Raw genomic sequence first — 115,343 nt, 5'->3', positions numbered from 1 at the left:
GGCTCGTCGCTCTGCTGATCGCCATTCAAATGGTTGCCATCAGCTACGCGTTGGGGCCGACATGGCCCTGGATAGACCGAGGCATCGAGTTTCCGGTGCTGATGGGATTTCTGGCGCTCTACATCGTCGCGCGCGGCGGCGGAGTCTATTCATTGGACGCGCGCTTGAGCACGCGTCTGCGATAGAAACGGCTTAGGCGCGGGTGGCCCTTTGTTTGAACCACCCTTGCCCTATGCTCAGAAGTCGACCGTGGCCGACAACTGCAAGGTACGCGGCGAGCCTGGAGAGAAGGCCCCATACGAGGCAACACCCGACCAGTACTCGCGGTCAAAGACGTTCTGGACTGTGGCCCTGAACGTCGTCGGTCGACCTTCGATCTTGGTGGCATAGCGAGCCCCCGCATCGAAGCGGGTCCAGGCATCCAACTCCTGGGTGTTGGCTTGGTTCACGTATTGGCTGCTGGTGTAGATCGCGCCGCTGGTGAGGGTAAAGCCTTCCACCCATGGGGTGTCCCATTCAGCCCACAAGTTGGCTTGTACGTCTGGCACGCCCACCGGCTTGTTGCCACGGTTGGCCGCCGTCGCGGAATCCGTCAGCTCGCCGTCGAGCAGTGTCACGCCGCCCATCAGGCGTGTGCCGGGGGCCACTTCGCCGAACACGCTCAGCTCCACGCCACGGTTGCGCTGTTCAGCCTGTACCGAGAACACGTTGTTCGCACCGATTTCGCCGCTGGGCTTCTCGATCTGGAACAGCGCCAGGGTGGTCATGAAGGTGCCGTGCTCGTACTTGACCCCAATCTCATGCTGTTTGGATTCATAAGGAGCAAACGTTTCGCCCGCATTGCTCGCTGTGCCTGGCGCGACGTCACCTTTACTCAACCCCTCGACATAGTTGTAGTAGAGCGACACGTCCTCCCAGGGCTTGACCACCACGCCGACCAGCGGGGTCGTGGCGCTGTCGTCATAACGAGAACTGACCGAGCCGGCGGCATTGTAATTGCGCGACTCGATATTCTGCCGACGCAGCCCCAGGGTCAGTTGCAGACGTTCATCCAGTACCGACAAGGTGTCGCTCAAGGCGAAGCCGGTCAGCTGCGATTCGGAAACCCGCAGCACCTTGGGCGCATTAATGGCCGGCTTGGGCACGTCCACCGGGTGATAGATGTTCGAGCCGACCACCGGCCCGTTGTTGATCCCCCGGGACAGTTCATCCTGGTAAGTCGTCGCCATCAGCGTGGTCGTGTGGCTGACAGGACCGGTGTCGAACACCCCACGAACCCCCACGTCGGCTGTCGAACGGTCCACGTTGAATTTGTAATACCCCGGCGTGTTGCTGATATCGCCGGCGTCGTTGAGGATTCTTGGTACCTGGTCGGACATCCGCTTGACGTCCGACCGACCACCACCGGCGTGGGCAAACACCGTGACCGCGTCCGTCAGGTCATATTCGCCACCCAGCAAGGCCGACTGCTCCTTGGTGTCTGACCAACCCCATTTCTGTGAGGCATTGGTACGACCGTTGGGGGCGGATGGAATGTCAACGCCAGGCGCAACGGTGAAGGGGCGAGAGGCACCGTCGAAGCTTTCTTTCTGGCTGATGAAGTCGAGGTTCAAGCGCAAACGCTCGCCCCGATAATCAAGGGCGATAGCGCCGATATTAAGTTCGCGTTCCTGATCGTCGATGGCCGTGTCGCCGCCCTGGAGGCTGCCGTTGAAACGCACGCCGAACTGGTTGTCCGGGCCGAATCGACGGCTGACATCCAGATGCCCACCTACTTGGGAATCAGACGCGTAGCTGCCGGTAAAGCGCGTCAGGTCTTCGTCCAACGGACGCTTGGGGACGATATTGATCACCCCGCCCACCCCGCTGTTCGGAGAGATGCCGTACATCAGCGCCCCCGGCCCCTTGAGCACTTCGACGCGTTCGGCGTAGTCGGTGAAGACCCGGTAGTTGGGCGCCACGCCGTATACGCCGTCGTAGGCCAGCTCGCCGAGGTTGCCCTCTCCGATGGGAAAACCACGGATGAAAAATGAGTCGACGATGCCGCCCACCTGGCCCGTCGAGCGCACCGAAGGGTCGCGTTGCAGGGCATCGGCCACGGTCACGGTTTGCAGGTCGGCCAGGGTCTTGGCGGTGTAGCTGGTCACGCTGAACGGTGTGTCCATCACGTCCTTGTTGCCCATCATCCCCAAGCGCGCGCCACGCGCCACTGGACCACCGGCCAGCTCGGGCGGCAGTGCGCTCGGGTTGTTGTGGGTGCCGGTGATGTTGGTCGCGTCAAGGGTCAAGCCTTGACCGTTGTCGACCGCAGGGACGTCCGAGGTTCTATCGGTGGAGGGCTTTTGCCCGGGGGTTTGCGCCCAGGCGGTGGCGCTTCCTGCGACCAGAATGAAACTCAGGGTGGCGGTACGAATCGCGAGGGATAACGCAGACTCACCACAAGGTCGACGTGCAACAGACATGGCTTAAGGATCCTTTCCAGCGAGAGAAAATGGTAATCACTCCTATTGCCAGTCGACCTGCGGAAAAGTATCACCTCCCGGGGTTTATTTTTTCAGGTTGCGCTGGATCCATCAGGCATACAGAGGCTGCTGCGGTATCGACAGCTTGCAACCTCTCGTACAGCCGGGCATCTTGCCGACCGTGTCGTCGCCTGCAGCACATGCTGATCTACCCGCTTGCGAGCGTTTAACCACCGAGGCTGAGTCATGTCCCACGCAGGTGCCATCCAGGGTTCGAACGTCAGAATCCTGATTTACCTTCTATTCGCGATCCAGCTCATCTCCATGGGCGCGATGGAAATGAGCGGGCCGTTCTGGCCGGTCCACCTGCGCGGGCTGACGTCCTCGGAGTCGGTCTTCAGCTTCGCCAGCATCGCCGTGTATGTCGGGCCGATGCTGGGCATCATTCTGACCAGCGCCTTCTGGGGTCGTATCGGCGATCGCTACGGTCATAAGTTGATGATGATCCGCGCCCTGGCGGGCCTGTCATTGACTCAGTTGGGGCTGGCGCTGTGCAGCGATATCTGGGCCATCCTGGTGCTGCGCTTTTTGCAGGGTGCCTTTGCCGGGTACATCGCCCCGGCGCAAGCCTATGGCGTCAGCATCGAAGCCCCGTCGCGACGGGCGCGGCTGTTCGCGATCCTGCAAATATCCACCAACGTCGGTTCATTGCTCGGCGCGGTGGTCGGGGGCCTGATCCTCGATCACGCCACCTTCTTCTGGATCAACATCATCGCCTCGGCCTTGTGCGCGGTGTGCACGGTGGTGGCCGCCGTGACCTTGCCGGACGTGCCGCCGGTGAAGAAACCCGCGATCAGCCAGGCCCCGGCGACAACAAGCCGTACCGACAGCGTCTGGCAAGGATCGCCCTTGCTGTCGTTGCTGTGCGTCATGGGCATCCTGCTGTTGGCGCGGATGCTGCCACAGACCTCATTCTCCTTGTACGTGAGTTCGGTATTCGACGTCAGCAACTTGGTGGTCGGCCTGTGCTACGGCTTGCTGGCGCTGGGTTTCATCCTCTCGGCCACGGCCTGGTCGCGCTATTTCGAGCACCGTACCCAGCAGGACACCTTGCATCGCATCATCTACGTCGTGCTCGGCTGCATCGCCCTGACCGCCCTGGCGGGGGTCACGCGCAATGCCATCGTATTTGTCGTCGTCTACTTCATTTGGGGGGTGCTGCTGGGGGCTACCACGCCGGTGCTGATGGCGCTGATCTCGAAATCCGCCGACAGCGCACGGCAAGGCCACGTGCTGGGCATTGCCCAAGGCACCGCGCAGTTCGCTTCGATCGCAGGCATCTCGGCTGGTGGATTGCTCAGCCAGGTCTACGGCTTGCAGTACACCTACCTGTTCGTTTGCCTGGCTTATGGGTTGGCACTGATTCCCGTTGTCGTCTTGCGCTACTGGCCCGCGAGCCTGCAAGCCAGTCCCGCCCCGCCTGGGGACTGATCGAGGAGGGAGCGAGCTTGCTCGCGATGACGCCGGTACAGTCAACATCCCTGCAAGCTGACATACCACTATCGCGAGCAAGCTCGGCTCCCACACTGATCTCGGGTGTTCATGGAATCGGTGTTCACCGCAGATCTTTGTGGGAGCGAGCTTGCTCGCGATGACGCCGGTACAGTCAACATCCCTGCAAGCTGACATACCGCTATCGCGAGCAAGCTCGGCTCCCACACTGATCTCGGGTGTTCATGGAATCGGTGTTCACCGCAGATCTTTGTGGGAGCGAGCTTGCTCGCGATGGCGCCGGTACAGTCAACATCCCTGCAAGCTGACATACCACTATCGCGAGCAAGCTCGGCTCCCACACTGATCTCGGGTGTTCATGGAATCGGTGTTCACCGCAGATCTTTGTGGGAGCGAGCTTGCTCGCGATGACGCCGGTACAGTCCACATCCCTGCAAGCTGACATACCGCTATCGCGAGCAAGCTCGGCTCCCACACTGATCTCGGGTGTTCATGGAATCGGTGTTCACCGCAGATCTTTGTGGGAGCGAGCTTGCTCGCGATGACGCCGGTACAGTCAACATCCCTGCAAGCTGACATACCGCTATCGCGAGCAAGCTCGGCTCCCACACTGATCTCGGGTGTTCATGGAATCGGTGTTCACCGCAGATCTTTGTGGGAGCGAGCTTGCTCGCGATGACGGCGGCACATTCAATCTCAATGCAGCCTGATCCACCGATATCGCGTGCAAGCTCGCTCCCAGTCGATGCCGCTTGCGTCGCGGGCAAGTTGTCCTTTAGCATTGGGAATACTTCTCAATTGCAAAAAGCTGCAGCCATGAGCGAAACCCTGCCCGCGAACAACGACCATCATCTGCGCGTGATCGAAGACCTGTACGCCGGCCATCACGGCTGGCTGTACGCCACGCTGAAGAAAAAGCTGGGCAATGCCATGGATGCGGCGGACCTGGCCCAAGACACCTTCACGCGCATTCTTGCCTCCCAAGTCACGGCCATTGACCAGCCCCGGGCCTACCTGAGTTGCGTGGCCAAGGGCATTCTCATCAATTGGTATCAGCGCAAGGCCCTGGAACGTGCCTACCTGGAGGCGCTCGCGCATTTGCCGGCCCAGGAAGTGCCGTCCCCTGAATTGCGCTTCCTGGTGCTGGAAACCTTGCACGAAATCGATGCCATGCTCGACACCCTCCCGGCGCCGGTCAAGCGGGCATTCCTGTTGTCGCAGATCGGCGGTCTGAAATACGACGACATCGCCCAACAGCTGAACGTCTCGCTGATCACGGTCAAGCGCTACATGAAGCAAGCATTCGTGCAGTGCTTGATGCTGGTGGAATGAATGCTCACTCGTCGCCGTGAGCCGCCCCTCGATCCCAAGGTTCTCGAAGAAGCCGCCGAGTGGCTGATGCGCTTGAGTGAAAGCGACCTCAGCGACACCGAGCGTGCCGAATGGGAGTGCTGGAGAGCCAGCAGCCCCGAGCGCGGCCGGGCCTGGTCTCGTGCGCAGTTGCTGCAAAGCAAGCTCGGCGGCTTGCCACGAGCATTGGCAATGTCGGCGTTGGATCGCCCAAGCAGCCCCGAACGGCGTGCGGCCCTCGGCAAACTGGCGTTGCTGCTGGCAGCGGTGCCTGTCGGTTGGGGCAGCTGGAAACTGGCGCAGTCGCAGCAATGGTCCGCCGACTACCGCACCGCCATTGGCGAGCGTCGCGAGTTGACCCTGGCCGACGGCTCGCACCTCACCCTCAATACCGGCACGGCCATCGACGTGCTGTTCGACACCCAGCAGCGGCTCATCCGTGTGCGCGAAGGGGAAATCCTGGTGCAGACCGCGCCGGATGCTTCACCCCAGGCCCGACCGTTCCTGGTCAGCACCGGCGAGGGTCGGATGCAGGCCCTGGGTACGCGGTTCACCGTGCGCCAACTGCCATCGCGCACCCAGTTGGCGGTACTCGAAGGCGCCGTGCGGATTGAATTGGCCGAGGCTCGCCGGGCCGCGCCGCTCATCGTCAACGCCGGGCAGCGCACCGACTTCTCGTCCCAGGCCTTCGGCCCGTTGACCCCGACAGATCGCAACGTCGGCGCCTGGACCCAAGGCATGCTGATGGCCGACAAGATGCGCCTGGCGGATTTCATCGCCGAGCTGGCGCGCTATCGCCGGGGCTTCGTGCGGTGCGACCCGGCCATCGCCGAGCTGCGGGTTTCCGGCGCCTTTCCCATCAGCGATACCCAGCGCACGCTCAACATGCTGGTGCAAACCTACCCGGTCCTGGTCACCGGCCATTTGAGCGGTTACTGGGTAACGCTCTCCCCTGCCTGACCCCACAAAAATTATTCGCTACCCAGGTGATACTTTTTTTGATCTCAACTGGCAAAGAAAGGAATAACCATTTCATCTCCTCCATAGGGTCATCCATCCATGCTCGTTGCACGGCCCCTGCGTCCGGATCGTCCGTCCAAGCCCGTCATGCGCAGTGTGCTGTTGAGCCTTGCGTTGAGCACGGTCACCGGGTCGTTCGCCTTCGCCGCCGTGCCCGCGCAACTGGAAGCCATCGCCCCGCGCGCCTATGAAATCGCCCCCGGGCCGCTCGGCCCCGCCCTGTCGAGTTTTGCGATAGCCGCCGGCATTGCCTTGTCGTTCCAGCCGTCAATCACTGAGGGCCTGGTCAGCCCGGGACTCTCCGGCACTTATCCGACAGCCCAAGCGCTCACACACCTGCTGGCCGACAGCGGCGTGGAGATGGTGGCCCGCGATGATGGCAGCTACACGCTGGTACTGCGCCAGGTGTCCCTGCCTGAGATCAACGTCGATGCCGCCGGCAGACGCAGCACCGGCCTGCCACCCACCGACGCCAGTGGCCAGGTCGCCCGTGGTGCCCGCCTCGGCCTGCTGGGCAACGCCGATGTGATGGATGCGCCGTTCAGCATCAGCAGCTACACCTCGACGATGATCAAGGATCAACAGGCGGTCACCGTGGGCGACTTGCTGGAGCGCGATGCTTCGGTGCGCTCCACTGGCCAGGCGGGCGGTATCGTCGACTCGTTCTTCATCCGCGGTTTTCCGCTGGGGGAAGGCAATCTCGGTGAGTTGGCGTTCGACGGTGTGTATGGCGTGGCATCCAATTACCGGGTATTCACCGATTACGCCGAGCGCATCGAACTGGTCAAGGGCCCCGCCGCCCTGCTGTATGGCATGTCGCCCAACAGCGCCGTAGGCGGTGTGATCAACGTGGTCCCCAAGCGCGCCCTCGACGAAGACCTGACCCGGTTCACCAGCCGCTACGCCAGCGACTCGCAACTGGGCGGTCACCTCGACGTCAGTCGACGCTTTGGTGAGGAGCGCCGGTTCGGGATCAGGCTCAACGGTAGCCTGCAGCAGGGTGACACGGCCATCGACAAGCAGTCCCGAGACGTCGGTACCGGCGCCATGTCCCTGGATTACCAAGGGGATCGCCTGCGCATGACCCTGGACCTGATCAGCCAGGATGAAAAGTTCGACGCCGCCTCACGCCCTTTCAGGATCGACCCCGGCGTGCATATTCCCTCCGCCGCCAACGGCCGCACCAGCGTCAGCCAGGACTGGGGACGCTCGCGAGCCCGGGACAAATCGGCGTTGCTAAGTGGCGAGTATGACCTCAGCGACCAGTTGACCCTGTTTGCCCACGCCGGCGGTGGGAAATCCGAGGTCGAGCGCCTGTCCGACCAGACCCCGACCATCCTCAATGCCGCCGGCGACACCTCATCGGTACCCGGTTATTACAAGTTCAAAGTCCAGCGCTACACCGTCGACGCCGGCGCGCGCCTGGGCTTCGACACCGGGCCGGTCAGCCACCGCACGGTGCTGCAAGTCAGCCGTTATCGCGACGAGTTGTCCCGGGGCATTGTTTCCGGCCCCGCCATCCTCTCGAACATTTATCACCCGGTCGACCGGCCCCGGCCCAACCTCGCCGAGCCCCACACGCCGAAAGTCTCGGCGAGCGAACTGTCGGGCGTCGCCCTGGCCGACACCTTGTCGGTGCTCGATGAGCGCCTGCAAGTCACCCTCGGGCTGCGCCGGCAAAACATCCAGTCGGACAACTACAACACCACCGTGGCCACCCCGTCCTACGACAAGAGCAAGACCACGCCCCTGTTCGGTATCGTCGCCAAGCCCTGGGAGCATGTCGCGCTGTACTACAACTACATCGAAGGCCTGAGCAAGGGTGACATCGCGCCGTCCGCCGCCACCAACGCCGAAGAGGTTTTCTCCCCCTACATCTCCCGCCAGCAGGAGATCGGGGTCAAGGTCGACTACGACCGTTTCATGGCCACGCTGGCGTTGTTCCAGATCAAGAAACCCAGCGGTGAATTGTCGTCCGGGGTGTTTTCGGTGCAGGCCCAACAACGCAACCGTGGCGTGGAATTGAACCTGTCCGGCGAAGTTGCCCGGGGCACGCGCCTGCTCGGTGGCGTAACGCTGCTCGATGGAGAACTGACCCGCACCCGTGTGGCCGCCAATCGTGGCAACACACCAGTGGGCGTCCCCAAGGTCCAGGCCAACCTCTGGGCCGAGTGGGACACCCCGGGCATCGACGGGCTGACGCTGACCAGTGGCGCGATCTACACCGCCAGCCAGTACGTAGACCAGGCCAACACCCAGGAACTGGATGCCTGGACCCGCTTCGATGTCGGTGCCCGTTATGCCACCCGCATCGCCGAACGGCCGACGACCTTTCGCGCCACGGTGCAGAACGCCTTCGACCGCGCCTATTGGTCGGGAGTCGCGTCCTATGGCGCGTTTTCCCAAGGCGCACCGCGCACGCTGTTGTTATCCGCCACCGTTGATTTCTGAAACCTGCGGGCCGGGGCGGCGACTTGCGCCGTTGTCCGGTCCGGCTTTTGTAAAGGCATGAACCATGGTTACCGCTTTTCGCCGCCCTCACACCCTCTTCGCCCTGCTGTTCGCCGGGCTGCTCGGTGTGTCGTTGCTTTCGCTGACGCCCCGCAGCGCCCTGGCCGTCGAGGCGGACCCTGCCCTGGGCAGCGTGACCGACCTGCTCGGGCGCCAGGTCAAGGTCCACCTCCCGGTCCGGCGGGTGATCCTCGGCGAAGGCCGCCAGTTGTACCTGGTGGCGGCGCTGGATACGCAAAACCCCATCGAACGCATCGTCGGTTGGCGCAAGGATCTGATCCAGTCCGATCCGGACACTTACGGGGCCTATCTGCGCAAATTTCCCGACATCGCCAAGATCCCGACCTTCGGCGGGTTCGAGGACGGCACCTTTGACATCGAGCAGGCGATTTCCCAGCGTCCCGATGTGATCATCCTCAATATCGAAGCCCAGCACGCCACCGAGGATGCGCGCTACATCGAGAAGCTCGACGCCTTGGGTATCCCGGTGGTCTACGTCGACTTTCGCAACAACCCGATGCAGAACACCGAGCCGACCATGCGCCTGTTCGGCCAGTTGTTCGGCAAGCAAGCCCGTGCCGAAGCCTTCATCGATTTTCGCAACCAACAGATTCGCCGCGTCACCGACGTCATTGAAGCGCGCCACCCTGCCCGGCCAAAAGTCTTCATCGAGCGCATCGGCGGTTACACCGATGATTGCTGCCTGAGTTTCGGCAACGAGAATTTCGGCCTGTTCGTGGAAATGGCCGGCGGCGATAACATCGCCAAAGGCATCATCCCCACCACGTTCGGCCAGTTGAATGCCGAACAAGTGGTGGTCGCAAATCCGGCGCAGGTGGTGGTCACCAGTGCCAACTGGGAAGCCTTTGCCCCCGGTGGCCATTGGGTCGGAGTCGGACCGGGGGCGGACATGACCCAAGCCAGGCAAAAACTGGCGTGGTACACCCAGCGGCCAGCCTACGCCGGCATCAAGGCCCAGGACGACCGAGCGTTCCACGCCATTTGGCACCAGTTCTACAACAGCCCCTATCAGTTCGTAGCCATCCAGCAATTGGCCAAATGGTTTCACCCGACGTTGTTCGCCGACCTGGACCCGGATGCCTCGTTCCGCCAACTGCATGAGCAGTTCCTGCCCGTGCCTTATGAGCCGGGCTACGCCGTCAGCCTGCGCCAGACCGAGGACAAGCCATGACTTCGCTGAACGAAACCCTGGTGATGCAACGTGACACCTACCGGCGCCTGGTGCTGCGCAAGCGGCTTATCCTCGGTGGGCTCGCGCTGTTGCTGATCTGCAGCGTCCTGCTCGACCTGGCCCTCGGGCCGGCCCGCTACAGCCTCGACGAAGTCCTCGGTGCGCTGTTGTCACCCGACAGCGCATCGCCCCAGGTCCGCGTGGTGATGTGGGACATCCGCCTGCCCGTGGCGCTGATGGCCGTGGCGGTGGGTGCCGCCTTGTCGCTGGCCGGCGCGCAGATGCAGACGATCCTCAACAACCCGCTGGCCAGCCCATTCACCCTGGGTATTTCCGCCGCCGCCAGTTTCGGCGCGGCCATGGGGCTGGCGTTTGGCGTGGCCTTGTTCCCGCTGGCGGCGCAGTACATGGTGCCGGTGAACGCGTTCATCATGGCCATGCTGTCGGCATTGCTGATCCACTTCCTGAGCCTGCGTCGCGGTGTCACCGCCGAGACCATCGTGCTGCTCGGCATCGCCCTGGTGTTCACCTTCAACGCGTTGCTGGCGCTGGTGCAATTCTTTGCCACCGAACAAGCCGTGGCTGCCGTGGTGTTCTGGACGATGGGCAGCCTGACCAAAGCCACCTGGCCCAAGCTCGGGGTGATCTGCCTGGTGATCCTGGTCACCCTGCCGATTTTCGCCCGGCGCGCCTGGGCCTTGACCGCGCTGCGCCTGGGGGACGACAAAGCCGCGAGTTTCGGCATCAATGTGCGCAGCCTGCGCTTTCAGACGCTGATCATGGTCAGCCTGCTTGCCTCGTTCCCGGTGGCGTTTGTCGGCACGATCGGCTTCATCGGCCTGGTCGGCCCGCACATTGCGCGGATGCTGATTGGTGAAGACCAGCGGTTCTTCCTGCCGGCGTCCCTGCTGACCGGCGCACTGATTCTGTCCGCCAGTTCGGTGATCAGCAAAACCCTGATCCCCGGGGCCATCTTCCCCATCGGCGTGGTCACGTCGCTGATCGGCGTGCCCTTCTTCATATCCTTGATTCTCGGCGGGAAGAAAAACTCATGGTAACGATCCGGCTGGAGAATCTCGGGGCCCGCTACGGCCAGCGCACGGTCATTCACGGCGTAACCACCGCAGCGTTTGTCGGCGGCCAAGTGGTGGCGGTGGTCGGCCCCAACGCGGCGGGCAAATCCACCTTGTTCAAGCGCATGGCCGGGTTGATCGACGGCCCTGGGCAGGTGGTCTTGGCGGACTCGAAAAAGGGACCCCAGGGCATCAGCTACATGCCCCAAGGCTTGAACGCCAGCGCCCGGTTGACGGTGTACGAGTCGGTGCTGCTGGCGCGCAAGCAGCTCACGCCGGGCTGGGTCGTCCATGATGATGAGCTGAAGCTGGTGGACGACATTCTCGCCGCACTGGGCATCACTGAGTTGTCGTTCCGTAACCTCGGCGAGCTCAGCGGCGGACAGCAGCAACTGGTGTCGATCGCCCAGACCCTGGTGCGCGAACCGGAAATCCTGCTGATGGATGAACCGACCAGCGCCCTGGACATGCATCGGCAAGTCCAGGTGCTGAACTTCATGCGGGCCCTGGCGCGCAAACGCCAGGTCATTGTGTTCATCGCCATCCATGACCTGAACCAGGCGCTGCGCTTTGCCGACCAGGTGCTGGTTATCGCCGACGGCACCGCCCAGGGCAGCGGCCCGAGCGCCGAGGTGATTACCGAGCCGATGCTGCGCCAGGTCTACAAGGTGCAGGCACGGATCGAGCAGTGCAGCCGCGGCGAGCGCCACATCCTGATTGACGATATCGTTTGAGCGCACACCCGGGCCTTGCGCCAAAGGCCCGGGGCCGCAGGACCTAGGCCACCTTGAAGCGATTGACCAACTGTTGCTGGTACTCGGCCAGGCGCGCCAGTTCCTGGCTGGTGATGGCTGTCTGCTCGGCTCCGGCGCTCACCTGGATCACCAGGTCATTGATCTCGTTCACGTTGCGATTGATATCCTCGGACACCGCGCTTTGCTCTTCGGCAGCGGAGGCGATCTGGATGTTACGGTCGCTGATCGTCGCCACGCCCTCGGCGATCTCCACCAACAACTCGCCCGCGCGCTCGACTTTGCTCGCCCCGTCCTGAGCCTTGTCCAAGGTCTGCTGCATGGACAGCGCCGCACGATCCGACCCGGCTTGCAGGTTGCTGATCATCTGTTGAATGTTGCCCGTGGATTCCTGGGTCTTTTGCGCCAAGGTACGCACTTCGGAGGCGACCACCGCAAAGCCGCGCCCATGATCCCCAGCCCGCGCCGCTTCAATCGCCGCATTGAGCGCCAACAGATTAGTCTGTTCGGCAATGCCGCGAATCACATCGAGCACGGAAGAAATGGCATCGCTTTCCAGCTTGAGATCACCAATGATCCCAGCGGTTTCCTCGGCCTGCCCGGACAATTGGCGAATCAGCCCGATGGTGCTTTCGATTTCCACGCGCCCTTGGGCCGTATTGAGATTGACCTGTTGCGACATGTGCGCCGCATCGTTGGTACTTTGCGCCACCTCGCGCACCGTGGCGCTCATCTGATTGATCGCGGTGGCCACCAACTCGGTGCCTTGGCGCTGTTGCTCGACACTCTCGCTGGTCTGGACCGTCACCGTGGAAGACTCTTGCGCGGCGGTGGCCACTTGCGCCGTGGCATTGCCGATTTCCTGCACGACTTCGCTGATCTCTTGCGCCATGCGATTGAGGTTGCGTGAGATCTGGCCGAACTCATCCCGGCCTTCATAGGTGGCCCTGGCGGTGAGGTCACGCTGGGCAAGGCCGTTCAGAACCCGGTTCACATCGCGTACCGCCAGATCGATCAGGCGGATGATCACATACGACAGTACCGTCACCGCCAGCAGCGCCACGATGACCGAGCCGAGGGTCAGCCACAACGCACGGTTTGCTTCATCACGCCCCTGTATCGCCAGGCGGCTGACGCTTTGACCGAGAGCTTCTTCCACCTGGCTCATCATGTCGATGCGCTGAGTGGAGAGTTCGAACCAGGCCTCTGGCTTGATGCCCAGCGACTGGCCCAAAGGAACCTCGAAAGCCAGGCGCTGCAACTTGCCGACTTCGACCGCAGCGGGTTTGAGCATCTGCTCGGTAAATTGTTGAAGCAGGGCTGGCTGGGCCTGGCGACGGAATGCATCGGAATAAGCAGAGAACTCGCCGAGATTACGGCTAAAGCGCGATAACAAGGTCTCGTCGAAACGATCCTGACTGAATACCAGGCCCAGCACGACCCGTTCGCGTCCGGCCCGTTCTTTCATCTCGATAAACTGATTGAGCGCACCGAGCGCATGAACAATGGTGGCGTTATTGATCGTCGCTTCCAAAGAGTGGGTATAGCCCATCAGCGCTTGAATGATCTCGGTATAACGAACACCGGATTCGGTGCTACTGATACCCAACTTATCCACTTGCCCACGAATGGCGGGCAGTTGCTCCAAGGCCTGGAGGACAGTGTCCAATTGCGCGCTCCCCGACGCAGACAACCGGCGCACCACCTCGGCCGAGGCATTGGAGCCCTGGCGCGCCTGGGCCATCCGTTCGCCCATCGACTTGCCACCGCTGCCCAGGAACACCCCGCTGGCGCCGCGCTCGCGCTGCAATACCGTGATCAGTTGACTCAATTTCTGCGCCGTGGCGCTGGCGGTGACCGTGGCGTCCATATCGCGCAGTGTCTTGTAGTTGTCCACGACAAAGACGCCGGCCAAGGTGAGGAATCCCAATAAGGGAAGTAGCAGGATCAATAAAAGTTTCAGACGCAGCGGTGCATTCCTGAGCATTTCCGTTCAAGCCTCATTTCATATTGAATTAGTGACGCGTGAACTTGTTGTAAGAAGGCTGTTATACACGCTGACTTGGGTCGATCTTAGCGCAATACTAAATAGCCATCACCCCTGATATTGCACCGCTTGGCACTTATAACGGTCATGAAGCGGGAATATGTATTTGCCTTGATCGAGGTCAAGCTTTCGACAATTAACTGTAAGTATCCGGTAAGGGAAAACGCTCAACGATAGGCGCGCATTTCATCCTGTCCCGTTGGAGCACCCCATGCATTTGCTGCGCTTAGCCGTTTCAACCATCCCGAATGTGATCCTGCTCGCCGTGGTCAGTTCGGCGATGACCGCCCAGGCTACAGAGCCTGAAACCGTCGAACCGTCGTCGTCCTGGGGACTGGGGGTCGGCGCGATCAGCAGCCAGCAGCCCTATACCGGCATCGATCGTGACAACAAGGCGATACCGCTGATCTACTTCGAGAACGAATACCTGCGGGTGTTCGGCCCAAACGCCGAGGCCAAGCTGTCGCAGTTGGAGATCAGCGACACCCAGCAAATCGATTTCAGCCTCGTGGGCCAGTACGACTTCAGTGGCTATGATGCCGATGACTCGCGGGTTTTCGATGGCATGAGCGACCGTAAAAGCAGCTTCTGGGCCGGGGCCAAAGTGCAGTGGCACACCAATCTGGTGGACGTGCACGCCGAGTGGCTGGCGGATGTCTCGGGCAACAGCAAGGGGCAGCGCTTCAACCTGGGTCTGGAGCGGACCTGGCGGCTCGGCGAGCACATCACCCTCACGCCCCATGTGACGGCTATGTGGCAGGACAAGAAATACGTCGATTATTATTTTGGTGTGCGCGACAGTGAAGCCCGCATCGGTCGCGCGGCCTATGACGGCAAGTCTGCCCTCAATAGCGAATTTGGCATCCGGGGAAACTACATGTTCGATCAGCACCACTCTGTGTTCCTCGATATCAAGGCGACCCGCTTCGCCAGTGAGATCAAGGACAGTCCGCTGGTAGACCGTTCTACCGAAAACAGCGCGCTGTTCGGCTACCTGTACCGCTTCTGATGAGCCGCATTCTGCTGGTCGAGGACCACGAACGCTTGGCGCAACTGGTCAGCACGGGATTGACGAACGCCGGGATCGCCGTCGATGTGATCAACCGCATGGATGGCGCATGGGCGGCCATCCAGCGGATGCCCTACCAGGCGTTGATCCTCGATCGCGGCTTGCCGGACGGCGACGGGCTCGTTTTGTTGAAGCGCCTGCGCAGCGCCGGGCTTGGCCTGCCGTGCCTGGTGCTCACGGCACGGGATGCCCTGCATGATCGGGTACAGGGGCTCGATGCCGGCGCCGATGACTATCTGCCCAAGCCGTTTGCCATGGATGAAATGGTTGCCCGGGTGCGGGCTTTGCTGCGGCGCCCGGTGGACTGTCGCCCACTGGCCCCCAGCCACGGTGACCTGAGCCTGCAACCCGAGACCGGCACTATGTGTTGTGCCAATGAAAGCATTACCTTGGCGCCGGCGGAAATGCAGATCATGTTGCTGCTGTTGCGCAAGCCTGGGGAAATCGTCCGTCGCCCCAGCATCGAGGCGGCGGGCTGGGGCTTGAGCGAAGCGGTCACGCCGAACGCCCTGGACGTGGCCCTGCACCGTATCCGCCGCAAACTGCTGGCCATCGGTTCCCGCCAACGCATCGTCAACCTGCGAGGTCTCGGTTATGCGCTCCGCCAGGTCGACGTGGTTGAGTAGCCTCAGGTTCAAGGTGCTGCTGGCCTATATTGCCGGCGTGGCGCTGAGCATCCTGCTGATCGTCTCGGCGGCGTTGGTCCTGGTCACCTCACAGAGCGACATCCTGTCGGTCATGAACATGGCCGAACGCACCCAGGAGCTGGCGGAAAAACTCCAGTTCGATGCTGGCGGGCGCCCGGTCGGATTCGACCCCAGCGAGGCGGATCGAATCTGGACCTATGACAGCATGCGCCAGGAGATCGGCTACCGCGTGCTGGACGCCTCGGCAAACGTGGCCCTGGCGTCCACCGATGCGACCTTTTGGCCGGCGAGCGCCTCGGTGCGCCCTTTGGAGCAGGAACCGTTCAAGTTCGAGCGCCAGGGCATCCTGATGTATGGCGCCACCGCACCGGTCGAACACGACGGCCAGACCTGGTTCCTGCAGCTCGCCGTCAGCGAACGGTTGATGGACCTTTTCCACGGTGCCTTCGCCCTGCCCTTCATGGGCGCCGGCATCGTCCTGTTCAGTCTGGTACTGCTCTTCGTCTTTGGCGCCTGCGCCTATGTCATTTTGGGCTATACACTCAAACCCTTGCGCGAAGTGTCCGAGTCAGCGGCGGCCATCTCGCCTCGCTCGCTGCATTCACGCTTGCAAGTCAGCAGCGTACCGTCCGAGGTCGTGCCACTGGTGGACAGTTTCAATCGAGTCCTCCAACGCCTGGAAAATGGCTACCGGATCCAGCAGGAATTCCTGGCGACCGCGGCACACGAGCTGAAGACACCGCTGGCGCTGATACGCGCGCAAATCGAATTGATGGCAGACAGTCCCGATCGCAACGCGCTGCTCAACGATGTGGCCCACATGACCCGTCAAGCTCAGCAACTGCTGTTGTTGACCGAAACCAGTGAGGCCCAGAATTATCGGTTTGCCGCGGTCGAACTGGCCGATGTGGCGAAGGAAGCCACCGACTATCTACAGCGCATGGCCGAAGCCGTCGATGTGCGCCTGGTGCTGGCCGAGGATTGCACGGGCATTGCCCCTTGGCAGGCAGATCGCAGCGCCCTCTTCACCTTGCTGAAAAACCTGCTGGAAAACGCCCTCCAACACGCCCCTCGGGGCACGGAGGTTCGGGTGGACATCGGCAGGGATTACCTGAGCGTACGCGACTGGGGCCCTGGGGTTGATCGGGAGCAACTGCCCCAGCTGTTCGTACGCTTCTGGCGCGGACCTCATCGTCGCGACCATGGCGCCGGCCTGGGTCTGACGATCTGCCAGGAAATCGCCCAGGCCCATGGCTGGACGCTCTCGGCCACGAGGGCGGAGCCAGGCTTGTTGCTGCTGGTGTCTCGGCGGGGATGACTGGATTCAGATGCCGGGCGTTCTCAATTCCCCCTGTGGGAGCGAGCTTGCTCGCGATAGCGGTGGTCCAGCAGGCATCGATGTTGGATGTGCCGTCGTCATCGCGAGCAAGCTCGCTCCCACATTGGTGATACGCGGCCTCAGGCGACCCCGCCGTCAGATACCGCAAGCGTGCCGGGCTGTGGAACGCGGCTTGGCCGGAACGTCTCGGGCATCGCCAGCAACAGACCAAATGCCAACGCGGCAATCGCCGCCAGGGTCAGGAACGCCGCGCTGTAGCCAGCTCCTTGCACGACGAAGCCGGCCAGGCTGTTGCTCAACGCAGCACCGAACCCGAACACCGTCGACAATACCCCGAGGCTGACGTTGAAACGCCCGGTGCCCTGGGTCAGGTCCTTGACCACCAGCGGAAACAGCGCGCCAAACAACCCGGCACCAATCCCGTCCAGCAACTGCACCGCCACCAACCAATAGGGATCGTCGGAGAGTACGTACAACACACCGCGGATGGGCAGGATCAGGAAGCCGGCCAGCAGCAACGGCTTGCGGCCCCAGGCATCGGCCTTGACCCCCACCAGCCACGCCATGGGTACCATGACCAGTTGCGCCGCAACGATACAGGCCGACGTCAGCGGCGTGGCCAGGTGTACGTTGGCCTGGGCCAGCTTCTGGCTGACCAGGGGGAGCATCGCCGCGTTCGCCAGGTGAAACAGCCCACAGCAAATGGCGAACAACAGCAGCGTGCGGTTATCCAGCAAGACCCGCAGCGTCGAGGGTACCGGGCCGTGGACCGACTGACCGGCCTCCAGGCCCCGTGCCACGTCATGGTCGATGGCTTCGGCGGACACGCAACTGACCGCCACGATGCTGGCCAATGCCATGGCCGCCATCAAGTAGAACACCGCAATGGGACCGAACAGCCAGGCGAACCCACCCGCCAGCAGCGCTGCGCAGGCATTGCCTGCATGGTTGAACGTTTCGTTGCGCCCGGTGCGCCGCGTAAAGGCCTTGGCGCCGGTAATGCCCAGGGAAATCGCGGCGATAGCCGGCGCGAAGACCGATGCCGCCACGGCGCCGATGGCCTGGGTCAATGCCACCAGGCCGAAGGACGACGTGAACGGAAGCACCAGACAACCCAGCGTCACCATCAAGGCCGCGACAGCCACCACGGCACGCTTGCTGCGCACCCGATCGATCAACGCGCCGGCGGGCGCCTGGGCGACGAGTCCGGCCATCGCCGCCACCGTCATGACCACGCCAATGCTGGCCGGGTCCCAGCGATGCACCGCCAACAGGTAGATCGCCAGGTAAGGACCCAGCCCATCGCGCACATCCGCGAGGAAAAAATTCAGGCCATCCAGGGACAGGTTGTTGCGTCGGTCTCGGTTTCGATCCACAGCGGCCTCGACGAGGGCTTTGCCCAAAGTTGATTGACGCCATGATGTCGCAAAGAATCGAACCGAGCCACCGCGACGAACCCGAGGCCACTGAGAAAACCGTTGATAGTTCCCACCTGTGGGAGCGAGCTTGCTCGCGATAGCGGACCATCAGCCAACGATGATGCTGGATCTGACACCGTCATCGCGAGCTCGCTCCCACACTGGCTTTTGGGTTGGGTGGGAGTTCCATGTTCACCCCTCAGCCAGGAGAGCTGAGCCCGATCTCGCAACGATTCGATCCTAGCCACTGCGATGTACGCGCAGCCGCTGAGGGCGCGCTACGCCAAGGCGTCGGCCGTCGCACACAGCGCCCTACCAAAGCGCGATGTCGTAGGTGAAATAGATCCGGTTGCTGTCACGGCCCCGGGCAAAGTCCGAGCGATAGACGTAGTTTCGCACCTTCACGCCCAACCCCTTGAACGTACCCTGCTGCACCACATAGGCGATCTCTGCGTCACGTTCCCACTCTTTGACCGTGGTGTTGGACTTGCCGTCGTTGCCGCTCAGGTAACGGGTGGAAAACGTCAGGCCGGGCACACCGAGGCGAGCGAAGTCGTAGCCGTAACCGAGCATCCAGGTCTTCTCGTCTTCCTCGATGAACTTGCCGATCCCGACGTTGCTGAAGGAATACACCGTGGCGCCGCTGATGTAAGGCAAGCCCGCATCGCCGCTGAGCGTTTGGTAGCCGGCGCTCAACGTGTGGCCGACAACGGCGTAGGACAGCGACCCGCTGAACATGTCGTTGTCGACCTTGCCGCCGTAGGCCGACCCCGAATCGACGCTGTTGAAGTAGCGCAGGTCGCTGGTCAACACCCCGGCGCCCAGGGGCAGATCATGCTGGATGCCAACAAAGTTCTGTCGATAGAAATTCTCCAGCTCGCCGTAGAAGTAACTCAGGCGGATGTTCTTGCCCAGCTTGTAGTCGGCACCGGCATAGCTGAAGTCACCGGACTTATCGCCACCATAGCCGTCGGGCACGATAGGCATGCTGTCGCTCGAATCCCGCAGCTTGAAACGCTCCAGATGCCCGCCGGTGAGGGTGAGGTTGTCGATGTCACTGCTCGTGATCTGGGTGCCCTGGTAAGTCTGGGGCAACAGCCGCGCATCGTTGTAGATCAGCACCGGGGTCTTGGGCAGCAAGGTCCCGTATTTGAGCGTGGTCTTGGCCAGCCTGGCCTTGGCGGTCATGCCCGCGCTGGCGAACTCGTCGGCGGCGCGACCTTCGTCATGCACCGGCAGCAGACCGGTGCCGCTGCGGCCACGCCCGGAGTCGAGCTTGACCCCAAGCAGGCCCAAGGCATCGACCCCAAAGCCGATCGTGCCCGGCGTAAAGCCTGACTGGTAATCCAGCAGGAAGCCTTGGGCCCATTCGGTGCGCTCACTCTTGGCGGTCCTCGCCGCCCGTGCGCTCATCCCGTGCTCGTCACGGAAATTTTCGTTGAAGTAGACGTTGCGCAATTGCAGCTTCAGCTTGCTGTCGTCGATGAAACCTTCGGCGCTGGCCGTGGCCAGGGGCAACAAGCCAAGGATTGGAAACAAAGCCCCGCGGGTAAGCAAAGTGGTCATGTCTAGCTACTCGTTGTTGTTATTGGGCGTGCAGGCCGGCACCCCCCCACTTGCGGGGGCGTGTCAGGCAGGAAAACCAAGGTTGTCGGGTGAATCAGGAAAACAGCGTCAGCGCCCCGGTCAGCAGGGCCAGTGCGGTAATCACCAGGGACGTGAGCACCGCCCATTTGACGGTGGCTTTCTGGAAGTCGCCCAGGTCGCGGTCGACCATGCCCACCAGCAACAGGGTCGATGCCACCAGCGGGCTCATCAGGTGCACCGGCTGGCCGAGAATGGAGGCCCGGGCAATTTCCACCGGATCGATCCCGTAGGCTGCCGCGGCGTTGGCCAGGATCGGCACGACACCGAAGTAGTAGGCATCGTTGGACAAGACGAAAGTCAACGGCATGCTGGTAATCGCCACCACCAGCGGGAACAGATGACCCCAGGAAGGCGGGATCCAGTCCACCAGGGTTTGCGCCAGAGCATCGACCATTTTCGTCCCGGAAAAAATCCCGGCGAAGATGCCCGCGGCAAACACCAGCAGGACCACGGTCATGGCGTTACCCGAATGGGCAAGAATGCGCTCCTTCTGAATATCCAGTTGCGGGTAGTTGATCATCAGCGCCAGGACGAAACCGATCAGGAACAGGATCGCCGAGTGCATGAGCCCCATCACCAGCGCGACCATCACCGCAACCACCAGCAGCAGGTTGACGTAGGCCAGCTTCGGACGCTTGTGTGGCGTGTCTTCCATGATCGCGTTGATGTAGCAGTCACCGCCACCGCTTTGCAGTTGAACGTTGCCGATGCGCTTGCGCTCGGCACGGCCCAACAGGAACGCCGTGAACACCACCCACATCGCACCGCCGATCATGGTCGGCAGCAACGGCACGAAATACTCGCCGGCATCCAGGCCCAGCGCTGCGATCGCACGGGTCGCCGGACCGCCCCAAGGGGTCATGCCGCTCATGATGCTCAACGAGAGCATGGAAATGGTTGCCAGGATCATCGGATTCATGCCGATGCGCTTATACAGCGGCAACATCGCGGCACAGGTGATCATGTAAGTCGTCGTGCCGTCACCGTCCAGTGCCACCAACAGTGACAGCAGCGCCGTGCCCACGGCGATCTTCATCGGGTCGCCGTTGACTCGTTTGAGGATCTTGCGGATCAGCGGGTCGAACAGACCGGCGTCGATCATCAGGCCGAAAAACAGGATCGCGAACAACAGCAGTGCCGCCGACGGCGCGACCATTTTCAGGCCGTCCAGCATCATCTTGCCGGTGGTCCCGCCAAAGCCGCCGATCACGGCAAAGACGATCGGTACCACCGTCAGCGCGACGATCGGTGATAACCGTTTGGTCATTATCAGGAAGGTGAAGACCACCACCATGGCCAAGCCAAGTAAAGCGAGCATATGTCAGATCTCTTGTTGTTATGAGTAGCTTGGCAGACACCCAGGCACACGCCCTCCCACCCGCCAGGCAACACTAAGGCGTGCCTGGCGCAGAGGTATTGAGTGAGCTTACGCGGTGCTGTCAAGTCAGCCGTGAGCGGTTAGATGTGTTTGGCGACCTTCGTGCCGTCCCAGCTCGAGTCCGTTGCCGGGGTCTGCGTCTGGGCGGGTTTGCCATCCAGGGTCTGCAACAGGACTTTGCGGTCACAGGCATTTTCCGAGAGGGAGATCACCACGGTCGCGACGGCGTTGCTCGCCAGGCTGGTCAACGCCCGCGCTTCAGACATGAACCGGTCGATTCCGATCAACAGGGCCAGGCCCGCCAGGGGAATGTCGTGGATGACCGTCAAGGTCGAGGCCAAGGCGACAAACCCGCTACCGGTCACACCCGCGGCACCCTTTGACGACAGCAGCATGATCGCCAGCATGGTGATGACCTGGGTCAGCGTCAGATCGATGTTGCAGGCCTGGGCAATGAAGATCGCCGCCAGCGACAGGTAGATCGCCGTGCCGTCAAGGTTGAACGAATAACCGGTCGGCAGTACCAGCCCCACGACGCCTTTCTTGCAGCCCAGGGCCTGGAGTTTTTCCAGCATTCGCGGCATCACCGGTTCGGTCGAAGACGTCCCCAACACCACCAGGAACTCTTCACGCAGATAACGCAGAGCAGCTTCCACAGGCTGAAACCGTGTGCCCGGCAAATGCTGCCCAACACCACGAAGACGAAGAAGGCGCAGGCGATATACAGGGTCATGATCAGCTTGGCCAGGGAGCCCAGCGACGTGATGCCGTACTGCCCCACCGTGAAGGCCAAGGCCCCGAAAGCGCCAATCGGAGCGAAACGCATCAGGTAGGAGAAAATCTTGAACACCATGTGCGAAGCTGATTCCAGGACCTCCAGCACAGGCTTGCCGCGCTCGCCCAAGGACGACAAGGCAAAACCGCAGAGCACCGCGATAAACAGCACCGGCAACACCTCGCCTTTATTGAAGGCGCCGATGAAGGTGTCGGGGATGATGTGCATGAAGAAGTCCACCACGCTCAGTTTCGCGGCGGAGTCGGTGTACTGCGACAGTCCTTGGGTGCTCAACTGCGTCGGGTCGATGTTCATGCCCGCGCCGGGCTTGAACAGATAGACCGACACCAGGCCGATGATCAGGCTGATCACCGTCAGCGCCAGGAACAGCAGCATGGTCTTGCTCAACAAACGCCCCAGCGAGCGCTTATCGCTCATGCCGGCGATGCCAGTGACAATGGTGCAGAACACCACCGGCGCGATCATCATCTTGATCAGCTTGATGAAGGCATCACCCAGCGGCTTCAAGGCAATCGCCTGTTGCGACCAGAAATGCCCGACGACCACGCCCAGCAGCACGGCGCAGATGATCTGGAAGTAGAGCGATTTAACAACTTTCATGGCATCACCCATTTTTAGAATTGTTCTGATGCAAAAGACCCAGGCGACCTGGGCTATCCGGCCAGCCGTTGGGACGCCGTGGCGTAGACGTAGCCTGAGAAAAGCCGGCGCGCAGTACGTACTACCGAAGCCCGAATGGTCTCACCCTTTTCACCGGTGTAGGACAGTACGACATCGATACCGCCGCTTGGGTGTTCGATCCGAACCTGTTGCAAGCGCGGCTCACTGACGGTGCCGAGCAACTGTGCGACGACACTGCCCTCGGTCACGCATGCGGTGGCCAGGCCGATGGAGCCAGTGATCGCCAGGGCGCGGTGACAGTTGTGCGGCATGAAGTAACGCACCTGGATCGTCCCGCCGGACTTGGCCGGAGACACCAGCACCGGCTTGGGAATGACCTTGTCACTGACATCACCCAGGCCCATGGCCAGGCCGGCTTTCAGGCGCAGGGACTCCAGGCGCTGCAGGAAGGCTTTATCGGCGTCCAGTTCAGCGGGGCTTTCATCGCCGCGCTTGCCAAGCTGGCTGGCCTGAACAATCACCATCGGCATCGCCATGTCGATGCAGGTCACCGGGATACCGTCAATCACGTCCAGGGTTTGCCCGGTCGGAAACAGTTTCCCGGTCTTGCTGCCCGCTGCGTCGAGGAAGGTCAGTTGCACCGGAGCGGCCGTGCCAGGCACGCCGTCGATGGCGGTGTCGCCTTCATAGCTGACCTTGCCTTCCGGGGTTTGCACGTCGGAATTCACGAAGGTCCCGGTATTGAGGTTACGAATGCGCACCTGGGTCAGGTCACCGGAAGCCTTGACCAACCCCTGCTCGATGGCGAACGGGCCGACGGCGCAGAGCATGTTGCCGCAGTTGGGAGCGGTATCGACCCGACGCTGGGAAACCATGACCTGAACGAACAAATAATCGACATCCGCGTCAGGGTGCAGCGATGGGCTGACGATCGCCACCTTGCTGGTTTGTGGACTACCGCCACCGATGCCGTCGATTTCCAGCTCGTGGCCGGAGCCCATCAGGTTGAGCAGCAGCTCGTCACGTTCGGCGATGGCGAGCGGCAGATCCCAGGCGAGAAACACTGGGCCTTTGGAGGTACCGCCGCGCATTAGCACACAAGGAATTCGCTGCATGATCACTAACTCTTGTTGATCAATCTGGATAATTGATGCTCTGGACACAAGAGTGGCAGGGTTTAAAAAGTGTTTCCAATGCAAAGATCGGAGCAATTATTGCGTTTCACAAATGAATTATCTTACGATGATTGGTATCGCGCAGCCCTCTCTCCGCCGAGGTAGAACATGGAATATGAGCTCCAGGACATACGATCTTTCGTGAAAATCGCCGAACTGGGCAGTTTCCACGAAGCCGCTGATGCGCTGCACCTGTCGCAACCGGCCCTGAGCCGACGGATGAAAAAACTCGAGGAAGGCCTGGGCACCGCTTTGCTCGATCGCACGACTCGCAAGGTCAGCCTGACCAGTGTCGGCCGTGATTTCCTGCCCAAGGCGCGGCGCCTGCTGGATGATTTCGACGACTCGATTCTCAACATCCGCGAGCTGGCGGAACGGCAGATCGGCCGGGTGACCTTGGCCTGCATCCCCACGGCAGCGTTCTATTTCCTGCCTTCGGTGATCCGCCTCTACAACGAGCGCTACCCGAAAATCCGCATCCGCCTGCTCGACCTCAGTGCCAACGAAGGGCTCGAAGCGGTGCTGCGCGGCGAAGCCGACTTCGGCATCAACATGATGAGCGGCCAGCACCCCGACATCGAGTTCGTGCCCCTGGTCAACGAACCCTTTGTGCTGGCCTGTAGGCGCGACCATGAGTTGGCTGAACGCAGTGCGGTCACCTGGTCGGAACTCAGTGACTATCGGCTGATCGGGGTCGGTCGCCTGAGCGGCAACCGCATGCTGCTGGATCATGCGCTGTCGGGCCTGAGCTGGCGCCCGCAGTGGTTCTATGAAGTGCAGCACCTGTCGACGTCGCTGGGGCTGGTCGAGGCGGGCCTGGGCGTGTCGGCGATGCCCAGCCTGGCAATGCCCGCCGGGGATCATCCAACCCTGGTCAGCGTGCCGCTGATCGAACCGGTGGTAAACCGTTCGCTGGGCCTGGTCTACCGCCGCGGCGCATCGCTCTCCCCGGCTGCGGAGAAATTCGTCTCGATCCTGCTTGAGCAGTGGCCGCAATGAGACCAGAGCCTCCACAGCACCAGTGCGGCGAGGCTGATCGAGGCGCCCAGCAGGCTGACCGCCCTCCAGCCCCACAGCGCATAGACCTGGGTCGCGGCGGCCGCCCCCAGTGCGCTGCCCACCGAGTAGAAGCACATGTACGCGCCGACCATGCGACTTTGGGCGTCAGGCCGTGCGGCGAAAATCAGGCTCTGGTTGGTGACGTGCACGGCTTGTACCGCGAAGTCGAGCAGCACCACGCCGCAGACCAGTGCGATCAGCGAGCTCTCGGTAAAACTGATGGGTAGCCAGGAGAGCGTCAGGAGCCCCAGCGACCAGCCGGTCACCCGTTGTCCAAAACCTCGATCTGCCCAACGACCGGCGTGTCTGGCCGCCAGGGCCCCGGCGACGCCCGCCAGGCCAAACAGGCCGATGGCCGTGTGTGAAAGCGACAGCGGCGCGGCGCTCAACGGCAGCACCATCGCCGTCCACAGCACTGAAAAAGCGGCAAAGATCAGCAAGGCCAGCAGGCCCCGGGTCCGCAGCACCGGCTCGGTCGCGAACAGCATGAACAGCGAGCGGATGAGCGCCAGGTAGGGCTGCCGGTTACCGGGCGACACAGCGGCAGGCACCCTGGCCCAAAACACCGCCGCGATGATCAACATCAAGCCCGAGGAAACGAAATAAACCCCGCGCCAGCCCGCCAGATCGGCGATCACCCCGGAGGTAAACCGCGCCAGGAGAATCCCCAGGACAACGCCGCTGGTGACGGTTCCCACGGCCTGCCCTCGCTGCGAGGGCGAGGACAGCACGGCGGCATAGGCCACCAGCACCTGGACGACCACTGCCAGTAACCCCATCACGATCATGGCGCCCAGCAAAGCCAACCAATGTTGGGCTGCGCCGACGGCTGCCAGCGCAATCGCAGACAACACCAACTGCGCGAACACCAGCCGTTTACGGTTGATCCTGTCCCCCAACGGGACGATCAACAGCAACCCCAGGACGTAACCCACCTGAGTGGCCGTCACCGCCACCCCGATCAATCCTTGAGCAACGCCCAGGCTCTCGGCCATCGAGACAAGCAAGGGCTGGGCAAAGTAGACATTGGCGACGGCCAGTGCGCAGGTCACGGAAAACAATAACGTGAGCGATGGCGAAAGCCCTGGGCACTGCTGTTCATTCAACGACCCTGTGGCGAGGGAGCTTGCTCCCGCTGGGCTGCGTAGCAGCCCCTTTTGTGAGCGCTTCGCACTCAAGCGGGAGCAAGCTCCCTCGCCACCCTGCTTGTCCGAAGGCTGCCGGGTGAAACAGTCGGCCTCTGCTGTCATGCACGTCTCCTTGGCGCTAAACTGGTTTCAATTAAAAACCTGAATGGATTGTTGATCGATCAGGTTTCAATTTGCAACCACAAAGTTCCGGCCAACTTGGCAATGCTTTTTCAGAGGTCAATGAAATGGAAACCGCTTCATCGCAAAACAACGAATGCCCGGTCGCCAGGACACTGGACGTGATTGGCGATCGCTGGTCGCTGATGATCATTCGAGACGCCTTCGACGACATACGTCGATTCAGCGAATTTCAAAAGAGCCTGGGCGTTGCCAAGAACATTCTGGCTTCGCGACTCAAAGCCTTGGTCGAGGTCGGCGTACTCGACGTTCGACCCGCCTCGGATGGGAGCGCCTACAAGGAGTACGTCTTGACGGAGAAAGGCCGGGAGATCTTTCCAGTGGTAGTCAGCCTGCGGCAGTGGGGCGAACGTTTCCTGTTCGAGCCGGGAGAGACGCGCTCCGTGCTGCTGGACAACGCATCCGGCCAGGCCCTCATGCCGATGGAGGTGCGCTCGGCAAGCGGTCAGACACTCGGGCCGACCGATTGCCACAGGGTGAGACTCGTGACCGACAACCTGACGTGAGCGTTTTTATCTCTGCAAGACCAGGGACAGGTCCGGGTACCTGGCGCACATGAAATCGGCCACTATGAAGACTTCGTTCGCGAGGCCGTCGCCGGGGTTTAAATGGCACAGGCAGTACTGTCAGGTCATCCCTGCTCAGCGATGGGCGCTCGGTCAGCGGATGACCGATCTGGAGACCACGGCGACGAAATTCGGCCCAGGAATCACCACACCGGCCAGGTAGACCAAAAAAACTGTCAAGACAGCGGAACCGTCGATCTTGTGCTTCCTCGCGAGGTCTGTGGGTGGTGATCGTTACCCAAAATGCCGTATGGCGGCCCTGCGGACGGGGCAACACCCTTACTCCTCGGCAGGCCTCATATGAAAAATCGTATAGGGCAGGATCAGCGTATCGGCGACGATACTGAAAGGCAGGTCAATGATTGCAAACGGTGCCAGCGCACGTGAATACACGTCGTTGTCGTTCGTCGAGCCCTTGATGATCTTGATATCGGTGGCCGCACCGCAGTAAGGCTGGCGGCCGCAAAGCTGCCCCATGCCAAAGGTTTCGTTAGCCGTCGCGCATCCCGTCAGCAGCGCCATCGTCAAAGCCAATACCACGATCCGCATGACGCTCTCTCCCCTGGAAAGACGGGACTGTAGCATCGATGGCGGACGACCTGTAGAGGTACACCATGCTGACGCTGCGTCGGCCGGTCGCTTAGGAGGCCTGTATATTCGGTGCTCCCCACTCCCCGCTCGTTCAACGCTGCCTGCTTTTTTGGCGGCAAGTGAATCCCCGCCTGCACCCGCCAGATATTTAGCTTGACGCAAGAGATGACGATCATCATATTTATAAAAATATTACGACCATCATGTAGAAAGCCGCCGTCACTGCGACGGGGTCGCGAGCCACCATTGCGGCATTTGGCATCAACGTCTTTACCCGCCAAGCAAACACCGGAGAGAGGATGTATGGAAGCCCAAACTTCATTGGCGATTGCCAATACCCAGCCCCACGCCTCCACCCAACCATTGACCGGCAAAGTCGTGGCGCTGCTTGCAGGCCTGGCGGCGATCAGCATGCTCTCCACCAACATCATCCTCCCGGCGTTTGCAGATATCGGTGAAGACCTGGGCGTGACCGCTCGCGAGCTGGGCCTGACGCTGTCCAGCTTCTTCATCACGTTCGCCTTGGGGCCAGTTGGTGGTCGGTCCACTGGCCGATCGCTACGGACGCCAGAAACTGGTGCTGGGCGGCCTGTCGGTGTTCGTGGTCGGCACCGTGATCGCCGGTCTTGCCAGCACGCTCGATGTCCTGATCGCCGGACGCGTCGTGCAGGCGTTGGGCGTGTGCGCGGCCTCGGTGCTGTCACGTGCCATCGCACGGGATCTGTTCGAAGGCGAGACGCTCGCCCGCGCTCTGTCGCTGACGATGATCGCCACGGCCGCGGCACCGGGGTTTTCGCCGTTGGCCGGCAGCGTCCTGGCCGTCACGCTCGGCTGGCGCGCCATCTTCATCCTGGTGGGACTGGCCGCCGTTGTACTGGCGTTTTTCTACGTGCGCGACCTCGGGGAAACCCACCCCGCCGATCGCCGGGCACCACACTCGGCCAAGAGCGTGGTGCTCGCCTATCGCCGATTGGTACTGGATAAACGCTTCATCCTCCCCGCCCTTTCCATGGGCTTGCTGATGAGCGGCTTGTTCGCCTCGTTCGCGGCGGCGCCGGCCATCCTGATGCAAGGTATCGGCCTGACGTCGGTGCAGACCGGCCTGTATTTCGCCGCCACGGTCTTCGTCGTGTTCGCGGCCGGCATGGCGGCTCCGCGCTTGGCCCATCGGCATGGCGCCCGAATCGTCACGCTGCTGGGCATTGCCTGCGCCATGGTCGGCGGCGGCCTGCTTCTGGTAGGTCCGGCCGTGCCTGGCCTGGGGTGGTATGCCCTCTCGATGGTCACCTTCCTTTGGGGCATGGGCCTGGCCAATCCGCTGGGCACGGCCATCACCATGGGCCCTTTCGGCAAAGAAGCCGGGATGGCGTCCGCACTGCTGGGCTTTCTCTCCATGGGTGCGGCGGCGCTGACCACCTGGCTCGCCTCGGTCTTGAGCTTCGCGCCGATAACGACGCTGGGTGGAATTCAGGCGACGGCCTGCCTGGTCGCGTTGGTGCTGTTTCTGTTGCGGGGCAGGCTTTGAGCAAGCGCTTTGCCAATCAATACACCGGCCAGGTGTCGACAATCTTCCCCCCGCGCACGGCCAGCAAATCACCAAACTGCAGCAGCACGGACTCGGTCTGGGTGGGTCGTAAAAACACCTGGTCCTCCACGTTCAGCCCCACGGCCGGCGAGCCATTGACCATTTCCTGATTGGAACTGCGACCATAGAGCTCATTGCTTTGCAGCCCCGAGGGAGACTCGAACTCGGCCATCCAGTTGCCGCCATAGATGAAGAATGTTCCGCGCTGATTCGGATTCCACCAGGAGAACAATCGGGACTTGTCATCCAGGGCGGGGAAATTGACCGCCCCGGTGCTTTTCAATACGGGCGTTGCGATAAAGGCCGCCGGCACATGCTCGGCCAGCGAGGGCAGGTCGTAATGCGTCGGCTTGAGAAATGCTGTCCCCACCGAGACCTCGCTGCTCAAGCGCTCCTGCTCGTGCATGCCGTAGCTGGGGCTGCCGGCGGTATTGAGCGTGAGCCCGTCGTGCCAAAGCGCCGGGAAATGTTCACGCACGTAATTCACATGACCGTTGTAAATGACCATCACCTGATCGAACAACGCCTGGGACGAACCAAGGACCCGGGGCACGCCCATGCCGACAAACGGGTCATACCCCATGAAGCCTGAAAATTCGAGCTGCTGCGGATGGGCGCTGATCAGCGTCAGCATCTCGCCGAGCACTGCGTGATCCGCGACTCCGCCGCGATGCAGGCCGACATCCAGCTCGATATTGACCCGCATCCGAATGCCCAGACCCTGGGCCAATATCAGGTAATCCATCAGCCGCTGTGGGGTGTCAAGCAGCCACTGCAATTGTCTGGAGGGGTCAAAGGTGCCCTTGTGGGTTTGGTAAAACAGCTCGGCCGAGCGCACCGGCAAAGGCTTGCCGAGCAAGAGGTCGGCCTCGGGAAAGGTCACTGCATCATGGTTGAGGAAAGGCTGGTGAAATGACATCAACCGCTGGCTATCGGTGCGTTTGGCGATGTACGCCAGCAACCCCGGTGACGGCAGGGATTTCTCCACCAGGCGCAGGTGTTTGCCGGCACGTTTGACCGATTGCATGACCACATTGATGTTGTGATCGAGCAGGTCGAGGTCAATCAGCATCACGGGGCGCATCGGCCCATGGACCTTCAGCTCCTGGTTCAACGCACGGAAGTACTCGTTGTAGGGACTGCCCCGGTCGCTGGGCCGCAACAGCGCACCCGCCCCGGCCATCAACGCACCCACGCCCGCGGTGCCGAGCATAAAGGTTCTACGGTTCATCAGGATGCTCCTTCGCGCGCAGTCAAATGCACGTTACGGCAGCGGTACCAGGCTGTTGAGGCTATGGGAGGTCAGAAAGGGGACTTTGGCGGCCATGCTTTGCCGATGCCCGGAAGAAATGCCCCTCATGGGTGAGTGGCTACAACGGACTCGATCCGTTCATGCCCTCCTCTTGGCGCAAGTTTTTCCAAAATATCCTGATGACATATTCACGTCCGTGGTGGCAAGCTTCCGACCGCAGCCCAGCCCCATATGCAACCGGGCAAGTCGTCCATGGCCGATGCCCGTTGCCATTCATCTCGGGCTCCCATTACCTGTTATCCAACTGTACAAGGATGTCCTCATGAAAATCTCTCTTGGTGTCGTTGCCCTGGCTGGCTGCCTGTCCACCGCCCCTGTCTTGGCCGCCGGTCCAAGCCACAGCGATCTGTTCAAGGCCCTGGCGCAGTGCCAGGCCAGTGCGCAACAGGTGAGCGAGTTCAACGGCCTGGTTGACGCGGAGCAAGTGTCGCTGCCCAAGGATGAAGCGCACACCCCGTGGGGCGGTGGCGCCTGGCAAGCCTCCCCGGCACTGACGGTGCATGGCGTGTCGTCGACCACCCTGGTGATGACCGACCGCTTCAGCTTCTTTCTCCAGGCCAAGAGCAGCAATCCGAAGGCCGATGCAGAGAAACTCGCCAGCACCCTGAAACTGGAAAAGACCTTGGATACCGACGGCTACGTGGATTACCAGCGCAACCTCGACAACGGCGCGACCCTGCGCGTGGTCTCCACCGAAAACAAGGACAGTGACCTCTACGTGGGTTGCACCTATCAGCAGGACGCGTCCTGAGACCAGACGGCCTCGACACAAGGGTCGGGCCATACCCCAGGCCATTGTGGGAGCGAGCTTGCTCGCGATGAGGGCCACCCGGCTGATACTTCATCGACTGACCCTCCGCCATCGCGAGCAAGCTCGCTCCCACAGGTTGCATTCAGTCGTCGTTAAATGGCGCGGTTGTATCCCTTTCACCCGGCGGACCGGGCCTTTGCAGAGTGGAGCAATTCGAGCCAGGGCCCGATCCGTCGAGCTGGGCCTCAACGAAGGCAAATGCATCGTCCAATGAACCATGCAGCACCCCGTCATGCCCCAGGCCTTCATAAGTCCGCCAGGTGACTTGATTACCAGCGGCACACAACGCCGCCGCGACCGCGTACTGGCGCACAGGGGTGATCGTTTCATCCGCCTGGCCGGTAGCAATGAGTAACGGGAAGGCAATCGATGCCTGGGGCATGTCGGTCGTTGGGATGCGCATCGCATTCAACGCCTCGGGGGTAACGGTCAGAAGCTCGGCAAACGAATCGATCTGCAACGCTTTGGATTCTCGGGCAATGTCACGGGTACAGCCGTGCCGAGCCACACTTAGCAGTTCAAGCCCCTTGTCCGTCAGGATGTCCTCGACCTGCGGCCCGTCCTCGCGCAAGCCGCCGGATGCCAATGCCAGGAACACCGTATTGGACTGGCGCGGCGGCAGCGCAATGGGGCCATGGGGAAATGTGCTATTCGGCGCCGTGAGTACCGCGCCCCGGATAGAAAGCTCCGGTGCGTAGCCATCGGCAAGGATCGCCGCGCCCAATGCCGCCCCTCCCCCCTGAGATTGCCCGGCCAGGATCGTGTGACTAGCCATCAGGCCCGGCCGGATCGAACGGACCGCGCGAATCGAGTCCAGGACAGAGCGTCCCTCGGCCTGCCAGAACGTGTAGGGATGCGGCCCTGGCCCTCCCAAACCTTGATAATCGGTGGCGACCACCGCGAATCCGCGCGCCAGCCAGCGATTGATATACGCCGCATCACGGTCGCGCCAGCCAGCCCAGGACGGTGCGCAAGCATCGGCAATCCCCAGCGTACCATGGGCCCAGGCCAGCAACGGCCAGCCTTGCGCCGGTGGAGGTCCAGCCGGCAGGTACAACGTCCCGCTGACCGCAACGAGTCCGGAGTGCCAGCGCTCGTCGATAGAGCTGTAGAGCAGGCGCAAAGCTTGCGCGGCGGCAGGCATCTGCGGTTGTGTCGGCAAGGTCTCGCTTCGCAGCAGCGCACCGGGCAGCGCGGGCATTGCTTCAGGCCAGCGGTAAAACGCCGACAGCTCGTTGTCTCCTGCGGCAGGACCGACAGGGAGCCTGCCAGCCGCGAGGGCGTTGGCCGCCATGACGAAGAATAGGCCGCCGCAAATTCGCGCAAAGCCCGCGCTACGGAATCGGCTCATGGGAAGTTCGCCTGAACAGAAAGAGCCTTGCGCAAAGCACTGCCCTGCGCAGCGATGACATCGCGCACGACCGGGGCCACCTCATTGAATCGGACAAACCCGTGGGTCATGTTCGCGAGCACTTGCAGGTGTGTCGCCACACCCGCGCTTTCCAAGCGGTCCGCCAGCTCACGGTTCTCATCCAGCAACGGGTCCAGTTCCCCCACCACCAATCGCACCGGTGGCAGGCCGACCAAGTCAGCGTTGATCGGCTGTACCCGCCAGTCATCCTCGTCATTGACCAGGTAGCTCGCCCAGTAGGCGCTCATGGTCTCGACCGACAGATTCTGCCCCCCGTATCCACCCAGCCTTCGCCACGAATCGGAGCTCATGTCGCGTGAGTAGTTGCCGTAGAACAGCAACAACTGCCGCAACACATCAAACCCTGCGTCGCGCAGCGCAATCGCAGCACCCAGGGCCAGGTTGGCGCCTGCCGAGTCGCCACCCAAGGCATAACCGCGCACCGGGCAATCGGTGATCGCCCCAAGCTTGATGACCCGGCTGATGATCGACACCACTTCGTTGAATGCCACCGGAAAACGATATTCCGGCGACAGCGCATAGTCGATGGACAGCACCGCCAGGCCACTGTCGCGCACCCACTGGCGCAGCGGCGCGTCCCAGCCGGCGAGCGAGCCGTGGCGAAACCCACCGCCATGGCAGTAGAACATCAAGCAAGGCGTCTCGTCGCCCTCCGGCCAATAGAGCTTGCAGGGCACCGTTCGACCATCGACGGCAAACCCCAAGGTGCGCTCATAGGACAGCGGCACGCTGCGGTGTGCAGCCCAGACATTGATCCGCTCCAACTGAGCCCTGACGCTATGCACATTCCCGTGAACGACCGGCAGCAACCTTTGCTCGCGCAGTGTCGTGGCCACGGCCACCAGGTCAGGGTGAACCGGCGCAGGTGCATCCGCCGACAAGCTTTCAACGCCACTCATGGCCGGTCGTCCTCACCGCTTCCAAGCGCATCCAGCAGGATGAACGCCCATTGCGCTCCGTGCATGTCCCGGTCCTGCAAGGCGCCCTGCGCCACGGGACGCGGCAGGCTGATCTTGATCACGTTCAACGCCTCGATGGGGAAAACACTGATCGACTCCGCCGGCCTGCGGAACAGCTCGGCGACCGCCAATGCTTGCAGCTTCGGCGCCGCGGCCAGTTGCGCGAAGATTTCCGAGTCCTTGCAGAACACATCGATGGTCAGGGAAAACGGCCCGGCGTTCTTGGAACGGATCTCATAACCCAATGCTTGCAGAGTATTCATCTCATGCTCCCTCGACTGTCTTGATAGCAAACCGGAAAGGTGCCAACGGGTCTGCCACGACCATCACATGACTGAGCACGAACTCGTGCACCATGCCCCGGTCCATCGAGGCCGGCGAGAACGGGAACGCGTGGGTGGGCAGGTCCTTGTCGCCGGGCAACGGAAAGTGCAGCAGGTAGGGATTGAGCAACGCGACCATGTCCTGGGTGCGCTCGGCGGTTGCCGACGTGGCTATCGCCATGACACCGATTTCCACTGGCGTCACCCTTCGCGACTCGAGGGCTCCCAAAGCGGAATCCTTGCCAATGGCGCGGAACTGCAAGTCGTAGTCATCGGAGCCGATGCCCAGGTGTTTTTCGATTCGCTGACGCATGACCGAATCCAGGCTGGCAAGCCACTCATCGAAGCGCTCGACGTATTCCGGATCACGGACAATGCACATGACTACCGATTGGAAACCGCACGGCGCCGCTCCCTCCAACTTGACGGTGTAGTCTTCGCTGGGCTTCCAGACCGAACCTTCCACTCGCACGGTCTGTTCGTCCAACGCGGTGTAGACCGCCTCTTCCACGTGCAATACGCCGCCGGGCTCGACGAGCACGTAGGGGTTGCTGTTTTCATAAAGCATGTGGGCCATGACTGATCGCGGCGTGAGCCGGGCGCCCTCGCCGATGGCCTTGATGGTGAATCCCGTGTCGTCGATCGTTGCCATCACCACCGCGCTGGCGGGCGTCGTCGTGCAGGACGCGCCGCACTCCAGAATCTTTCCGGCATGCCACGCAGCGCCCTGATGGGCTCCGCGCAGGATGGGCAGCGAAGCCATGACCGCTGTGTCGGTGGAACGGCCCGCCAAGATAATATCGGCATCGTCTTCAAGCGCATGAATGAAGGGTTCCACGCCCATCAGCGCGACAATACGCGAGCAGCGCTCAACCAGGGCATCGTCGATGTGATCCAGTTGCAAGGGCCTGATTCGACCTTGGGCCAGTGCTTGTTTCACGACGCTTGCCGGTTGTTCACTGTAGAGGCTCGCAATACGTACGACCTGACCGAGTTCGGCGGCGATGTCCTCGCACAGGCCGCGCATCAAGTCGACGCCCGCGTCGGAACCACAGGTGCCACAGCTGCCAATGATCAGCGGGATGCCCAATTGCGCCCGCGCCTGCATGAACACGCGCAACTCGGCCCGTAGTATCGAGGCCGAAGCCTTGGTCGTGCCGGTGCCCAGGTAATGAGGACCGGAGTCGGTAGACCCCGCGTCCATTGCAATCACGTCCGGTCGTTCCAGCAGCGCCAGGTCAAACGCCGCCCGTGGGAAGCCGGTGCCAATGGCACCCGTTGGCGTCAGCACTTTGATCGGGGTATTCATGGATTCTCCTTCGAGCCTGTAGAGCGACGTCCGTCAGCGATGACGCAATGACCCGGCAGGCTACGCCCTTGCAGCACGGCCACCGCACATTGAGCGGCAATCAGGTTGGTACGATTGAGCCCCTCGACCGTGGAGGCGCCGACATGGGGCGTCACGATCACATTCGGGAGCTGGATGAGTTGTTCGGTCACGGCCGAAAGCACCGGATCCGACTCGCTTTCGAACACATCGAGCCCTGCCCCAGCCAATTGGTTTTCCCGCAGGGCCCACAGCAGATCCGCATCCCGTACCAGCCCACCCCTCGCGGTATTGATCAGCACTGCGGAAGGTTTCATCCGCTTCAGCGCACGGCCATCGATGAGCCCCTGGGTATGTAGGTTGAGCGGCGCATGAAGGGTGATGAAATCGCTTTCCTCGAGCAGCGTTTCCAGGTCGACAAAGCAGCTTTGAGCAATACCGTCGAGCTGTGTGCCGCGCGGACGAGGGGTGTAGATCAGCGGTTTGACTTCGAACCCGGACAAGCGCTGCAGCACGCCCCGACCAATCCGGCCCAAGCCGACGACACCAACGGTCTTGCGGTACAGATCGCCCCCAAGGGGAATCGACCAGTCGTTTGCCGACAGCCCCAACTGGCAGCGTTTGAGCTGGCGGCACACGGCGAGCATCAACGCCACGGTATGGTCGGCAACGCTGGCGTCGTTGCCGCCGATGGCGATGGTCGCCACCTTTCCGGCCGCTGCTACCGCTGCGGTATCGACCCGCTCGTAGCCCACGCCACGACGGGCAATGACTTGCAGACGCGGGAGCGCACTCAACAGGCCCGACGTGACGTTCGCGTGCCCGACGATCCAACCGTCGGCGTCTTCCAGGAGATCGATCAATTGGCGTTCGCTCAGGTCGCCGTCCGCTTGCCCCTTAGCCAGCTGCGCGACGACAACGTCACAGCCATGGCTCTCCAGGTAATGCACGGTTTCTGAATCGAAGAATCGCTGTGTAACCACGATGGTGTGGCGAGGTTTAAACATCACGGGCCTCTCGATAGGTATGTCCGGCAATCAAAATGCGTAATCCAGGTACACCCGAGCCTCTGAGCCAGTCACCACGTTGTCGGGTTGAGCGGACACCAGCGCGACAAAGTCCTGGTCGATTCGGTAATCGATATAAATCAGGCCGACTGAAAGTCCGGAATATTCCTTTTCGTCAAAGCGATAGTAGAGACGGTATTCATTCTGTCGTTCGATCACGTCAGTGCGTCGGCCACTGAAAGGGTCGGTGGCATCAAATTCGCCTTGTTTGTAGATAGTCATGACTTTGAAACCGTCCAGCGAAGCCCCTAACAACGAATGCCCGCTCAAGTCATACTCGGCGCCTATTTGCCAGGTTCGCTCGCCATCGTTATTGAAGTCGTTACCGGAACGTGTCCAGGCATCCATCTTGCCATCGACGTTATCGCCATGATCGAAATAGGCGTAGCCCAGTTGTCCGTTGCTCAACTCGGCTTTTGTTTCGGAAAATGAAACACCCAGGCGAAGTTTATCGAGCAATAAACCCAGATTGATGTTCAGCCACGTGGCGTCATCGTCATAAGCGGCCTGGCCGGCCTGCCAATCACGCTCCCAAACTCGTCCGGCTTTTTGAAACTCATAGTATTGAGTGTCCAATACAACGCCCGCCTTTTCGCCGAGAGGTGCTTTCAGCGTCAGTCCATAACGGGTATTTTCATTGAAGTCTCGCGACACCCCATGATCGTAGCCAAGTTCAATGGCCTTCAAATCGTATTTGATGCCGTAGGTGTACAGGTCTTTTATTTCCTCGCCTGACTGGCTCAGCAGGTGTTCGAACTTTTCCCGGTCCCGAGGAGATGTGCGGTTGATGTAAGCGGTTTCAAACCCCAACGTACCGGGTAATGGGCCAATGCCCATCTCGGTAAAGTTCAAGTGGGCCCGGCCTCCTTGATAGGAGCCCGGGACGATCCGAGTGTCGAGTGTCACCAACGTTCCCGCATCGAACCGGCCCCGCCCCTATTTGCGAATCGGCGTTCCAGCCCTCGCCCTCATAACGCAACTTGAAATAACTCTGACCGACTTTCGCGAAACCACCGTTAGTGCCGTCGGAGTCGTCAAACAAATCCCGACCATTGTCTTTCGAATCAATCATCGCCACACCATACAATGAGGCATCAAAGCCTACGACACCGGCCCAATAACTGGAGTTGTAGTCCAGGATCGCGCCAACCCCTGTCCCGCCCAACTCGGAGCCGTCCGGAAACCCACCGAAACGATCTTCGATCAAATCGTTGGATATCCGCGTATTGATATACATCGATCGAAGATAAGCATTCAGCTTGCCTTCATGCTGGAACCTGTCCGGATTGCTGATGGTTGCCGATAGACAAACATCAGACACCAACAATGTCGACAGCAACGTCATAGCGACGGCGTTAATCGATTTCATCGACCACCTCATCTATTATTTTTATTTTGACGTGAGCAGACGCGACCTGGCGTCCTTCAAACTTCGGCGCAGCGAACTAATTAATCAAATAATCGCCCGTGTAATAACGGCAGTTACAATCAAGACAAGGCTGCTGCCTATGGCCCAGAGCAAGCAGTATCGTTGCATGTCACCCATGTCGCGTTTGATGATGCCGCTGATGAGATAAACCGCCGCGACCAACGGGCTGAGTGCATGGACCGGCTGTCCCAGTACCGCCGCACGGGCGATGTGCATGGGATCAATACCGTATTCGGCACCCGCCGCCCCCAGCACCGGCAAGATGCCGAAGAAGAACGCGTCGTTGGACAACAGGAAGTTCAGCGGCAAGGCCACCAGTGCGGTAATAATGCCGAAGTATTGTCCGCCACCGTCGGGAATCAGCTGGACGATTTTCGCCGACATGCCATCGACCATTCCGGTGCCTGACAAAATCCCGGTAAACGCACCTGAAGCGAATATCAGGGCGATGACCATCAGGACACTTTCAGAATGAGCCGCAACCCGTGCCTTCTGTTCCGACAGGCGCGGATAGTTGATCAGCAGCGCCAGGGAAAACCCCACCATCATCAACATGGGCAAAGGGGCCAGCCCTGTCGCCATGGCGTACATGAGTCCTGCGGTGAGCGCCAGGTTGACCCAGAAAAGCTTCGGTCGCTGTGTTTCGGATTGCACGGTCGGCAAGGCGACCTCCTCCGGTGCGACGTACTGGCTACCGGGCGTCCAGCCCAAGCGGCGCCGTTCCTTGTGGCCGATCCAGAACGCCACGACGAATGCATAGGCAAGCCCCGCGAACATGGCCGGCACCAAGCCCAGGAACATATCCGCCACATCGAGATGAAGGGCGCTGGCGGCGCGGGCGACCGGCCCTCCCCAGGGAATCAGGTTCACTACGGTATTGGTCAGCAAGAGCATCAACGCCAGAATGAGCGGGTTCATCCCGAGGCGCAGGTAGAGCGGCAGGAACGCGGTCGTGACGATCAAGACCGTCGTCGCACCATCGCCATCGAACGAGATGACAGCGGCCAGCAGCGCAGTGCCCAGTACGACTCGAAGAGGATCATTGCCGACGAACCGCAAAATCCGCCGTACCGCAGGTTCGAAGAGCCCAGCGTCAAACATGATCGCGAAATACAGAATTGCAAACATCAACATCAGTGCGGTGGGAGCTACTTGCTTGACGCCGTCCATCACCATCCCACCCAGTTCCGGCCCTGCCCCACTGGCCAGCCCGAAAGCGACCGGAATGAGAATGAGCGCCGTCACCGCGGAAAGTCGCTTGCTTATGATCAATGCCATAAACGTGACGACCATTGCGAAACCTAACCAAGCCATGCGTTTCACCTTTTCGTTTTTATTGTTATCGATGCATCGAAAATCAATGTGAACAACTTTTGCGCACTCGAAATCTACATAGGGGGCGAAAGCCTGTAAATCTTGATTTTTTTCGTCAATATCCCCGTCAAGTTCATCGGTTTTGATGAAAAATTTTAGGGTGGAACTGAGGAAAAACCGCTACCTTGTTTACATTGATGAAATGACGGTATATCTAATAAACATGTACGCCTTTCAATCAATCTGATCGGACCCGTCATGCCAGAACAAGAAGACCTCTACCTTTCGGCAGAAGAGGCTGCTGCCCTACTCGGGATCAGCCTGCCGACGCTGTACGCCTACGTCAGCCGCAAAAATATCCGCTCCCTCAAGATCCCGGGTACGCCCAAGCGCCGCTATTGGGCCGAAGACATCCAGCGCCTGGTCAAGCGCCCGGCGGGAGAGAAACACGCATTCAAGCGCTCGTCACCGTCGGACAGCGCGATTACGCTGATCACCGATGATGGCCTGTTTTATCGGGGCCATGACGTCGTCGAGCTCGCGGACCGCGCAACGGTTGAAGAAGTCGCCGAATTGATCTGGCAAGTGCCTTCGGCGTTCGGCCCGTCACTGCCCCGTGTACCGAGGGACAGTGTCAAGCTGCTGAAGATCTACGAACACATGTCCGCCCAGGAAAAAGCCATCGCGCTTTTCCCCTTGGTGCAAAGAGAAAATCCCAAGGCCTTCGACCTTTCCACGGACAGCTACGCGCGCACCGGCGCCGATGTCGTGAGATGGTTTGCCGCCTTGGTCGTGGGAGCGACCGAACCGAGCACGCAACCCTTGCATGAGTTCATCACCCAGGCCTGCGGCGCTCCACCTGAGCATGCGGACCTGATCCGGCGCCTGCTGATCCTCAGTATCGACCATGAGTTGGATCACACCACCCATAGCGTGCGTGTCGCCGCCACGACCGGCGCAACCCCCTACTACGCGGTCATTGCCGGACTTGCCGCAGCCCGGGGCCACAAAATCGCGTATGGAAGAAATGAAGCCGCCAGCAGGATGATCGAGGAAATCTGCACCGCTGCGGACCCTGCGCGACCTATTTTGCAGCGCTACAGCCAGGACGGACACATTGTCGGGTTCGGCCCCAATGTCCATTCCGTCAACGATCCGCGAGCCAGTAACCTCATGGCGGCGCTGACCGCGGTGTTCGAGGGTGACAGCGAGTTCGCAAAGCTGCAGAAAGCTTTTGCGGTGGCCTCGGAACTCGTGGCGTACCCGCCGGAATTCATCCTTCTGGTGAGCTTCATCGGTCAGAAATTCGGGCTGCACGGGCAGGAAATTTCATTGGCTGGCGTCGGTCGCTTGATCGGCTGGATAGCCCATGCCAGCGAGCAATACAACCAGCACCATGACGCCCGCCCTCGCGCCCGTTACGTAGGGACGTTGCCTACGGCAACCGAGACCGACCGCCGTTAAGCCCCGTGCGGTCGCTCCTTTGGCGAAAACCCATTGGAGCGACAGACCGCTAGGAGACAGCCATCGCCGCAAACAGCGATGTGAATTCGGTCTGCTTCTCGAGGCCTGCGACGAACCCGAGCACTTCGGCCTGTGCCGATGCGTCGATATGCGGCAAGGCCATGCGCCGGAATTTTCGTTCGAAATCGTGATCGGTCATCGGCGTTTCGACTGACCCGGGCCCGGTGATCATCTCGCTCACGACTTGCTCGCCGGAAACCAGGGTGACGCTGACACGGTTGGCAAGATGGCGTGGGAACAGCGCGGTCAACGCCGGATCCTCGACCACGCTGACCTTGTCCATCAAGGCAATCACCGCAGGGTCGGCAATCTTTTCAGGGCAATACGAACCCACCGTGAGGTCACCGTCGAGCAAGGCTCGGGCCACGTTGTAAGGTAGGCTGTGGTCCGCCGTTTCCCTGGTTTTCGGCAGCCATTTCTCAGGCGTATCCGCCAGTACCCGACGGTTGAATTCAGATGTCTCGATCGTAATAGTCGCGATGGCCTTTACATCGTCGATCCGTTTGCGGATATCAAGCGCGGCCCAGACGGCGGTGTGCAGCTCGCCATTGGTGGGGAATGTCTTGGTCAGGGAGCGCCGTATCGCGTAATCGCCATTGTCGGGCGTACCAAAGCGATTCGTCTCCAGGTCGAACGGCCCCGAAACCTGTTTGAAGAAACCCATCTCACCTTCAAACACTGGCGACGGCCCCGTCATGCCATGACGCGCCAACTGAGCGGCGAAAATGGCGTTGCGCGCGGCATTGGCGGCTGAGCAGCCCTTCCAGTCGGACAACGCTCCGCTGCGTACCTGACGCATGGCCAAGTGACCACTCACGGCGATGTTGATCGCTTGCTCCGTCTGTGCCACGTCCAGCTTCATCAGGTTGGAAGCCGCCGCCGCCATCGCGACGTTGATGTAATTGACGTGGTCCCAGCCACGCTTGTTCAAGCTTGCCGCATCCTGCAAGCGCATCTGGATTTCATAGGCCAGGACGATAGCCGAAATCAGTTCGGCACCGGTGGCCCCCTCCGCTTGCGCCACGGCGAGGCAGGCTGGAATGTTGTCACTCGGATGGCCCGGCTCCAGGCCCATGTAGCCGTCGTTATAGTCCAGGAAACGAACCATCAGGCCATTGGTGAAGGCCGCGATTTCCGGCGTTGTTTGCAGGTTCGTACCAAATACGCTGGATGATTTCGCGGTATTGGCGGCGGCGTAGCACACGGCGGCCTCGACCGGATCAGCTCCGTAGGCACCCAGCACGCACGCCAGGCTGTCGATAAAACGCTGGCGCACAAGGTGGATGATCGCTTCGGGCAAGTGCTGTTTTCTGAATGCGTGGGCATAGCGCGCAAGCCGCATCGCAACGGTCGAGTCCGTCATAACTACCTCGGGTTGAATAGGTGGGTCAGGCCTCGTCCATGAGGCGAACAGATCAAGGGACGACATGGCGCCCGACGTCTCAGTCGATGACGACGTCAAGCAAGCGGACGTATTGCTGGCCAGCGTGCATGTCCCGCTCGACCATCCCGCCTTGTGGCGTTGCACGAGGATAGGAAATCTTGACCATTTCCAGGTCCGGCACTGCAATACGCTTGACTCGTTCGGGATCGGTTCCGTAGAGCCTGGCAAATTGCGCCGGGGACAGTGCGGCACAATCGCAATAACGCTCGAAGTTCTCGCGTCCGTTGAAAAAAATATCGAATGTAATCCAGAACGGCCCCGCCTGTTTGGATCGGACATGCCGGCAAACATCACGCAACTTAATCATTGTGCAAGCTCCTTCATCGCCATCGACGTGTCCGACAAATCAATCCATTTCAAACGGACCAACTCCATGGGATTCTCGAGTTGCACCACATGGTTCAACTTGAACTCATAAATTTGGCCTCGGGGTATATCCGCAGGTGTAAAAGCGAATCCGTACGAAGGTAATTCCTTGCCCATGACGCTGGGATAATGAAAGAAGTAAGGATTACAGGCATGGGCAATTGTATTAGCCATTTCCTGAGTAGCAGCAGTGGCTACAAACAACATGCCTATTTCAGACGGCGGTAATGTTCCGACAGGCGGTTTTACACCGGTGACGCCATTCCACCCGTACATCCGCAGGGAAATATGAAACTCGCCCAACTCTTCGGCTGGAATGGATTGGCGGGTTCTTGTGTAAAGTGCTTCCAGCAAACGATCGTGAAACCCATCGACATCATTGAGCACATCCGGGTCCTGGATGCCCACCAACATGATCGTTTGATATAAACCCGCCGCCGCCCCTTCCAATTTCATTGTGTAGGGCATGCTTTCCCAGCGCGAGCCTTCCACCCGAACGGCACGTCCATTCAAATCGGTATAACGCGCCTGTGCAACATTCAGGATGCCACCCGGCTCCACCAACCGGAATGGGTCGCTGTTTTCATACAGCATATGCGCCGAGACGCTATGGGGCGTGCACTGGTTGTCCTGGCTCAAGGGCTCGACTTCAAAGCCGTTCGCATCAACACTCAGCAAGATGCCCGATCCAAGCGTGGGATTGACGGCGCATTGCACGCCGCATTCACCGGTCTTGCCAGCGTGCCAGGACGGGCCCCACGGTGCGCCTTTCCAGATGGGGTAACAGCCAATGACGGCGGTATCGGTCGCGCGGCCGGCCAATATGATATCGGCACCACCGTCCAAGGCCGCGATAAAGGGCTCCACCCCCAGTGCAGCGACAATGTGTTCACAACTGTCCACCGTTGCGTCTTCCAACTCGGCGTGAGGCGGGAGCGCTTTGATACGACCTTCGGCATTGAGTTTCTTGATGGTGTCTTTGTCTTGCTCGCAATAGATGAGCGCAATCTTCGGCGACACGCCCAACTCTTTGGCGATTTCCAGAGCAATATCGCGCGTCCAATCAAGATTGAGATCACCTCCGGCCTGCCCTGCGGTTCCCACAATGATCGGCACACCGGATCGCGCTTGCGCTTTCATCAATATCGTCAGGTCACGTTTTACCGCGCCTCGGTTGTTCTTGGACTTTCCAAGTGCAAGGTAGGCCGCGCCACTGTCCGTTGAACCTGCATCCGTGGCGATGACTTGCGCCCCTGCCGCCAGCCCATAAGTAATTTCTTCTTCTCGAACACCCGCCCCCAAAGAACCACAGGGAACGATCACTTTTACGCAACCTTCAAATAACTGCGCCATGACAACCTCTTCTAGACCACTCAGTGCGCCAATAATAATGGCTGCAATTACGCTGACAAGTGGACAGAATTTATCCATATATCGCTGACAAACAAACGGTAACTCAGGCACTCCAAAAATAACCGGATCAATATCGCGGAAAGACTTCGAGCCTATTTTTTATTTCCAGGCGGGTGTGTTAAAAGCTGGTCTCAGGGGTGTAATCGATGGGCACTTGCATTGCAACGCATGAACGTTTAGCGCATCCATTGCAAACTGACTCCGATCACATCATTGGAATAAATCCAAGCCATGAGACGCAAGCCTACCCATCGAGAACAATCCCTGCTGCCGGAGGACCTGCGCGTGTTCCTCACCGTCATCCGCAAAAACGGCTTTGGCAATGCTGCCGAGGCCTTGGGATTTTCCCCTGCGTACGTCAGCAAGCGGATCTCCGTCCTCGAGGCCGCGTTAGGCGCGAAGCTGTTGCATCGGACGACCCGACGTGTCGCATTGACCGACGATGGCGAACGTGTCCGCGTCTTCGCGACTCGACTCCTGGGGGATATGGACGACTTCATCAGCGAGTTGACCGACTCGCGCCAACAATTGCAGGGGAGCCTGCACATTTGCAGCTCTTTCGGTTTTGGCCGCAACCACGTCGCGCCCGCGATCGCCGCGCTGTCGCAGTTGTACCCTCGACTGGAGATTCGCCTGGACGTGTTTGATCGCATGGTCGATATCGTCAACGAAGGCTTCGATCTTGAAATCAGGGTGGGTTACGACCTCCCTCAACAACTGCTGGGAAAAAAACTCGTGAGTAACCGCAGGGTGCTCTGTGCAACCCCCGGGTACCTGGAAAAACGTGGCATCCCGACGTCCCTGGATGATCTGGCCCGGCATGATTGCCTGGTGCTCAAGGAGCGTAACAACGCCTTTGGCATCTGGAACCTGACAAAAGACGGCGTTGAAGAGTCCATTCGCGTCAACGGCCCGCTGTCATCGAACAGTGGCGAGATTGTGTTGCGCTGGGCCTTGAGTGGCGCAGGCATCCTTCTGCGCTCCTTGTGGGACGTCAAGCCCCTGCTTGAAAGTGGACAACTGGTCCACGTGCTGCCTGACTATTCCCAGAGCGCCGATGTCTGGGCCATTTACCCGACGCGGGTCAGCCAGTCCGCCAAGCTAAGGGTCTGTATCGAATTCTTCGAAGAGCATTTCAGAACCCTCGCCCTCGCTTGAGCGCCCGGCAGCCGCAGCTGGCAGGCGCTTGGGAACTCAGTTCAGCCACGGATTTTCTGTGTAGTGACGCGCTTCGAAATCACGAATCTGCGCCGCCCGCTGCAAGGTCGCGCCGATAGCGTCCAGCCCCGACAACAACGATTGCTTGCGTAGCGCATCAATGGGGAATTCGATGACCGACCCCTCACTTAGCCAAATCCGCTGGTTCGGCAGATCGACGCTGATGGTCGCGGTGGCCCCATTGTTTACTACGCGAGCCAGTCTTTGTAGCTGCGATTCGCAAAGTTCTATCGCGAGCACGCCGTTACGCTGACAGTTGTCATAGAAGATACCGGCAAAGCTTATCCCGATCAGTGCACGAATCCCCAGTTGCTTGAGCCCCCATACCGCGTGCTCGCGGCTGGAACCACAACCAAAGTTGGGCCCGGTCACCAGGAAACTGGCCCCGCTCCACGCTGGTTGGTTGAGGACGAAGTCTGGATTGAGCTCGCCGGACTCAAGAAAACGCAGATCGAAAAACACACCTTTATCCAAGCCACTTCGATCGATCCCCTTCAAGAACTGCTTGGGCATGATGACGTCGGTATCGATGTTGGAGGCGAGCAAAGGCGCGGCTTTTCCAGTCACGATCTCAAAAGGTTGCATGGCTCAAGCCTCCTCGGCCAATAGGCGTACGTCCGTCAGGCGACCACGGATGGCTGCAGCGGCAACCATCGCCGGGCTCATGAGGTGAGTGCGTGCGCCCGCCCCCTGACGACCTTCAAAATTTCGGTTGGTGCTGGACGCACAACGATCGCCCGGAGCAAGCACGTCATCGTTCATGGCGAGACACATCGAGCATCCGGACTGGCGCCATTCAAAACCGGCCTCGAGGAAGATCCTGGCCAAGCCTTCCTCCTCAGCCTGGGCACGCACCAGAGTTGATCCGGGGACGATCATCGCCCGCACTGTCGAGGCGACTTTCCTGCCCTTCACCACCCGTGCGACGTCACGCAAGTCTTCGATGCGCGCGTTGGTACACGAGCCGATGAAGGCATGGCTGATCTGCACGTCACTCAACGCCATGCCGGCCTCCAGCCCCATGTAGGTCAAGGCGCGCTGCATGCCCTGGCGCAGGATCGGATCGGCGACGGTCGCTGGGTCTGGAACCTTGCCACCCACAGGCGACGCCTGGTCCGGGCTGGTTCCCCAGGTCACCATCGGCTCCAACGCATCCACGTCCACCCGCACTTCCCTGTCGAACAACGCGTCCTCGTCGGTGAAGAGTTCGCGCCACTTTTTTTCGGCGACATCCCAGTGCTCGCCTTGAGGCGCACGCGGCTTGGACTTGAGGTAGTCATAGACCTTTCCATCGGGCGCCATGAAGGCTCCCCGGGCGCCGGCCTCCACTGCCATGTTGCACATGGTCATCCGCGCCTCGACGCTTAATGCGCTGATGACCGGGCCGAACGAACTCGATGGCGTACCCGGTCGCGCCTGACGCGCCAATCTTCTCGATCAGCGCCATGATGATGTCCTTCGAGGTGACGCCCATGCCCAGCGTACCGGTGACCGTGACGCGCATGGTTTTCAGGCGCTTGTAGACCAACGTCTGCGTCGCCAGCAAATGCTCGATTTCAGAGGTGCCAATACCAAAACCAAACGCACCCAGGGCGCCATAGGTCGTGGTATGGCTGTCGCCCGCGGCCACCACCATGCCAGGCAGGATAAAGCCTTGCTCCGGCGCGACCACGTGTTCAATCCCCTGGCGCTTGTCCAGCACATCGAAAAGCTCGATGCCGAAGTCCCGACAGTTCTCCTCGAAATATGCGACCTGCAAGGCGCCGCCGGCGTCGGGCATGGCAGCGACACGACTCGGGGTGGTCGGGTTGACATGGTCGACGACCGCCAGCGTGGCCTGAGGGCGCCAGACATCACGCTTCGCCTCGCGAAGCCCGCTGAAGGCTTGAGGGCTGGTGTATTCGTTAGCCACCTGGCGGTCGATGTAGAGCAATACATGCCCTTGATCGTCCAGGGTAGCGACAGTGTGGCTGTCGATGTGTTTCTGGTAGAGGGTACGAGGGCTGTTCATTGCGATGCGCTCTGTTGTGCCGGGTCACGGATGAACAAAGAATATTCGCAATGAAAAACCCTTCAATGGCCCTCAGGTAATGGTATGAAACACGATTCGTGAACAATCAGCGTGTTCAGACACCGAGCTTCCGCCAGCGTCATGCAGTCATCATTGAATTAGAACGCCCACGCCACCAGTACCTGACCATAAAGATTGGTGCGGCTATTGCCCACTTGCGTCCCGCCGCTCGCCGAACTCTGCTTCGGCTTGTAGAGACCGACCAGTGGCATCAGGGTCCAGTGCGGGTCGATCGCCCATTCGGCATAGATATCCGCTTCATCGGCGTCAAGCTGGCCACGGCGAGTATCGAGCGTACGGAACGTGTAGAGCAACATCCCCAGCTTGAGGTCATCGGCGGCGGTGACCTTCAAACCCAGATGCTGCACGGCCGCGTTGCTGTTGAACGGCCCCGCATAGTTGGCCGCGACTTCACCCTGGAACCAGGTGCCCAGCGCCCGGCCGTTCCCATAGAAAAGCGGGTCGTAGCCCTCCGAGAAACGGCTGTAGCGGTAGTTGATCGAAGGCGTGCCGGGCAGGTCGGCAAAGGTCCAGCCGGCCTCCAGGTACCAGGCGTTCTCCCTGGCGTTGTCCTTGTCTTCCCAGGCGTATTCACCCGCCAGGAATAACCCGGCAACACCGGCATTGCCTTGCCCTCGCACGCTATAGAGCTGCATGCCCTTACGGTCGGGAAACAGCATGTCGGCCATGGTCTGGTCAGTGTCGGTGACGTTCAGGTAGGTCAGGCCAAGGGTGCCTTGGGGACTGACATGTTCCAGCGTACCGACCGCCAGTTCCGGACTGGCTTGGGCCGGGTTGTCAGACTTGAGCCACATCAGGTCACCGCGCCAGCCTTGCTGGCCACCCAAGCGCAGCACGGCCGTGCGGTCGAACGCCTTGCGACCGGTCAGGTAGTAAGCCCCGCCTCGATTGGCCTGGCCGTCGAGAAATTCCTTGCCCAAGTTCAGGGCATCGCCACTGACCAGAAAGCCGTCGCCGATCACAATATTTTGCCGGCCGACCGACAGGTCCACGCCATTCTCGCCCAAGGCGCTGAACAGCGTGCCAGAGCGCCAGCCCACGTAGGCATCTTCGATTTTTGTCGTGCGTTCGTCACCAGAGGTCCAACCCGCCGGATCGCCATCGCCAAAGGTCGCGGAGCTGACCCAATTCAACGAGCCATAGAGTTGCGAACCGGCGTCGAGGGTATGGCGCGCATCAAGGCCGTATTGCAGCACCGCTTCCTGCCAGCGGCTGGAACCCTCACCGCGGGTCCCAGACTGCGAGTAGTTTTCACGGCTGTAGAAGGCACCAGCCAACGCCAGCAGGCGCGCATCGACTTCTGTTGCCCCATTGTTGTAGAGCGGTTGTGCCAGCCCTGGAACAGCGGCGCAGGTGAGCGAAAGCACAACGATTGTTTTTTTATAGGCGTGCATAGGCCGAACTCCGATGTCAGAAAGGAGAAACAGTGGGCGCCGCCAGGCGGCGCTGGTCAGGTCAGGGATAAAGCGGTGTCAGCGGCGACCGTTGCGGTAGCCCGCCAGTTGGTGACTGACTTTTCCGAGTGTGCAGATCAAGTTTCGCCAATGGTCCTTGCCAGGAATACGCGTTCGCGGGATCGCACTCATCACATCCCAATGCCGCGATCCGCTGGTCATCCCGTCGGCAATGACACGGCTGACCACGTGGCTCGGTGTCACGCCGAAGCCCGAGTAACCCTGGACGAAATAAGCGTTATTGCGCCCAGGCAGCGTGCCGATTTGCGGGAACAGGTTGGCGCTGCACTCCATCGGCCCACCCCAGGCCAGGTCGATTTTCACGTGTTCAAGGTACGGAAAAACCTTGAGCATCAGATGGCGGTTCCATACCTTCAAATCGTTGGGAATGTACTCCAGCAGGCGCGTCGCGGAACCAAACAGCAGACGATTTTCATTGGTCACCCGGTAATACTCGATCACCGGGCGAATATCGCTGAAAGCCCCACGAATCGGGCTGATCTGCTCGATCAGCGAGGTCGGCAGCGGCTCCGTCACCAATTGAAAGGCGTAGGTGCTGACCATCGTCTTGTGCAGTTCGGGTTCCAAGCGGTCGAGAAATGCGCCGCAGGACCAGAGGATTTTTTTTGCCCGCACCGATCCCTTCGCCGTGCGCAAGGTGATGGTGTCGCCGTAGGTCACTTCAAGCACGGGGGTGTTTTCATAAATGCGCCCTCCCAGTTCCACCAGGGCCTTGGCCGCCCCCAACAGCATGTTCAGCGAGTGGATGTGACCGTTGCCCATATGCTTGAGGGCACAGCTGTACACATCGGAGCCGACGATGTTCCTGACTTCGGCGCCTTCGAGGTAGGCAATCTCATGCTCCGGATTGAGCTGCTTGTATTCCTTTTCCCACGCCTGCAGCAGGCGCCCCTGTCGCTTGTTGAAACCCAGGTAGCCGTAGCCATGGCAGAAATCCGCGTCAATCTGGTAACGCTGGATGCGGCTCTGGATGATCGATGCGCCCAGATCGCTGATCTCGAAAATCGCCTTGAGTCCCTCCTCCCCGACGCTTTTGCGAATCTTCTCCAGGTCATGGCCGATCCCGGCCATCACGTGTCCACCATTGCGCCCCGAGCCACCAAAACCCAGGTAGCGGGCCTCCAGCACGACCACGTCCGTCACTCCGCGCTCGGCCAGTTCCAGCGCGGTATTGATGCCGGAGAATCCGCCTCCGATGACCACCACTTCGGCTTCCAGATCCTGCTCCAGATCATCGAATTTCAAATCATATTTGCGGGTGGCCGTGTAATAGGTCGTAGGTGTTTCAACGGACAACATGGGTGTTCCTCTTGGTCAGCGCTTTTATTATTGTCAATACGATGCAGTTCAATGCTGGGATACCGGCGGCAAGGCTGGCACACGGTCCTGGACGACGCGTCGATAGGCATACAGCAGCAGCGAACACGTGAGGATGCCCACGGCGATCAAGACTTCTTTCAAACCGCCATAACCGGCCAGTTCGGCCGAGGCGGCCCCAACCACGACCACCACGGCGGTGAACAGGCTCAACAACCAGGCCACCGCCAGCCAGCCGCGCCCCAGGCGCACCGGACGCGGGTGCAACGGCGCGTCCTTGCGCAGCCAGATAAACCCCGAGAGGGCGAAGAAGATGGCGATCAGATAACCGATATTGGCCGTCACCAGAATCGCCAGGGGCGAAGACAGGAAAAAGATCATTGCCAGGTTCACCACCACCGCCACACTCATGCAACGTCCCGGCACCTGATGCTTGTTGAGCACGCCCAATTGCTTGATGGTCAGCCCTTCCAACGCCGTTCCGTACAGCGCCCGCGAGCCATCGGCCAATGCCGCATTCAGGCCCATGAACAGCCCCACCAACAACGTGGCGACAAAAAAGCTGCTCCAGCCCGAGCCCAGCACGGCGTTAAAAGCGCCGATGTAGAAGCCGCTGGGGTTTTCCAGGGCCGCTTGCGGATCCACCAAGCCACCCAAGCCGAAGGCCACCGCGGCAAACACCAACACGGTGTAACCGCCTGAACTCATCAACGCTAGGCGCATATCCCGCTGGCTGCGGTATTCAGGGCCGAAGGCCGCGCACATCTCCGTGCCGTAGGCGCTCCAACTGATCAAGAACAGCCAGACCAACGCGGTGCGCAACGATCCCCAGTTAAACGCCTCTTGCGCCTGCCAGGCCGACTGGAACCGGTCCAGGCTCCAGCCATGGGCCAATAACGGTGCGACCGCCAGCACCAGGATCGGCACCAGCAACAGCGCCCCCATGTATTTGGAAATCGATGCCGCCAAATGGATGCCACGCCGGTTGAATTGCCAGAAGATCAGGATCAAGCCCGCCCCGATCAACTGCGCCAGACCGATGTTGGCCAGGCCGGTGTCGAGGCTCCAGGTCTGCTCGGGAAACCACTGGGCCTGAATCAGCGCGCCGGCGCTGACGCCGATGATGGAAAGCACCGCCGACCAACCCAACCAGTAGCCGAACGCGGCCAAAGGGCCGACCCAGGCACAGCGCTTGCGCCAGCCTTCAGCCGCGATCATCGCGATGCCGCCGGGTTTATCGGGAAACATCGCGCTGACCTCAAGAAAGATCCAGTTCTGACAGGCACCGATGGCGGCCGAACCGACCCAGAGCAACAAGGCCGCGACCGGGCCGAGTGCGCCGAGGGCAAAGCCGAAAGAGGCGAAAATCGAGCCCGACACCGCCATCGACAGCGCGAATGCGTCCGTCCAGCGCAGGGTCTTTTGCAGGTGCGAAGCCGAGGCCTGGGTATTGTTATACGTTGTATCCACGGGAATAGACTCCAGCCGAGTAAGAAACACACGTCCATTAAACGCCCCTCTGGACGGGCAAGGACATGGTTCAGAATGTCGTGCACATGTCTGTCACTGCCATGGCTGGGCGGATGCTTGCCTTTTCAACAGGCCTGTTACTAAATGCTTCTATCGCCGGAAACCTGCCGACGGTCGATCCAACCATAAAAACAAAACCGGCGCTCAGCCGGCAGCCGAGGTCACGATGCATAACGCTTGGCAAGCAGAGCCGCTCTACCAGGGCCCCCAGGGGTTCGAAGCCTGGCATCACGACCTTGGCGAAAAATGCGGCACCTTTCATGCAGAACCGCCGGCCGGACCGGGTCTGGCGAGTTTCACCGGCGCGATGAAAAACTTGATCGGCCCCCACCCTGCGCTGGACGGCTCGCGCATCATCAGCAACTGTCAGCACCTGCACCGAGCCCACAGCGACATTCGCGCCGACGACAAGGATTTCTTCTACCTGGTCTTACAAGTGGGTGGCAGTGCATCGATGTGCCAGGCTGACAATAGGGCCCGGCTCGGCAAGGGTGACCTGGTGCTGCTGGACATCACCCAGCCCTGCGATTTTTATTTCGATAGCCTGAGCGACCAGATGTCCCTGATCATTCCCCGTCAGGCGCTGCGGCAACGCCTGGGACAGCGGCAATTGCTGTTCAATCGGCCCTTGGCTGCCAACAGCGCCCTTGGCAGCATGGCCGGCCTGATGACCCAGCGCTTGTTCGACGCCGCCAGCCTTCAACCGGAAGAAACCGCAGCGTTGTTCGACGCCTTGCTGATGCTGTTGCGGCCCGGTGTCAGCGCCGCGCACGACGGTGAGCATTCCAGTGGCCAGGCACAGAAACTCGTCAAGGCAAAAGTCCTGATCGAACGGCATCTGCGCGACAGCGAACTGTCTCCCGAGCGCCTGGCCGAAGCCATCGGCACGTCGGTCAGGAACCTGCACCGGTTGTTCGCCCAACAGCACACCACCATGGGACGCTACATCCTGGAACAGCGGCTGCAACACTGCGCCGAGGCCATCCGTCAGGCTGCCCCTCAGGAAAAAATCACCGCCATTGCCTACGCCTGGGGTTTCAACGACGTCAGCCATTTTTCCAAGGCGTTCAAGGCGCGATTCGGCATTTCTCCTCGCGACTATCGCTATCAGCATTCAGACGAATACAGGTGATCTAGGCGTTGTCGGCAATGTGTCACTCCAGCACAAGCGATGGCACCCTGCGCCAAGACATTGATAGCCCCCCGCTCCTAGCATGAAACCTCAATCGGCACCGGCCGTGAAATCGAGGAAGCGTTGTGAGCTATCAAATTGAACAAGCATTGAAGAACCAGCCTTTCGTGCCAGAAGAACACTGGCCAACCCTGGAAGAAATGGCCGATGGTTTCAATGAATACAAATACCCACCGAGCCCATTCCTGGCTGGAAAAAAAGCCAACCTTCGCTTCGAAAACGGCTGGCTGATCGAGCATCACTTTGTCGATGACACGACGTTGACCTGGACCATCCTCGAGGGCGAAGGCACCGGCGCATCCGAAACGGAAACCTACGAAGCGGTGGAAGTACGGCCCGGCATTTTCTTCGTCGAATTCCTGAAACCCGAACACCAGGAGTCGGCCACGCTGGTGTGGAAATACGAGACCGGCGACGTGCTGGCGGCGGTCTCCGCCTTCTACAATCGTGGGAGTGAAAAACGCACCCGTACCGACTTCGTCACCGCCGTGGTCGATGGCAAGCCCGGTGGTTCGCCCATTCTCCAGGCATCCAGCCTGGTCGGTAAGCGCGTGCTGTACCGCTACAGCGCGGACGATTGGTATGAGCACGTCTATTTCGGCGCGCAAACCATGGCCTGGCACTGCGTGAACGGCGCGGAAAAAGGCATGGCCGATGTCGAGCGTTGCGCTTATTTCGACGTTGCCGATGACCTCTACGTGTTGTTCTGGACCGAAACGATCATGCCCGTGGAATCGGTCATCGTCGTGGATCTCGCGCAAATGCGTTCCATCGGACGCTTCTTTTGCTGGGACCCAAAGCCCGGAAAGCTGATCCACCTGACCTTTGGTTCGAAGGCGACGGTACTGAACGAGACGGCGTACCCTGCTTCATTTTGAACGTACGAATGTGTAGGAGCTGTCGAGCGAAGCGAGGCTGCGATCTTCCCCCTGACACTTGAATTTCAAGCGAAAGATCAAAAGATCAAAAGATCGCAGGCTTCGCCAGCTCCTACAGAGCCCAGCGGGAGCAAGCTCCCTCGCCACGGGTTTGTCACTCGCACCTATCCGCGTTCGAGTGACACCGCTTTCACTCGCGCCAACAGCACCTGCAATGGATGAAGCACCGCCACACCCTCTTGCCGCTTCACCTGGCTGCGGCAGGAATACCCATCGGCAATCACCCTGCCCGACTGATTGAATTTCTGCAGGAGCGGCTTCCAGGACTGTCCATAGATCGTGTCAGACGTTCCAGCATTTCGCGTTTCATGCCCATAGGTGCCCGACATCCCGCAACAGCCGCTGGCTTGCACTTGAAGCGTCAGGCCCACGCGTTGGAAAATCTTCTGCCATTGCCCGATGCTGCCCGGCTCGTTGGTTTTCTCCGTACAATGCGGCAGAAAGTGATAAGGCTCGCTCGCCTCCACAACTGCATGTTCCGGCAGCGCATCAATCAACCACTCCTGCGCAAGCATCACCTGGGGAGCGTTACCGGTTTCCAGGGTCTTGGCGTACTCCTGTCGATAGACCAGGGTCATCGCCGGGTCGAGTCCCACCAATGGAATCCCGTACTGCTGAAGGCTGAGCAAGGACTGGCCATTGAAGCTGGCAGCCTTCTCAAACGCCTTCAGGAAACCCTGGACCTGAAGCGGTTTGCCATTGGGCGCGTACGGGGCCAGGAAAACCTTGTAGCCCAGTCTCGAAATCAGATCCACCCAGTCAACAAGCAATGGCGTTTCAAAAAAACGGGTAAACGCGTCCTGAACGAGGATGACGCTTTTCTCCCGCTGCTCAGCGCTAAGCGTTTCCAGGCGTGCAGGGGTTGCCACCTCCACGTTCCAGCGCCGGCACACGGCGGCAAAATCCACCAAACTGAGCAGCGGGCTATCGACCATCCCGGCTACTCGTTCGAGCCCCCAGCGGATCGGCCGGGCACTCATCACGAAGTTGTACAGGCGCGGCATTTTGGCGAGATACGGCACCGTGTATTCCAATGAGCCAATCAGGTAGTCCTTGAGAGGACGCAGGTAGCGGCTGTGATAAAGCTCAAGGAAACGCGAGCGGAACTCCGGCACATTCACTTTGACAGGACACTGACCCGCGCAGGATTTGCAGGCCAGGCAACCGGTCATCGCTTCGTAGACCTCATGGGAAAAATCTGGCTGCCCCATCTTCCGGGCCAGGCTATTCACGGCCCGACGCGCGACACCCTGCGCCCCGCCAGCCCCTCGAACCCGATCGCTGGCCGCCAGCACATCGACACCCTGCTCCCCCTGCAACCTCAGCCATTCCCGGATCAGCGAGGCCCGCCCCTTGGGCGAGTGAATGCGATTGCGCGTCGCCTTCCAGGACGGGCACATGGCGTCATCCGGATCGAAGTTGTAGCACGCGCCATTGCCGTTGCAATGAACCGCCGTGTCATAACTTTGCCAGACGCGTTCATCGATGGTCCGGTCCAGGGCACCGCGCATTTCCACTTCATCGACGCGGGTCAGTCGAGCATCGGGGACCGTATTCGGGGTGGCGATCTTGCCCGGGTTGAGTTGGTTGAAGGGATCGAAAGCCGCCTTCAACGCTTGCAGCGCGGGGTACAAATCACCGAAGTAATCGGGCACGTATTGCGACCTCAGCCCCTTGCCGTGCTCGCCCCACAACAATCCGCCATACTGCTGCGTCAAAGCTGCGACCGCATCGGAAATCGGCCGGATCAATGCGGCCTGAACAGGATCCTTCATGTCGAGGATCGGACGCACATGCAGGACGCCGGCGTCGACGTGACCGAACATGCCGTACTGCAAGTCATGGCTATCGAGCAGCGCACGGAACGCCTGGATGAAGTCCGCCAGGTGTTCAGGTGGAACCGCGGTGTCTTCGACAAAGGGCTGGGGCCTGGCCTCGCCCTTGACGTTGCCCAATAACCCCACGGCGCGCTTGCGCATCGCATAGACACGCTTGAGCGCATCGGCGCCGATCGCCAGGGTGTGGCCCAAGCGGACAACGGAAGCATCACGCTGCAGGTGCAGGACGAACTCATGAACCTGCTGCTGAACCGCCGCTTCGTCATCCCCGCTGAACTCAATGAGGTTGATCCCCAGCGTCGGCGTGGCAGGGTCTTCAGGGAAGTACTCGGCGACGCCGTGCCAGACAATGTCCTTCATCGCCAGCATCAGCACTTTTGAATCCACGGTCTCGATCGACAGCGGCTTCATGGCCATCAACGCCTTGGCATCACGCAGGGCGTCCATGAACCCGGCGTAACGCACGTTCACCAGGATGGAATATTTCGGGATGGGCAGAACATTTAATTTGGCTTCGACGATGAAGCCCAGGGACCCTTCGGAGCCGCAAAGAACGCTGTTCAGATTGAAGCGCCCATCGGGTTCGCGTAGATGGGCCAAGTCATAACCGGTCAGGCAGCGGTTGAGTTTCGGAAAGGTGTCCCTGATCAGCTCGGCGTGAGTATCGGCGATGTCCACCGCGCACGTGTAGACCTCGCCCACCCGATCCTCGCGGTTGAGCAGCGCCGGCAACAGCGCCGCGTCGACCGCTGAGCTGGTGAGACGCTCACCGCCCAGCAATACCGTCGAAAGCTCAAGCACATGATCGCGCGTCTTGCCGTAGGTGCAGCTCCCCTGGCCACTGGCGTCCGTGTTGATCATGCCGCCAATGGTGGCGCGATTCGACGTCGAGAGTTCGGGGGCGAAGAACAAACCGTAGGGCTTGAGCGCTGCGTTCAGCTGGTCCTTGACCACACCGCTCTGCACCCTGGCCCAGCGTTCCTCGACGTTGATTTCCAGGATGTTGTTCAGGTGACGGGAAAGATCGACCACCACGCCGTCGGTGAGCGATTGCCCATTGGTGCCGGTGCCACCACCACGCGGCGTGAGCACGACTGCACGGTGTACGGGTTCGGCGGCCAGGCGCGCCAGGATCGTCACGTCCTGTTCATCCAGGGGAAACACTGCCGCTTGGGGCAGGCGCTGGTAGATGGAATTGTCGGTGGCCAAAACCGTCCGGTCGCCATGGTCGCGGGCAATCTCGCCTCGAAACCCCGCCACTTGGAGCGCGTTTAGAAAAGCGTCATAGGTCGCTTTCTGGGGATCAGGAGGCGTTAACCGGGCAATCATGATGTATTCCTACAGGCTGAGAAGCTAATCTATGCATTCACATTACGTATGCTCGGCACAAGACGCATCGAGCAGTTGCACAAGGTTTTCATGATTCTTGCCTCCCTTCACGGTGGGAGCAAACGTAATTCCTGCTGGCTTTGCATGAGCTTTATGAATGAACCCTAGACGCCTGACACCCTCGATGTCACTGCTGGTTGCCTTTGAGGCCGCCGCGCGCCATTGCAGCTTCACCAAGGCCGCGGAAGAGCTGGCATTGACCCAGAGCGCCGTCAGTCGACAGGTACAAACCCTGGAGGCGCAACTTGAAATCGAACTCTTCCGCCGTGAAGGCCGCAAGATTGAATTGACCGCGGCGGGCGCGCTGTATCAGCACGAGCTGGCGGCCGCGCTGGGGCGTATTCGAAGCGCAACGTTGCAGGCCATCGCCTACAAGAACGACAGCGGCCCCTTGAACCTGGCCGTCCTGCCAACCCTCGGTTCCAAATGGCTGCTGCCACGGATGCATGAGTTCTATGCCAAGCACCCGGACCTGCTGGTGCACATACATTCGAGGATCATCCGCGAAGACGTTCAATCCTCCACCCATGACATGAACGCAATCATCTGCGCAGGCTCGGGGGAATGGCCCGGCTACGTTTCCCATCAGTTGCTCACGGAAAAGCTGGTGGTGATCGCCAGTCCGACCGCGCTGCCCGAGTACCGGGCCATGTCGCCGGCAAACGTTGCCGAGCATGCCTTGTTGAACGTCGTCTCAAGGCCAGGTGTCTGGTCGGACTGGTTCGACAAGCACAACGTCGACCACCGCAACATGCGATCAGGCCCGAGCTTCGAACTCACGGCCCACCTTATCCAAGCCGTATCAGCGGGAATTGGAATCGGGCTGGTTCCGCAGATCCTGGTGCAGGATGAACTGAAGAGCGGCGACCTGGTTGCGTTGTTCGAACCGATGGAAAGTGGGCGCAGCTACTACCTGGTCTATGCGAGCCGATACCAACATCTACCGGCGCTGAAGGCCTTTAGCACTTGGCTTCTGTCGTTGCCGTTTCCCGATAACTGAGGTCGCCTCACCCATTCCCCAGCATCTGCCACAACGACGCCCCTACCCCGGTAATGCTCTCCCCGGCAATCAACCCCGCCGCCGCGGTAATGGCGAAGCGTTCGGTGAGGCTCGGCCAGCGACAGCTCACCAGCCACGTGAGCACCGCACCGAGGGCCATCATCAGGGACACCGAGGCCGGCAAGACGAAGGCCAGTCCCAAGGCCGCCGTGCTTGGCAGATAGCGGGCCCGATGCGCCGGCAGCAGGCTGTCGAGGATCCCCAACAACAAACCGACCAGGCCGCCGATGAAAATCGCCCAGCGAATGCTCGCTGATAATGAATCCAGGCCCAGGGTCAGTGTTTGCGCCACGGCCTTCCAGGTGGCGACCGCCGGGGCCGGCCACTCTTCGGTGAGCAGCATGGTTTGCGGGTCCGGGATCAGGGCCAGATAGGCCAGCACGCCGACGATGCTGCCGACGAAAATCCCCAGGGTCTGGGCGATCAACTGCTTGCGCGGCGTGGCACCAATCGCCCGGCCGACCTTGAAGTCGTTCATCAAGTCGGTGCACTGCCCGGCCGAACCACCAGCGGTGTTGGCGCTCATCAGATTGATCGGTACTTGGCCCGGGGCGGCGATGCCGAAACTCAACTGGGACAGTTGCCCAATGGCCCCGATCGGCGGAATGCCCGTGGCTCCGACCACACGGGCGGCCACCGCCGCCAGGCAGATCGCCAAGGGAATGGTCAACAAGGCCATCCATGGGTTGATGCCGAACAACAGCACTTGCAGGCTGACCACCAAAATGATCGACAGCGCGAAACCGACGGCAGGCCCAGGCTTTGGGACCGTCCAGATCGCCCCGCCGCCCGCCTTGGTCGACCGGTGCAAGGCCCACAAGCGAATCGCCAATGAGGCCAAGGTCGAGCAGACCATCAGGCTCACCCCCGGCCAGAGCAACCACTCCACCAGCGCCGCGAACTGCGGGCCGCTGCTGCCGCTCGGCAACTGCACCAGGCCTTGCTCCAGCAGCCACGGCGCCAACCCGCCCCACGCCAGCAAGGCGCCGAGCAGCAGAGTCAGGCCCACGCGAATACCGATGATGCCGCCAAACCCCACCAACAGCAGCGACGGGTCAGCGGTGAAGGTCAGGCGTTCCAGTTGAGCGCTCGGAGACCAGCGCGGGATGGCCCACATGAAGGTGTCGACCGCCTTGACCAGCCCGGACAGCAAGGCGGCGCTGAGCAGCACCTTCAAACGCGTCGCGGCTTCGTGGCCGTGGTTGTAGATGTGCAGCAGCGTTTCCAGGGTTGCCATGCCTTCGGGAAATTTCAGCGCCTTGTCATTGAGCAGTGAGGGGCGCAGGTACCAGGCAATCCAGATCCCCAGGAAACTCACCGAAAAAACCCAGGCCACCATGGGAATGGCCTCCAACTGCTGGCCGGTCAGCAAGGTGTAGGCCGGGATGGGCGCGACCAGCCCACCGGAAATGATCGACGCAGCGGCAGAGGCTACGGTCTGGTTGATATTGCTTTCGTGCAGCGTCCAGGGCAGTCGCCCCACCGATCGACTGGCCAAGCCTTGCCAGATGCCATAGCCGATCAGCAAGGCGATGATCGACATATTGAACGACCAACCGATCTTCAACCCGGCATAGACATTGGAAGGCGTCAGCAGGATACCAAGGACGATCCCCGTACTGACCGCACGCAGGCTAAGTTCGCGTTCGACGGTGGTGTGCAAGGGAAATGTGGACGAGGTTGGATGCATGCGAAGTCCTTATCGGCACTGGGAAGCAGCCGCCAGACGCAGACAGGCCCCCTGTGGGAGCGAGCTTGCTCGCGATAGCGGAGTGTCAGTCGCTAGCCTTGTAACTGATCCACCGCCATCGCGAGCAAGCTCGCTCCCACAGGGGTCATATGGGTCACATAAAGCGGCAACTTAATAAGTGAACGCAGTATCGGCGCAAGGTTCACACGACGGAGGCAAGCCCTGGCGAGCGTGCTCGGCAGAATCGCCAATCCAGGGGGCAGGAAATGAAGAGTGTCGCGAGCGCTGCCAAGGGCCAGACACCGCATCGCGACCGAGGCACCGTCAGGCTTGTTTCGCCCCCTCGCAATTGACCATCCAGGCAATCCCGAAACGGTCTTCGAACATGCCAAAGCGTTCCGCCCAGAAGGTCTCCTCCAAACCCATCTGCACGTGACCTTTCTCACTCAAGCGCTCGAACAGCCGCTCGGCCTCCTCCACGCTGCCGACATTGAGGGAAATCGACACGCCTTGGGGTTTGCTATACGGCTGACCCGGCGGGCAGTCGGACGCCATCAGGCTGAAACTGCCCACGGTCAGGCAGGCGTGCATGATCAGGTCCGGATCCTTGGGCATACCGACGTCTTCAGGCGCCTCGGCAAAGGACATGGAAAACAGATCGCCGCCAAGCACCTCCTTGTAAAACGCAAAGGCTTCCTTGCAGCGGCCGTTGAAGGTCAGGTAAGGGATGATTCTCATGGTGGGTTCTCCTGTCGTCGGTTTCACGATTGACCGGCCATCTGCGCCCGCAAGCGTTCTTCCTGCTCGCGCAATTCAGGGGTAAAGGAGTCGCCGAACTCTTCGAGTTCGAAAATCTGGCGGATTTCGATTTCGCTGTCGCTGACCATCGGGTTCGGGCAGCGCTTGACCCAGTCGATGGCCTCCTGCAATGACTGGACTTTGAAGATCCAGAAGCCGGCGATCAGCTCCTTGGTTTCAGCAAAGGGCCCATCGACGACAGTCCGGTGCTTGCCGGAAAACTGTACACGCACGCCCTCGGCACTGGGATGCAGGCCTTCACCGGCGAGCATCACCCCGGCCTTGACCAATTCTTCGTTGTAGGCGCCCATGGCGGCCAGCAGTTCCTCGCTGGGCATTTCTCCGGCTTCCGACTCCGGGCTGGCCTTGACGATCACCATAAATCGCATGCTCGTATCTCCTGAGAATGGATGGATCAAGCCGTCCTTGTGACGACTCTACGGACTAATCGAATGGCAACGGCCGAAATCGACAGGTCGGCGCCATTATTTTTCGATAGACCGTTGGCGGCCCGGGAGATCCAAGCTCCCTTGCCGTGAAGTCACGTCCAAATCTCAGGGATTCCACTGGAATCGATAGATGTCTCGATAGCCATTGCTGGGGTCGTACAGCAGCTTCGTCCCGCCGTCCATGGTGATATTGTCGGCATTGACCAAGTGAACAGGTGCCACGAAGCCGCTCACCGGCTTTCCTGCCATCAGTCGGTTCAATTCATCGATCACTTGCCAGCCATGCACATTGAGCGGTTCGGCCACGGTGACGGTCTGGTAGTTTTTTTCCTGGATGCGCAAGAACGCCGAAGCGCTACCGTCACCGGCCGACAACAAGCTGATGCCGTCGCGGGGTATCGCGGCGCTGGCCAAGGTGGCCACCGCGTAGTCGAAATAGATATCGTTGATGGCCAGCGTGTGGGTCCAACGCTTGCCATGGCGCTGAAGCAGTTCCGTGGTGATGGCCGGCATCTTCTCGCGACTTTCGGAGATCGCGACATCGCGCACCTCCAGCAACGAGCATTCCCGACAAGCCCGAATCACGCTTTCCATGGCCTTGGCTTTCGCCATGGCGATGCTGTAGCGGGAGTCGGTCAGGATGACCACGCCGGCCTTTCCGTTCGACTGCGCCACTGCCGCCATGGCCGTGATGCGAGCCACTTCGAGCGGATCGGTCGTGACGTTCATGGCCATCGGCGTGCCGTCAATCGGCCCGGGGCGCTCCCCGGCGTGCCAGCCCACCACCGGCACGCCCTTGTCGGCGAAGACAGCCAGCGCCGCCTTGTTTTCCAAGGCATCGGGCGCCGCACAGAATGAGCCCATCGGGGTTCGCCGCCAGGGCGTCGGCAAAGGCCTTTGCACGCCCGGCCGGGGATCCAGCGCCATCGAATACCCTCAGCGTCCAGCCCATCGCCTTGGCAGCCTCGCGAGCACCCTGGGCGACACCGACAATACCGCCGTTGCGCATATCTTCTGCGACTATGGCGATGCTCTTGCCACGCTGGGCGCGCGGGCCGGATTCAGGGCCGCTCCAGGGAACGGCGCCGAGGGTGGCCTTGGCAACCATTTCCTGCGCTTGAGCCACCGTCACCGTGGGGTCCGTCGCGGCCACCAGATCCTGGCCGTATCCGGGCGTTGCCGTGAAGAGACAGAAAACCGTCATTGAAATTATCTTGAGCAACCGGGGCCTGGTCATGCAGGTTCGATCACCGCAGGTGATGACGGGTCTGGAGCCGATGGCGCGATCATAATATGTCATGGCGTCTCTTTTTTTTATGGATGCAACGTTGACGTTCAGTGTCCGCAAGGATAGTCGGTTCTGCTGTCATCAACCCGAAAGGGGAATAGTAAGTTGTAACATCCTTCCAGCCCCGATCCTCGCGAGAGATGAGATGACACTTCCTCCGTTGCACAGTTTCAAGGTATTCGAAAGCGTGGCCCGCTTGGGCAGCCTGGCGGCGGCCGCGATGGAGCTGCACGTCACCGTCGGCGCGGTGAGCCAGCAAGTCAAAGCCCTGCAGGCCAGCCTCGGCGTGGAGTTGTTCGAAAAGCGCGGCCGGCAGTTGGTGTTGACCACCAATGGCCGCCAGCTACAGAAGCGCGTTGCCAACGCCATGGGCGAGATCAGCGCTGCGGTGGACGCCTTGCGCAGTGAAAGCACGGATGAGCCGGTACAGGTCGAAATCACCCTGTCCATTCCCCCGGCCGAAGGCGTGGACTGGCTCACCACCCCGCTGCTGCGTTTCATGGAAGCCTCCCGCTCGGTGCGGGTGAGCGTGATCACCGCGGCGGGCATGCCGCAAGTGGACTGGCGCCGCGCCGATGTCGCGGTGGTCTATGGCACGCCGCCCTGGCCAGGCTTATGGTGGCGCCTGCTGCACGGCATTCAGATGACACCGGTGTGCAGCCCGCAGTACTTGCGCGGGCCCCAAGCCATTCACGAAGTCGCAGACCTGGCACGGCACCGACTGCTCCACGAAGACGATGGCAGCCAGTGGAAGCAATGGCTGGTCGAGGCCGGCTTCAGCCGTGGCGGCATCGAGGATATCCACTTCGAAGACTTCGGCATGGTCCTGCAGGCCGCACGGGACGGTTTTGGCGTGGCGCTGAGCGATGAACTCGTTTCCGCCCGGGACCTCGATCAAGGACGCCTGGTACGGCCGCTGTCGATCTCTGTGCCGGCGGTGCACAACTACTACGTGGCCTGCTCCGAAACGACCCGCGAACGCCCGGAAATCCGTGCGTTCATCGACTGGTTACTGACCACCAGCGGGCAGCCCGATCAGTAGCCGTAGCCCCGGCCGTCGTTGAAACGGATGTTGGTGAGGATGCTGATGTCTTTCTCCACCTTATAAAGCTCGGAGCTCTTGATCAGTTCCGGATCGCTGAAGGCTTCGCCCTTGGCGCGCCCGGCCTGGATCTGGACCATCTTGTCGCGGATCGCCCGCACATCGGCATAGGTCATGGCCGGTACCTGGGTCGGGTCCTCGTCAGCATGGGCACCATAGATGGCGGTCTGTTGATCGATCACCTTCATCGTGGCGTCGAGAGAGGCGACGTAATCCTTCAGGTTCCCGGCCAGCAACCAGGACGGATAGAGGTGGTCCCCGGCCAGCAGGATGTTGTGTGTCTCATCGTACAGCGCCACTTCGTCCGGCGTATGCCCCGGCACGCTCATCAGGCGCACCTTCAGACCGCCCAGGTCGATCGTCTCGTCGGGCTGTATCAGCCGCGCCACCTTGAAAGGGGGCACGACCATGTGATCGATATTACCCAGGTAGACCGGTTCCGGAACGTGATAGAGGCCATCCTTGCCTTTGAAGCGACGCGTGAACGGCGTATCCACCAGGTAAATGCTCTGGAAGTTATGCAACCCGCCGAGGTGGTCGAAATGCAGGTGGGAAGGCAACATCGAGAGCGGCTTGTCGGTGATCCTGCGCGCCACTTGAGTGATGTCTTCCTTCTGGTTCGCCCCCGAATCGAACATCAGTGCCTGGTTCGCCCCTACCAGCAGATAGGAGAAGTTTTTCTGGTAGTAGTGGGGTTCGCCGATGGCGTAGAGAAAGTCCGTCAGCTTGTGTACCACGAATGCCGGGCTGGCCGCCTCGGGGACATCCTGCGCCTGGGTGGCGAAGGGCATGCTGAGCAGCGTGAAGCCAGCAAGGGCGAGAATTTTGAAGAGCGAGCGCATGGGGTGCAGGCCTTTTTATTCGAGTGGATGGGCGACAGGGCAAGGCTGTCGTGCCTATCTCACCGTCTGCGGACGTGCTCATCAATGGACGATTTTTAAAGCGGGACACTTCAAGGCAACTAAAGCATCCGCGCCATAGGCATGCGAGGTCCAGAGCGCTGGGCAGCGCCGCTCAATAGGCAAACCCCTGCCCCAGCTCACCCTCCATCCACTCCAGGAAACGCCGCACGCGCGGGAAGCTGGAATGGGCTTTGGGAAACACCAGATGGTGGGCAGCCACGGGTGCGCTGAGTGTTTCGGGTGCCACTTCGATCAGGCTGCCGGACGCCAGGTACTTCTTCGCGAGCAAGGTACTTTCCAAGGCAAACCCCAGCCCGTGACTGGCGGCTTCCAGCGACATGTACGAGCGGTCGAAGCTCAATGCGTAAGGCTTTTGCGGGCGCGCCAGGCCATGCTGTGCGAACCATTGCGGCCATTTGAGCAGGGTGGCTTCGGACAGCACCAGGTCGCGATCCAACAGATCGGATGCACGGAGGATAGGACATTGCGCGAGCAATTTCGGCGAAGCGAGCACCGCGAAGGTTTCGTTCTGGACGGTGCGGACCTCGTAACTTGGCCAGTTCGCCGTGCCGTGGCGGATATCCACGTCAATCTTGTCCCGACTGAAATGCAGCGACTCGTAGGAACACGACAGATTGATCTGGATGTCCGGATGGCAAGCGCGAAACGCTTCCAGCCTGGGCATCAGCCACAACAATCCGAAGCTCGGCGCCGAGTGCAGGCGCAAGCAGTCCAGGCTCATGTCACTGGCCGCACGCTCGGTGGCGACGGCCAGGCTGTGGAGCAACCCGGAGACTTCCTTGAGGTATTGCTCCCCCACCGGCGTGAGCGTTACACCCCGTGCGGCACGCACGAACAGTTGTCGACCGATCATCCCTTCAAGTTTCGCCAGTTGGTGACTGACCGCAGAAGGCGTCAGGTCCAGCACTTCCGCCGCTCGGGCGACGTTGTTGAAGCGGGCCGTTTGCTCGAAAGCCTGAATTGCTTTCAGCGGTGGGAGAATCAAAGGGGCATCGACATCGGTACGCATGACAGGTCGCTCCGCAATAGGTCCCATGATTGTTGGGCTTTTTTGTAAAAGCTGCCAGCCGTGAACGACCCAGTACTGAATTTTTTTCAGCGCTGAATGATTTTTAGGCCATTGCTCAGCCCGCAGGCAAAGAAGAAGCTGAGTCATCGATTTTTTCCGAATCGACCCATAAAAACAATTCGAGGTAATCCTCCATGCTTCTTCAAGGCAAAGTCGCGATCATTACCGGCGCCGCATCCGCCCGTGGCATTGGCCGCGCCACCGCTACAACGTTCGCGCAGCACGGTGCTCACGTCGTGATTCTCGACCTGGATGAGTCCGCCGCACGTGATGCCGCTGCCTCCTTGGGCGAAGGCCATCTGGGCCTTGCGGCGAATGTCGCGGATGAACAGCAGGTCCAACGCGCCGTTGCCACGATCCTCGAGCATTTCGGCCGCATCGACATTCTGGTCAACAATGCCGGCATAACCCAACCCCTCAAGACCCTGGACATCCGCCCAGCGGATTACGACAAGGTGCTGGACGTCAGCCTGCGCGGAACCTTGCTCATGTCACAAGCGGTGATCCCGACCATGCGCCATCAGTCCGCCGGCAGCATCGTCTGTATGTCGTCAGTGTCCGCCCAACGCGGCGGCGGCATCTTTGGCGGCCCGCATTACAGCGCCGCCAAGGCCGGCGTACTGGGCCTGGCCAAGGCGATGGCTCGCGAACTGGGGCCGGACAAGGTACGGGTCAATTCCATCGCCCCGGGCTTGATCCACACCGACATCACCGGTGGCCTCATGCAGGATGAGCGTCGGCACGCAATCATCGACGGCATTCCACTGGGGCCGCCTGGGTGAGGCCCAGGACGTCGCCAACGCCGCCCTCTTCCTGGCCAGCGACTTATCCTCGTATCTGACTGGCACCACCTTGGATGTGAACGGCGGCATGCTGATTCACTGATGTACCTGGGCGGGCCGGCGCGGCCCGTGCGGTTCTGGATCGACGACGCATGCCGGGCCTTCTGGGCCTGGCGGTCAATAAAAACAAGAGATCAGACCATCATGACGACTTTGTCGCTCGAAGCGGTTTCGACCGTGCGCTCCAATGCCTACCGGAAAACAGCCTGGCGGCTGATGCCATTCCTGATGCTGTGCTATTTGTGCGCGTACCTGGATCGGGTCAACGTCGGCTTTGCCAAGCTGCAGATGATGAACGACCTGGCACTCAGCGAAACCGTCTACGGACTGGGCGCTGGCATGTTCTTCATCGGCTACTTCCTCTGCGAAGTGCCCAGCAACATCATCCTGCACAAGGTCGGCGCCCGCGTGTGGATCGCGCGGATCATGATCACCTGGGGCATCATTTCCGCCCTGTTCGCCTTCGTCGAAACCGCCTGGCAGTTCTATGCCCTGCGTTTTCTCCTGGGTATTGCCGAAGCCGGCCTGGCGCCCGGTTTGTTGCTCTACCTGACGTACTGGTTTCCGTCGTACCGACGCGCCCGCATGACGGTGTTGTGGTTCATCGCCATTCCGCTGTCGGGCATGGTCGGCGGCCCGCTGTCCGGTTGGATCATGAACCACTTCGCCGGTATGCACGGTTGGGCCGGATGGCAGTGGATGTTTGTGCTGGAAGCTATTCCCACGGTCGTTGTCGGGCTGTTGGTGCTGAGCTATCTCAAGGACGGTGTACACCAGGCCAGTTGGCTCGATGACGACGAAAAAGCCCTGATCAGCCGTGAACTGGCCGAGGACGACCAGCGCAAAGTCACCCATGCTTCAGTGGGCGAGTTCATTCGCGACCGCCGCCTGTGGCTGCTGGCAGGGATCTACTTCTGCGTGGTGATGGGTCAGTACGCAATCACCTTCTGGCTGCCCACGCTGGTGCGCAACGCGGGGGTGTCCGATCCGCTGCATATCGGCTTTCTGACCAGCCTGCCTTATATCTGCGCGATTGCCGCCATGTTGCTGGTCGGCCGCAGCGGCGACAAACACCGCGAACGGCGCTGGCATCTTATTGTGCCGATGATTGCCGGGGCGCTGGGTTTGACCCTCGCCGCGCTGCTCGGCGGCAATATCGTGCTCTCGATCCTGAGCCTGTGCCTGGCGGCGTCCGGCATCCTGTCTGCCTCCTCGATGTTCTGGATGCTGCCGACCACCTTGCTCGGCGGTGTATCAGCCGCCGCAGGCATCGCGGCCGTCAACAGCTTCGCCAACCTCGCAGGCTTCTGCTCGCCCTACCTGATTGGCTGGATCACCACCCAGACCGGCTCCAGCGCCATCGGCATGTACCTGATCACCGGCGTTCTGCTGGGCGGTGCCTCGCTGGTGCTGCGCATTCCCGCCGCCCTGGTCAATCGTTGAGTAACCGGAGTTCTACCATGACACCCCCTGCTCCCTACGTTCCAAACAAGCCGCTGACCGAACGTGCCCACAACATCCGCCGCCACGCGCTGCGCATGGGCCAGGTCCAGGGCCAAGGCTATGTCGGCCAGGCCCTCGGCGCCGCCGATCTGTTGGCCGTTTCATACTTTCACGCCTTGAACTATCGGCCAGCAGAGCCTGAATGGGAGGAACGCGATCGTTTCTATCTCTCCATCGGCCACTACGCGATTGCGCTGTATGCGGCGCTGATCGAAGCACAAATCATCCCCCTCGATGAATTGGAAACCTACGGCGCGGACGACAGCCGCCTGCCCATGTCGGGCATGGCCGCCTACACCCCCGGCATGGAGATCACCGGCGGCTCCCTCGGCCAGGGCCTCGGCATCGCGGTCGGGGCTTGCCTGGGCCTCAAACGCAAAGGCTCGCCCGCCTTCGTCTACAACCTGCTGTCGGACGGTGAACTGAATGAAGGCTCGACTTGGGAAGCCGTCATGTCAGCATCCCATTGGCAGCTCGACAACCTGATCGCCATTGTCGACGTCAACAACCAGCAGGCCGATGGCTACTCCAGCGAAATCCTCTCGTTCGAGCCCATTGTCGATCGCTGGCAAGCCTTCGGCTGGTTCACCCAACGCGTCGATGGCAACGACCTGGATGCCCTGGTCAGCGCTTTCGACGCTGCGCGCAACCACCCCGCCGGCCAGCCCCGGGTGATCATCTGCGATACCCGCATGGGCAAAGGCGTGCCGTTCCTGGAAAACCGCGAAAAGACTCACTTTATTCGTGTCGAAGAGCACGAGTGGGACCTGGCGTTGAACAACCTTGAAGAAGGAAAAAACCAATGAGTAACGCCGCCAACACCCCGACTGCAACGGCCGAGCCGGGCAAAAAGCGCCTGACCACCTCGGCGATGATCGCCTCGATTGCCGCCGAAGGCCAAGCGACAAAACCAGCGCCCTTCGGCCACGCACTGGCGGCCCTGGCCGAGCAGCGCCCGGACATCGTCGGGTTGTCGGCCGACTTGTCCAAATACACCGACCTGCACATCTTCGCCAAGGCACATCCGGACCGTTTCTACCAGATGGGCATGGCCGAGCAATTGCTGATGAGCGCCGCGGCCGGCATGGCCCGCGAAGGCTTCGTACCCTTCGCCACGACCTACGCGGTGTTCGCCTCCCGTCGCGCCTATGACTTCATTTGCATGGCCATTGCCGAGGAGAACCTCAACGTCAAGATCGTCTGCGGTTTGCCAGGCCTCACCACCGGCTATGGCCCCAGCCACCAGGCCACCGATGACCTGGCGATCTTCCGCGCGATGCCTAACCTGATGGTCATCGACCCGTGCGACGCGCTGGAGATCGAACAGGCAGTGCCGGCCATTGCCGCGCATCAGGGCCCGGTTTATATGCGCTTGCTACGCGGCAACGTGCCCCTGGTGCTGGACGAATACGGCTACACCTTCGAGATCGGTAAAGCCAAGACCCTGCGCACTGGCAATGACGTGCTGATCATCTCCACCGGCTTGATGACGATGCGTGCATTGGAGGCGGCCAAGCAACTGCAAACCGACGGCGTCGATGTCGCGGTGCTGCACGTGCCGACGATCAAGCCGCTGGATGAACTCACTATTCTCGCCGAGGCCCGCAAACCCGGCCGCCTGGTGGTGACCGCGGAAAACAGCTCGATCATCGGCGGGTTGGGCGAAGCGGTGGCGACGGTTTTGCTGCGCAACGGCGTGACGCCCACGTTCCGGCAGATCGCCTTGCCGGACGCGTTCCTTGATGCCGGCGCCCTGCCGACCCTGCATGATCGCTACGGCATCTCCACCCAAGCGGTTTGCGCGCAAATCAAGGCCTGGCTGTAACGGCAAAACACCGGGTACCTGGCCAAAGGTGCCCGGTGGCGCGATGCAAACAGGAGCGTCACCTTGAAGCCAGATGAACAGCTCGATCCGGCCTTCCAGGGGCTTGTGGCCTCGGGTGCGGAACAATGGTCGCTGCGCACGCTGCCAATCATCCGCGCCCGGGTCCATTCGTCCTTCAAACCCGTGCACAGCGCGCGGGGCGAAGCGTGCTGGATCACAGGCATCGATGAACGCCTGCGCCTGTGCTTATACCGGCCCAAAGGCATCGCCAGAGCCGCGATCCTTCCGGCGCTCCTGTACATCCACGGCGGCGGCTTCGTCCTCGGACAACCGGAGATGGCAGATGACTACCTGGCCGACCTGGCCGATGAGCTGGGGGCGATCATCGTTGCAGTGGATTATCGACTGGCGCCCGAACATCCTTTTCCAGCGCCCCTCGAGGACTGTTACACCACCCTCGCCTGGCTATCTGGCAACCATCGAGCACTCGGCCTGGATCCCCAACGCGTGGTGGTCATGGGGCATAGCGCCGGCGGCGGGCTTGCCGCCGCATTGGCCATTTTGGCGCGCGACAGGGCCGAGTACCCACTGGCTGGCCAGGTGCTTATCTATCCCATGCTCGATCACCGCACAGGCTCGGGGCAATCGCCCTACCCGAGCCGCGACACCGGCACGTTCAGCTGGTTGCCGGCGCCCAATCAGTTCTGCTGGCACTGCCTTCGCGGTGACTACACCCTGGACGATGAACGCATCGGCTTGTTCTCACCCTCACGGCAGCCGGACCTCAGTGGCCTGCCACCCAGTTTCATTTCAGTTGGCTCCCAGGACCTCTTCCTGGAAGAGGACATCGACTACGCAACGCGTTTGTCCCGGGCGGGCGTTGCCCTGGAACTCCATGTCTACCCGGGGGCCCCGCACATGTTCGACCAACTTCCCGGGCGTATCACCGATCAATCCGCGCTCGATATCACCCGAGCGCTCAAGGCGTTCTTGAGGCGGTAGGCGAGTTCGAGAATCCGGTGAAAGCCAAGCAAACCAAAGGAGCACGCTCGACATCCATTGTTCGACGCACCCCGAAGTGAGGAATCTGTCGAGCGCATAGTCTGCTAGCCACCCTGGAGGAGATGGCGATGACACGCACCCGCTTTTTTGGAAAAACCGTACTGGCCTGCACGTTCATCCTTGCGATGATTGGTTGGGGGATCGGCTTCTATGGGCCACCGATCTATATGCAAGCGGTCATGGAACGCACGGGTTGGCCGATCGCCCAGGTCTCGACTGCCGTGACCCTGCACTTTCTCAGCGGCACGATTGTCATCGCCAACCTGCCACGCCTTTACACACGCTTCGGGATACCCGCCATCACCCTGCTGGGCAGCATCGTCCTGGGCATCGGCGTGAACATCTGGGCTCAAGCCAACCAGCTTTGGGTGTTGTATGCCGGCGCGGTCTGCTCGGGTATCGGCTGGGTGACGTTGGGTGCGGCGGCCGTTAATACTCTGATCGCGCCGTGGTACGTCAAGGAAAGGCCCAAGGCCCTGGGCAAGGCCTACAACGGTGCCAGCCTGGGTGGCGTGATTTTTTCGCCGCTGTGGGTGTTGCTGATCGAGCGTTTCGGCTTCGCCACGGCGGCGCTGGTGATCAGTGTCATCGCCGTGCTGCTCATAAGTGTCTTCGCCTTCCTGGTCTTCAATAAAAACCCACAAAGCCTGGGACAACATCCCGACAACGCGGAACAGCCGGAACCCGCGCCGGTCAACGCCAGCGCCATGCCATGGACCACAATGCAGACGCTCAGGTCGGCGAGTTTTCGCAGCCTGGCAGCCGGCATGTCCCTGGGACTGTTCGCCCAGATCGGCTTGATCGCGCACCTGTACTCGATCCTGGTGGGACGCATGGGATCGCATGACGCCTCATTCGCCCTGGGCCTGGCCACCGCCAGTGCGATGGGCGGGCGTTACGTCGCCGCACGCCTGATGGTCCAAGGTATGAACCGTCGACAGCTGGCCTGCCTTGGCTATGCCATTCAGATGCTGGGGACACTGATGCTTCTGGGCCTGGACCTTCACCCGGCTGTGGCCTGGATAGCCGTGGGGGTGATCGGCTCGGGCATTGGCAATGCCACCTCCTTGCCGCCATTGATTGCACAAACCGAGTTCAGCCGTGAACACACCGCCAAGGTCATCGCCCTGATGGTCGCGATCAGCCAGGCCACCTACGCCTTCGCACCGGCCCTTTTCGGCTTGGTGCGCGCCGCCTTCACCGATCCCAATCACGCCATCGTCGCCGTCGTGACAGCAGCGGTCATCGTGCAGGTGCTCGCCATTTTGTCGTTCTATCGGGGCATATCCGCTCGCCGCTTCAGGAAAACCGTTTTCTGACCTCGCCCCTGACCATGCGCCAGCCGCTAAGAACGAAACGCCTCAACTTTGAGCCCAAACCGACTCATTTTGTTGTACAGCCCGCCACGCGACACATTCAGCCGTTGAGCCGCCAGGCGGATGTTTCCGCGCGTGTCCTTGAGGGCGGCGATGATTGCATTCATTTCGTGGGTACCCAGGTCCGGAGCCGTGCGCGGTTCAGGCACACTGACCCACGGCGCTGGCCGCCCTCGCTGCCTGATGTCCAGCGCAAGATCGCTCGGCTCGATCAGCTCGGTCATCGCCAGGTTGGTCGCCCGCTCGATGACGTTTTCCAACTCGCGAACATTGCCCGGCCAGTGATAGGCGACAAGCATCTCCAGCGCCTCGGGTGAAAGGTCCTGCATCGTCTTGCGCAGCGACCGGGCACACCGCGCGAGAAAATGCCGCGCCAACAGGGGCACATCCTCGCGGCGCATCCGCAGCGGCGGCACCGTCAGGTTCAGCACGTTGAGCCGGTAGTAAAGGTCCTCACGAAAGGCGCCCTCGGCCACCGCCTGGCTCAGGTTACGGTGGGTGGCGGCGATGATACGGACGTTGACCCGCAGCGATTTTTTCGCCCCCACCCGTGTCACCTCGCCTTCCTGCAGGACACGCAGCAAGCTGACCTGCGCATCGAAGGACATGTCACCGATTTCGTCGAGGAAGATCGTCCCGCCATCGGCCAATTCGAACTTGCCTGCCGACCCGCCGCGAGCCGATCCGGTGAAAGCGCCTTCCACATGGCCAAACAATTCGCTCTGCACCAGGTCACGGGGAATGGCACCACAATTGACCGCCACGAAAGGCCCGCCACACCGGTCGCTGGCATTGTGGATGGCCTGGGCGAACAGTTCCTTGCCCGTGCCGCTCTCGCCGAGGATCAGCGTGGTCGAATCACTGCGACTGGCAATCCGTGCAAGGTGCAGCGCATCCTCAATCGCCTGTGAGCGGCCCAGGATGGTTTCAAAGGTGTAGCTGGCCTGGGTGCCCATGATCCGCCGGGTGATTTCCCGGATGCGCCGGTTCTCGCGCAACGAAACAATCCGCCCGCCTTGCTCCAGTGGGCAGACCGACACCAGGCAGGCCAGATGGCTGCGGTCGTACAGTTCAAAGGTGCAATCCAGGTCCCGTACCCCTTCCCCGCCCCCGAACAGGACTGCATCGGTCAACTCGCTCTTGCCCAGGCTCTTGAACGGACTGCCGAGCAGGTCATGCCCCACGCGGAACAACTGTCGGGCGTAGTGGTTGAGTGCCTTGATGCAGCCCTGCTCATCCAATACCACCAACCCCTCGTTGAGCACTTCAAGGACGGTTTGTTGTTCCTCGAGCAAGGCTTGCAGCGCCATCTGCCTGGAGACAGCTTCGGCCGCGGCCTGGACGGTGCCCAGCGTATGGAAATGAAACCAGCCCGGCTCCGCCGTCAAGGTCAACATCCCCAGCGTCCGGCCCTGGGCATCGCGGATCGGCGCGGCGGCGCAATGCATGCGGCGCTGGCGCAGGCCAAGCCCGAAGTTCTCCTCGGCCAGCACATACACCAAACGGTCTTCGACGATCGCCAGCCCAGTGCAATTGGTGCCCTGTACCGACTCCAGCAGGCGACTGCCTATGGGGGTGAGGTCCAAGCCGCAGAAGTACAACGTCGTGCCTGCGGCATCGGTCAGGTTGATATGGCCCCTGGGGTTATAAGCGAGCAAACCGCGCATGACTTGCGCCGCCGCGGCGATCAGCAGCCGGTTGGCGGCCAGTGTCGCGGTCAGGTCGTCAGGTGCGACAAAACGGTACTCGCCGTCTTCCGGATCGAGGCCGGCATTGACGCTGCGCAACCAGGATTCCCAAATCACCCGTCGGATCCCGGCAGGACGATCGGTCTCCCCACGCAAGCACGCTCGCCAAGCCTCATCCAGCGCAACGCCGGGTCCTTCGTTCAACGACGCAGGGCCCAGGGTGGTGAGGTAATCGCGGTCTTCGGCGCTCAACGCCGCAAGTTGCTGGTCCATTATTCGGCCACATGTTCATATTTTCGACATGTCAGTATAGACATGTCATTAAAACGAACATCAAATCAAATAAAAACCACTAAATATCAATAACTTAACTATTGGCACAGCGTTTGCTCCCTGCCTAAACAGACGAGGACATTCTTACCACCGAGTCGTAAAAACAATAAAGGGAGTCATGTTCATGAGCACATCCAAGACCCTCCGCCTTGGCCTCATCGGCGCTGGCCGCATGGGCAGTTTTCACGGCCTGACCGCCGCCCGGCACATCCCCGGCGCGTGCCTCGCCGCCATCGCCGACCCTACCCCCGGCCAGGCCGCGCGCCTGGCGGCCGAACTGGACGTGCAGAAGGTCTATACCGATCCACAGCAATTGCTGGATGACCCGGACATCGATGCCGTGCTGATTGCCGCCCCGGCACGCAGCCATGCCGAACTGGTGATCAGTGCGGCCCGGGCCGGCAAAGGGGTGTTCTGTGAAAAACCGATGGCCATCACCCTGGACGAAGCGGACCGCGCCATCGCCGCCGCTGCCGATGCACGGGTGACGCTACAAGTCGGCTTCAATCGCCGTTTTGCCAGAAGTTTCCGCACCGCCCACCTGGACGTCGTTTCCGGCCGGATCGGTACGCCACAACTGCTGCGCTCGCTGACCCGTGACCCGGCGTTGAACAACCCGGCCGCGTCGCCGCAATGGGTAATCTTCCTGGAAACCCTGATCCATGACTTCGATACCCTGCGCTACCTGAATCCGGGCGCCGAGGCGGTTGAGGTTTTTGTGATGGCCGATGCCCTGATCGCACCGGACTACAAGGACAAAGGATTTCTCGACACCGCGGTGGTCACGATCCGTTTCGACAATGGCGCCATCGCCACGGCCGAAGCCAACTTCCAGGCCGTGTATGGCTACGATGTCCGCGGCGAAGTGTTCGGCAGCGCCGGCATGCTGACCATGGGCAACGTCAACGACTCCGACTTGCTGCGGTACCTGGCCAATGGGGTCCAGGCCGACACCCAGCGCATGGACACCGACTTGCTGCGTGATGCCTACGTGGCCGAGCTCAACCACTTCGTCAATTGCGTGCGCAGCGGCGAAAAACCCTTGGCCAGCGGTGAAGACGCCCGGGCGGCACTGGCCATTGCCCGCGCTTGCATCGAGTCCTTCCAACAGGGCAAGACGGTGCGTGTGCAGGGAGCACTTTCATGAGTTTCGTACCGTTCAAACTGGCGATCAGCGCCGAGATGGTCTTCCTCGACCTGCCCTTTACCGAACGGGTCAAACGCATCCATGCGTTGGGCTTCAGCGCCGAGATATGGAACTGGGCGAGCAAAGACATCCAAGCCCTCGCGGCGACCGGCGCGGATTTCACCTCCATGACCGGTTACCTCTCAGGCAACCTGACCGACCCCGACGATATCCGGCAACTGCTCGACAGCGCCCAGGAATCCTTGGCCGTCGCCGCGCAATTGGGTTGCCCAAGCCTGAACCTGCATGGCACCGGCCTGGGTGATCAAGGCCTGCCGGTCAAACCCGTGGCCCAGACCACCGGCCGCATGTGGCTGAGCGCCTGCAAGACGCTGGAAAAAATCGCCCGCCTGGGCGAAGACGCGGGTCGGGTATTCCTGCTGGAAAACCTCAACACCGAAGTCGACCACCCGGGCACGCCGTTCGCCCGCGCTGACGATACCCTGGCGCTGATCGAGGCCGTGGGCAGCCCGCACCTGAAGATGAACCTGGACCTCTATCACGCGCAGATCGGCGAAGGAAACCTGATCGAACTGATCCAGCGCGCCGGCAGCGCCATCGGCGAAATCCAGGTCGCCGACGTCCCAGGTCGCATGGAGCCCGGCACCGGTGAAATCCACTATCCCGCCATTGCCAAGGCCTTGTTCGGCATGGGATACAGCGGTGTCGTCGGCCTCGAAGGCTGGGCCAGCGGTGACAGCGAGGTCGCGCTTGAGCGTTTCCGGCAGGCCTTCACGCTTGATGGATAAAGCCCGCGCCGAACTCAACGCGTGCGGCAGATTTTCAGCTCTTGGTGACGTACCACTCATAACAACAAAAGGAAAACCATCATGCGTCGTTGCACACTGCTTTTCGCCACCCTGCTATTGCTCTTCAGCCAATGGGCCGCCGCCGACTATCGCATCGGCGTCAGCATCGCCAGGGTCGACGACAACTTCATGACCTACGTGCGTAACGGCCTGGACGAGGCCGCGAAAAAGGAAAACGTGCAGATCCAGTTCGAGGACGCCCAGGGCGATGTGGTGCGCCAACTCAACCAGGTCCAGGGCTTTATCAACCAGAAAGTGGATGCGGTCATTGTCCTGCCGGTGGACACCTCCGCCACGGCCAATATCACCCGCGCCGCGGTCGAAGCAAAGACGCCGCTGGTCTACGTCAACCGCCACCCGGACGAGCGCACCTTGCCCAAAGGCGTCGTCACGGTGGCGTCCAATGACATTGAGGCCGGACAGCTGCAGATGCGCTACCTGGCAGAAAAGCTCGGAGGCAAAGGCAACCTCGCGATCATCATGGGTGACCTGGCGCAAAACGCCACCCACGACCGCACCGAAGGCGTCAAGCAGGTGCTCAAGGACTATCCCGGGATCAAGGTTGTCGAGCAGCAAAGTGCCGAGTGGCAGCGCAACAAAGGGATGGACCTGACCAGCAACTGGCTATTGGCGGGCAGCCGTTTCGATGCCATCGTCGCCAACAACGACGAGATGGCCATCGGTGCGGCCATGGCCTTGCAGCAGGCCGGCAAAGCCAAGGGCGAGATTGCGATTGTCGGCATCGACGGCTTGCCTGACGGCCTGGCGGCGATCAAGCGCGGGATGCTGGTCGCCTCGGTGTTCCAGGATCCCAAGGCCCAGGCGACCAGCGCGGTACAGGCAGCGCTCAAGATGATCAAGGGAGAGCCGGTGGAGACGGACGTCTGGGTGCCCTTTCAGTTGATCAAGCCTGAGCAATTGGCGGTGTTTGAACAACATTACAAGTAGCAAGAGGCTCGACACTCGCCGCGATCCTGGCCAGGGATCAGCGGCGACTCGCGAATTATGGCGACAACCCTCGGACGCTTCATTTGAAAGACGAACTTGATAGCCGGCCTACTTCCCTCCGGTCACATCCAGGAAGGTGCCCGTCACGAACGACGCCTGCGGCCCCGCCAACCAGAGAATGGCCCGTGCGACCTCCTCCGGCTGGCCACCACGCCCCATCGGGATCGTATCCTTCACCCGGTCGACTCGGCCCGGCTCTCCCCCACTCGCATGCATCTCGGTATAGATATGCCCGGGTCGAACGCAGTTGACTCTAATACCCTCCCGGGCCACTTCCTTGGCAAAACCCGTCGTGAACGTTTCAACCGCGCCCTTGGACGCTGCGTAGTCCACGTATTCATTCGGGCTACCGAGGCGAGCTGACGCCGAAGAAATATTGATGACTGCACCACCACGCCCACCATAACGATAGGCCATGCGCCGGGTAGCGTGCTGAGCGCAGAGCATCGGCCCCAAGGCGTTGACCGCAAAGATTCGCTGCATGCGCTCGAAGCCAAGATCCTCCAAGCGCGACTGGCGTGCCAATATCGAAGCGTTGTTGACCAGCACATCGATTCGCCCGAAGCGCAGATCAAGGGTGGCGAACAGTTCGACGATCTGTGCCGGATCGGCGTTATCGGCGCGTACCGCCAGGGCACGGGCCCCCTTGGCCTCGACCTGCGCTGCCACCGCCAACGCCGACGCCTCATCGGCGATGTAGGTCAGCACGACGTCGTAACCCTGTTCAGCGGCCAGCAGGGCGGTCGCCGCGCCAATCCCGCGCCCGCCTCCGGTAATCAGGATCAAGGGCTTTTGCGAACGGTCATTCATGATCAATCCTCACGACTGGATGGAAAAAGCGAGGTCAGCGGATAACCAGCGCACCGAGTGCAATGACGGCGCAGGCCAACAGCTTGCGTAAGGTCAATGCTTCGCCAAGAAACGCGTACCCGATCAAAGCGGCGAACATGACGCTGGTTTCTCGCAGGGCGGACACCGCCCCCATCGGTGCCTGGGCCATGGCATAGATCACGACGCCGTAGGCCAGCAATGAAACCAGCCCGCCAGCAGAGGCCACGGCGATACCTGGCCGCAGAGCAAAGAGGCTTTTGGCATCGCGCAGTCCGATATAAACCAGGGGCATCATCACGCCCCACAACAGGCACATCCAGGCGGTGTAGGCCATTGGCGCCCCGGAGAGGCGAACGCCGATGCCATCGACCACGCTGTAGGCAGCAATGAAACAACCGGTTCCCAGTGCGTAGGGCAAGTCAGGCAACGTCCGCCGGCGCCCGGTATAAGCCAGCGAGATGATTCCGGTCGACACCAACGCAATCCCCATCAGTCCATTCGGCGCCATCCGCTCACCGGCGAACAGCGAAGCGGCCAGGACAATCAGGATCGGAGATACACCGCGGGCGATGGGGTAAGTCTGGCCCAGGTCTCCAGACTTGTAACTGCGCACCAGGAACAGGTTGTAACCCACGTGCAATATCGCGGAGAGCCCAACGCAGAACCAGCTTGCACGGGCGGGCGGCGCCAGCAGCGCGGCCACGATGACGCTCGCCAGGGCGATCGCCATGCACATGATGGTCATAGACCACAAACGGTCGGTGCCCCCGCGCAGCATGGCGTTCCAACTGGCGTGCAGCAGCGCGGCGAACAAGACGAGGCAGATGATGGGTAAGGACATGCATCATCCTAGGCCGACCCACTAGCGCTATAAAAGCAAAGTCTCTTCATCCCAGCATGATGAAAACCTCATGCATAAGTTTGCTGAGCATCGACCGCCTGGGTCACCAGCCAACGACGGAAGCTGGCGATATGAGGCTGAGTCTCGATCCCTGTGGGGCACACGAAGTAATACGCCAGAGGCGATGCGAACGGCAGTTCGAACAGCCTTTGAAGACGGCCGTCATTGAGCTCGGCTTCGACATGCCCGCTGCGCGCCAGCGCGATACCTTGCCCCAACAACGCCGCCTCAATGGTCATATTGGTGTCTGCGTAGCGAATGCTTTCCTTCAAGGTCGTAACCTCAACGCCCACTTGGGCAAACCACTGTTCCCATTTCGGCACCCGCGCTGCGCCATCACGGGTAAGCAGTGGATAGCGCAGCAATTCGGCGGCCGTTTGCGGCGTGCCAAAGCGCGCAAGCAACGCCGGGCTGGCGACCGGAAAAATCTGCTCGCGGAACAGAAACTCTGAAAACAGCGACGGGAAATGCCCGTGGCCCAGGCGAATAGCCACGTCCGGGTCTGTCGTCGAGAAGTTAATGGGGCTATCGGTGCTGTCCAGGGTGAGCAGGATTTGCGGATGCGCTTGCGCCAAATCAGGAAGCCGAGGCAGCAGCCACTTCAAGGCGAAAGAATAGGTCGTGCTGACACTCAGCCGCTGCCGCCCGTTTTGCTCGCGTAAATCGGCCAAGGTGGCCTCGAGCTTCATGAAGAACTCACGCACGATGGGCGCAAGCGCTGCCCCTGCCGAGGTCAGGTGCAGCGAGTTACCACGATGAAACAGCTGCAATCCCCAGAGCTGTTCCAAATGCTTGAGCTGGTGGCTTACCGCGCTCTGTGTGACGTGCAACTCCTCTGCCGCCGCAGTGAACGTGGCGTGCCGCGTGGCGGCTTCGAAGGCTCGCAGGCTTGAAGAAGGAGGAAGGTTTCGCATGATGTTCCCTTCTATGAGTAAACCCTCATGCTAGCGTCTTTGCCTTTGCCGTTGCAGGCAAGCTGTTCGCCGGCGACCGCGACGCGGCCTGATAGCCGACCTGGCTCTGGGTGACCGCGCTCCTACAGGGGCCTGAGGCGGGCGTTAATTTCGGGGCTACTGAAGATCCAACGTGGGAGCCGAGCTTGCTCGCGATAGCGGTGGGTCAGCCCCATGGATGTTGGGCTTACTGGCCTCATCGCGAGCAAGCTCGCTCCCACAGGGGTCTGAGGCGGGCGTTAATTTCGGGGCTACTAAAGATCCAACGTGGGAGCGAGCTTGCTCGCGATGGCGGTGGGTCAGCTTGCAGTGATGTCGGATGTGCCGACGCTATCGCGAGCAAACTCGGCTCCCACAGGGGTTCTCGGGGGCTCATGGCCCCCCGTTTTACCCTCCCCTCAGCACTCGGATGACGCCAAGTTATTGGCACAAAAAGCCATGAAATAAAAATATATTAATACAGTGACGGTTTCCCGACACACGGTACCAACGTGCCATTGCTGGCGATTTAAATCCAAGCTCATCATCCGCAGGCAACCTCCCGCTAAACGTTTAGGCCAGCCGACCTGGACTACAGGATGTAATCACTCGCATCGCGCAAGGGAGCATACCGAGATGATGACGGTTTATTTTGTTGTGATGACGATCTGCAGTGGCATCGAAGGCTGTATCGAGGAACGAAAACCAGGGCCTACCTTTGCTACCAGGGCAATGTGCATGGAAACGGCCAGGGTCATGGCGCCGCGCAAAGGTGTGAAGTTCAAATGTCGCAGCGAGCGTATGTGGGTGGTCGATGAGACGCCGCCCGTAGAAGGTTACGGCAAAATTGTCTCCACCAAGAGCACAGTCCAGCCTTAGCGTTATGTTTTTTTCGCCGACAACAAAAGTTCACCGGCAGCTCGGCGGTGGGAGGCTGACCGGCGAATAACGTAAATGTGAAAAGAGGACGCTGCGCGGTGAAGTTTATTGCACACCGGGATATGCTAAGGCGCCATCCGCCCGGCTGGCCTGGCTTGCAAGGAATGCGTCATGGAGTTCGTGGTTCATAGCTATTGCCTGAAAGGCGCACGCCAAGAGCCTTTGCTGCCCCCTGTCACCCTGACCCCGACTACGTTGACCTTGACGGTCGCCGAGCTCATTCGCCAGACCGTTGCCGAACAGATCGCCGCGCTGTCGGTCCAGCACTGGCTGGAACAAGCGGCGCTGCGTGAAATGCTCGACCGCCAATACTTGAGCGAGCGGGATGTTCTTCAGCAAGCCCATGAAGGCGCGGTGGTCATGCCTCAGGCCAGCGCACCTCCCGACCTGGATGTCGGCACTGAAGTCGAGCGAGCCTTGAAGGGTTTTGAAACCCGTGCCTTCCGCGTTCTGCACAACGGGGTAATGCTGCAAAGACTCGATGAGACAATCGAATTGAGTCCTCCTTCCACCCTCGCGTTTATCCGCCTGGTGCCGCTGCTCGGCGGTTGATCCTCGTCACTCTCTTCCTCGGATACCCTCATGCAATCACGCCGTCCTGTGCCCGAACAAGCCACACGCCTCGCTGCGCTGCGCGCATTCTGTGACAGAGCGTTGGATGACTACCCCGAGCTCAGCCACTATGACGAATTCGAGCCCGATTTTTGGGACGGCATCGACGTCCTGCGCATCGCCGATGATTGGGTCAGGCAGCATCCAGAGGATGGGCCCAAGGCACTGGCTGATGGTTTTGTGTTCCCGACCGTTTGGGACGATCTGGAGGACCGCCGCGATCAACAGCGTTATGGCCTGCAATATCGACTCTGCGACGCGTGGATCACGGCGCACCCGGATGCCTACGCGCTGGAGCAGATCGGGGCGCGGCTGCAGCACATGCTGCAATTTGCCTTCGAAGACAGTGACTATCCATTGCCCACTGATGAAGATGGCCCTGCCTATTACCGAAGAAGTCCGGACCAGGCCTGGGCCTTCCCCGACGTTCAGGCCTGCATCAGTCGCCTGAGCGATTATCCGCCCACCCCGCCCTGGCAGACTTTCGCCGAATGGTTGCTGGACGGCAGCTGGAACCGCGTGCAGCCCCCTTCCCCGGCTGATGAAGAACAAAGGAAAATCGCCGACGCGTACATCTACGTGCACAAGGAAATCGAGCGCATCGCTCTGGGCCTGCTGGAAGCGGGCCGCCTCGATTACCCGCGCTTCGTCCGGGCGGCCAATACCTGGGGCCGCGCCATGATGTTCTATTCGGACGACGCCGGGCTGGACAGCGATGATGTGGACCTGACTCGGTACGCCGATGAAGATTTCGACGAGGACGATTCAAACAACGAGGCCCCGAAAGACATCGATGATGAGCCGTCCCAGAGTGATGACATCCCCACTGAAGAACCCGCTGCAGTGCCCCCTGAACTGGCGAACTTCACCGTTCGTTACGTCGAGGATGCCCTGGCTGGATTGCCCGATAACGCCGAGAGGCTGGCTGACACCTTCCGCTCGGTCGAGGTGTATCAGACCCGTTGGTTGTTGCAGGCCTTGTCGGTCATCGAACGACTGGGCATGACACCGGATGACCTCGACAGCTTCGGCTACACGGCTGCGGTGCTCCAACCCTTCCTATCGCTTCAGCAATTGCCCAAGCACCAATCGGCAGAGCTGCTCGCGGCGTTGTCCGGCTTTTCAAGAAATACCCTGCTCACCGCCCTGCCCTACGCCGGACAAGCCAGCCGAGTGGTGCTCGACGCGCTCGGTTGGAGTGATCTGCAAGCCTTCCAGCGTGAATACCTGAACATTGCCCTGGCACCTCGGTCCGGCTGGGGCACCGACCTGCCCAATACATTGGATGAAACCGTGGGCGTGGTGGACCGCTACCTGCTGGACAAGGCGCTGGCCGAGGCCGACCCAGGCCACCTGCGCGAGTACCTCGCGGCGCTCGAACCCTCGCACTGGGCGTTTCCCGAGACGCGTGTACTGCTCGACGCCTACCAGGGCATCGGTCGAGCGGCGCTGGAAAAGAAGTTGACCCGCCATGCACAGCCGGCCATGCGCATCTATGGCTTGCTGCCCGTCACGGGGCCGGACGACGTACGCCAGCGCTACCTGACGCTCAAGAAACTGCACAAAGAGGTGCGTAAATACGGCGCTCAGCGACAGGCCAACTCCCACGCAGCGGTGCAGGCAGGCCTGGAAAACCTCGCGCGTGTCGCCGGCTACCCCTCGGCGATTCGCCTGGAATGGGCCATGGAATCGGAGATCGCCGAATCCGCCGTGACGGCCGCTTCCATCGATGGCTATGACGTCACGCTCATCATCGACGGTTTGTCGCCCACATTACACATCTGCAAAGCCGGCAAGACGCTCAAAACCGCACCGCCTGCAATTCGCAAGCACGCAGACTTCGTCGCCCTCAAGACGCAGCAGACCCAGCTCAAAGAGCAAATCGCCCGCTTCTGCCGCACCCTGGAAGCGATGATGAGCAGCGGCGAAACCCTGGCGCTGGACGACCTGAAGCCGCTGTTGAAAATGCCCGCGGTTCGTCTGCTGCTCGAACAACTGATCATGCAGGCCGACGACGCTGCGCTGGGCTGGCTCGATGCCGCAACGCTGACGGTGACTGACCTTGAAGGCCGCCAACACGTCGTTGAAAAGAACCTGCGTATCGCTCACCCTTTTCATCTGTTCACGGCAGGACAACTGTCGGCCTGGCAAAAAAGCGTGGTGACCCATCGCCGGGTGCAGCCGTTCAAACAAGCCTTTCGCGAGTTGTACCTGCTCACCCCTGCCGAGCGAGACACCGGCCTGTGGTCCAACCGATTTGCCGGCCACCGCCTGAAAGGCAAAGTCGCCGCCCGGTTGCTGCAGGTCCGCAACTGGTCGACTTCAAGCGTCGAGGACATCTATTACGAGAGCAAAGAGCACGGCATTTACGCCCTGTTCAACTTTCTGGATACCGGTCACTACCTCTCGGAAACGGAACACTTTACCTTCGACACGATTGCGTTCCACCGCGACCAGAAAGCCCTCCCCCTTGAACAAGTACCGCCGCTGCTGTTCTCGGAAGTCATGCGCGACGCCGACCTGCTGGTCTCCGTGGCCCACGCCGCAGACGACTACAGCACCAGCCACGAAACCGTGCAACGCCGCGCCGAACTGGTCGGCGAGTTGATTCAAGGGCTAGGGTTGCAAAACGTCAGATGCGAAGGGCATTTCCTGCACATTAGCGGCCAGCGTGCGAACTACCGCATTCACCTGGGCAGCGCCGCCATCCATATCGAACCCGGCAACTACCTGTGCATCGTGCCCGCAGGCAGCAACGTCACGGCGTTCTACCTGCCGTTCGCCGACACCGACAGGAAAATGGCCGAGGTGCTGAGCAAGATGTTTCTGTTGCTGGACGACATGAACATCACTGACAGCCTGATACTGGAGCAGATACAGCGCAGCGGCTGATGTTCAAACAGTGAGAACAGATTCACCGGACTCAGCGCTTCGCTTTCGCCAGATCCGCAATCAGAAAATCCCTGAAGGCACACACCGCTGCCGGTAAATTGCGGCCGGCCATGCTTTGCAGTTCGATGCGGCGTGCCTGCATGCCTTCGTCAAGGATCGGTACGCATTGCAGGACCTTGTCCGCCACCTGCTTTTGCAAGGTCATTTCGCTGGCCAGGCTGATAACGCCTTCTTCGCGGACGAAGCTATAGAGCGCCGCAACGTAATTGGTGGTCAACACCGGGTCGAACAACAACCCCTGGACACCGCAACAGATGTCGAACAGCTGCCGTATCGTGGTGTCGGCCTTGGGTAACGCAATGGGCCAGGGCTGCAGCTCAGCGAGGCTGACCGCTTCACGCCCGGCCAAGGGATGGGAATTGGCGACCACGGCAAAAATCGCCCCGCTCATGACGTGTTCGACCTTGATTTCACTTTGCGGCGTCAGGCTGAAGGTCATCGCCAGATCGGCTTCGCCGGAACGCACCTTCTCGGTCGCTTCGGCCGGCGCGCAGACCTCCAACGTGAAATGAATGCCCTGATACTCACGCCTGAACGCGCTGATGCTCCTGGGCATGTATTCCAGTGCAAACCCTTCCGAGCAGGCAACGTGCACATGGCCCCGCTGCAAACCATGCAGCTCGGTAATCTCCAGCACCACCTGCTCGGCCTCAAGCTGCGACTTGCGCGCATAGGCCGCCAGTCGCGCCCCCGCCTCGCTGAGCACCATGCCTCGGGCACGACGCTCGAACAGGCTGGCGTCCAGAGCCAACTCGAGCTTGGCAATTTGTCGGCTCACCGCTGAGGCTGCGACATTCAGGCGCATCGAGGCTTCGCTGATCGATCCGCATCGCGCGACTTCCAGAAAATAACGCAGTGCCGTGGACTGCACACCATACAGCTGCATCGGCGCCCCCAGGAATTGCCTTTTCGGCAACGCAAGTATCGAAATATTATTCTTGTGGCATTGATAGCCTTTCCCTACATTCGTGTCCAGACCAAAAAAACATGACCTGAGCTTCTCACCCTCCTTTACGCATTTGCGATTCGCTGCCCTTTGATTCAACCACTCTCGCCAACGGAGACGACGGCATGGGCATCAAAGGTTTCGCCTGCAGCATTGCGCTGACAGGCCTCATCAGCAGTTTTCCGGCGCATGCCGGTAAAGCCAACGACACCCTGGTTTACGCTTCCGACAGCGAGCCTGAAAACATCAGCCCCTATCACAACGATTTGCGCGAAGGGGTGATTCTCGGCCGGCTGATCTGGGACAACCTGATCTATCGCGATCCCAACAGCGGCGAATACAAACCCATGTTGGCCACCCGCTGGACCCAGGTCGACGACACCACCCTCGACTTTGAGCTGCGCAAAGGCGTCAAATTTCACAACGGCGACGCCTTCACCGCCGACGACGTGGTGTTCACCCTCAACTACGTGGTGTCGCCCGAAGCGAAAGTCGTTACCGTGCAAAACGTAGACTGGATCAAGAGCGCCGAAAAAACCGGTGACTACAGCGTCCGCCTGCATTTGAAAAAACCTTTCCCTCCGGCACTGGAATACCTGTCCAACGCCGTTCCGATGTACCCCAAGCAGTACTTCGAGAAGGTCGGCCTGGCCGAATTCAGCCGCAAGCCAATCGGTACCGGGCCGTATAAAGCCGTGTCGGTGGTGGCTGGCGAAGGCGTGACCATGGAGATCAACAAGGACTATTTTCCAGACAGCCCACAAGGCAAGCCCCATATCGGTCACCTCAAGTTCCGAGTGATTCCGGATGCGGAAACCCGCCTGGCCGAGTTGATGACCGAGGGTGTCGACTGGACCTGGCGAGTGACCTCGGATCAGGCCGTCGACCTTAAAGGTATGCCGAACCTGACCGTGACCAGCGGCGAAACCATGCGCATCGGCTTCCTGATTCTTGATGCTCGAGGCACCTCCACTGAAAACTCGCCGATGAAGCACCTCAAGGTGCGTCAAGCCATCAACCATGCGATCAACCGCAATGCGCTCGCCACGCAATTGGTGGGGGGCGAAGCCAAGCCCTTGCAGGTTGCCTGCTATCCAGGCCAGTTCGGCTGCGATACCTCCGCGGCCACGGTCTACAACTACGACCCGGCCAAGGCCAAGGCGTTGCTCGCCGAAGCCGGTTACCCCAATGGCTTCGAGACAGAAATCTTCGCTTATCGCGACCGTGATTACGTCGAAGCCATCATCGGCAACCTGCGTGCAGTGGGCATCAACGCCAAGCTGCGCTACTTGAAGTACGCCGCCCTGCGCGATCAACAACGTGGCGGCAAGGTGCCCATGTCGTTTCAGGCCTGGGGCTCGTTCTCGATCCTCGACACCTCGGCGTCGGCCGGCACCTGGTTCAAGGGCAACCCGGACGACAACATCAAAGACCCACAAGTCCAGGGCTGGTTGCAGACCGCTGACAACGCCCTCGACCCGCAATTGCGCAAGGACAACTACCGCAAGGCGTTGCAGCGCATCAGCGAACAGGCGTACTGGGCGCCGCTGTTCAACTACTCGATGAACTACGCCTACACCTCCGAATTGGCGTTCACGCCCTATCCGGATGAACTGCCGCGTTTCGTTCAGTCCAGCTGGAAGTAATCCGCCACCGAGCGGATTGATCGAGAGGTGCCGTGGCTTGCGGGCTCACCCGCACCACGGACACGTCCTCACACCTGTCATCCATTGGATATGAGGAAACTTGCCATGCTTGGATTCCTTTTGCGCCGTCTGGGCATCGCTGTTTGCGTCGCCATTACCGTGTCGGTGATCAGCTTTTCTCTGTTGCATCTGTCCGGCGACCTGGCCACGGCCATTGGCGGACCGGAAGCCACCAGCGAACAGATCGAACAAATCCGCGTGCAATACGGTTTGAACAAACCGCTACCGACCCAGTACTTCAACTGGCTGGGCGACTTGCTACGGCTGGACCTGGGCAACTCTTTTTTCTTTCAGGAGTCGGTCTACAACCTTGTCGCCAGCCGCTTGCCAATCACCCTCGGGTTAGGTGCCCTGGCGCTGGGCATCGCCTTGCTGGTGGCGATCCCACTGGGCGTGCTGGCCGCAGTCAAACGCGACACCTGGGTCGACCGACTGGCCTTGAGCATTGCGGTACTGGGCCAGGCAATGCCCAGCTTCTGGTTTGCGCTGATGTTGATCGTGGTATTCGCGGTGACGCTCAAGTGGCTGCCGGTGTCCGGCAACTCAACCCTGCTGCACTTCGTCATGCCGGCCATTGCCTTGGGCTACTACGCGACGCCGGCAATCATGCGCCTGACCCGTGCAGGCATGCTTGATGTGCTCAGTTCCGATTACATCCGCACGGCCCGCGCCAAGGGCCTGCGCCCTGCCCGCGTGTTGTTCAAGCACGCACTGCGCAACGCCTTGATTCCGGTCGTCGCGCTGGCGGCGGTGGAGTTTGGCTTCATGCTCGGCGGTTCGGTGGTGATCGAAACCGTGTTCTCCCTGCAAGGCATCGGACAACTCGCCTGGGACGCCATCGCCCGTGATGACTTTCCAGTCGTACAGGCCGTGGTCCTGCTGATTGCGGTGATCTACATCATCCTTACCTTGCTGGCCGATGTGCTCAACGCACTGCTCGACCCGCGCATTCGCGTGCGCTAGGAGGTTTACATGAGCACCCCAACGACCCTCACAATCAATGACTACCTGCCACCCCCCAGCAGCCTGAGCCGAGTACTTGGCAAGAGCTTTCGTCATCGTGGTTTCGCCATCGGCACGGTGTTGTTGCTGATCATCTTCACCGGCGCACTCTTCGCCCCGTGGCTGGCGCCTTATGACCCTTATGCGCAGGACGTGATGCTGCGTATGAAACCGCCGGCATGGATGGCCAACGGCACCTGGGAATACGTCCTGGGAACCGACAAGCTGGGCCGTGATTACCTGTCGCGACTGCTCTACGGCGCACGTATCTCACTGTTCATCGGCATCGCGGCGGCGCTTATTTCCGGCTTTATCGGCACGGTCATGGGGCTGTTGGCGGGTTACTACGGCGGCAAGGTCGATGCGTTCATCAGCTACCTGATCACCACTCGGCTGGCGATGCCCGTCGTGATGGTCACGCTGGCCTCGGCCTCGTTGATGGGCGGCTCGCTGAAAGTGGTGATCGTGCTGCTCGGCTGCCTGCTCTGGGATCGCTTCGCGGTGGTGGTCAGGGCTTCGGTGCAACAGATTCGCGATGCTGAATATGTGGCCTCGGCCCAGGCGCTGGGTTGCTCGACCCTGCGCATTCTGGTCAGCGAAATCCTGCCCAATCTGGTCGGCGCGCTGATCGTCGTCGCGACGCTGGAAATGGCCCACGCGATCCTGCTGGAGTCGGCCCTGTCATTCCTCGGGGTGGGTGTGCAGCCGCCGACGCCGTCCTGGGGTTTGATGATCGCTGAAGGCAAACCCTACATGTTCTTTTCCCCGTGGGTCATCGCCATTCCCGGCGTCGCCCTGATGATTCTGGTGCTGGGCATCAACCTGGTCGGCGATGGCCTGCGCGATCTGATCCTGCCCGACGGCCGCAACTGATCGACGGCCGTAACTAATTGAAGGTACCGAACATGGCACTACTCCATGTAGAAAACCTGCGCGTGGATATCCCCATGGGCAACAGCCCGACGCCGGATGACATGCTGCATGCAGTGCGCGGCCTGACCTTTGAAGTCGAGCGCGGTGAAATGTTGTGCATCGTCGGCGAATCCGGCTGCGGTAAATCCTTGACGTCGCTGGCGCTGATGGACCTGTTGCCACGCGAAGCCAAACGCACGGCGTCCCGGCTGATGCTGGACGGTATCGACATGATCGGCCAGAGCGAACGGCACATGTGCGACCTGCGCGGCAACCGTCTGGCGATGATCTTCCAGGAACCGATGACCTCGCTGAACCCGGCCTACAGCATTGGCGATCAACTCAGCGAAGTGCTGACCCGGCATCGCAAGGTGTCGCGCAAGGATGCCCTGCTTCACGCCGGGCGGATGCTGGAGAAAGTCGGTATCAGCAATGCCACCGAGCGCTTGCGTCAGTATCCGCATCAACTGTCTGGTGGTTTGCGCCAGCGGGTGATCATTGCCATGGCGTTGATGTGCGAACCGGACCTGATCATCGCCGATGAGCCAACCACCGCATTGGACGTGACCATTCAAGCGCAGATCCTGCGCTTGATTCGCGACATTCAGAAAGAACTCGGCCTGGCGGTGATCTTCATCACCCACGATCTTGGGCTGGTGGCACGGATCGCCGATCGGGTCGCCGTGATGTATGCCGGGGAAATCGTCGAAACCGCCCCTGCCCTGCAACTGTTCGAGAACCCGCAGCATCCGTACACCCGTGGTCTGCTGGCCAGTATTCCAATCCCTGGCCAGACCAAACCGGGTGAGGCCCTGGGTTCGATTCCAGGCCTGGTGCCAAGCCTGGTCGGCGAACAGCAAGGGTGTGCGTTCCGCAATCGTTGTGGTCAAGCGATACCGGCCTGCGCGCAAGACATCCCCGAAGTCGAGCAGGACGGACACATGGCGCGCTGCCTGTTCGCCGCACCGGCCCCGGCACCGATTCGCCTTCTGGAGCGCGCAAGGTCATGAAAAAAGAAATCACGTTGGAGCTGTGTGACATCCGTCGCGAGTTTCGGATCAACCAGGGCTTTTTCAAACCCGCCGCCATCCTGAAAGCCGTGGATGGCGTTTCCCTGCGTCTGATGCGTGGCGAGACCCTCGGTCTGGTCGGTGAGTCCGGTTGCGGAAAAAGTACCCTGGCAAAGCTACTGCTCGGTCTGTTGCCGCCTACCAGCGGCGATGTGCTGGTCAATGGCAAGCATCTGGCGGCGACGGATCGCAAGGCGATGTCCCGGCACATTCAGCCGATATTCCAGGACCCGGTATTCCTCGCTGAACCCACGCAAGACGCTGCGCGAAATCATTACCCTGCCGCTGATCGTGCATGACATCGGCAGCCCCGCCGAGCGGCGCAAGAAGACCGAAGCGATGCTTGATGTGGTCGGCCTGCCCAAGCGGGTCATCGACAGCTACCCGAGTCAGTTGTCCGGTGGACAACGCCAGCGGGTCGCGATCGCACGGGCGCTGATCATGCGACCCGATGTGTTGATCTGCGACGAACCCACCTCGGCGCTGGACGTGTCGGTGCAGGCGCAGATTCTCAACCTGCTGCAAGACCTCAAGCGCGAATTCGGGCCTGACCTATCTGCTGATCAGCCACAACCTCGCGGTCATCGAACACCTCGCCGACCGGGTAGCGGTGATGTACCTGGGGCGCATCGTCGAAGAACGTACGCGCGAATCGTTGTTCGCCGAACCCGGCCACCCTTATACCCGCGCCTTGCTGGATTCGGTGCTCACGCCCGATCCGCGCCTGGGCATTCCCGATATCGGCCTGCACGGCACCTTTCCCAATCCGATGTCACCGCCGTCCGGTTGCGCTTTTCACCCGCGCTGCCCGAGCTGCTTCGCACCGTGCAAAACGGCCTACCCGGCCAATGATTCAATTATCGGCGGCAGCGTGCGTTGCCACCTTCACGACAATCCTGCCCAAACACTGGAGCTTGTCCACTCATGAGTCGTTCATTGGCCATCAGCAACACCACCGCGCAATTCGACAACGGTGCCTTTTTCAATCTGCTCGAACGCAGCGTCGCCTTGCACACCGAAAGCCAGGCAACGGACAGCCAGCCCGAGTTGTATCGCTACCTCAATGACTTCATCACCCCGCATGTCGAGGCGATGGGCTTCAGCGTCAAGATCTATGACAACCCGGTGGCAGAGCGTGGCCCCTTCATGATCGCCACGCGCATCGAGCATCCCGAACTGCCGACGGTACTGAGCTACGGTCACGGTGATGTGGTGCGGGGCTATGAAGCCCAATGGCGTGAAGGCCTATCACCGTGGCAAGTCACGGTCGAAGGCGATCGCTGGTACGGCCGCGGCACAGCGGATAACAAAGGCCAGCACCTGATCAACCTGACCGCGCTGGAGCAAACGCTCAAGGCTCGCGACGGCAAGCTGGGCTTTAACGTCAAACTGCTGCTGGAAATGGGCGAAGAAGAAGGCTCGCCGGGCTTGAACGCGTTCTGTGCCGCCCACAGCGAAGCGCTCGCGGCGGATATTTTCATCGCCTCGGATGGCCCGCGCCTGGCGGCCTCACGACCGACGATTTTTCTCGGCTCACGCGGGGTGTTCAACTTCGAGCTGGTGGTCAATTTGCGCGAAGGCGCCCATCACTCTGGCAACTGGGGCGGGTTGCTGGCCAACCCCGGGATCATTCTGGCCAATGCCATCGCGAGCATGGTCGATGAACACGGCCGGGTGAAAGTGGCAGGCCTGCAGCCCGAAACATTGCCAGAGCCGGTGCGCCAGGCTCTGGCCGATATTGAAGTGGGTGGCGGGCCGGGCGATCCGCAAATCGACGCCAACTGGGGTAACCCGCAGCTCTCGCTGAGTGAAAAGGTGTTCGGCTGGAACACCCTCGACGTCATCGCCTTCAAGACCGGCAACCCGGACGCCCCCGTGCATGCGATCCCCGGCAAGGCCAATGCCCATTGCCATATCCGCTTCGTGGTGAACAGTGACTACAGGACCTTCATCCCGGCTGTGCGTGCCCACCTGGACGCCCATGGCTTCAGCAATGTCGAGGTCAAGCAAAGCCGCATCGATGTGATGCATGCCACTCGGCTGGACCCGCAAAGCCCGTGGGTCAATTGGGCACTCAACTCCCTGACACAGACCACCGGCAAAAAACCTGCGCTGCTGCCCAACCTCGGGGGCTCGCTGCCCAACGACGTGTTCGCGGACGTGCTCGGCCTGCCAACCTTGTGGGTGCCGCACTCGTACCCGGCCTGCTCACAACATGCGCCGAACGAGCACTTGCTGGCACCGGTGGTCAAAGAAAGCCTGCAAATCATGGCCGGGCTATTCTGGGATCTGGGCAACGACGCGGCACGCCTGACTCAGGAACATCAGTTACGGGAGCAGGCGCAATGAGCGCTACGCCACAACAGGCGCTGGACTGGCTTGCTGACCAGCGCGACGCCATGGAATCGCTGCTACAGCGTATCGTCGACACCGACTCCAACAGCTATGACAAGGCGGGCGTCGACGCGGTGGGCGCGCTGCTCGCGGAAGAACTGGAAGCCGATGGCATTCTGCTCCAGCGCATGCCGGTCGATGGTTTTGGCGACGTGATGCTCGCCGAAGTGCCAGGCGCCTATGGAAAGCCAGTGCTGTTGCTGGGCCATCGCGACACGGTGTTCCCCAAAGGCACTACCACGACGCGCGGCTACAGCTGCGATGGCAACCTCGCCTATGGCCCCGGCGTCGCCGACATGAAAGGCGGCCTGGTGCTCAATTGCTTCGCGCTCAAGGCACTCAAGCGCGCCGGTCAGTTGCCCTATCCGGTGCAGGTCCTGTACACCGGTGACGAAGAAATCGGCTCCGGCAGCGCCAGAACCCATATCGAAAAAGCCGCCCGTGGCGCGCGTGCCGTGCTCAATACCGAACCCGGCCGGGCCAGCGGCAATGTGGTCAGCGCACGCAAAGGCGGCGCCACGCTGATCATCGAAGTCAGCGGCCGCGCGGCGCATGCCGGGGTCAATCATGCCGACGGCGCCAGTGCCATCGAAGCCCTGGCACGCAAGATCGTCAAGCTCCACGCCTTGACCGATTACGCGGCAGGCATCACCACTAACGTTGGCCTGATATCCGGTGGCACGTCCAGCAACACCGTCGCGCCTAGCGCCAGCGCGCGGCTGGACGTTCGCTTCATCGAACTCAAGCACTGGGATCAGATCCTTACCGCGATCCTGGCCATCGTCGCGGAAGAAGAACTGATCGGCACCCGCGCCATCGTCAAGGAAGCGACCACCTTTCTGCCGATGGAGGCCTGTCACAGCGAACGGCTGCTGCACCTCTACCAACAAAAAGCCCTGGCACTGGGTTTCAGCGTTGAGGGCGAGTTCACCGGTGGTTGTGCCGACTCTGGATTCACTGCCAGCCTGGGTATTCCGACGCTGTGTGGTCTTGGGCCGGTGGGTGGCAAGGTCCATACCGATCGTGAGTATCTGGAACTGGATACGCTGGTGCCTCGGGCTCTGGCGTTGGTGGCGACCATTCTGGCTGTTTGAGGTAATGGGGCTCGCCTTTTTCAGGATGGTAGTGTGTATATCCGTTGCTGCGGTAACGGCTGCTTAGGGTTCCGCCCTTACGGCGGGTCACTTTTGAAGAGCGCAAAAGTAACCAAAACGCTTTTGCCCCACCACTTGGTGCCTCGCCTAGGCTCGGCATGCCCTCACTCCGGCATTGCTCCGTGGGCCCGCCGCGAAGGGCCATCCATGGCCCAGCGCGGCTATCCCGGCATCCATGCCGGGATGCCCACTCCACAATGCCTGCGTTCGGCCAGCGTGGTTTAACGGGGCCTCAAGATCAAGATCAAGATCAAGATCAAGATCAAGATCCAAAGCAAGAGCAGAGCAAGAGCGGGGCATATGCCGGCATCTATGTGGCTGAGCCACCGCTATCGCGAGCAAGCTCGCTCCCACACTGGATCTTCAGCGAATACAAAATTCATGTGCACCTAACCCCCCTGTGGGAGCGAGCTTGCTCGCGATGACGCCGGCACATCCAACATCACCGCAAGCTGACACACCGCCTTCGCGAGCAAGCCCGCTCCCACAGGAAAAACGCGATCCCAACCAGAACCAGGTCGGCTGTTAGGCCGCCTCGTGGTGGACGTTGATCTCGGACGCCCCGTTAACCACGATGGCTGAACGAAGGTGTTGCGCAGTGGGCAACCCGGCATGGATGCCGGGTTAGCCGCGCTGGGCCATGGATGGCCCTTCGCGGCGGGCCCACGGAGCAATGCCTTCGTTCAGGCATGCCGAGCCTAGGCGAGGCACCGAGTGGTGGGGCAAAAGCGTTTTGGTTACTTTTGACTGGGCCGGCTTCCGGGCTCTTCAAAAGTGACCCGCTGTAAAAGCGGAACCATAAGCAGCCGTTACCGCAGCAACGGATATACACACCAACCCTGAAATCAAGCATCCCAAGGGACTACCGCGTCAACGTCAATGGCATAACGCTCAATAGCCTCGGCACAGACACTGGCGTCCAGACGCCCCTCATGCACCAATGCAGTCAGCGCACTCAAGACAATCTGGTGGCGATCCACTTCGAAGAACCTGCGCAACTGGTCGCGGGTATCGCTACGGCCAAACCCGTCGGTCCCGAGTACCGTGTACCGGACATCAAGATAACTGGCGATCAACTGCGGCAAGGCGCGAACGTAGTCCGTGCAGGCAATGATCGGCGCCGAGTCGTTGAGCGACGCCTGCAAATGGCTGCAGCGCAAAGGTTGTCCAGGATGCAATCGATTCCAGCGCTCCACTTCCCGGGCATCACGTGCCAACTCGGTGAAGCTGGTCACGCTCCAGACCTGACTGTCGATACCCCAATCGCTCGCCAGCAACTCGGCGGCGGCAATCACTTCGCGCAGGATGGCGCCGGAACCCAACAACTGAACACGCCCACGCGCCCCCTCGACTTCATACCGGGCGAACCGATACATGCCTTGGATAATGGCCTGTTCGACGCCTTCAGGAAGGTTGGGCTGCGGGTAGTTCTCGTTCATCAAGGTGACGTAATAAAACTCGTCCACCTGACGCTCCAGCATCTGGCGCATGCCGTGATTCAGGATCACCGCGAACTCGCCGGCGAATGCCGGATCGTAAGCCCGGCAATTGGGGACCATCGCCGCCATCAGATGACTGTTGCCGTCCTGGTGCTGCAGACCTTCGCCCCCCAATGTCGTGCGGCCTGCGGTGGCCCCGAGCAGAAAACCGCGGGCCCGCTGATCCGCCGCCGCCCAGATCAGGTCGCCGATGCGCTGGAAGCCGAACATCGAGTAATAGATGTAGAACGGCAGCATCGGCAAGCCATGTACCGAATAGCTGGTCGCCGCCGCAACCCAGGAACTGATCGCCCCTGCCTCGCTGATGCCCTCTTCGAGAATCTGGCCGTCCAGCGCTTCCCGATAGCTCAGGATCGAACCGATGTCTTCCGGCTCATATCGCTGCCCCACGCTGGAGTAAATGCCGATCTGCTTGAACAGGCTGGCCATGCCGAACGTACGCGCTTCATCCGCCACGATCGGCACAATGCGCGGGCCCAGTTGTTTGTCCCGCAGCAAACCACTGAGCATTCGAACGAACGCCATGGTGGTGGACATTTCCTTGCCTTGGGCACCGATGGCAAACCCGCCATAGCTACTGACGTCAGGCACCGCCAATGGTTCGGCAGTCGCAGGGCGCGATGGCATGTACCCACCCAATGCACGACGACGCTCATGCAGATAGCGCATTTCAGCACTGTCTTCAGCGGGTTTGAAGAAGCTCAACGAGGCGGCCTGTTCATCGGTCAACGGCAGGTTGAAACGATTGCGGAACGCGATCAGCGCCTCCCTGTCGAGCTTCTTCTGCTGGTGCACGGTCATCTTGCCCTGCCCTGCATCGCCCATGCCGAAGCCCTTCTTGGTCTGCGCCAGAATCACAGTGGGTTTGTTGCCTTCGAGCAGCGCGCTTTGATAGGCGGCGAAGATCTTCACCATGTCGTGACCGCCACGCTTCAGGCGGTCGATCTGTTCATCAGTCAGGCCCTGTGCCAACTGCGCCAACGCCTCGTTCTGACCAAAAAAATGTTCACGGTTAAAGCGCCCGTCTTTTGCCGCAAACGTCTGGAACTGCCCATCGACGGTGCTGGATAACGCCTTGACCAGTGCGCCATCTGTATCGCGCGCAAACAAACTGTCCCAGTCGGACCCCCAAACCAGTTTGATGACGTTCCAGCCTGCACCACCAAACAACGCCTCCAACTCGTCGATGATGCGACCATTGCCACGCACCGGCCCGTCCAGCCGTTGCAGGTTGCAATTGACCACCCAGACCAGATTATCCAGCCCTTCCCGTGCGGCCACCGTCAGTGCCGACATGCTTTCCGGCTCATCCATTTCCCCGTCGCCAAACACGCCCCAGACGGTTCGCCCGGCGTTGTCTTGCAGGCCGCGATGCTCCAGGTAACGCATGAAACGCGCCTGGTAGATCGAGCTGATCGGACCAATGCCCATGGAGCCCGTCGGAAACTGCCAGAAGTCCGGCATTAACCAAGGATGCGGGTAACTCGACAACCCTCGGGCCCCCTTGGCGCGTGCGCCGATCTCTTGGCGATAATGCAGCAGGTCCTGTTCTTCCAGGCGTCCCTCGAGGAACGCCCGAGCATAGACCCCTGGCGCCGAGTGCGGCTGATAGAACACCAGATCGCCACCGCGCCTTTCGGTTCGCGCTTTGAAGAAATGGTTGAAGCCTACTTCGAACAAATCCGCCGCGCTGGCATAACTGGCGATATGGCCGCCCAATTCGCCATAGGCGTGGTTGGCCCTGGCAACCATGGCCAACGCATTCCAGCGCATGATCGAGGCCAGCCGCTCTTCGATGGCCAGGTCCCCTGGAAATACCGGCTGGCGCTCGACACCGATGGTATTGATGTAAGGCGTGCCATGGCTGGGCCGCCAACCGAGGTCCGAGGCGCTTGCCACCGCCACTAGCATGTCGAGGATCTGCTTGGCCTGTGCCGTGCCGCTATGGGCGATAACCGACAGCAAGGCGTCCCGCCACTCAGCAACTTCTTGAGCATCTTCAGTGCTCTGGCCCGGCCATTGGGCATGAATATCGGACAGGTTCATGGGCATCTCCTGCAAATGTCGGGCAACGCTTCAAGGTGGCGCGAATAGCTCAATCGGGCGAGTTTTTTGACGTGCTCTACCGCATCAATGACGGAGCGCTCGGCCCAGTTGCCTTGCCCTATCTGGTAGATGCACGGATGGCCAATGGAAAGATTGTTTAACAGATACTCCTCAAGTACACCGCAAACGAGAAAGCTGTAATCACACCCCGTTACGTGTACTTCAACACACCTGTCAGTCCCGATATCCGGAGGTTCAACCTGCACCAGTGCAATATTGTCAAAACAGCTGAAGCCATGATGCATCAGATCAATATGATCACTGTCCATTGCGGACACTACGACAACGATGTGCGTACAGTTCGAAGGCTCACGCATCCACTTCATGGTTTTAGAACCACAGTCGTCAGATCGGCTCATGGGTTTGGCCTTTCTATTTGGGTATTCGATTCAGCCATGAATGGCGATGACTTTTGTCAGCTGAAACAGCGTTCCTGCAACCCGCTTTTCACCAGTGTCCGCGTCACCGATAAAATCTCTTCCACCTGTTTATCGATCGCTGCATGGGAGGCTGCGTCTCCCAGTTTGAGGACACGCAGTGGGTGACCGCAGACTGATCCCAGCCAGGTGAAACGGGGTATCGGGCTGGCTTCGACATCCAGTAAAAAACAGCCTTTGGATACGCCGTGCAGCAGTTGGCCGGCCCGGCAGGTGGTCGCCGGCGCCGACGCTATTGGGTGGGACCCAAATTGCAGCCAGTCGAGCATAAACGCCCTGGATTGCTGGACCACCAGATAAGCAACCTGGTCCCAGTCGTCGATCTCCATATGCAACTGGTCAATCATGTATTTGGGCAAAGCGGCGCTGGTCACGATGACGACCCGGGTATCGGCCAGCGGTTCTTTCACCCAGATTGCAGACTGCGATATCGCATGCATGGTGGTACTCCCGGCGTGATTCGTGAGCCTGGCTGACATAATCCCTTGTGGGAGCGAGCTTGCTCGCGATAGCGATTGTCAGTTACTTCTGTAGACACTGAACCAACGCAATCGCGAGCAAGCTCGATCCCACAGGGGCTCCCACAGGAAACTCCAAGCAGTTCTACGCTTAGCCGTTACGAAACAGGAAGCTGTAGGCATTCAGCGCCGGTGCTCCACCCAAGTGTGCGTAAAGCACTTTGGAACCTTCGGGAAATTCACCACGACGCACCATTTCAATCATGCCATGCATCGATTTACCTTCGTACACCGGATCTGTCAGCACCCCTTCAAGGCTGCCGCACAGCCGGATGGCTTCCAACGTACCTTCGTTGGGCAAGCCATATTCCGGGTAGGCGAAACGCGTATCGAGCACCACATCCTCTTCCGTAATCTCGCGACCCAGCTCCACCAGCTCAGCCGTGTGCCGGGCGATGCGCAGGATCTGTGCCTTGGTCTGTTCCGGCTTGGCCGAAGCATCAATACCAATCACATGCTTGGAACGACCGTCAGCCGCGAAACCGACAACCATGCCCGCCTGCGTACTACCGGTCACCGAGCAGACCACGATGTAATCAAACTTGAAGCCCAGTTCTTTTTCCTGCTGCCGTACTTCTTCGGCAAAGCCGACGAAACCGAGGCCGCCATACGGGTGCTCGGAACAACCCGCCGGAATCGGAAACGGTTTGCCGCCCTGCTCCACGACATCGCTCATGGCCTTTTCCCAACTTGGCCGGATACCAATATCGAAACCTGCTGCGTCAAGCCGCACGTCAGCGCCCATGATCCGCGACATCTCGATGTTGCCTACCCGGTCATACACCGCGTCGGAATAGTTCACCCAATTTTCCTGCACCAATACGCACTTCATGCCCAGGTGGGCAGCGACCGCAGCGACCTGGCGAGTCTGGTTCGATTGAATGCCACCGATGGAAACCAGCGTATCGCAGCCTTGCTCGAGCGCTTCGGGAATGAGGTATTCGAGCTTGCGTGTCTTGTTCCCACCAAAGGCCAGGCCACTGTTGCAGTCTTCACGTTTGGCATACAGCTCCACCTTGCCCCCCAGATGTTTACTGAGGCGCTTCAAAGGCGTGATGGGAGAAGGACCAAAGGTCAACGGATAACGTTCAAAACGATTCAGGTTCATGACTCTGCTCCTTGATATGGGATATCCAAGCGCCAGACCGAAAGGGAAAAGACCGCATTCCAGGCTCTTTCCGGAGGGGCTTCGATGAGTTCAATATTAAGAAAAATTCGAAAAATATGTGTTGCAAGTTTCCATCAATTGGAAAAATATAATTTCCATGAAGGCACATCAAACATACTTTTAATGCGTGGAATTCAATATGAGAGCAACAAACGCTCACAAGAACCCGGGCGCTACGGTCCCGGTGCCGCATCCACTGGATCGAACCGACCGCGCTATTCTCAAGGTCCTGCAACGGGATGCCTCCATCTCCAACGTGGCGCTCGCAGAGAAGGTGAAACTGAGTGCCCCGGCCTGCCTCAGGCGCGTCGAACGACTCAAGCAGGTCGGCCTGATCAAGAACATCGTCGCACTGCTGGACAATGAAGCGCTGGATGCGGGGATGGTGGTCTTGATCGGTGTAGTGCTGGACCGCTCCACACCGGAATCCTTCGCCGCATTCGAGGCGGCCGCACAAAAAGTGTCCGGCTGCATGGAGTGCCATGTGGTGACGGGGGAGTTCGACTACTTCATGTTGCTGCGCACCAAGGACAGCAACAGTTTCAACCGGCTCCACGCGGAGCAATTGCTTTACCTGCCTGGGGTTCGTCAGATTCGCTCGTTCATGGGGTTGCGCCAGGTCTTGTCGACAACCCACATCCCCCTTTGAGGCTCCACTCAGGTCGCCTTGACCCACAGCCTCAGCGCCAACCTTTTTGTAATGGATTGGGGCAGGCGCAGAAAAACTGACACGACTGAATGCGTTGGCAATCCAGCTGCTAAGCTCAATTTCGCTCCAGACCACAACCAATAACAATGTTAAAGAAAGGTAAGGCAGCATGGCCACGGCACAGTCTCCGGCAACGTCCGCGAAATGGCGCTTCAAGTTAGGCATCGCCATTCTTTGTCTAATGCTCACGTTGTGGTTGTTGGTGCCGCTGGCCGCGGCCGCGGATGTACCCCGCGCCACCATCGCGGCGATCACCGGCGCCCTGTTCATCATCAACAAGGTGCTGTTGCTGCTGGTCATCGCCGTGATGGGCAAGGCGGGTTTTCAAGAGCTCAAGCAGCATGTGTTCAGCTATGTGTCAGGCCTTGTGCCCAGCGCTGAACAGGAGGTCAGCGTCACCCGCCACCGGATTGGCCTGGTGATGTTCTGCTTGCCGCTGGTGTGCTCCTTTCTCGAACCCTATGTTGATACCCTCGCGCCCGGTCTGCGCCCCAATAGCTGGGCATTACAACTGCTCGGCGATGCACTGCTGGTTGGCAGCTTCTTCGTACTGGGTGGCAACTTCTGGGAGAAATTGCGCGCGCTGTTTATCCGCACCGCACGGGTCACGGCCACTGACCCGGTCTGAGCCAACGCCCCGGATCGCCTCTCCCCGGCGCGCTGCCAGTTTTTCTTGAGTTGCCATGACTTACAGGTGCCGACATGCCCGAAACACAGAACTCGCCAGTTTCCGTCGAACCTGAGCGCCAAACTGAACCGCCTCCTGAAAAGCCTGCGCCAGCCAATCCGCTGCGGCGCATTGCGCTAGGCGCCGCGGTGTTGATCGCCGTGCTGTTTACCCTCTCCATTATTATGGAGCGGCGCACGCCCTCGACGTCGCAAGCCGTGGTGCAAGCCTATGTGGTGGAAATGGCTGCCGAGGTGGGTGGCCGTGTGACAGAGATTGCGGTGCTCGACAATGCCCGGGTGAAGGCCGGCCAGGTGCTGTTTCGTATCGACCCGCAACCCTACAAGCTTGTCGTCAGCGAAGCTGAAGCACGGCTGGAGGAAACCGGCCAGACATTGGGTGCCAGTACCGCCTCGGTGGATGCCGCCCAGGCACAGCTGGTGTCGGCGCGTGCACAGCGCGACAACATACGCGAGCAAGCCCGGCGAGTGAATCAATTGGTCGAGCGCGGTGTGTTCGCCCCCGCCCGCCAAGATGAAGCCAAAGCTTCGCTGAGCTCCGCCGAGGCGGCCGTGAGCAAAGCCCAAGCCGACCTGGAACGATCGCGCCAGCAATTAGGGCCCAAAGGCAACGACAACCCGCAATTCAAACAAGCCCTGGCGGCGCTGGAAAAAGCCCGGTTAGATCTGGTGCGTACCGAAGTCATTGCACCGGCCGATGGCGTGATCACCCATCTCCAGCTCGCCGTTGGCCAGGTCGTCAGCGCTGGCCAACCGGCACTGACCTTCATCGACAGAACTACCGTATGGGTGTCTGCCGCCTTCAAGGAAAACAGCCTGGAACATGTGCAGGCTGACGACCCGGCGGAACTGGTGTTCGATGTATTGCCAGGTCGCGTGTTCAAAGGCCGCGTTGAAAGCGTGGGTTGGGGCGTCGCGCAACAGGACAGCAGCAACGCAGCCCTGCCCTCGGTGCGCAACGAGAGTGGTTGGGTGCGCGACCCGCAGCGCTTTCCAGTTCGCCTGATAGTGGAGGAACCTCACCCGATCGGCCCGCGTTATGGCTCACAGGTAACCGTGGTGATCTATACCGATGACAACCCCATGACTAACGCACTGGGGGCATTCATGACACGCCTGGGCGCCTGGCTGAACTATGTCAATTGATCGGCAAGTTGCGCTGGAGCTGCTGCGAATCAAACGCCAGGGATTGCGCGTCGCCCTGGCAGTGACCGTGGGCTTGTGCACGGGTCTGCTCCTGGACGACATTTTGCCTTTTCTCGCGCCGCTGTTCGCCATCCAGTTCCTCTTGGCCAACCGCCGTGCGCCAGCGCTATCTCAGGGATTGACAACGTTGCTGGTGTGCATGCTGGCCGGCGCGCTGCTGGTGTGTATTACCGGCATGCTCGGTGAGCGGCCGTGGGTGCTCCTGCCGGTGCTGTGGCTGTTCTATTTCGCCTGTTTTACCGCGCAAGGCCAACAACTGGGCGGCGCGGGACCGGCGCTGATGCTGGTCATTGCCATTGTGGTGCCGACGCTCGATATCGTGCAGCCTGATCTGGGCGAGTCCATCGTGCTAGTGCTGGTCAAGGCGGTCAGCCTGGGTTTGCTGCTGACTTGGGGCGCCCATGCGCTGCTGCCCGACCCTGCAAGTGAACACACCGACCCGCAAATCCCCCAGCCACGCGAGCTGACGCGGGTGATTCATCAGGCCATGGCCAGCGCGGCGATTCTGCTGGCCATGATTGCCCTGTGCCTGAGCGACCCGCGACTGGCCACGGCGATGGTCGTCCCCATCACGGTGGCCTCGTTGCTTAGCCAGTTTTCCCTTGGCATGAGCAGCCGCACCGCCCTTGGCCTGGTGATGGTCAACCTGCTGGGCGGGGTGGTGGCTTCCCTGGCCTTCACGCTGTTCGAACTGCGGCCGACCCTATGGCTGGTGGCGCTGATCCTGCTGCTGGTAAGCCTGCTGTTTGCCGGCCGAGCCGCCATGGGTAACGCCGCTGGCAAAGTATTCGGCGGGGGGCTCATGACCTTCCTTATTCTGTTCGGGCTCGGTGTATCACCGTTGCCGACAGAAACGCCCCAGCTGTTTTCCACCCGTATTGCCTACGTGCTATTTGCGGTTGTCTATGCCATTGGCCTGGCCACGCTGCTGTGGCCAAGCACCCATGCCGGCCGAGGCGACCAGTGCCCAGCGCAGCCGATCGTCGACCAGTAGTCTCTGCGGTCCGGTGTTCACCGCTTACTCAGCGAAGCCTCAAGAGGAATATCGAGAGTAAAGGTTGCGCCCTGTCCAACTCCGTCGCTATGCACCGTCAAGCTGCCACCCATTTCCTGCGCGGCCAGCGCGCAGCTGTGCAGGCCGAAACCGTGACCGTCTTTGCGCGTCGTGAAGCCATGGGAAAAGATACGCGGCAGGTGCTCAGGCGCAATCCCATTGCCGTTGTCGGCCACCGTGATACGCAATACCTGCCCTTCAGCGAGGGAGGCGCTGAGCGTGACACATGGGCTGCGATCGATCACGCCGTCCAACGCCTGCTTGGCATTACCGATCAGGTTCACCAGAATCAGCAGCACCCGGTGCCGGTCCAACGGCAACAGGGGCAAGTCGGCGATGTCCTTGACCATCGTCACCTCCTGGCGGGCCAGCAATCCAGCACTCATGCGCAAGGCATCGTCGATCAACGCTGCGACCGGCACTGTCTCGACAATACTGACGGCAACGGCATAGGACTGTTGGGCCGCGACAATGGTTTTGATGTGGTCAATGCCCTTGGTGAGTTGTCCGAGTTCTTCGATGATGCTCTGTTGCTCTGCCGCCACCACCCCCGCCAGCTTGAGCAGGTAGTCGGGCAGCATCTTTCCCTTGTGGTCTTTGGTGAGAAAGTCGCTCAGGTCGTGAACGTGTTCGTTCATCAACTGAGCCACCTTGCCCAGTCCCCGGGCTTTGGAGGTGCGCATCTGGCTGCTGACCAGTTCTGCCGATACGTTCACGCTGTTGAGGACGTTGCCGACGTTGTGCAGCACCGTCGTGGCGATTTCGGCCATGCCCGCCTGACGGAATTTTGCATGCAGTTCGGTTTGCACCTGGCTCATGCGCAGCGCCGCGCGTACGCGCGCCTTGAGTTCCAGCGGCGAAAAGGGTTTGGCAATATAGTCATCGGCACCACTCTCCAGCCCGGAGACGCAGGCCTCGCTACCGCCGCGGGCGGTCACCAGGATCACGGGCAAATGGGCAAAACCGGCGCTGGCCTTGATTCTGGCTGTCAGGCCAAAGCCGTCGAGCTTGGGCATCATCACATCCGAAACCACGACATCGATGGGTCGAAGCTGCAGCAGTGCCCAGGCCTGCTCCCCATCAGTTGCGCTGGCGACGATGTAATCGTCTCGCAAAAGCTCGCTGAGATAGCCCAGCATTTCCGGGCTGTCGTCGACCACCAGTACTCTGGATCGCGAGGCATGTTCCGGGGGCTGCTCGTCGTCGGCGCCTTGGGGCGAAGCTCGATCGTTGCGACTGCCACTGTGACCGTCGTCGAAACGCAGGTGGCGCTGCTCGGTTGCGCTTGTCGTGCTCGATGACGATCGCTGCTGCATAGGGCTGGCTTCGGTCGGCATGGTGTTCTGCTCAACCCCCAGCGGCAGTCGAACAAAGAAGCACGAACCCCGTCCGGGCTCGCTGCTGACACCGACTTCACCCCCCATCAGTTCGACCAGATCCTTGACCAGGGCCAGACCAATGCCTGTACCGCTGTAGTGGCGCGTGGCGGAATTGTCGATCTGGGAAAAACGCTGGAACAGCAGCGGCAGTTTGTCAGGCGCGATGCCAATCCCCGAGTCTTGCACCGCGAGCTCAAATCGCTCGCCATCGAACGGCGTGACTGCCAGGTGCACGGTGCCGCCAGCAGGCGTGAACTTAATGGCATTGCTCACCAGGTTGAGAAGAATCTTCTCGAAGTGTTGGGGGTCCAGAAACACCGTACCCAGCGCGGGATCGATGCTGCAGGTCAAGGTGCAGCCTTTGCCCGCGGCTACCATGGCGGCGTCCTCGGCCAGAACACCCACCACCTTGTTCAAGTCAATGGGTGTTGGACACAGCTCAAACTTGCCCGCTTCGGCCTTGGAAAAATCGAGGATGTCGTTCACCCGGTTCATCAAGCGCAGGGCGTTGCGTTGGGCGCGGTCGATTTGCACATGCCAGTCCGCTGGCGGGGTAGTCGCCGCCGAGAGCTGCTCCAAGGGGGCGAGAATGAGGGTCAAGGGGGTGCGCAACTCGTGGCTGACCGTGGCCACGAAATCGCTCTTTGCCTGGTTAGCCGTCTCGGCCTGGTTGCGCGCCTGAATGAGTTCGATGGCCTGCGCCTCCAGTACCTCGGTCTGGTGGTGCAGCGTGTCGGTCCGTTCGGCGACCATTCTCTCCAAGGAGGCCTGGACTTGCTGGCGTTCGGCCTCGGCCTCGGCCTCCAGCACCCGGATGCGCAGGGCGTTCTCCTGGAATACCCGTACGGCGCGGGTCATGATGCCAATCTCATCGCCGCGTCCGGCGCTGGCGATCTCGGCGTTCAGGTCGCCAGCCGCAAGCCGGCGCATGACCGAGGCCAGGGCCACGATGGGCTGCGCGACGAATCGCGACGTACTCCAGGCGATGGCGCCGGCCAGCAGAATGGCGACGGTGCCGGCAACGATCGTCGCAAGCATGCTGCGATCATTGTGGATCAAGGCGTCGGAGCGTGCTTGGCCAGCGAAGCGCGCCACCAACAGGCCGGCGCTCCGTGCCTCGTCGCGAACCTGGTCGCGTGCGTCGCTCAAGGCACTGCTCGCTTGATGGAACCTGGCGAATGCCGCCCGGTAGCCGGCAATCTGATCGCTGACCGTCAGGGACGTAGCCTTGGCCTGCAGCCCCACGGACGCAGGGAGAACCCGAGAGAGCCGGGAGAGTTCGTCCAGGATATGGCTGACTGAGCCGGCGACCTCGGCCGACGGTGACAGGCGAAACGACAAGGTCTGCGCCTCCAGGGTGGCAACACGCTCGGCGAAACGCTTGGACAACGCGGCGGCATTTCGCAGCAGACCGGTTGCTGCCTGAATGTCGCTGGCATCATGGGCGACGTGTCCATCCACGTCACCCAACATTGCCTCGAGGCGCTCGGCCATATCCCCGACGGTGGCGAGATACCGCAAAGCCTCGCCTCCCCGAAGCTTGGGCGCTTCGCCAAGGTGCTCGACCGCCAGGCTGGCAGCAGCGAGCGCCGTCGCCAATTGCTCCAGGGCCTCTCTCTCCTGCGGCGCTCCCATCAACTCGTGCAATTGCTCGACCACAGGCTGGAGCGCCGCGCTGGCGTTCCGCGCCGCAGTAGCGGCCTCCCCGTCACCGGTCACCAGCATCCTGGCCACATTGGCGGTGATGATCCGTTCGCCATTGCGCAGGATATCCAGGATGCGATGGGCGCTTTCGATGTTGCTCACCCGCGCCTCGTGCTCCACGGTGCGGGACTCAAGCCCTTTCAACCCATCGGCGATGCCCTGTTCGACGAGGATCGTCGCCTCTCGCATCCGGCCGTAGTGGGCTGTCATGTTCTCCGTTTCGCCGTCCATGGTCAGGCTCGCCGCCCGCAAGGCGGCGATCGCCGCAGCGAGCCGTTCCAGACTGCCCTTGAGCGATTGCGCCTCGGCCACCGCAATGGCGGAGAGGCCGTCGATCGCCGTCGCCACCATGCCTTCGGCCTGGGACAGGCTTTCCTGGTCGCGGGTAGCGATGAAGTTTTCCACCCGCCCGGTGGCCCCGTTGACCGAAGCCAGGATTTCCGCGGAATGGCTGGCGGAATCCACCGCACGTACCATGCCGCGCAGGCCGTAGAGGTTCACCAGCGACACCGCCAGCATCAGGAACACCAGCGCGGCGACCGCCAGGCCAATCCTGACGGCAATGGGCCTGTCCGTAGCGGGTCGGAATGTCGACATGGCGCCTCGCCTCCCGTCCGCCACTACTGCTTCGTCACCTCCGGCAAAGGCGTCGGCGGCGCCGTCTTGTTGATGGCCGCGTCGATCATCGCCACAACGGAAGCCTGGTCATAGGAAGGATTGGCAGCGCCGCCCACCGGCATCGTGGCGAGCCAGGCGTCCAGGTCTTTCCCATCGATACGCACCAACGGCACTTCGACGAACTTCGGCACCTGCTTGCCCGCCAAGATCTGCTGGGCCACCCAGAACCCCACCTGGGAGACGCTTGGGGAGGCAGAAACGGAGACCGTCTCGTAGCCATTGGCATCGCGCTCCTGTTTCCACAGGGCAAGTTCATCCTGACGATTTCCCATCACGATGATCGGCAAAGGGCGTCCTGCCGCCTTGAATGCCATGGCCGCGCCATAACCGTCGCCCCCTTGAGTCGCGACGGCATCAATGCTGGGCAGCGACGGCAGCGCCAGCGCCACCTCCTTGCGTGCGACGGAAGCGGTCCAGTTCCCGTACACAGTCTTGGCGAACTTCAGGCCCGGATAGTCGCTGGCGGCCTTGCGAATGCCGTCGCTGATGTTTTTATCCGTGGCATCGCCGGCAATGCCGCGGATCTCCAGCAACGTGCCGTTACCCTTGAGGCGCTCGGCGATATAATCGATTTCCACGCGGCCCATGGCGGACCAGTTGTAATCCACGGTATAGACGCAGCTTTCGGTGACGAGGCTGGCCATGACCACCACCACGATGCCGGCGTTGCAGGCGTCGCGGATCACCCCGTTGAGGGCGGTGTCGGACGCGGCCAGGACGACGATGGCGTTCACGCCCTTGACGATCAAGTCCTGGATATGGGCCGCTTGTTCCGACGCCGAGTTATTCGCGCTGACCACCGGAGCCTCGCGGATCAAGCCATCCTTTTGCGCCTGGACCGCGATCTCCTGCCAGTTTCGCACCATCACCTTGCGAAAATCGCTGCCTGCGTAGGAGTTGCTGAAGGCGATGCTATGGCTTGCGGTAGGGGCGCGGGCGATGCCACCGTCGGCAGCCAGGGCTGGATGGGCGGCAACCATTGCCAGCCCGGTCACGCAGCCAGCGAAGCGCCACAAGAGTTTGTGGATCGGTTTGGTGTTCATGTTGTTCTCCATCGTGCTTGGGGATTACCAAAAGTCATCCACCTGCACCTGCCGACAGCCTGGATCGACTGCTTGATCTGGTTTGGAGAAGTCGGCCTGCAGATTGGAGATTCGACCCTGTGAAGTTTGGAGCAGGCATTCAACTTGAGCTCGTAGTCGGACGGCCGCTAGCGGCCAGACCAAAAACCTCACGCAAATGCTCACGAACTGACGATGGGGCGCCCAGGGATCAAAATGCGCCGATGGGCACCTGTTACCAGATGGCTCATTCGGTCACTCCAACAGTAGAACCGGGCATGTAGTACTAGACACATACAGACTCCTTTCCTTGGCGGTCGATCATTGAAACCCGTAGATTGCCTGCAGTGGCAATGAGCATAGTCGCAACGTGCCCGATTCGCTCGCGGTCGTGGAGGATTTCAGAATGGACCTCTTTTCAGAGATCCATTTGTGCACACAGCGCTCTCAGCCTTAGGGGCAGCCAGCCAGAGGCCAACCGACGCGCGCCGCGCGCAGGAGGCTGGCCTTGACGACCAAGCGGTGAAAGGGGGCGATCACGAAAATGTAGACCCGGCCCAGACGGTTGTGGCATTGGACCACGGTTGAAAGAACGAGTTGGCGACTGCCTTCTGGCTCTGCCCCTTCAGAACATAGGATCGATATCCGGAAGTCGAGGTGCTTGTCGTCCTCGCCCAACACGATTTCAGTCTGGTTCGTGCTGTAGACCTTGAAGACGCCAACCCGATCAGCAAGGGTTGCCAAATGTTTGGCTGTCTTGAGACCAAAACAGGCAACGATAGTGTCTCGGATGTTCAAGAGCCATCCGATCCAGGATGGCTGATGGGAAAAGATGAATCGAGCCAGCAAATCTGGATTGCCGGATGTGCCCGCAGGGAGCCGAATCGCAAAAGCGTCCGCCAGGTTCATCGACTGGTAAAGATGGGTGATGCCGGACCTCGAAGGGACTGGCACCGCCTTAATGAGCTCAAATTCTTGGGGCATCGGGGTTCTCTCCTGAGTTCCAACTACCAATTAGACGACCTGCCATGTCGCGCTTCCTGTTGGAAGGCGCGCACTTCTCCTTGTCGGATACTGAGCCCGATCAAGGCATCATAGAGCGCTTGCTGTCCTGTGGGTAGAACAGGCAGCAAGGTCGCACGGCGCTTGTCGGCATCGAACCAGGATTCAACCAACCATCCCACCAGATAGCGAAGACTTTGTACGCACCTTGCTCACCGCTTGGGAAGAAGACTACACGGAGCGCATGCTCGCTTATGCGGCCCAGGGTCGCAGCGCGGGCGAAATATTGAGACGCTACTTGAGTATTGCCGCTGAGAAGCAACCTGGGCGGGAGGTTTCCATCCGAGCCTGGTCGCTGCACGACCCGTTGGTAGGCGAGTTTCAGCAGCGTGTTGACACCAGACGACTGGACTTCGCGATACGGACGTGCCGCCGCTTGGTCCCTATGCCAGGCCAAGCGGAAGTGATTGGACAGGTGGCCCACCTGTGCCTGATTGGCGGTCAACAGGCAGGGCTGCGGCGTGATGCCGCTCGCTTCAACGGTTTCCTGCACCGAGCCTTTGCACTTTGCGAGGGGGCGCTTGCACCGTGGCGGGCCTAAATCATGAAATCAACTGGAACTGAATAAATAACGTTTGCGTGCCGCTGCAAATGTATGGGGTAGCGACGTCGCTACCCATCTATCGGGTCCTGGCGATCAAAGCGGCCTGCGGCGAGGAGCTAATGACTATAAAAGGTCGCTTCTCGGTGCTCCCAGTTCCTCAACGCTGATTTCACGCATGCGGAATTTCTGCACCTTACCGCTGACGGTCATGGGGAAATCGTCAACGAACTTGAAATGACGCGGCGTCTTGAAGTAAGCGATCCGGCCTTTGCAGTAATCGCGCAGCTCGTCGGCGCTTGCCTGGTGCCCCTCATGCAACCTGACCCAAGCTACGATTTCTTCTCCGTAAACGTTGTCCGGCACGCCGATCACCTGCACGTCTGCCACCGAAGGATGGGTAAAGAAAAACTCCTCGATCTCTCGCGGATAAACGTTCTCGCCCCCTCGTATGATCATGTCCTTGTTGCGTCCGACAATCTTCAAGTACCCCGCCTCATCCATGATTGCCAGGTCACCGGTGTGCATCCAGCGCGCCTCGTCGATGGCGTCGGCGGTGGCTTCCCGGTTATTCCAGTAGCTCAGCATCACGCTGTAGCCGCGAGTACAAAGCTCGCCTATGTGCCCGCGTGGAACGATCCGATTGTGCTCGTCAACGACCTTGCTTTCCAGATGCGGTTGGGTGCGGCCGACAGTAGTGACACGGTGCTCAAGATCGTCGTCCGGCCCGGTCTGGGTGGAGACCGGGCTGGTCTCGGTCATGCCGTAGGCGATCTGCATCTCCTTGAGGTGCAGTTCCTCGATCACCCGCTTCATGACTTCGATCGGACAAGTGGAGCCGGCCATGATGCCCGTGCGCAGATTGCTCAAATCCAATGACTGACGCTCCGGGTGGTCGAGCATGGCAATGAACATGGTCGGTACGCCATACATGCCGGTCGCTTTCTCCTGTGCGGCGGCCCGCAGGGTATCCAGCGGATCGAAGGCTGCGCTGGGGTAGATCATCGTGGTCCCATGGGTGACACACCCCAGATTGCCCATGACCATGCCGAAACAGTGATACAGCGGCACGGGGATCACTAAGCGATCGTGCTCGCTGAGTTTCAGGCTTTCACCGACCATATAACCGTTATTCAGAATGTTGTGATGACTGAGAGTGGCGCCCTTGGGAAAGCCAGTGGTGCCGGAGGTGTACTGGATATTGATCGGGTCGTCGAACTGCAGTTGCTCGCTGCATTGCCGCAATTGCTCCGGAGCCACTTGTTCCGCCAGATCCAATAGTCTCTCCCATGACAACATACCTTCAGCCGGTGTGTCGCCGAGGCTGATCACGCCACGCAATTCAGGCAACCGGCCACTTTCCAGTGCCCCCACGGCGCAGCGCTGGAGCTCGGGCAGCAGATCATGAAGCATCGCGTGGTAGTTGGAAGTCTTGAAGGAATCGGCACAAATCAGCCAGCGGCACCCCGATTGCTTGAGCGTGTACTCAAGCTCGGTCAGCCGGTAGGCCGGGTTGATGTTCACCAACACCGCACCCACCTTGGCGGCCGCGAACTGGGTGATACACCATTGTGCGCAGTTCGGCGACCAGATGCCCAACCGCTCACCCGACCTGAGCCCCAGCGCGAGCAACCCTCGTGCGCAATCTTCCACCTCCTCGGCCAACTGTGCCCAGGTGTAACGCAGCCCTTGATGTCGCACGACCAAAGCTTCGCGATCGGTGAAGCATTCCACCGCTCGGTCGAACGCCGCGCCAATGGTCATCGCCAGTAAGGGTTTGGTCTGCGGTCCACAGGTATAACTGGGAACACTCATATCGAATCTCTCTATACGGTCCAGGTGTGCGCCGCGGGCCTACATCACACAGGCGCCCTTGTTGAATGGCTGCCCGCTTTGTTTTTAACGCGTGAATATCTGGGCGGTGGTGATCGCCATGTCACCACCCGGCAATTTGATGTTGCCGATCTGCTTCAGGCTGTCGGCATCAAACACCGCTATGTCGTTGAAGGTACCGGCCAGGTAGATTTTGCTGCCGGCCTTGTTAAAGGAGATGCAGTAGTAGGAATGATCCAGAGTGGCGGCCTGAAGTAGTTTTTTCTGCTTGATGTCGTACTTGGCCAGACGGTTGAGCACGCCGAACATCAGGTTGGGGTCCTTGGGGGAGCGCATGCCACTGAAATAGATTTCCGTCAGGGGACCGAAGTCGGTGGTTTCGGTCTTGCCGGTTTTCAGGTCGATGCTGAACAGCCCATAAAGGTATTCGGCCGTGGCCGGGTCCTGCTGCTTGTCCTTGAATTTCGCGGCGGTGTAGAGCAGCGAAAAATCATGACGGTAGGTCTGTTGATTCCACACATAGAGCACGTCCGGCGCGCTGTAGTTCGGGCGTTTCCAGTGACGGCTGGGGATCAGCACCTCGAACTTGCCGCTGTTCACATTAACCTTATAGACATCCGCCCCCGCCACATACAGCGTGCCGTCGTCACCGCTTTGCATGATGGTCAGCTGCCGCGGCGCCGCAAAGCTGCGCACGGGTTTGGCATCCATGCCGGCATCGGTGGCGTAGACATCGAGCCGAGGTTGCTGCACTTCGTATCGGTCGTTGAGCATCAACGTCGGGTTGGCGATGGTGAACAGTTCCTTGCCGTCATGGCTGACGGTGAAGGCGAACATCGACTTCGCTTTTTCCCCCGGTTTCTGCGTGATGCTGGCGTGGAAGACCTGCTTGCAGCTGTCCAGCTCAACGCCGTAGACATCCGCGTAATGGTTGTTCAACACGTAAGCGGTCTTGCGATCCGGCGACAGCTGCACGGTGCCAGGGCCGAAGGCGTCCGGCATTTTGCAGGTTTTGAACAGGCTGTCGGTGGCCAGGTCGATCACGTGCAGATTGTTCGGATAATTGGTGGTCACCATGTATTCGTGACCGCTTTGGAGCGCGGTGTTTTCATCGGCCAGAGCATTGAGCGACATAGCGCTCAGGACACCGAACGCGGCCAAGCCGCAGGCTTTGATGCATTGCATGCTGGAATCCTTCTTCATGTCCAATCACTTGTCTTTTGGAAAGACAGTGCCGAGATTGCGCCAGTTTTCGTTGGACGCTTGGGCATCCTTGTTCCAGTCCGGGTAGGTGCTCATCATGTCCGGCACCTGGGCCGGCCACCAGCACGGGTCGGAGCAGCCATACAGGTCGGCCTCCATCGGCTGACACAGCGACGAGACACCGCCAAAGGCGTCGATTTCCCAACCTGGGTCGGTGGTCGAGGCGCAACCGGCGACAGAACTCATCGCCACCACTTCTTCAATACGGTTTTCGGCCGCGGCCTGATCGAGCTTCTGGGCTTTGTTGTTGATTGCCTTGAGATGTTTCATATCAGTGAGCCTTGCGCGGAGTGATGTAGCTGCTGATGAACGCAGGGTTGTGAGTCATGATCCGGGTGTAGACCTCAATGCCGAAGTCGACCCAGTCACGCATCAGTTCGCAGTAGTGATAGGTCGGATGAGTCGGGTCGCCATATCGGGCGTAGCTCTCGTGGTAGCAGCCGCCGGAGCAGAGATTGCGGATCTGGCAGTCTTCGCAACCGGTGTTGGTGCGGTCCAGGCGCTGGGACAGGAAGTCATTCAACTCGACCTGCTTGACCCCGCTGCGAACGTTGCCGAAGGTCGGCAGGCTCGAACCGGTAAAGCGGTGGCACAGGTTCAACTCACCCTTGTGATCCACCGCCAGCATCTTCAGGCCCGCACCGCACGGCAGAGCCTTTTTGTGGCCTTCGTGGATGTCGGTGATCAGCTGGTGCAGGTTGGAGAAACCGATATTGCGATGCTCCAGCGCCGCCTCCAGATAGCGCCGACCGAGCTTTTTCATGTTGGCGAAGACTTCGATCAGCTCGGCGCCGGACAGGTTGAAGCTGCTGATATCGCCGGAAGTCACCGGAGCGAAACCGACTTCGGCAAACCCCAGTTCGTTGAACAGGTGATCCCAGATGGTTTCAACGTCGGTGACGCCAGTGGTCAGGGTCACCCGGGCACCGACGGGGCGGCTGTTGTAGCGCGACAGCAACATTTCGGCTTTACGCCGCACCACGTCATACGTGCCCTGCCCGCCCACGGTGATGCGGTTACGGTCGTGCACGGTTTTCGGCCCGTCGATACTCACCGAGAGCCCGAAGCGGTGGGCGTTGAGGTAGTCCACGGTGTCTTCGGTGAGCAGCGTGGCGTTGGTGGTCATGACAAACTCGACGAACTTGCCCGCCTCGGCAAAGCGCTTTTCACAATAATCGACCATGTACTCGATCAGCTTTCGATTGCTCAGCGGCTCACCGCCGAAGAACACCACGGTGAAACGCTCTTCATCCGGGGATTCGCGCAGCAGCATTTCAACCGAAGCGACTGCGGTTTCAACGTCCATCTTCTTGCCGGCCGAGGGCTTGTCGAGGTCTTCTTTGTAGCAGTAGGTGCAGCTCAGATTGCAGCCCGTGTTGACGTTGAGCACCACAGTATTGATCGCGGTGCGCTCGACGCGTTTGGTACCGATGTCCGGGGTCAGTGGCGAGCCGTCGCTGACCAATTCCAGGGAGATCAGCTCACGCAGGGTTTCGGTGATTTCTTCACCGTTGAAACGTGCCGCCAGGCGCTGGATCAGGTCGTCCGACGAACAGCCGGGGCCGCGCAAGGTATCGATGATGGTGCCCGTCAGTTCATCGCTGGCGAACAGCGAACTGCTGGGAATATGGAACAGCATGCGGTCGGCGTCGACATGCACTTCGTGCAGATTGCGTTCGACCAGATTCAAAATAGCGCCCATTGCAAACCTCCTGTGCAAACCCCGATTCACGAGGCTTGCGGTCATTCCGAAAAGTGTCTGGAACCGCTAAAAACAGCCAACTTATGGAATGGGTGGATTGTTCCAGCGTTGCACGGTGACGATCATGTGGCCTTCGCCGGTCAGGGATCTCCCTGCGTCATCGACGGCGGCGATCACCTTGAGGTTGCCGGCATTGTTGGTGGACATTTTGCGCTGCGGGTTCGGCCCCGCATCGCCCGGGGTAAACACGCCGGTATCGGCCTGCATGGTGCCGGCAAACTTGACGTCTTCATCCTCTTTGGCACGGTCATCGAAGGCCTCGACCGTCCATTGCGCCGGGAACACACCGATGCGATATGGCTTGCCGTCAGCCGCCTTGCCCCAGGCTTCAGCATCGAAGCGGCCCTGGACTTTCGGCGTCGAACCACCGCCCTCGCCGATCCGCGCCACCGAGAACTCGGGCACGACTTTGACTTGCGCGATCTTGCTGTAGACCGACAACGTCGGGCCTTTCAACGTGCCGACCGTGACATGGCGCAGGCCCGGTTGCGCATTGGCAGCCGCCTTGAGTTTGACCCGCATGCGCACAGGCGTTTGCTCCAGCACCTGGACCACTTCCACGCCGTTGCCAAAGCTCGGTTTACCGGTGAGACCGCTGCCAATCAGGGTAACTTCGGTTTCGCTGCCCGCCTTCAGATAACCCGGCTGCACCGCCAGCAAACGGTTGGAGCCCTGTTTGGCGGCGACGAAGTCCAGCCCCCGCTCGTCGTGCTCGGCCTCGAACATCCGGCCCTGCATGGCGTTGCCCTGGGCGGCGAATACCTGGCGCATGGTCACACCATCGATGGACACGTTGCCGCGCCATTCATAACCGGTGTAGAGAATCGCGCTGCCATCGCCGTTGAACGGGCTGCCGTCGGCGTATTGGCCTTTGACGCTGACCTTGAACGTGTCACTGCCATCGGCAGTCACACTCATGACGCCGGCCAGTTCGCCTTTACCCGGCAGGTGCCCGCTGAAGCTCCAGTCGCCGACCAGCGCCTCGGCTTTCGGCGCGCTACCCAGCCATTTTTTCCAGGCCGGGTTATCCAGCGGATACCGCTTGGCCAGCAGCGGCACCATCTCTTTGCGGGCCAGATCGAACCAATCGCGGTCGCGGGACAGGGCCTGGTATTCGAGGGACGGCCACTGACCGAGGTGAAAATTCACCAGGCGTTCCCATTCCTGAGCAGGTCGACGTTGCAGGGCAACCCGTGCACCGGAATGGCAACGGCCGCACATCTGGCTGGTCTGGTCATCGAATTTCTCGACGGTATTGAGCCGTCGCTCCAGCGCATAACGCACGCCGTCGGTTTCGCTCGGCGCCAGGCCCTGGGTGTCAGCCAGGTATTTGACCAGGGTGCGGCGGTCGTCATCGCTGATCTGCAAACCGTGCATGATTTGCATCCGGGCGATGCTCATCAGCCAGCCTTCCGGGGTTTTGCGCTGGTGGCTGATACGGCTCAGGGCGTTATCGGCTTCGGGGG

General features: G+C 60.6%; 89 protein-coding genes and 8 pseudogenes (2 of these 97 only partly in view). 44 read left to right on the top strand and 53 right to left on the bottom strand.

Features of this window, described 5'->3' with window-relative positions:
• Nucleotides 1–185, top strand: the end of a protein-coding gene (locus PSH84_RS16780; protein ID WP_305481396.1) for a DoxX family protein. It extends 298 nt beyond the left edge of the window; 185 of the gene's 483 nt are visible here — the last part of the coding sequence; the start codon falls outside the window, past its left edge; its stop codon occupies nt 183–185.
• A 51-nt stretch (nt 186–236) separates the two neighbouring features.
• Here PSH84_RS16780 and PSH84_RS16775 read toward each other — a convergent pair whose 3' ends face one another.
• Nucleotides 237–2,462, bottom strand: a complete 2,226-nt coding sequence (locus PSH84_RS16775) for a TonB-dependent receptor (protein ID WP_305481395.1) — start codon at nt 2,460–2,462, stop codon at nt 237–239.
• Between the two features lie 246 nt (nt 2,463–2,708).
• Between PSH84_RS16775 and PSH84_RS16770 the strand changes: the two genes are divergently transcribed.
• The 7 genes from PSH84_RS16770 to PSH84_RS16740 all read left to right on the top strand — a co-directional run bounded on the left by PSH84_RS16770 (nt 2,709) and on the right by PSH84_RS16740 (nt 11,854).
• The gene (locus PSH84_RS16770; protein WP_305481394.1) at nt 2,709–3,953 is read left to right on the top strand and encodes an MFS transporter; all 1,245 of its coding nucleotides are present in this window, start codon (nt 2,709–2,711) and stop codon (nt 3,951–3,953) included.
• Between the two features lie 837 nt (nt 3,954–4,790).
• On the top strand, nt 4,791–5,306 hold the full coding sequence (locus PSH84_RS16765; RefSeq protein ID WP_122568383.1) for a sigma-70 family RNA polymerase sigma factor: 516 nt from the start codon (nt 4,791–4,793) through the stop codon (nt 5,304–5,306).
• Nucleotides 5,307–6,284: a FecR domain-containing protein gene (locus tag PSH84_RS16760; protein WP_122568382.1), complete on the top strand. Its 978-nt coding sequence runs from the start codon at nt 5,307–5,309 to the stop codon at nt 6,282–6,284.
• A 99-nt stretch (nt 6,285–6,383) separates the two neighbouring features.
• On the top strand, nt 6,384–8,795 hold the full coding sequence (locus PSH84_RS16755) for a TonB-dependent receptor (protein ID WP_305481393.1): 2,412 nt from the start codon (nt 6,384–6,386) through the stop codon (nt 8,793–8,795).
• 64 nt (nt 8,796–8,859) lie between these two features.
• On the top strand, nt 8,860–10,047 hold the full coding sequence (locus tag PSH84_RS16750) for an ABC transporter substrate-binding protein (RefSeq protein ID WP_305481392.1): 1,188 nt from the start codon (nt 8,860–8,862) through the stop codon (nt 10,045–10,047).
• Nucleotides 10,044–11,105, top strand: a complete 1,062-nt coding sequence (locus PSH84_RS16745) for a FecCD family ABC transporter permease (RefSeq protein ID WP_122568379.1) — start codon at nt 10,044–10,046, stop codon at nt 11,103–11,105. Before PSH84_RS16750 ends, PSH84_RS16745 begins: the two co-directional genes overlap by 4 nt.
• Nucleotides 11,099–11,854, top strand: coding sequence for an ABC transporter ATP-binding protein (locus PSH84_RS16740; RefSeq protein ID WP_122568378.1), 756 nt, complete (start codon nt 11,099–11,101; stop codon nt 11,852–11,854). The genes PSH84_RS16745 and PSH84_RS16740 overlap by 7 nt, the downstream gene beginning before the upstream one ends.
• Nucleotides 11,855–11,897: 43 nt before the next feature.
• Here the strand turns inward: PSH84_RS16740 and PSH84_RS16735 are convergent, their stop codons facing one another.
• Complete coding sequence (locus PSH84_RS16735) at nt 11,898–13,742, bottom strand: methyl-accepting chemotaxis protein (protein ID WP_439653646.1); 1,845 nt, start codon at nt 13,740–13,742, stop codon at nt 11,898–11,900.
• 388 nt (nt 13,743–14,130) lie between these two features.
• On the opposite strand from PSH84_RS16735, the gene PSH84_RS16730 reads away from it, so the two are divergent.
• From PSH84_RS16730 to PSH84_RS16720, 3 genes are read left to right on the top strand one after another with little or no spacing between them, the layout of a single operon-like run.
• Entirely contained in the window at nt 14,131–14,928 is a 798-nt protein-coding gene (locus tag PSH84_RS16730) for a MipA/OmpV family protein (protein ID WP_305470629.1), read from the top strand.
• Nucleotides 14,928–15,614, top strand: a complete 687-nt coding sequence (locus PSH84_RS16725; RefSeq protein WP_305470628.1) for a response regulator transcription factor — start codon at nt 14,928–14,930, stop codon at nt 15,612–15,614. Before PSH84_RS16730 ends, PSH84_RS16725 begins: the two co-directional genes overlap by 1 nt.
• On the top strand, nt 15,607–16,953 hold the full coding sequence (locus tag PSH84_RS16720; RefSeq protein WP_305481390.1) for a sensor histidine kinase: 1,347 nt from the start codon (nt 15,607–15,609) through the stop codon (nt 16,951–16,953). The genes PSH84_RS16725 and PSH84_RS16720 overlap by 8 nt, the downstream gene beginning before the upstream one ends.
• A 140-nt stretch (nt 16,954–17,093) precedes the next feature.
• Here the strand turns inward: PSH84_RS16720 and PSH84_RS16715 are convergent, their stop codons facing one another.
• From PSH84_RS16715 to PSH84_RS16695, 5 genes and pseudogenes are all read right to left on the bottom strand, one after another.
• A complete protein-coding gene (locus PSH84_RS16715) occupies nt 17,094–18,350 on the bottom strand; it encodes an MFS transporter (protein ID WP_305481389.1) in 1,257 nt (418 codons plus the stop codon).
• A 354-nt stretch (nt 18,351–18,704) separates the two neighbouring features.
• Nucleotides 18,705–19,958: an OprD family porin gene (locus PSH84_RS16710; protein WP_305481388.1), complete on the bottom strand. Its 1,254-nt coding sequence runs from the start codon at nt 19,956–19,958 to the stop codon at nt 18,705–18,707.
• A gap of 94 nt (nt 19,959–20,052) precedes the next feature.
• Nucleotides 20,053–21,357: a CitMHS family transporter gene (locus PSH84_RS16705; protein ID WP_122568372.1), complete on the bottom strand. Its 1,305-nt coding sequence runs from the start codon at nt 21,355–21,357 to the stop codon at nt 20,053–20,055.
• Between the two features lie 140 nt (nt 21,358–21,497).
• A pseudogene (gene dctA / locus PSH84_RS16700) lies at nt 21,498–22,813 on the bottom strand (C4-dicarboxylate transporter DctA).
• Between the two features lie 53 nt (nt 22,814–22,866).
• On the bottom strand, nt 22,867–23,949 hold the full coding sequence (locus tag PSH84_RS16695; RefSeq protein ID WP_305481387.1) for a 4-oxalomesaconate tautomerase: 1,083 nt from the start codon (nt 23,947–23,949) through the stop codon (nt 22,867–22,869).
• A 168-nt stretch (nt 23,950–24,117) separates the two neighbouring features.
• Between PSH84_RS16695 and PSH84_RS16690 the strand changes: the two genes are divergently transcribed.
• Nucleotides 24,118–25,008 (top strand): LysR family transcriptional regulator, encoded by an 891-nt coding sequence (locus tag PSH84_RS16690; RefSeq protein ID WP_003200706.1) that lies wholly within the window; start codon nt 24,118–24,120, stop codon nt 25,006–25,008.
• Here PSH84_RS16690 and PSH84_RS16685 read toward each other — a convergent pair.
• The gene (locus PSH84_RS16685) at nt 24,933–26,318 is read right to left on the bottom strand and encodes an MFS transporter (protein ID WP_439800535.1); all 1,386 of its coding nucleotides are present in this window, start codon (nt 26,316–26,318) and stop codon (nt 24,933–24,935) included. The two genes, PSH84_RS16690 and PSH84_RS16685, sit on opposite strands and share 76 nt — an antisense overlap.
• Before the next feature lie 125 nt (nt 26,319–26,443).
• On the opposite strand from PSH84_RS16685, the gene PSH84_RS16680 reads away from it, so the two are divergent.
• Entirely contained in the window at nt 26,444–26,902 is a 459-nt protein-coding gene (locus tag PSH84_RS16680) for a winged helix-turn-helix transcriptional regulator (RefSeq protein ID WP_122568368.1), read from the top strand.
• A gap of 162 nt (nt 26,903–27,064) precedes the next feature.
• On the opposite strand, the pseudogene PSH84_RS28790 reads toward PSH84_RS16680, so the two are convergent.
• The 3 genes and pseudogenes from PSH84_RS28790 to PSH84_RS16670 all read right to left on the bottom strand — a co-directional run.
• Nucleotides 27,065–27,160 (bottom strand): annotated as a pseudogene (locus PSH84_RS28790) (LysE family translocator); the annotation flags it as partial.
• A gap of 81 nt (nt 27,161–27,241) precedes the next feature.
• Nucleotides 27,242–27,511: a YceK/YidQ family lipoprotein gene (locus tag PSH84_RS16675; protein ID WP_122568367.1), complete on the bottom strand. Its 270-nt coding sequence runs from the start codon at nt 27,509–27,511 to the stop codon at nt 27,242–27,244.
• Entirely contained in the window at nt 27,487–27,966 is a 480-nt protein-coding gene (locus tag PSH84_RS16670; protein ID WP_305483203.1) for a hypothetical protein, read from the bottom strand. The genes PSH84_RS16675 and PSH84_RS16670 overlap by 25 nt, the downstream gene beginning before the upstream one ends.
• On the opposite strand from PSH84_RS16670, the pseudogene PSH84_RS16665 reads away from it, so the two are divergent.
• A pseudogene (locus PSH84_RS16665) lies at nt 27,857–29,078 on the top strand (multidrug effflux MFS transporter). The gene PSH84_RS16670 and the pseudogene PSH84_RS16665 overlap by 110 nt on opposite strands.
• Before the next feature lie 16 nt (nt 29,079–29,094).
• Here the strand turns inward: PSH84_RS16665 and PSH84_RS16660 are convergent.
• Entirely contained in the window at nt 29,095–30,300 is a 1,206-nt protein-coding gene (locus PSH84_RS16660; protein ID WP_305483177.1) for a DSD1 family PLP-dependent enzyme, read from the bottom strand.
• A gap of 412 nt (nt 30,301–30,712) precedes the next feature.
• On the opposite strand from PSH84_RS16660, the gene PSH84_RS16655 reads away from it, so the two are divergent.
• Nucleotides 30,713–31,201 carry a hypothetical protein gene (locus tag PSH84_RS16655; protein ID WP_305481385.1) on the top strand — a complete coding sequence of 163 codons (489 nt, stop codon included), beginning with the start codon at nt 30,713–30,715 and terminating at the stop codon, nt 31,199–31,201.
• A gap of 142 nt (nt 31,202–31,343) precedes the next feature.
• On the opposite strand, the gene PSH84_RS16650 is transcribed toward PSH84_RS16655, so the two are convergent.
• The 8 genes from PSH84_RS16650 to PSH84_RS16615 all read right to left on the bottom strand — a co-directional run bounded on the left by PSH84_RS16650 (nt 31,344) and on the right by PSH84_RS16615 (nt 39,112).
• A complete protein-coding gene (locus PSH84_RS16650) occupies nt 31,344–32,612 on the bottom strand; it encodes a lipase family protein (RefSeq protein WP_305481384.1) in 1,269 nt (422 codons plus the stop codon).
• The gene (locus PSH84_RS16645; protein ID WP_305481383.1) at nt 32,609–33,592 is read right to left on the bottom strand and encodes an alpha/beta hydrolase fold domain-containing protein; all 984 of its coding nucleotides are present in this window, start codon (nt 33,590–33,592) and stop codon (nt 32,609–32,611) included. The genes PSH84_RS16650 and PSH84_RS16645 overlap by 4 nt, the downstream gene beginning before the upstream one ends.
• Complete coding sequence (locus PSH84_RS16640) at nt 33,589–33,915, bottom strand: DUF4387 family protein (RefSeq protein WP_305470617.1); 327 nt, start codon at nt 33,913–33,915, stop codon at nt 33,589–33,591. Before PSH84_RS16640 ends, PSH84_RS16645 begins: the two co-directional genes overlap by 4 nt.
• A 1-nt stretch (nt 33,916) precedes the next feature.
• Entirely contained in the window at nt 33,917–35,284 is a 1,368-nt protein-coding gene (locus PSH84_RS16635; protein ID WP_305481382.1) for an acyclic terpene utilization AtuA family protein, read from the bottom strand.
• On the bottom strand, nt 35,281–36,309 hold the full coding sequence (locus PSH84_RS16630; RefSeq protein ID WP_305470615.1) for a phosphoglycerate dehydrogenase: 1,029 nt from the start codon (nt 36,307–36,309) through the stop codon (nt 35,281–35,283). The genes PSH84_RS16635 and PSH84_RS16630 overlap by 4 nt, the downstream gene beginning before the upstream one ends.
• 30 nt (nt 36,310–36,339) lie before the next feature.
• Complete coding sequence (locus PSH84_RS16625; RefSeq protein ID WP_305481381.1) at nt 36,340–37,221, bottom strand: OprD family outer membrane porin; 882 nt, start codon at nt 37,219–37,221, stop codon at nt 36,340–36,342.
• On the bottom strand, nt 37,169–37,738 hold the full coding sequence (locus PSH84_RS16620; RefSeq protein ID WP_305481380.1) for a hypothetical protein: 570 nt from the start codon (nt 37,736–37,738) through the stop codon (nt 37,169–37,171). The genes PSH84_RS16625 and PSH84_RS16620 overlap by 53 nt, the downstream gene beginning before the upstream one ends.
• An 84-nt stretch (nt 37,739–37,822) precedes the next feature.
• Nucleotides 37,823–39,112, bottom strand: a complete 1,290-nt coding sequence (locus PSH84_RS16615) for a CitMHS family transporter (protein WP_305471185.1) — start codon at nt 39,110–39,112, stop codon at nt 37,823–37,825.
• 258 nt (nt 39,113–39,370) lie between these two features.
• Between PSH84_RS16615 and PSH84_RS16610 the strand changes: the two genes are divergently transcribed.
• Nucleotides 39,371–40,576, top strand: coding sequence for a citrate synthase (locus tag PSH84_RS16610; RefSeq protein ID WP_122568356.1), 1,206 nt, complete (start codon nt 39,371–39,373; stop codon nt 40,574–40,576).
• 49 nt (nt 40,577–40,625) lie between these two features.
• Here PSH84_RS16610 and PSH84_RS16605 read toward each other — a convergent pair whose 3' ends face one another.
• The 3 genes from PSH84_RS16605 to PSH84_RS16595 all read right to left on the bottom strand — a co-directional run bounded on the left by PSH84_RS16605 (nt 40,626) and on the right by PSH84_RS16595 (nt 43,799).
• A complete protein-coding gene (locus PSH84_RS16605) occupies nt 40,626–41,999 on the bottom strand; it encodes an MmgE/PrpD family protein (RefSeq protein WP_305470613.1) in 1,374 nt (457 codons plus the stop codon).
• A 79-nt stretch (nt 42,000–42,078) separates the two neighbouring features.
• The gene (locus PSH84_RS16600) at nt 42,079–42,387 is read right to left on the bottom strand and encodes a DUF4387 domain-containing protein (protein WP_122568355.1); all 309 of its coding nucleotides are present in this window, start codon (nt 42,385–42,387) and stop codon (nt 42,079–42,081) included.
• On the bottom strand, nt 42,384–43,799 hold the full coding sequence (locus tag PSH84_RS16595; protein ID WP_122568429.1) for an acyclic terpene utilization AtuA family protein: 1,416 nt from the start codon (nt 43,797–43,799) through the stop codon (nt 42,384–42,386). The genes PSH84_RS16600 and PSH84_RS16595 overlap by 4 nt, the downstream gene beginning before the upstream one ends.
• Before the next feature lie 291 nt (nt 43,800–44,090).
• Between PSH84_RS16595 and PSH84_RS16590 the strand changes: the two genes are divergently transcribed.
• Nucleotides 44,091–45,017, top strand: coding sequence for a LysR substrate-binding domain-containing protein (locus PSH84_RS16590; protein WP_122568354.1), 927 nt, complete (start codon nt 44,091–44,093; stop codon nt 45,015–45,017).
• 36 nt (nt 45,018–45,053) lie between these two features.
• Here the strand turns inward: PSH84_RS16590 and leuD are convergent, their stop codons facing one another.
• The 5 genes and pseudogenes from leuD to PSH84_RS16565 all read right to left on the bottom strand — a co-directional run bounded on the left by leuD (nt 45,054) and on the right by PSH84_RS16565 (nt 51,431).
• Nucleotides 45,054–45,662, bottom strand: a complete 609-nt coding sequence (gene leuD, locus PSH84_RS16585; protein WP_122568353.1) for a 3-isopropylmalate dehydratase small subunit — start codon at nt 45,660–45,662, stop codon at nt 45,054–45,056.
• 3 nt (nt 45,663–45,665) lie between these two features.
• Nucleotides 45,666–47,088: pseudogene (leuC, locus tag PSH84_RS16580) on the bottom strand (3-isopropylmalate dehydratase large subunit).
• Nucleotides 47,089–47,246: 158 nt separating this feature from the next.
• Nucleotides 47,247–48,563, bottom strand: coding sequence for an alginate export family protein (locus PSH84_RS16575; protein ID WP_305481379.1), 1,317 nt, complete (start codon nt 48,561–48,563; stop codon nt 47,247–47,249).
• A gap of 78 nt (nt 48,564–48,641) precedes the next feature.
• On the bottom strand, nt 48,642–49,943 hold the full coding sequence (locus tag PSH84_RS16570; RefSeq protein WP_305470611.1) for an NAD(P)/FAD-dependent oxidoreductase: 1,302 nt from the start codon (nt 49,941–49,943) through the stop codon (nt 48,642–48,644).
• Between the two features lie 48 nt (nt 49,944–49,991).
• The gene (locus PSH84_RS16565; protein WP_240998518.1) at nt 49,992–51,431 is read right to left on the bottom strand and encodes an APC family permease; all 1,440 of its coding nucleotides are present in this window, start codon (nt 51,429–51,431) and stop codon (nt 49,992–49,994) included.
• A 226-nt stretch (nt 51,432–51,657) separates the two neighbouring features.
• On the opposite strand from PSH84_RS16565, the gene feaR reads away from it, so the two are divergent.
• Both feaR and PSH84_RS16555 read left to right on the top strand, forming a co-directional pair.
• Entirely contained in the window at nt 51,658–52,623 is a 966-nt protein-coding gene (gene feaR, locus PSH84_RS16560; RefSeq protein ID WP_122568349.1) for a transcriptional regulator FeaR, read from the top strand.
• Between the two features lie 125 nt (nt 52,624–52,748).
• The gene (locus tag PSH84_RS16555; RefSeq protein ID WP_122568348.1) at nt 52,749–53,561 is read left to right on the top strand and encodes a molybdenum cofactor biosynthesis F family protein; all 813 of its coding nucleotides are present in this window, start codon (nt 52,749–52,751) and stop codon (nt 53,559–53,561) included.
• Between the two features lie 164 nt (nt 53,562–53,725).
• On the opposite strand, the gene ydiJ is transcribed toward PSH84_RS16555, so the two are convergent.
• Complete coding sequence (gene ydiJ, locus PSH84_RS16550; RefSeq protein ID WP_122568347.1) at nt 53,726–56,788, bottom strand: D-2-hydroxyglutarate dehydrogenase YdiJ; 3,063 nt, start codon at nt 56,786–56,788, stop codon at nt 53,726–53,728.
• A gap of 157 nt (nt 56,789–56,945) precedes the next feature.
• Here ydiJ and PSH84_RS16545 point away from each other — a divergent pair, with 157 nt between their 5' ends.
• Complete coding sequence (locus PSH84_RS16545; protein WP_122568346.1) at nt 56,946–57,848, top strand: LysR substrate-binding domain-containing protein; 903 nt, start codon at nt 56,946–56,948, stop codon at nt 57,846–57,848.
• 7 nt (nt 57,849–57,855) lie between these two features.
• Here PSH84_RS16545 and PSH84_RS16540 read toward each other — a convergent pair whose 3' ends face one another.
• From PSH84_RS16540 to PSH84_RS16525, 4 genes and pseudogenes are all read right to left on the bottom strand, one after another.
• Entirely contained in the window at nt 57,856–59,598 is a 1,743-nt protein-coding gene (locus PSH84_RS16540) for an OPT family oligopeptide transporter (RefSeq protein WP_305481378.1), read from the bottom strand.
• 324 nt (nt 59,599–59,922) lie between these two features.
• Nucleotides 59,923–60,336 carry a VOC family protein gene (locus PSH84_RS16535; RefSeq protein ID WP_305481377.1) on the bottom strand — a complete coding sequence of 138 codons (414 nt, stop codon included), beginning with the start codon at nt 60,334–60,336 and terminating at the stop codon, nt 59,923–59,925.
• A 23-nt stretch (nt 60,337–60,359) separates the two neighbouring features.
• Nucleotides 60,360–60,785, bottom strand: a complete 426-nt coding sequence (locus tag PSH84_RS16530) for a YciI family protein (protein ID WP_122568343.1) — start codon at nt 60,783–60,785, stop codon at nt 60,360–60,362.
• 165 nt (nt 60,786–60,950) lie between these two features.
• Nucleotides 60,951–61,971, bottom strand: a pseudogene (locus PSH84_RS16525) (substrate-binding domain-containing protein).
• Nucleotides 61,972–62,278: 307 nt separating this feature from the next.
• Between PSH84_RS16525 and PSH84_RS16520 the strand changes: the two are divergent.
• Complete coding sequence (locus PSH84_RS16520; RefSeq protein ID WP_122568342.1) at nt 62,279–63,175, top strand: LysR substrate-binding domain-containing protein; 897 nt, start codon at nt 62,279–62,281, stop codon at nt 63,173–63,175.
• Here PSH84_RS16520 and PSH84_RS16515 read toward each other — a convergent pair.
• A complete protein-coding gene (locus tag PSH84_RS16515; protein ID WP_122568341.1) occupies nt 63,169–64,077 on the bottom strand; it encodes an MBL fold metallo-hydrolase in 909 nt (302 codons plus the stop codon). The genes PSH84_RS16520 and PSH84_RS16515 overlap by 7 nt on opposite strands.
• Nucleotides 64,078–64,249: 172 nt before the next feature.
• Nucleotides 64,250–65,167: a LysR substrate-binding domain-containing protein gene (locus PSH84_RS16510; RefSeq protein WP_305470608.1), complete on the bottom strand. Its 918-nt coding sequence runs from the start codon at nt 65,165–65,167 to the stop codon at nt 64,250–64,252.
• Between the two features lie 194 nt (nt 65,168–65,361).
• Between PSH84_RS16510 and PSH84_RS16505 the strand changes: the two are divergent.
• The 6 genes and pseudogenes from PSH84_RS16505 (at nt 65,362) to PSH84_RS16480 (ending at nt 71,778) form a co-directional block, all read left to right on the top strand.
• A pseudogene (locus tag PSH84_RS16505) lies at nt 65,362–66,112 on the top strand (SDR family NAD(P)-dependent oxidoreductase).
• A gap of 101 nt (nt 66,113–66,213) precedes the next feature.
• Entirely contained in the window at nt 66,214–67,512 is a 1,299-nt protein-coding gene (locus PSH84_RS16500; RefSeq protein WP_305470606.1) for an MFS transporter, read from the top strand.
• 17 nt (nt 67,513–67,529) lie between these two features.
• On the top strand, nt 67,530–68,378 hold the full coding sequence (locus PSH84_RS16495) for a transketolase (RefSeq protein ID WP_305470605.1): 849 nt from the start codon (nt 67,530–67,532) through the stop codon (nt 68,376–68,378).
• Nucleotides 68,375–69,397: a transketolase family protein gene (locus PSH84_RS16490; RefSeq protein ID WP_305470604.1), complete on the top strand. Its 1,023-nt coding sequence runs from the start codon at nt 68,375–68,377 to the stop codon at nt 69,395–69,397. Before PSH84_RS16495 ends, PSH84_RS16490 begins: the two co-directional genes overlap by 4 nt.
• A 63-nt stretch (nt 69,398–69,460) precedes the next feature.
• Nucleotides 69,461–70,399 (top strand): alpha/beta hydrolase, encoded by a 939-nt coding sequence (locus tag PSH84_RS16485; protein ID WP_305470603.1) that lies wholly within the window; start codon nt 69,461–69,463, stop codon nt 70,397–70,399.
• Nucleotides 70,400–70,527: 128 nt separating this feature from the next.
• The gene (locus PSH84_RS16480; RefSeq protein ID WP_305481376.1) at nt 70,528–71,778 is read left to right on the top strand and encodes an MFS transporter; all 1,251 of its coding nucleotides are present in this window, start codon (nt 70,528–70,530) and stop codon (nt 71,776–71,778) included.
• Nucleotides 71,779–71,804: 26 nt separating this feature from the next.
• Here PSH84_RS16480 and PSH84_RS16475 read toward each other — a convergent pair whose 3' ends face one another.
• Nucleotides 71,805–73,796 carry a sigma-54 interaction domain-containing protein gene (locus tag PSH84_RS16475; RefSeq protein ID WP_305481375.1) on the bottom strand — a complete coding sequence of 664 codons (1,992 nt, stop codon included), beginning with the start codon at nt 73,794–73,796 and terminating at the stop codon, nt 71,805–71,807.
• A gap of 184 nt (nt 73,797–73,980) precedes the next feature.
• On the opposite strand from PSH84_RS16475, the gene PSH84_RS16470 reads away from it, so the two are divergent.
• The 3 genes from PSH84_RS16470 to PSH84_RS16460 all read left to right on the top strand — a co-directional run bounded on the left by PSH84_RS16470 (nt 73,981) and on the right by PSH84_RS16460 (nt 76,799).
• On the top strand, nt 73,981–75,003 hold the full coding sequence (locus tag PSH84_RS16470; RefSeq protein ID WP_305481374.1) for a Gfo/Idh/MocA family oxidoreductase: 1,023 nt from the start codon (nt 73,981–73,983) through the stop codon (nt 75,001–75,003).
• Entirely contained in the window at nt 75,000–75,791 is a 792-nt protein-coding gene (locus PSH84_RS16465; protein WP_305481373.1) for a TIM barrel protein, read from the top strand. Before PSH84_RS16470 ends, PSH84_RS16465 begins: the two co-directional genes overlap by 4 nt.
• An 81-nt stretch (nt 75,792–75,872) precedes the next feature.
• Nucleotides 75,873–76,799, top strand: a complete 927-nt coding sequence (locus tag PSH84_RS16460; RefSeq protein WP_122568336.1) for a sugar ABC transporter substrate-binding protein — start codon at nt 75,873–75,875, stop codon at nt 76,797–76,799.
• A gap of 108 nt (nt 76,800–76,907) precedes the next feature.
• On the opposite strand, the gene PSH84_RS16455 is transcribed toward PSH84_RS16460, so the two are convergent.
• The 3 genes from PSH84_RS16455 to gcvA form a co-directional block, all read right to left on the bottom strand.
• Complete coding sequence (locus PSH84_RS16455; protein WP_305481372.1) at nt 76,908–77,669, bottom strand: SDR family oxidoreductase; 762 nt, start codon at nt 77,667–77,669, stop codon at nt 76,908–76,910.
• 34 nt (nt 77,670–77,703) lie between these two features.
• Nucleotides 77,704–78,531 carry an EamA family transporter gene (locus PSH84_RS16450; RefSeq protein ID WP_305470599.1) on the bottom strand — a complete coding sequence of 276 codons (828 nt, stop codon included), beginning with the start codon at nt 78,529–78,531 and terminating at the stop codon, nt 77,704–77,706.
• A gap of 68 nt (nt 78,532–78,599) precedes the next feature.
• Nucleotides 78,600–79,505, bottom strand: coding sequence for a transcriptional regulator GcvA (gene gcvA / locus PSH84_RS16445; RefSeq protein WP_305481371.1), 906 nt, complete (start codon nt 79,503–79,505; stop codon nt 78,600–78,602).
• 654 nt (nt 79,506–80,159) lie between these two features.
• On the opposite strand from gcvA, the gene PSH84_RS16440 reads away from it, so the two are divergent.
• The 3 genes from PSH84_RS16440 to PSH84_RS16430 all read left to right on the top strand — a co-directional run bounded on the left by PSH84_RS16440 (nt 80,160) and on the right by PSH84_RS16430 (nt 83,966).
• On the top strand, nt 80,160–80,402 hold the full coding sequence (locus PSH84_RS16440) for a hypothetical protein (protein WP_122568328.1): 243 nt from the start codon (nt 80,160–80,162) through the stop codon (nt 80,400–80,402).
• A gap of 171 nt (nt 80,403–80,573) precedes the next feature.
• Complete coding sequence (locus PSH84_RS16435) at nt 80,574–81,014, top strand: hypothetical protein (RefSeq protein ID WP_122568327.1); 441 nt, start codon at nt 80,574–80,576, stop codon at nt 81,012–81,014.
• A gap of 30 nt (nt 81,015–81,044) precedes the next feature.
• The gene (locus tag PSH84_RS16430) at nt 81,045–83,966 is read left to right on the top strand and encodes a DUF4132 domain-containing protein (protein WP_305470597.1); all 2,922 of its coding nucleotides are present in this window, start codon (nt 81,045–81,047) and stop codon (nt 83,964–83,966) included.
• A gap of 31 nt (nt 83,967–83,997) precedes the next feature.
• Here PSH84_RS16430 and PSH84_RS16425 read toward each other — a convergent pair whose 3' ends face one another.
• Nucleotides 83,998–84,912 carry a LysR substrate-binding domain-containing protein gene (locus PSH84_RS16425; RefSeq protein WP_305470596.1) on the bottom strand — a complete coding sequence of 305 codons (915 nt, stop codon included), beginning with the start codon at nt 84,910–84,912 and terminating at the stop codon, nt 83,998–84,000.
• A gap of 185 nt (nt 84,913–85,097) precedes the next feature.
• Here PSH84_RS16425 and PSH84_RS16420 point away from each other — a divergent pair, with 185 nt between their 5' ends.
• The 7 genes and pseudogenes from PSH84_RS16420 to PSH84_RS16390 all read left to right on the top strand — a co-directional run bounded on the left by PSH84_RS16420 (nt 85,098) and on the right by PSH84_RS16390 (nt 93,150).
• Nucleotides 85,098–86,618, top strand: a complete 1,521-nt coding sequence (locus PSH84_RS16420) for an ABC transporter substrate-binding protein (protein WP_122568324.1) — start codon at nt 85,098–85,100, stop codon at nt 86,616–86,618.
• Between the two features lie 105 nt (nt 86,619–86,723).
• On the top strand, nt 86,724–87,641 hold the full coding sequence (locus tag PSH84_RS16415) for an ABC transporter permease (RefSeq protein WP_122568323.1): 918 nt from the start codon (nt 86,724–86,726) through the stop codon (nt 87,639–87,641).
• Nucleotides 87,642–87,650: 9 nt separating this feature from the next.
• Nucleotides 87,651–88,553, top strand: a complete 903-nt coding sequence (locus PSH84_RS16410) for an ABC transporter permease (protein WP_305470595.1) — start codon at nt 87,651–87,653, stop codon at nt 88,551–88,553.
• A gap of 32 nt (nt 88,554–88,585) precedes the next feature.
• Nucleotides 88,586–89,602, top strand: a complete 1,017-nt coding sequence (locus PSH84_RS16405; RefSeq protein ID WP_305470594.1) for an ABC transporter ATP-binding protein — start codon at nt 88,586–88,588, stop codon at nt 89,600–89,602.
• Nucleotides 89,599–90,590 (top strand): annotated as a pseudogene (locus tag PSH84_RS16400) (ABC transporter ATP-binding protein). Before PSH84_RS16405 ends, PSH84_RS16400 begins: the two are co-directional and overlap by 4 nt.
• On the top strand, nt 90,587–92,011 hold the full coding sequence (locus PSH84_RS16395) for a M20 family metallopeptidase (RefSeq protein WP_122568319.1): 1,425 nt from the start codon (nt 90,587–90,589) through the stop codon (nt 92,009–92,011). The pseudogene PSH84_RS16400 and the gene PSH84_RS16395 overlap by 4 nt, the downstream one beginning before the upstream one ends.
• Entirely contained in the window at nt 92,008–93,150 is a 1,143-nt protein-coding gene (locus PSH84_RS16390; protein ID WP_305470592.1) for a M20 family metallopeptidase, read from the top strand. Before PSH84_RS16395 ends, PSH84_RS16390 begins: the two co-directional genes overlap by 4 nt.
• A 905-nt stretch (nt 93,151–94,055) precedes the next feature.
• Here PSH84_RS16390 and mdeB read toward each other — a convergent pair.
• The 4 genes from mdeB to PSH84_RS16370 form a co-directional block, all read right to left on the bottom strand.
• A complete protein-coding gene (mdeB, locus tag PSH84_RS16385; RefSeq protein ID WP_305470591.1) occupies nt 94,056–96,755 on the bottom strand; it encodes an alpha-ketoglutarate dehydrogenase in 2,700 nt (899 codons plus the stop codon).
• Nucleotides 96,752–97,174, bottom strand: a complete 423-nt coding sequence (locus tag PSH84_RS16380; RefSeq protein WP_305470590.1) for a hypothetical protein — start codon at nt 97,172–97,174, stop codon at nt 96,752–96,754. The genes mdeB and PSH84_RS16380 overlap by 4 nt, the downstream gene beginning before the upstream one ends.
• 56 nt (nt 97,175–97,230) lie before the next feature.
• Nucleotides 97,231–97,692, bottom strand: coding sequence for a transketolase (locus PSH84_RS16375; RefSeq protein WP_122568315.1), 462 nt, complete (start codon nt 97,690–97,692; stop codon nt 97,231–97,233).
• Nucleotides 97,693–97,861: 169 nt separating this feature from the next.
• Nucleotides 97,862–98,878 carry a 1-aminocyclopropane-1-carboxylate deaminase gene (locus PSH84_RS16370; protein WP_122568314.1) on the bottom strand — a complete coding sequence of 339 codons (1,017 nt, stop codon included), beginning with the start codon at nt 98,876–98,878 and terminating at the stop codon, nt 97,862–97,864.
• A gap of 199 nt (nt 98,879–99,077) precedes the next feature.
• On the opposite strand from PSH84_RS16370, the gene PSH84_RS16365 reads away from it, so the two are divergent.
• The 4 genes from PSH84_RS16365 (at nt 99,078) to PSH84_RS16350 (ending at nt 102,534) form a co-directional block, all read left to right on the top strand.
• On the top strand, nt 99,078–99,587 hold the full coding sequence (locus PSH84_RS16365) for an Lrp/AsnC family transcriptional regulator (protein ID WP_163006837.1): 510 nt from the start codon (nt 99,078–99,080) through the stop codon (nt 99,585–99,587).
• Between the two features lie 169 nt (nt 99,588–99,756).
• A complete protein-coding gene (locus tag PSH84_RS16360) occupies nt 99,757–100,275 on the top strand; it encodes a transporter suffix domain-containing protein (RefSeq protein ID WP_305470589.1) in 519 nt (172 codons plus the stop codon).
• A 74-nt stretch (nt 100,276–100,349) separates the two neighbouring features.
• Nucleotides 100,350–101,480, top strand: a complete 1,131-nt coding sequence (locus PSH84_RS16355) for an HlyD family secretion protein (protein ID WP_305470588.1) — start codon at nt 100,350–100,352, stop codon at nt 101,478–101,480.
• Nucleotides 101,470–102,534, top strand: a complete 1,065-nt coding sequence (locus PSH84_RS16350; protein ID WP_305470587.1) for a DUF2955 domain-containing protein — start codon at nt 101,470–101,472, stop codon at nt 102,532–102,534. The genes PSH84_RS16355 and PSH84_RS16350 overlap by 11 nt, the downstream gene beginning before the upstream one ends.
• A 17-nt stretch (nt 102,535–102,551) precedes the next feature.
• On the opposite strand, the gene PSH84_RS16345 is transcribed toward PSH84_RS16350, so the two are convergent.
• The 9 genes and pseudogenes from PSH84_RS16345 to peaA all read right to left on the bottom strand — a co-directional run.
• Entirely contained in the window at nt 102,552–106,274 is a 3,723-nt protein-coding gene (locus tag PSH84_RS16345; RefSeq protein ID WP_305481370.1) for an ATP-binding protein, read from the bottom strand.
• Nucleotides 106,275–106,297: 23 nt separating this feature from the next.
• Complete coding sequence (locus tag PSH84_RS16340; protein ID WP_305470585.1) at nt 106,298–107,398, bottom strand: ABC transporter substrate-binding protein; 1,101 nt, start codon at nt 107,396–107,398, stop codon at nt 106,298–106,300.
• A gap of 471 nt (nt 107,399–107,869) precedes the next feature.
• A complete protein-coding gene (locus PSH84_RS16335; RefSeq protein ID WP_305470584.1) occupies nt 107,870–108,400 on the bottom strand; it encodes a DUF2867 domain-containing protein in 531 nt (176 codons plus the stop codon).
• A gap of 23 nt (nt 108,401–108,423) precedes the next feature.
• Nucleotides 108,424–108,624: pseudogene (locus PSH84_RS16330) on the bottom strand (DJ-1/PfpI family protein); the annotation flags it as partial.
• Between the two features lie 521 nt (nt 108,625–109,145).
• Entirely contained in the window at nt 109,146–110,834 is a 1,689-nt protein-coding gene (locus PSH84_RS16325) for an AMP-binding protein (protein ID WP_305470583.1), read from the bottom strand.
• An 84-nt stretch (nt 110,835–110,918) separates the two neighbouring features.
• On the bottom strand, nt 110,919–112,037 hold the full coding sequence (gene peaD, locus PSH84_RS16320; protein ID WP_305470582.1) for a quinohemoprotein amine dehydrogenase subunit beta: 1,119 nt from the start codon (nt 112,035–112,037) through the stop codon (nt 110,919–110,921).
• 24 nt (nt 112,038–112,061) lie between these two features.
• Nucleotides 112,062–112,385, bottom strand: a complete 324-nt coding sequence (qhpC, locus tag PSH84_RS16315; protein WP_007933151.1) for a quinohemoprotein amine dehydrogenase subunit gamma — start codon at nt 112,383–112,385, stop codon at nt 112,062–112,064.
• Between the two features lies 1 nt (nt 112,386).
• Nucleotides 112,387–113,817, bottom strand: a complete 1,431-nt coding sequence (gene peaB, locus PSH84_RS16310; protein ID WP_305470581.1) for a quinohemoprotein amine dehydrogenase maturation protein — start codon at nt 113,815–113,817, stop codon at nt 112,387–112,389.
• 81 nt (nt 113,818–113,898) lie between these two features.
• Nucleotides 113,899–115,343, bottom strand: partial view of a quinohemoprotein amine dehydrogenase subunit alpha gene (gene peaA, locus PSH84_RS16305; RefSeq protein WP_305470580.1) — the 3' portion only. It continues 136 nt past the right edge of the window; the window shows 1,445 of its 1,581 coding nt (coding positions 137–1,581); the start codon falls outside the window, past its right edge; the stop codon is at nt 113,899–113,901.

Origin of the sequence: Pseudomonas beijingensis, assembly GCF_030687295.1 — a bacterium.
GTDB lineage: Bacteria > Pseudomonadota > Gammaproteobacteria > Pseudomonadales > Pseudomonadaceae > Aquipseudomonas > Aquipseudomonas beijingensis.
This window is presented reverse-complemented; position numbering and strand designations above follow the sequence as displayed.

Bases quoted from the DNA above. Each gene is read 5' to 3' on its own strand.
- PSH84_RS16335 (WP_305470584.1), bottom strand. From the start codon at position 108,400: ATGCCCCAAGAATTTGAGCTCATTAAGGCGGTGCCAGTCCCTTCGAGG.
- PSH84_RS16410 (WP_305470595.1), top strand. From the start codon at position 87,651: ATGAGCACCCCAACGACCCTCACAATCAATGACTACCTGCCACCCCCC.
- PSH84_RS16690 (WP_003200706.1), top strand. From the start codon at position 24,118: ATGGAATATGAGCTCCAGGACATACGATCTTTCGTGAAAATCGCCGAA.
- PSH84_RS16515 (WP_122568341.1), bottom strand. From the start codon at position 64,077: ATGCGCTCGCTCTTCAAAATTCTCGCCCTTGCTGGCTTCACGCTGCTC.
- PSH84_RS16475 (WP_305481375.1), bottom strand. From the start codon at position 73,796: ATGGACCAGCAACTTGCGGCGTTGAGCGCCGAAGACCGCGATTACCTC.
- mdeB (WP_305470591.1), bottom strand. From the start codon at position 96,755: ATGAACCTGTCCGATATTCATGCCCAATGGCCGGGCCAGAGCACTGAA.
- PSH84_RS16530 (WP_122568343.1), bottom strand. From the start codon at position 60,785: ATGCGATTTATGGTGATCGTCAAGGCCAGCCCGGAGTCGGAAGCCGGA.
- PSH84_RS16430 (WP_305470597.1), top strand. From the start codon at position 81,045: ATGCAATCACGCCGTCCTGTGCCCGAACAAGCCACACGCCTCGCTGCG.
- PSH84_RS16575 (WP_305481379.1), bottom strand. From the start codon at position 48,563: ATGCACGCCTATAAAAAAACAATCGTTGTGCTTTCGCTCACCTGCGCC.
- PSH84_RS16415 (WP_122568323.1), top strand. From the start codon at position 86,724: ATGCTTGGATTCCTTTTGCGCCGTCTGGGCATCGCTGTTTGCGTCGCC.
- PSH84_RS16630 (WP_305470615.1), bottom strand. From the start codon at position 36,309: ATGTTTAAACCTCGCCACACCATCGTGGTTACACAGCGATTCTTCGAT.
- PSH84_RS16675 (WP_122568367.1), bottom strand. From the start codon at position 27,511: ATGCGGATCGTGGTATTGGCTTTGACGATGGCGCTGCTGACGGGATGC.
- PSH84_RS16610 (WP_122568356.1), top strand. From the start codon at position 39,371: ATGCCAGAACAAGAAGACCTCTACCTTTCGGCAGAAGAGGCTGCTGCC.
- PSH84_RS16455 (WP_305481372.1), bottom strand. From the start codon at position 77,669: ATGAATGACCGTTCGCAAAAGCCCTTGATCCTGATTACCGGAGGCGGG.
- PSH84_RS16640 (WP_305470617.1), bottom strand. From the start codon at position 33,915: ATGAATACTCTGCAAGCATTGGGTTATGAGATCCGTTCCAAGAACGCC.
- PSH84_RS16435 (WP_122568327.1), top strand. From the start codon at position 80,574: ATGGAGTTCGTGGTTCATAGCTATTGCCTGAAAGGCGCACGCCAAGAG.
- PSH84_RS16730 (WP_305470629.1), top strand. From the start codon at position 14,131: ATGCATTTGCTGCGCTTAGCCGTTTCAACCATCCCGAATGTGATCCTG.
- PSH84_RS16655 (WP_305481385.1), top strand. From the start codon at position 30,713: ATGAAAATCTCTCTTGGTGTCGTTGCCCTGGCTGGCTGCCTGTCCACC.
- PSH84_RS16540 (WP_305481378.1), bottom strand. From the start codon at position 59,598: ATGCATCCAACCTCGTCCACATTTCCCTTGCACACCACCGTCGAACGC.
- PSH84_RS16420 (WP_122568324.1), top strand. From the start codon at position 85,098: ATGGGCATCAAAGGTTTCGCCTGCAGCATTGCGCTGACAGGCCTCATC.
- ydiJ (WP_122568347.1), bottom strand. From the start codon at position 56,788: ATGATTGCCCGGTTAACGCCTCCTGATCCCCAGAAAGCGACCTATGAC.
- PSH84_RS16755 (WP_305481393.1), top strand. From the start codon at position 6,384: ATGCTCGTTGCACGGCCCCTGCGTCCGGATCGTCCGTCCAAGCCCGTC.
- PSH84_RS16495 (WP_305470605.1), top strand. From the start codon at position 67,530: ATGACACCCCCTGCTCCCTACGTTCCAAACAAGCCGCTGACCGAACGT.
- PSH84_RS16615 (WP_305471185.1), bottom strand. From the start codon at position 39,112: ATGGCTTGGTTAGGTTTCGCAATGGTCGTCACGTTTATGGCATTGATC.
- PSH84_RS16425 (WP_305470596.1), bottom strand. From the start codon at position 84,912: ATGCAGCTGTATGGTGTGCAGTCCACGGCACTGCGTTATTTTCTGGAA.
- PSH84_RS16645 (WP_305481383.1), bottom strand. From the start codon at position 33,592: ATGAGTGGCGTTGAAAGCTTGTCGGCGGATGCACCTGCGCCGGTTCAC.
- PSH84_RS16360 (WP_305470589.1), top strand. From the start codon at position 99,757: ATGGCCACGGCACAGTCTCCGGCAACGTCCGCGAAATGGCGCTTCAAG.
- PSH84_RS16450 (WP_305470599.1), bottom strand. From the start codon at position 78,531: ATGTCCTTACCCATCATCTGCCTCGTCTTGTTCGCCGCGCTGCTGCAC.
- PSH84_RS16355 (WP_305470588.1), top strand. From the start codon at position 100,350: ATGCCCGAAACACAGAACTCGCCAGTTTCCGTCGAACCTGAGCGCCAA.
- PSH84_RS16460 (WP_122568336.1), top strand. From the start codon at position 75,873: ATGCGTCGTTGCACACTGCTTTTCGCCACCCTGCTATTGCTCTTCAGC.
- PSH84_RS16750 (WP_305481392.1), top strand. From the start codon at position 8,860: ATGGTTACCGCTTTTCGCCGCCCTCACACCCTCTTCGCCCTGCTGTTC.
- PSH84_RS16605 (WP_305470613.1), bottom strand. From the start codon at position 41,999: ATGACGGACTCGACCGTTGCGATGCGGCTTGCGCGCTATGCCCACGCA.
- peaD (WP_305470582.1), bottom strand. From the start codon at position 112,037: ATGCAATGCATCAAAGCCTGCGGCTTGGCCGCGTTCGGTGTCCTGAGC.
- PSH84_RS16535 (WP_305481377.1), bottom strand. From the start codon at position 60,336: ATGAGAATCATCCCTTACCTGACCTTCAACGGCCGCTGCAAGGAAGCC.
- PSH84_RS16480 (WP_305481376.1), top strand. From the start codon at position 70,528: ATGACACGCACCCGCTTTTTTGGAAAAACCGTACTGGCCTGCACGTTC.
- PSH84_RS16390 (WP_305470592.1), top strand. From the start codon at position 92,008: ATGAGCGCTACGCCACAACAGGCGCTGGACTGGCTTGCTGACCAGCGC.
- PSH84_RS16620 (WP_305481380.1), bottom strand. From the start codon at position 37,738: ATGAAATCGATTAACGCCGTCGCTATGACGTTGCTGTCGACATTGTTG.
- PSH84_RS16500 (WP_305470606.1), top strand. From the start codon at position 66,214: ATGACGACTTTGTCGCTCGAAGCGGTTTCGACCGTGCGCTCCAATGCC.
- PSH84_RS16670 (WP_305483203.1), bottom strand. From the start codon at position 27,966: ATGCTGATCGCCGCCAGGCCTGCAAGCAGCGCCACGACTTTGCCGGTC.
- PSH84_RS16685 (WP_439800535.1), bottom strand. From the start codon at position 26,318: ATGACAGCAGAGGCCGACTGTTTCACCCGGCAGCCTTCGGACAAGCAG.
- qhpC (WP_007933151.1), bottom strand. From the start codon at position 112,385: ATGAAACATCTCAAGGCAATCAACAACAAAGCCCAGAAGCTCGATCAG.
- PSH84_RS16465 (WP_305481373.1), top strand. From the start codon at position 75,000: ATGAGTTTCGTACCGTTCAAACTGGCGATCAGCGCCGAGATGGTCTTC.
- PSH84_RS16705 (WP_122568372.1), bottom strand. From the start codon at position 21,357: ATGCTCGCTTTACTTGGCTTGGCCATGGTGGTGGTCTTCACCTTCCTG.
- PSH84_RS16490 (WP_305470604.1), top strand. From the start codon at position 68,375: ATGAGTAACGCCGCCAACACCCCGACTGCAACGGCCGAGCCGGGCAAA.
- PSH84_RS16740 (WP_122568378.1), top strand. From the start codon at position 11,099: ATGGTAACGATCCGGCTGGAGAATCTCGGGGCCCGCTACGGCCAGCGC.
- PSH84_RS16745 (WP_122568379.1), top strand. From the start codon at position 10,044: ATGACTTCGCTGAACGAAACCCTGGTGATGCAACGTGACACCTACCGG.
- PSH84_RS16595 (WP_122568429.1), bottom strand. From the start codon at position 43,799: ATGGCGCAGTTATTTGAAGGTTGCGTAAAAGTGATCGTTCCCTGTGGT.
- PSH84_RS16520 (WP_122568342.1), top strand. From the start codon at position 62,279: ATGACACTTCCTCCGTTGCACAGTTTCAAGGTATTCGAAAGCGTGGCC.
- peaB (WP_305470581.1), bottom strand. From the start codon at position 113,817: ATGGGCGCTATTTTGAATCTGGTCGAACGCAATCTGCACGAAGTGCAT.
- PSH84_RS16405 (WP_305470594.1), top strand. From the start codon at position 88,586: ATGGCACTACTCCATGTAGAAAACCTGCGCGTGGATATCCCCATGGGC.
- PSH84_RS16380 (WP_305470590.1), bottom strand. From the start codon at position 97,174: ATGAGCCGATCTGACGACTGTGGTTCTAAAACCATGAAGTGGATGCGT.
- PSH84_RS16395 (WP_122568319.1), top strand. From the start codon at position 90,587: ATGAGTCGTTCATTGGCCATCAGCAACACCACCGCGCAATTCGACAAC.
- PSH84_RS16350 (WP_305470587.1), top strand. From the start codon at position 101,470: ATGTCAATTGATCGGCAAGTTGCGCTGGAGCTGCTGCGAATCAAACGC.
- PSH84_RS16590 (WP_122568354.1), top strand. From the start codon at position 44,091: ATGAGACGCAAGCCTACCCATCGAGAACAATCCCTGCTGCCGGAGGAC.
- PSH84_RS16770 (WP_305481394.1), top strand. From the start codon at position 2,709: ATGTCCCACGCAGGTGCCATCCAGGGTTCGAACGTCAGAATCCTGATT.
- PSH84_RS16650 (WP_305481384.1), bottom strand. From the start codon at position 32,612: ATGAGCCGATTCCGTAGCGCGGGCTTTGCGCGAATTTGCGGCGGCCTA.
- gcvA (WP_305481371.1), bottom strand. From the start codon at position 79,505: ATGCGAAACCTTCCTCCTTCTTCAAGCCTGCGAGCCTTCGAAGCCGCC.
- PSH84_RS16370 (WP_122568314.1), bottom strand. From the start codon at position 98,878: ATGAACCTGAATCGTTTTGAACGTTATCCGTTGACCTTTGGTCCTTCT.
- PSH84_RS16710 (WP_305481388.1), bottom strand. From the start codon at position 19,958: ATGACCACTTTGCTTACCCGCGGGGCTTTGTTTCCAATCCTTGGCTTG.
- PSH84_RS16470 (WP_305481374.1), top strand. From the start codon at position 73,981: ATGAGCACATCCAAGACCCTCCGCCTTGGCCTCATCGGCGCTGGCCGC.
- PSH84_RS16680 (WP_122568368.1), top strand. From the start codon at position 26,444: ATGGAAACCGCTTCATCGCAAAACAACGAATGCCCGGTCGCCAGGACA.
- feaR (WP_122568349.1), top strand. From the start codon at position 51,658: ATGCATAACGCTTGGCAAGCAGAGCCGCTCTACCAGGGCCCCCAGGGG.
- PSH84_RS16325 (WP_305470583.1), bottom strand. From the start codon at position 110,834: ATGAGTGTTCCCAGTTATACCTGTGGACCGCAGACCAAACCCTTACTG.
- PSH84_RS16735 (WP_439653646.1), bottom strand. From the start codon at position 13,742: ATGGACGCCACGGTCACCGCCAGCGCCACGGCGCAGAAATTGAGTCAA.
- PSH84_RS16345 (WP_305481370.1), bottom strand. From the start codon at position 106,274: ATGTCGACATTCCGACCCGCTACGGACAGGCCCATTGCCGTCAGGATT.
- PSH84_RS16635 (WP_305481382.1), bottom strand. From the start codon at position 35,284: ATGAATACCCCGATCAAAGTGCTGACGCCAACGGGTGCCATTGGCACC.
- PSH84_RS16760 (WP_122568382.1), top strand. From the start codon at position 5,307: ATGCTCACTCGTCGCCGTGAGCCGCCCCTCGATCCCAAGGTTCTCGAA.
- PSH84_RS16365 (WP_163006837.1), top strand. From the start codon at position 99,078: ATGAGAGCAACAAACGCTCACAAGAACCCGGGCGCTACGGTCCCGGTG.
- PSH84_RS16775 (WP_305481395.1), bottom strand. From the start codon at position 2,462: ATGTCTGTTGCACGTCGACCTTGTGGTGAGTCTGCGTTATCCCTCGCG.
- PSH84_RS16375 (WP_122568315.1), bottom strand. From the start codon at position 97,692: ATGCATGCGATATCGCAGTCTGCAATCTGGGTGAAAGAACCGCTGGCC.
- PSH84_RS16725 (WP_305470628.1), top strand. From the start codon at position 14,928: ATGAGCCGCATTCTGCTGGTCGAGGACCACGAACGCTTGGCGCAACTG.
- PSH84_RS16695 (WP_305481387.1), bottom strand. From the start codon at position 23,949: ATGCAGCGAATTCCTTGTGTGCTAATGCGCGGCGGTACCTCCAAAGGC.
- PSH84_RS16510 (WP_305470608.1), bottom strand. From the start codon at position 65,167: ATGCGTACCGATGTCGATGCCCCTTTGATTCTCCCACCGCTGAAAGCA.
- PSH84_RS16340 (WP_305470585.1), bottom strand. From the start codon at position 107,398: ATGAACACCAAACCGATCCACAAACTCTTGTGGCGCTTCGCTGGCTGC.
- leuD (WP_122568353.1), bottom strand. From the start codon at position 45,662: ATGCAACCTTTTGAGATCGTGACTGGAAAAGCCGCGCCTTTGCTCGCC.
- PSH84_RS16545 (WP_122568346.1), top strand. From the start codon at position 56,946: ATGAACCCTAGACGCCTGACACCCTCGATGTCACTGCTGGTTGCCTTT.
- PSH84_RS16440 (WP_122568328.1), top strand. From the start codon at position 80,160: ATGATGACGGTTTATTTTGTTGTGATGACGATCTGCAGTGGCATCGAA.
- PSH84_RS16600 (WP_122568355.1), bottom strand. From the start codon at position 42,387: ATGATTAAGTTGCGTGATGTTTGCCGGCATGTCCGATCCAAACAGGCG.
- PSH84_RS16570 (WP_305470611.1), bottom strand. From the start codon at position 49,943: ATGTTGTCCGTTGAAACACCTACGACCTATTACACGGCCACCCGCAAA.
- PSH84_RS16765 (WP_122568383.1), top strand. From the start codon at position 4,791: ATGAGCGAAACCCTGCCCGCGAACAACGACCATCATCTGCGCGTGATC.